This window comes from Moritella sp. 28 (genome assembly GCF_018219435.1).
In the GTDB taxonomy this organism is placed as follows: domain Bacteria; phylum Pseudomonadota; class Gammaproteobacteria; order Enterobacterales; family Moritellaceae; genus Moritella.
Genome location: NZ_CP056121.1, coordinates 4958748 through 5074090, shown reverse-complemented (window position 1 = coordinate 5074090; position 115343 = coordinate 4958748). Strand labels below are relative to the sequence as shown.

At 41.7% G+C, this 115343-nt stretch carries 77 protein-coding genes, 12 tRNA genes and 15 rRNA genes (1 of these 104 only partly in view); 68 read left to right on the top strand and 36 right to left on the bottom strand.

All coding sequences use genetic code 11. From position 1 onward, the window contains the following. The first annotated feature begins 28 nt into the window (after window positions 1-28). The 13 genes from HWV02_RS22605 to rrf (HWV02_RS22545) all read left to right on the top strand — a co-directional run bounded on the left by HWV02_RS22605 (window position 29) and on the right by rrf (HWV02_RS22545) (window position 22811). Window positions 29-1573 (top strand): 16S ribosomal RNA (locus HWV02_RS22605). Window positions 1574-1864: 291 nt separating this feature from the next. Then, window positions 1865-4755: ribosomal RNA gene (locus HWV02_RS22600) — 23S ribosomal RNA — on the top strand. A 140-nt stretch (window positions 4756-4895) separates the two neighbouring features. Continuing rightward, window positions 4896-5011 (top strand): 5S ribosomal RNA (rrf, locus tag HWV02_RS22595). A gap of 922 nt (window positions 5012-5933) precedes the next feature. Next, window positions 5934-7478: ribosomal RNA gene (locus HWV02_RS22590) — 16S ribosomal RNA — on the top strand. A gap of 119 nt (window positions 7479-7597) precedes the next feature. Beyond that, a tRNA-Glu gene (locus tag HWV02_RS22585) sits at window positions 7598-7673 on the top strand. A gap of 220 nt (window positions 7674-7893) precedes the next feature. Next, window positions 7894-10784, top strand: a 23S ribosomal RNA gene (locus HWV02_RS22580). Between the two features lie 126 nt (window positions 10785-10910). After that, window positions 10911-11026, top strand: a 5S ribosomal RNA gene (gene rrf / locus HWV02_RS22575). A 922-nt stretch (window positions 11027-11948) separates the two neighbouring features. After that, window positions 11949-13493 (top strand): 16S ribosomal RNA (locus HWV02_RS22570). A gap of 291 nt (window positions 13494-13784) precedes the next feature. After that, a 23S ribosomal RNA gene (locus HWV02_RS22565) occupies window positions 13785-16676 on the top strand. Window positions 16677-16802: 126 nt separating this feature from the next. After that, a 5S ribosomal RNA gene (gene rrf, locus HWV02_RS22560) occupies window positions 16803-16918 on the top strand. Window positions 16919-17842: 924 nt separating this feature from the next. Then, window positions 17843-19387 (top strand): 16S ribosomal RNA (locus tag HWV02_RS22555). A 291-nt stretch (window positions 19388-19678) separates the two neighbouring features. Continuing rightward, window positions 19679-22569: ribosomal RNA gene (locus HWV02_RS22550) — 23S ribosomal RNA — on the top strand. Between the two features lie 126 nt (window positions 22570-22695). Then, window positions 22696-22811, top strand: a 5S ribosomal RNA gene (gene rrf, locus HWV02_RS22545). The 16S, 23S and 5S rRNA genes sit together here with 1 tRNA gene alongside, the layout of an rRNA operon. A gap of 205 nt (window positions 22812-23016) precedes the next feature. Here rrf (HWV02_RS22545) and pgi read toward each other — a convergent pair. Then, entirely contained in the window at window positions 23017-24654 is a 1638-nt protein-coding gene (gene pgi, locus HWV02_RS22540; protein WP_211689363.1) for a glucose-6-phosphate isomerase, read from the bottom strand. A 287-nt stretch (window positions 24655-24941) separates the two neighbouring features. Between pgi and HWV02_RS22535 the strand changes: the two genes are divergently transcribed. From HWV02_RS22535 to leuA, 5 genes are all read left to right on the top strand, one after another. Further along, on the top strand, window positions 24942-27347 hold the full coding sequence (locus tag HWV02_RS22535; RefSeq protein WP_211677960.1) for a heavy metal translocating P-type ATPase: 2406 nt from the start codon (window positions 24942-24944) through the stop codon (window positions 27345-27347). Between the two features lie 67 nt (window positions 27348-27414). Further along, a complete protein-coding gene (gene cueR, locus HWV02_RS22530) occupies window positions 27415-27810 on the top strand; it encodes a Cu(I)-responsive transcriptional regulator (RefSeq protein ID WP_255546979.1) in 396 nt (131 codons plus the stop codon). A gap of 77 nt (window positions 27811-27887) precedes the next feature. Beyond that, entirely contained in the window at window positions 27888-28532 is a 645-nt protein-coding gene (locus tag HWV02_RS22525; RefSeq protein WP_211677959.1) for a UPF0149 family protein, read from the top strand. A 211-nt stretch (window positions 28533-28743) separates the two neighbouring features. Then, entirely contained in the window at window positions 28744-29784 is a 1041-nt protein-coding gene (locus HWV02_RS22520; RefSeq protein ID WP_211677958.1) for a GTP-binding protein, read from the top strand. A 340-nt stretch (window positions 29785-30124) separates the two neighbouring features. After that, window positions 30125-31795 (top strand): 2-isopropylmalate synthase, encoded by a 1671-nt coding sequence (leuA, locus tag HWV02_RS22515; RefSeq protein WP_211677957.1) that lies wholly within the window; start codon window positions 30125-30127, stop codon window positions 31793-31795. 43 nt (window positions 31796-31838) lie between these two features. Here the strand turns inward: leuA and HWV02_RS22510 are convergent, their stop codons facing one another. From HWV02_RS22510 to HWV02_RS22500, 3 genes are all read right to left on the bottom strand, one after another. Then, window positions 31839-32216 (bottom strand): hypothetical protein, encoded by a 378-nt coding sequence (locus tag HWV02_RS22510; RefSeq protein ID WP_211677956.1) that lies wholly within the window; start codon window positions 32214-32216, stop codon window positions 31839-31841. Window positions 32217-32397: 181 nt separating this feature from the next. Then, window positions 32398-32886 (bottom strand): hypothetical protein, encoded by a 489-nt coding sequence (locus HWV02_RS22505; protein WP_211677955.1) that lies wholly within the window; start codon window positions 32884-32886, stop codon window positions 32398-32400. A 60-nt stretch (window positions 32887-32946) separates the two neighbouring features. Further along, window positions 32947-33345 carry a hypothetical protein gene (locus tag HWV02_RS22500; protein WP_211677954.1) on the bottom strand — a complete coding sequence of 133 codons (399 nt, stop codon included), beginning with the start codon at window positions 33343-33345 and terminating at the stop codon, window positions 32947-32949. Between the two features lie 556 nt (window positions 33346-33901). Here HWV02_RS22500 and HWV02_RS22495 point away from each other — a divergent pair. From HWV02_RS22495 to hemB, 16 genes are all read left to right on the top strand, one after another. Further along, window positions 33902-35446: ribosomal RNA gene (locus tag HWV02_RS22495) — 16S ribosomal RNA — on the top strand. A 77-nt stretch (window positions 35447-35523) separates the two neighbouring features. Beyond that, window positions 35524-35600, top strand: a tRNA-Ile gene (locus HWV02_RS22490). A gap of 24 nt (window positions 35601-35624) precedes the next feature. Next, a tRNA-Ala gene (locus HWV02_RS22485) sits at window positions 35625-35700 on the top strand. A 220-nt stretch (window positions 35701-35920) separates the two neighbouring features. Beyond that, window positions 35921-38811, top strand: a 23S ribosomal RNA gene (locus HWV02_RS22480). A 126-nt stretch (window positions 38812-38937) separates the two neighbouring features. Next, a 5S ribosomal RNA gene (gene rrf / locus HWV02_RS22475) occupies window positions 38938-39053 on the top strand. 84 nt (window positions 39054-39137) lie between these two features. Further along, window positions 39138-39214 (top strand) — tRNA-Asp (locus tag HWV02_RS22470). Window positions 39215-40001: 787 nt separating this feature from the next. Beyond that, a complete protein-coding gene (gene ubiE, locus HWV02_RS22465; protein ID WP_211673507.1) occupies window positions 40002-40757 on the top strand; it encodes a bifunctional demethylmenaquinone methyltransferase/2-methoxy-6-polyprenyl-1,4-benzoquinol methylase UbiE in 756 nt (251 codons plus the stop codon). Window positions 40758-40766: 9 nt separating this feature from the next. Next, window positions 40767-41378 carry an SCP2 domain-containing protein gene (locus HWV02_RS22460; protein WP_211673506.1) on the top strand — a complete coding sequence of 204 codons (612 nt, stop codon included), beginning with the start codon at window positions 40767-40769 and terminating at the stop codon, window positions 41376-41378. Further along, a complete protein-coding gene (ubiB, locus tag HWV02_RS22455; RefSeq protein ID WP_211677953.1) occupies window positions 41379-43019 on the top strand; it encodes a ubiquinone biosynthesis regulatory protein kinase UbiB in 1641 nt (546 codons plus the stop codon). Between the two features lie 131 nt (window positions 43020-43150). Continuing rightward, window positions 43151-43387: a twin-arginine translocase TatA/TatE family subunit gene (tatA, locus tag HWV02_RS22450; RefSeq protein ID WP_211677952.1), complete on the top strand. Its 237-nt coding sequence runs from the start codon at window positions 43151-43153 to the stop codon at window positions 43385-43387. A gap of 3 nt (window positions 43388-43390) precedes the next feature. Beyond that, on the top strand, window positions 43391-43768 hold the full coding sequence (tatB, locus tag HWV02_RS22445; RefSeq protein ID WP_211677951.1) for a Sec-independent protein translocase protein TatB: 378 nt from the start codon (window positions 43391-43393) through the stop codon (window positions 43766-43768). Continuing rightward, window positions 43769-44524: a twin-arginine translocase subunit TatC gene (gene tatC / locus HWV02_RS22440; protein ID WP_211673503.1), complete on the top strand. Its 756-nt coding sequence runs from the start codon at window positions 43769-43771 to the stop codon at window positions 44522-44524. Continuing rightward, window positions 44502-45305: a TatD family hydrolase gene (locus tag HWV02_RS22435; RefSeq protein ID WP_211677950.1), complete on the top strand. Its 804-nt coding sequence runs from the start codon at window positions 44502-44504 to the stop codon at window positions 45303-45305. The genes tatC and HWV02_RS22435 overlap by 23 nt, the downstream gene beginning before the upstream one ends. Window positions 45306-45423: 118 nt before the next feature. Then, window positions 45424-46872: a coniferyl aldehyde dehydrogenase gene (locus HWV02_RS22430; RefSeq protein ID WP_211677949.1), complete on the top strand. Its 1449-nt coding sequence runs from the start codon at window positions 45424-45426 to the stop codon at window positions 46870-46872. 1 nt (window position 46873) lies between these two features. After that, window positions 46874-47464, top strand: coding sequence for a TetR/AcrR family transcriptional regulator (locus HWV02_RS22425; RefSeq protein ID WP_211677948.1), 591 nt, complete (start codon window positions 46874-46876; stop codon window positions 47462-47464). Between the two features lie 71 nt (window positions 47465-47535). Next, the gene (hemB, locus tag HWV02_RS22420; protein ID WP_211677947.1) at window positions 47536-48552 is read left to right on the top strand and encodes a porphobilinogen synthase; all 1017 of its coding nucleotides are present in this window, start codon (window positions 47536-47538) and stop codon (window positions 48550-48552) included. A gap of 62 nt (window positions 48553-48614) precedes the next feature. Here the strand turns inward: hemB and gppA are convergent, their stop codons facing one another. Then, window positions 48615-50117 carry a guanosine-5'-triphosphate,3'-diphosphate diphosphatase gene (gppA, locus tag HWV02_RS22415; RefSeq protein WP_211677946.1) on the bottom strand — a complete coding sequence of 501 codons (1503 nt, stop codon included), beginning with the start codon at window positions 50115-50117 and terminating at the stop codon, window positions 48615-48617. Window positions 50118-50150: 33 nt separating this feature from the next. Continuing rightward, on the bottom strand, window positions 50151-51446 hold the full coding sequence (gene rhlB, locus HWV02_RS22410; protein WP_211677945.1) for an ATP-dependent RNA helicase RhlB: 1296 nt from the start codon (window positions 51444-51446) through the stop codon (window positions 50151-50153). Window positions 51447-51555: 109 nt separating this feature from the next. Between rhlB and trxA the strand changes: the two genes are divergently transcribed. The 4 genes from trxA to fre all read left to right on the top strand — a co-directional run bounded on the left by trxA (window position 51556) and on the right by fre (window position 55746). Beyond that, window positions 51556-51882 (top strand): thioredoxin TrxA, encoded by a 327-nt coding sequence (gene trxA, locus HWV02_RS22405; RefSeq protein WP_045108539.1) that lies wholly within the window; start codon window positions 51556-51558, stop codon window positions 51880-51882. A 273-nt stretch (window positions 51883-52155) separates the two neighbouring features. After that, window positions 52156-53421, top strand: coding sequence for a transcription termination factor Rho (gene rho / locus HWV02_RS22400; RefSeq protein WP_211677944.1), 1266 nt, complete (start codon window positions 52156-52158; stop codon window positions 53419-53421). Between the two features lie 107 nt (window positions 53422-53528). Further along, entirely contained in the window at window positions 53529-54995 is a 1467-nt protein-coding gene (ubiD, locus tag HWV02_RS22395) for a 4-hydroxy-3-polyprenylbenzoate decarboxylase (RefSeq protein WP_211677943.1), read from the top strand. Window positions 54996-55056: 61 nt separating this feature from the next. Next, entirely contained in the window at window positions 55057-55746 is a 690-nt protein-coding gene (gene fre / locus HWV02_RS22390; protein ID WP_211677942.1) for an NAD(P)H-flavin reductase, read from the top strand. A 96-nt stretch (window positions 55747-55842) separates the two neighbouring features. Here the strand turns inward: fre and HWV02_RS22385 are convergent, their stop codons facing one another. From HWV02_RS22385 to HWV02_RS22315, 15 genes are all read right to left on the bottom strand, one after another. After that, complete coding sequence (locus HWV02_RS22385) at window positions 55843-57015, bottom strand: heme biosynthesis HemY N-terminal domain-containing protein (protein ID WP_211677941.1); 1173 nt, start codon at window positions 57013-57015, stop codon at window positions 55843-55845. 15 nt (window positions 57016-57030) lie between these two features. After that, entirely contained in the window at window positions 57031-58170 is a 1140-nt protein-coding gene (locus tag HWV02_RS22380; RefSeq protein WP_211677940.1) for a uroporphyrinogen-III C-methyltransferase, read from the bottom strand. Further along, on the bottom strand, window positions 58171-58938 hold the full coding sequence (locus HWV02_RS22375) for a uroporphyrinogen-III synthase (RefSeq protein ID WP_211673491.1): 768 nt from the start codon (window positions 58936-58938) through the stop codon (window positions 58171-58173). After that, window positions 58935-59873, bottom strand: a complete 939-nt coding sequence (gene hemC / locus HWV02_RS22370; protein ID WP_211677939.1) for a hydroxymethylbilane synthase — start codon at window positions 59871-59873, stop codon at window positions 58935-58937. Before hemC ends, HWV02_RS22375 begins: the two co-directional genes overlap by 4 nt. Before the next feature lie 284 nt (window positions 59874-60157). Beyond that, window positions 60158-63307, bottom strand: a complete 3150-nt coding sequence (locus tag HWV02_RS22365; protein WP_211689362.1) for an efflux RND transporter permease subunit — start codon at window positions 63305-63307, stop codon at window positions 60158-60160. Continuing rightward, window positions 63307-64764, bottom strand: coding sequence for an efflux RND transporter periplasmic adaptor subunit (locus tag HWV02_RS22360; protein WP_211677937.1), 1458 nt, complete (start codon window positions 64762-64764; stop codon window positions 63307-63309). The genes HWV02_RS22365 and HWV02_RS22360 overlap by 1 nt, the downstream gene beginning before the upstream one ends. 8 nt (window positions 64765-64772) lie before the next feature. Continuing rightward, a complete protein-coding gene (locus tag HWV02_RS22355) occupies window positions 64773-66029 on the bottom strand; it encodes a TolC family protein (RefSeq protein WP_211689360.1) in 1257 nt (418 codons plus the stop codon). A gap of 578 nt (window positions 66030-66607) precedes the next feature. Next, window positions 66608-66683: transfer RNA gene (locus HWV02_RS22350), tRNA-Lys, on the bottom strand. Between the two features lie 52 nt (window positions 66684-66735). Continuing rightward, window positions 66736-66811, bottom strand: a tRNA-Val gene (locus HWV02_RS22345). A 39-nt stretch (window positions 66812-66850) separates the two neighbouring features. Next, window positions 66851-66927 (bottom strand) — tRNA-Met (locus tag HWV02_RS22340). 48 nt (window positions 66928-66975) lie between these two features. Next, window positions 66976-67051, bottom strand: a tRNA-Lys gene (locus HWV02_RS22335). Between the two features lie 52 nt (window positions 67052-67103). Beyond that, window positions 67104-67179: transfer RNA gene (locus tag HWV02_RS22330), tRNA-Val, on the bottom strand. 39 nt (window positions 67180-67218) lie between these two features. Then, window positions 67219-67295, bottom strand: a tRNA-Met gene (locus tag HWV02_RS22325). Window positions 67296-67318: 23 nt separating this feature from the next. After that, window positions 67319-67394 (bottom strand) — tRNA-Lys (locus tag HWV02_RS22320). A 65-nt stretch (window positions 67395-67459) separates the two neighbouring features. Further along, window positions 67460-67535: transfer RNA gene (locus HWV02_RS22315), tRNA-Val, on the bottom strand. Between the two features lie 408 nt (window positions 67536-67943). Here HWV02_RS22315 and HWV02_RS22310 point away from each other — a divergent pair. Further along, on the top strand, window positions 67944-70430 hold the full coding sequence (locus HWV02_RS22310) for a class I adenylate cyclase (RefSeq protein ID WP_211677935.1): 2487 nt from the start codon (window positions 67944-67946) through the stop codon (window positions 70428-70430). 943 nt (window positions 70431-71373) lie between these two features. Continuing rightward, entirely contained in the window at window positions 71374-72030 is a 657-nt protein-coding gene (locus HWV02_RS22305) for a Qnr family pentapeptide repeat protein (RefSeq protein ID WP_211675941.1), read from the top strand. A gap of 661 nt (window positions 72031-72691) precedes the next feature. Here the strand turns inward: HWV02_RS22305 and cyaY are convergent. Next, entirely contained in the window at window positions 72692-73003 is a 312-nt protein-coding gene (cyaY, locus tag HWV02_RS22300) for an iron donor protein CyaY (RefSeq protein WP_211673485.1), read from the bottom strand. Window positions 73004-73081: 78 nt separating this feature from the next. Between cyaY and HWV02_RS22295 the strand changes: the two genes are divergently transcribed. The 8 genes from HWV02_RS22295 to HWV02_RS22260 all read left to right on the top strand — a co-directional run bounded on the left by HWV02_RS22295 (window position 73082) and on the right by HWV02_RS22260 (window position 80844). Continuing rightward, a complete protein-coding gene (locus HWV02_RS22295; RefSeq protein ID WP_211677934.1) occupies window positions 73082-73294 on the top strand; it encodes a lipoprotein in 213 nt (70 codons plus the stop codon). Window positions 73295-73362: 68 nt separating this feature from the next. Continuing rightward, on the top strand, window positions 73363-74619 hold the full coding sequence (lysA, locus tag HWV02_RS22290; RefSeq protein WP_211689357.1) for a diaminopimelate decarboxylase: 1257 nt from the start codon (window positions 73363-73365) through the stop codon (window positions 74617-74619). Between the two features lie 40 nt (window positions 74620-74659). Continuing rightward, a complete protein-coding gene (gene dapF / locus HWV02_RS22285; protein ID WP_211689356.1) occupies window positions 74660-75490 on the top strand; it encodes a diaminopimelate epimerase in 831 nt (276 codons plus the stop codon). After that, window positions 75487-76209: a DUF484 family protein gene (locus tag HWV02_RS22280; protein ID WP_211677931.1), complete on the top strand. Its 723-nt coding sequence runs from the start codon at window positions 75487-75489 to the stop codon at window positions 76207-76209. Before dapF ends, HWV02_RS22280 begins: the two co-directional genes overlap by 4 nt. Continuing rightward, window positions 76190-77173 (top strand): tyrosine recombinase XerC, encoded by a 984-nt coding sequence (gene xerC, locus HWV02_RS22275; RefSeq protein WP_342357619.1) that lies wholly within the window; start codon window positions 76190-76192, stop codon window positions 77171-77173. Before HWV02_RS22280 ends, xerC begins: the two co-directional genes overlap by 20 nt. Continuing rightward, window positions 77173-77889 (top strand): 5-amino-6-(5-phospho-D-ribitylamino)uracil phosphatase YigB, encoded by a 717-nt coding sequence (gene yigB, locus HWV02_RS22270; RefSeq protein WP_211677930.1) that lies wholly within the window; start codon window positions 77173-77175, stop codon window positions 77887-77889. Before xerC ends, yigB begins: the two co-directional genes overlap by 1 nt. A gap of 45 nt (window positions 77890-77934) precedes the next feature. Beyond that, window positions 77935-80103 carry a DNA helicase II gene (uvrD, locus tag HWV02_RS22265; protein ID WP_211677929.1) on the top strand — a complete coding sequence of 723 codons (2169 nt, stop codon included), beginning with the start codon at window positions 77935-77937 and terminating at the stop codon, window positions 80101-80103. 96 nt (window positions 80104-80199) lie between these two features. After that, on the top strand, window positions 80200-80844 hold the full coding sequence (locus HWV02_RS22260; RefSeq protein ID WP_255550574.1) for a chromophore lyase CpcT/CpeT: 645 nt from the start codon (window positions 80200-80202) through the stop codon (window positions 80842-80844). Window positions 80845-80890: 46 nt separating this feature from the next. Here HWV02_RS22260 and rarD read toward each other — a convergent pair whose 3' ends face one another. The 6 genes from rarD to HWV02_RS22230 form a co-directional block, all read right to left on the bottom strand. Continuing rightward, window positions 80891-81796 carry an EamA family transporter RarD gene (gene rarD / locus HWV02_RS22255; RefSeq protein WP_211677928.1) on the bottom strand — a complete coding sequence of 302 codons (906 nt, stop codon included), beginning with the start codon at window positions 81794-81796 and terminating at the stop codon, window positions 80891-80893. Between the two features lie 96 nt (window positions 81797-81892). After that, window positions 81893-82387 carry a thioesterase family protein gene (locus HWV02_RS22250; protein ID WP_045108564.1) on the bottom strand — a complete coding sequence of 165 codons (495 nt, stop codon included), beginning with the start codon at window positions 82385-82387 and terminating at the stop codon, window positions 81893-81895. Window positions 82388-82504: 117 nt separating this feature from the next. Then, window positions 82505-84685 carry a hypothetical protein gene (locus HWV02_RS22245; protein ID WP_211689354.1) on the bottom strand — a complete coding sequence of 727 codons (2181 nt, stop codon included), beginning with the start codon at window positions 84683-84685 and terminating at the stop codon, window positions 82505-82507. Next, window positions 84678-85358, bottom strand: a complete 681-nt coding sequence (locus HWV02_RS22240) for a polyphosphate polymerase domain-containing protein (protein ID WP_211673474.1) — start codon at window positions 85356-85358, stop codon at window positions 84678-84680. Before HWV02_RS22240 ends, HWV02_RS22245 begins: the two co-directional genes overlap by 8 nt. Further along, window positions 85355-87970, bottom strand: a complete 2616-nt coding sequence (locus tag HWV02_RS22235) for a CotH kinase family protein (RefSeq protein WP_211689353.1) — start codon at window positions 87968-87970, stop codon at window positions 85355-85357. Before HWV02_RS22235 ends, HWV02_RS22240 begins: the two co-directional genes overlap by 4 nt. 2 nt (window positions 87971-87972) lie before the next feature. After that, on the bottom strand, window positions 87973-88695 hold the full coding sequence (locus HWV02_RS22230) for a DUF4956 domain-containing protein (protein WP_211677925.1): 723 nt from the start codon (window positions 88693-88695) through the stop codon (window positions 87973-87975). 222 nt (window positions 88696-88917) lie between these two features. On the opposite strand from HWV02_RS22230, the gene recQ reads away from it, so the two are divergent. Together recQ and HWV02_RS22220 are read left to right on the top strand one after the other, a co-directional pair. Then, entirely contained in the window at window positions 88918-90738 is a 1821-nt protein-coding gene (gene recQ, locus HWV02_RS22225; RefSeq protein ID WP_211677924.1) for a DNA helicase RecQ, read from the top strand. A gap of 33 nt (window positions 90739-90771) precedes the next feature. Next, a complete protein-coding gene (locus HWV02_RS22220) occupies window positions 90772-91059 on the top strand; it encodes a DUF3630 family protein (protein WP_211689352.1) in 288 nt (95 codons plus the stop codon). 20 nt (window positions 91060-91079) lie between these two features. On the opposite strand, the gene HWV02_RS22215 is transcribed toward HWV02_RS22220, so the two are convergent. After that, the gene (locus HWV02_RS22215) at window positions 91080-91445 is read right to left on the bottom strand and encodes an STAS/SEC14 domain-containing protein (protein WP_211689351.1); all 366 of its coding nucleotides are present in this window, start codon (window positions 91443-91445) and stop codon (window positions 91080-91082) included. Between the two features lie 132 nt (window positions 91446-91577). Then, window positions 91578-91709 carry a DUF3149 domain-containing protein gene (locus HWV02_RS22210; RefSeq protein WP_211673468.1) on the bottom strand — a complete coding sequence of 44 codons (132 nt, stop codon included), beginning with the start codon at window positions 91707-91709 and terminating at the stop codon, window positions 91578-91580. A 292-nt stretch (window positions 91710-92001) separates the two neighbouring features. Here HWV02_RS22210 and HWV02_RS22205 point away from each other — a divergent pair, with 292 nt between their 5' ends. The 4 genes from HWV02_RS22205 to HWV02_RS22190 all read left to right on the top strand — a co-directional run bounded on the left by HWV02_RS22205 (window position 92002) and on the right by HWV02_RS22190 (window position 94587). After that, complete coding sequence (locus HWV02_RS22205) at window positions 92002-92169, top strand: hypothetical protein (RefSeq protein ID WP_211689350.1); 168 nt, start codon at window positions 92002-92004, stop codon at window positions 92167-92169. Window positions 92170-92419: 250 nt separating this feature from the next. Then, a complete protein-coding gene (locus tag HWV02_RS22200; protein WP_211689349.1) occupies window positions 92420-93073 on the top strand; it encodes a serine protease in 654 nt (217 codons plus the stop codon). Further along, window positions 93070-93525 carry a hypothetical protein gene (locus tag HWV02_RS22195; RefSeq protein ID WP_211689348.1) on the top strand — a complete coding sequence of 152 codons (456 nt, stop codon included), beginning with the start codon at window positions 93070-93072 and terminating at the stop codon, window positions 93523-93525. Before HWV02_RS22200 ends, HWV02_RS22195 begins: the two co-directional genes overlap by 4 nt. 312 nt (window positions 93526-93837) lie before the next feature. Beyond that, window positions 93838-94587 carry a hypothetical protein gene (locus HWV02_RS22190; RefSeq protein WP_211689347.1) on the top strand — a complete coding sequence of 250 codons (750 nt, stop codon included), beginning with the start codon at window positions 93838-93840 and terminating at the stop codon, window positions 94585-94587. A 96-nt stretch (window positions 94588-94683) separates the two neighbouring features. On the opposite strand, the gene HWV02_RS22185 is transcribed toward HWV02_RS22190, so the two are convergent. After that, on the bottom strand, window positions 94684-95160 hold the full coding sequence (locus tag HWV02_RS22185; RefSeq protein ID WP_255550573.1) for a tyrosine-type recombinase/integrase: 477 nt from the start codon (window positions 95158-95160) through the stop codon (window positions 94684-94686). Between the two features lie 38 nt (window positions 95161-95198). Here HWV02_RS22185 and HWV02_RS22180 point away from each other — a divergent pair, with 38 nt between their 5' ends. From HWV02_RS22180 to polA, 6 genes are all read left to right on the top strand, one after another. After that, entirely contained in the window at window positions 95199-95567 is a 369-nt protein-coding gene (locus HWV02_RS22180; protein ID WP_211689346.1) for a hypothetical protein, read from the top strand. 334 nt (window positions 95568-95901) lie between these two features. Then, complete coding sequence (locus HWV02_RS22175) at window positions 95902-96081, top strand: hypothetical protein (RefSeq protein ID WP_211689345.1); 180 nt, start codon at window positions 95902-95904, stop codon at window positions 96079-96081. Between the two features lie 159 nt (window positions 96082-96240). Then, window positions 96241-96561 (top strand): hypothetical protein, encoded by a 321-nt coding sequence (locus HWV02_RS22170; protein ID WP_211689344.1) that lies wholly within the window; start codon window positions 96241-96243, stop codon window positions 96559-96561. 367 nt (window positions 96562-96928) lie between these two features. Next, window positions 96929-97606 (top strand): 7-cyano-7-deazaguanine/7-aminomethyl-7-deazaguanine transporter, encoded by a 678-nt coding sequence (locus HWV02_RS22165; protein WP_211673466.1) that lies wholly within the window; start codon window positions 96929-96931, stop codon window positions 97604-97606. 163 nt (window positions 97607-97769) lie between these two features. Further along, window positions 97770-98918, top strand: a complete 1149-nt coding sequence (locus HWV02_RS22160; protein ID WP_211677896.1) for a 1-acyl-sn-glycerol-3-phosphate acyltransferase — start codon at window positions 97770-97772, stop codon at window positions 98916-98918. A gap of 1409 nt (window positions 98919-100327) precedes the next feature. Then, window positions 100328-103123 carry a DNA polymerase I gene (gene polA, locus HWV02_RS22155; RefSeq protein ID WP_211690641.1) on the top strand — a complete coding sequence of 932 codons (2796 nt, stop codon included), beginning with the start codon at window positions 100328-100330 and terminating at the stop codon, window positions 103121-103123. A gap of 292 nt (window positions 103124-103415) precedes the next feature. On the opposite strand, the gene yihA is transcribed toward polA, so the two are convergent. Beyond that, complete coding sequence (gene yihA, locus HWV02_RS22150; protein WP_211677895.1) at window positions 103416-104096, bottom strand: ribosome biogenesis GTP-binding protein YihA/YsxC; 681 nt, start codon at window positions 104094-104096, stop codon at window positions 103416-103418. A 139-nt stretch (window positions 104097-104235) separates the two neighbouring features. Here yihA and HWV02_RS22145 point away from each other — a divergent pair, with 139 nt between their 5' ends. The 7 genes from HWV02_RS22145 to HWV02_RS22115 all read left to right on the top strand — a co-directional run bounded on the left by HWV02_RS22145 (window position 104236) and on the right by HWV02_RS22115 (window position 111665). Further along, a complete protein-coding gene (locus HWV02_RS22145; RefSeq protein ID WP_211689343.1) occupies window positions 104236-104859 on the top strand; it encodes a cytochrome c in 624 nt (207 codons plus the stop codon). Window positions 104860-105129: 270 nt separating this feature from the next. Continuing rightward, window positions 105130-105786, top strand: a complete 657-nt coding sequence (yihI, locus tag HWV02_RS22140; RefSeq protein ID WP_211689342.1) for a Der GTPase-activating protein YihI — start codon at window positions 105130-105132, stop codon at window positions 105784-105786. Between the two features lie 2 nt (window positions 105787-105788). Beyond that, on the top strand, window positions 105789-106250 hold the full coding sequence (locus tag HWV02_RS22135; protein ID WP_211677893.1) for a DUF2489 domain-containing protein: 462 nt from the start codon (window positions 105789-105791) through the stop codon (window positions 106248-106250). A gap of 95 nt (window positions 106251-106345) precedes the next feature. Next, on the top strand, window positions 106346-107719 hold the full coding sequence (gene hemN / locus HWV02_RS22130; protein ID WP_211689341.1) for an oxygen-independent coproporphyrinogen III oxidase: 1374 nt from the start codon (window positions 106346-106348) through the stop codon (window positions 107717-107719). 251 nt (window positions 107720-107970) lie between these two features. After that, window positions 107971-108576, top strand: coding sequence for an HAD family acid phosphatase (locus tag HWV02_RS22125; protein ID WP_255546973.1), 606 nt, complete (start codon window positions 107971-107973; stop codon window positions 108574-108576). A 150-nt stretch (window positions 108577-108726) separates the two neighbouring features. After that, window positions 108727-109464, top strand: a complete 738-nt coding sequence (locus tag HWV02_RS22120; RefSeq protein WP_211677890.1) for a DNA-binding transcriptional regulator YciT — start codon at window positions 108727-108729, stop codon at window positions 109462-109464. Window positions 109465-109601: 137 nt separating this feature from the next. Continuing rightward, window positions 109602-111665 carry a permease gene (locus HWV02_RS22115; protein WP_211689340.1) on the top strand — a complete coding sequence of 688 codons (2064 nt, stop codon included), beginning with the start codon at window positions 109602-109604 and terminating at the stop codon, window positions 111663-111665. Between the two features lie 17 nt (window positions 111666-111682). On the opposite strand, the gene HWV02_RS22110 is transcribed toward HWV02_RS22115, so the two are convergent. Next, window positions 111683-111877 (bottom strand): hypothetical protein, encoded by a 195-nt coding sequence (locus tag HWV02_RS22110; RefSeq protein ID WP_211677888.1) that lies wholly within the window; start codon window positions 111875-111877, stop codon window positions 111683-111685. A gap of 210 nt (window positions 111878-112087) precedes the next feature. Between HWV02_RS22110 and HWV02_RS22105 the strand changes: the two genes are divergently transcribed. Next, entirely contained in the window at window positions 112088-112705 is a 618-nt protein-coding gene (locus HWV02_RS22105; RefSeq protein ID WP_211677887.1) for a PilZ domain-containing protein, read from the top strand. Between the two features lie 45 nt (window positions 112706-112750). Here HWV02_RS22105 and glnG read toward each other — a convergent pair whose 3' ends face one another. The 3 genes from glnG to HWV02_RS22090 all read right to left on the bottom strand — a co-directional run. Beyond that, window positions 112751-114169, bottom strand: a complete 1419-nt coding sequence (gene glnG / locus HWV02_RS22100; protein ID WP_211677886.1) for a nitrogen regulation protein NR(I) — start codon at window positions 114167-114169, stop codon at window positions 112751-112753. A gap of 11 nt (window positions 114170-114180) precedes the next feature. Further along, the gene (gene glnL / locus HWV02_RS22095) at window positions 114181-115233 is read right to left on the bottom strand and encodes a nitrogen regulation protein NR(II) (RefSeq protein WP_211677885.1); all 1053 of its coding nucleotides are present in this window, start codon (window positions 115231-115233) and stop codon (window positions 114181-114183) included. Window positions 115234-115335: 102 nt separating this feature from the next. Beyond that, a protein-coding gene (locus tag HWV02_RS22090) for a DUF4124 domain-containing protein (protein WP_211677884.1) crosses the window boundary here: on the bottom strand, window positions 115336-115343 show its end. The gene runs 514 nt beyond the window's last position; only the last 8 of its 522 coding nucleotides appear in the window; its start codon lies off the right edge, out of view; its stop codon occupies window positions 115336-115338.

Below are 115343 nucleotides of genomic sequence, written 5' to 3'. Positions count from 1 at the left end.
CAACAACGTTGATTAGTCAAAAAACTTTTAATTGAAGAGTTTGATCATGGCTCAGATTGAACGCTGGCGGTAGGCTTAACACATGCAAGTCGAGCGGAAACGAAGAATAGCTTGCTATTCTGGCGTCGAGCGGCGGACGGGTGAGTAATGCTTGGGAATCTGCCTAGTCGAGGGGGACAACAGTTGGAAACGACTGCTAATACCGCATACGACCTACGGGTGAAAGGGGGCCTCTTCTTGAAAGCTCTCGCGACTAGATGAGCCCAAGTGGGATTAGCTTGTTGGTGAGGTAAGAGCTCACCAAGGCGACGATCCCTAGCTGGTCTGAGAGGATGATCAGCCACACTGGAACTGAGACACGGTCCAGACTCCTACGGGAGGCAGCAGTGGGGAATATTGCACAATGGGGGAAACCCTGATGCAGCCATACCGCGTGTATGAAGAAGGCCTTAGGGTTGTAAAGTACTTTCAGCGAGGAGGAAAGGCAGTAGATTAATACTCTACTGCTGTGACGTTACTCGCAGAAGAAGCACCGGCTAACTCCGTGCCAGCAGCCGCGGTAATACGGAGGGTGCAAGCGTTAATCGGAATTACTGGGCGTAAAGCGCATGCAGGCGGTTTGTTAAGCGAGATGTGAAAGCCCCGGGCTCAACCTGGGAACTGCATTTCGAACTGGCAAACTAGAGTTCTTGAGAGGGTGGTAGAATTTCAGGTGTAGCGGTGAAATGCGTAGAGATCTGAAGGAATACCAGTGGCGAAGGCGGCCACCTGGCAAGTAACTGACGCTCAGATGCGAAAGCGTGGGTAGCAAACGGGATTAGATACCCCGGTAGTCCACGCCGTAAACGATGTCTACTCGGAGTTTGGTTCCTTGAGAACTGGGCTCTTAAGCTAACGCATTAAGTAGACCGCCTGGGGAGTACGGCCGCAAGGTTAAAACTCAAATGAATTGACGGGGGCCCGCACAAGCGGTGGAGCATGTGGTTTAATTCGATGCAACGCGAAGAACCTTACCTACTCTTGACATCCATAGAACTTTTCAGAGATGAATTGGTGCCTTCGGGAACTATGAGACAGGTGCTGCATGGCTGTCGTCAGCTCGTGTTGTGAAATGTTGGGTTAAGTCCCGCAACGAGCGCAACCCTTATCCTTATTTGCCAGCACGTAATGGTGGGAACTCTAAGGAGACTGCCGGTGATAAACCGGAGGAAGGTGGGGACGACGTCAAGTCATCATGGCCCTTACGAGTAGGGCTACACACGTGCTACAATGGCGCATACAAAGGGCTGCAAACCAGCAATGGTAAGCGAATCCCATAAAGTGCGTCGTAGTCCGGATTGGGGTCTGCAACTCGACCCCATGAAGTCGGAATCGCTAGTAATCGTGAATCAGAATGTCACGGTGAATACGTTCCCGGGCCTTGTACACACCGCCCGTCACACCATGGGAGTGGGCTGCACCAGAAGTCATTAGCTTAACCTTCGGGAGGGCGATGACCACGGTGTGGTTCATGACTGGGGTGAAGTCGTAACAAGGTAGCCCTAGGGGAACCTGGGGCTGGATCACCTCCTTACGTAAAGTTGTTAGTTTTTGTAAGTGCCCACACAAATTGCTTGAATAGAAAGTTGAATAGTATGTCTTACTAATAGTAAGACGCTAGTAAGCAAAGATAAGCAATCGCTTGTTTATCTTTGCTTTTTAGCAAATTGCTCTTTAAAAATTTGGAAAGCTGAATAAATAAAGAAGTTCTTAAAACACGTTATTACTTCGGTAATAACAATATAGTGTTCTTGAGTATTCTTGAGGCGAAAAAAACTAGATAATACCTAGTTATTTCAATTGTACGGTCGACTTTAGATTGTATGGTTAAGTGACTAAGCGTATACGGTGGATGCCTAGGCAGTCAGAGGCGATGAAGGACGTGTTAATCTGCGTTAAGCTGTGGGGAGTTGATAAAAAGCGTTAATCCACAGATTTCCGAATGGGGGAACCCACTCTACTTTGTAGAGTATCGTAACGTGAATACATAGCGTTACGAAGCGAACCGGGAGAACTGAAACATCTAAGTACCCCGAGGAAAAGAAATCAATAGAGATACCCTTAGTAGCGGCGAGCGAACGGGGTCTAGCCCTTAAGCAGTTTGGAAGTTAGTGGAAGATTCTGGAAAGTTTCACGATACAGGGTGATAGTCCCGTACATGAAAACGACCTTACTGTGAAATCGAGTAGGACGGCACACGTGATATGCTGTTTGAATATGGGAGGACCATCTTCCAAGGCTAAATACTACTGACTGACCGATAGTGAACCAGTACCGTGAGGGAAAGGCGAAAAGAACCCCTGTGAGGGGAGTGAAATAGAACCTGAAACCGTATACGTACAAGCAGTGGGAGCAGACTTGTTCTGTGACTGCGTACCTTTTGTATAATGGGTCAACGACTTAATTTCAGTAGCAAGGTTAAGCGAATAGCGGAGCCGTAGGGAAACCGAGTGTTAACTGCGCGAATAGTTGCTGGGATTAGACCCGAAACCCGGTGATCTAGCCATGGGCAGGTTGAAGGTTGAGTAACATCAACTGGAGGACCGAACCGACTAATGTTGAAAAATTAGCGGATGACTTGTGGCTGGGGGTGAAAGGCCAATCAAACCGGGAGATAGCTGGTTCTCCTCGAAAGCTATTTAGGTAGCGCCTCGCGTCTAACTATTGGGGGTAGAGCACTGTTAAGGCTAGGGGGTCATCCCGACTTACCAACCCTTTGCAAACTCCGAATACCAATAAGTTCAATCGCGGGAGACACACGGCGGGTGCTAACGTCCGTCGTGGAAAGGGAAACAACCCAGACCGTCAGCTAAGGTCCCAAAGTGTATGTTAAGTGGGAAACGATGTGGAAAGGCTCAGACAGCCAGGAAGTTGGCTTAGAAGCAGCCATCTTTTAAAGAAAGCGTAATAGCTCACTGGTCGAGTCGGTCTGCGCGGAAGATTTAACGGGGCTAAACATACCACCGAAGCTACGGATGCAAGACTTGTTCTTGCATGGTAGAGGAGCGTTCTGTAAGCCGTCGAAGGTGAGTTGAGAAGCTTGCTGGAGGTATCAGAAGTGCGAATGTTGACATGAGTAACGATAATGGGGGTGAAAAACCTCCACGCCGAAAGACCAAGGGTTCCTGTCCAACGTTAATCGGGGCAGGGTGAGTCGACCCCTAAGGCGAGGCCGAAAGGCGTAGTCGATGGGAAACAGGTTAATATTCCTGTACTCACTTATATTGCGATGGGGTGACGGAGAAGGTTAGGCTAGCATGGCGATGGTTGTCCATGTTTAAGGTTGTAGGCTGTGTGCTTAGGTAAATCCGGGCGCACATTAGGCTGAGAGCTGATGACGAGTCTCTACGGAGATGAAGTAGTTGATACCCGGCTTCCAGGAAAAACCTCTAAGCTTCAGATATAAGAGAATCGTACCCCAAACCGACACAGGTGGTTAGGTAGAGAATACTAAGGCGCTTGAGAGAACTCGGGTGAAGGAACTAGGCAAAATGGTACCGTAACTTCGGGAGAAGGTACGCCGATGATGGTGAAGGACTTGCTCCGTAAGCTATTGTCGGTCGCAGAGAAATGGTGGCTGCAACTGTTTATTAAAAACACAGCACTGTGCAAAATCGAAAGATGACGTATACGGTGTGACGCCTGCCCGGTGCCGGAAGGTTAATTGATTGGGTTAGACTTAGGTCGAAGCTCATGATCGAAGCCCCGGTAAACGGCGGCCGTAACTATAACGGTCCTAAGGTAGCGAAATTCCTTGTCGGGTAAGTTCCGACCTGCACGAATGGCGTAATGATGGCCACGCTGTCTCCACCCGAGACTCAGTGAAATTGAAATCGCTGTTAAGATGCAGTGTACCCGCGGCTAGACGGAAAGACCCCGTGAACCTTTACTATAGCTTGGCACTGAACATTGAACCTACATGTGTAGGATAGGTGGGAGACGTTGAAGCATTGTCGCTAGATGATGTGGAGTCAACCTTGAAATACCACCCTTGTACGTTTGATGTTCTAACGTAGGCCCCTTATCGGGGTTGCGGACAGTGTCTGGTGGGTAGTTTGACTGGGGCGGTCTCCTCCCAAAGAGTAACGGAGGAGCACGAAGGTTGGCTAAACATGGTTGGACATCATGTGGTTAGTGCAAAGGCATAAGCCAGCTTAACTGCGAGACAGACACGTCGAGCAGGTACGAAAGTAGGTCTTAGTGATCCGGTGGTTCTGAATGGAAGGGCCATCGCTCAACGGATAAAAGGTACTCCGGGGATAACAGGCTGATACCGCCCAAGAGTTCATATCGACGGCGGTGTTTGGCACCTCGATGTCGGCTCATCACATCCTGGGGCTGAAGTTGGTCCCAAGGGTATGGCTGTTCGCCATTTAAAGTGGTACGCGAGCTGGGTTTAGAACGTCGTGAGACAGTTCGGTCCCTATCTGCCGTGGGCGTTTGAGAATTGAGAGGAGCTGCTCCTAGTACGAGAGGACCGGAGTGGACGAACCACTGGTGTTCGGGTTGTTATGCCAATAGCATTGCCCGGTAGCTAAGTTCGGAACTGATAACCGCTGAAAGCATCTAAGCGGGAAGCAGGCCTCGAGATGAGTTCTCACTGGGACTTTAAGTCCCCTGAAGGGCCGTTGGAGACTACAACGTTGATAGGCAAGGTGTGTAAGTGCTGTGAGGCATTGAGCTAACTTGTACTAATTACCCGTGAGGCTTAACCATACAAATTAAAGTATGATTAATTGAAATACGACTTAAGAATTGATTGAACACTACTATTTATCGAAAGATAGGTTTTAAAGACTTCTTTATTTATAGCTTTTCAGATTTTAAAGATACAACTTGAAAGCAAACCAAATTTGCTTGGTGACCATAGTGTTGCGGTACCACCTGATCCCATTCCGAACTCAGTAGTGAAACGTAATAACGCCGATGGTAGTGTGGGGCTTCCCCATGTGAGAGTAGGGCATCGCCAAGCGCCAAATTAGAGAGAGCCGATATCAGCGATGATATCGGCTTTTTTGTGTCTGTAATTTACACCTGTGATGTGATTATTGCGCGTTTGAATTAAAAATACCGAGCTTAACCAGCAGCGTTGGTTGCTATAAACGTATTCCAACTAATAAAAAACCAGCCGATGGCTGGTTTTTGTGTATTTAAAGTTGGATTAATTAAAGTCAGCGATAATGTACAGGTGCTAGCTTGTAAAAATACGCAGTTCTCTTTCGCTGAACTGAATATCGGGTCTTATTATCGCGGAATATACACGTGTAATAATTTATTTATGCTAAAACCGTTTTATTTTGGCTGTAAAATGGCGTAATTGGACGCTAAGGACTAAACTTAATATCCTTGCTCGATAGTATTACCCTTAAAGTAAATCTGTAACGCAAGTTCAGGCCAATCATATTATGCTGTAATTATCACCGTTCGTATGAATCGTGATCGTTAATGCACGTGTTATTGCTGGTTTTTCCTGCATTAAATATTAAATCAATATAAGTGCATAAAATGGATTGCTAATGTGATCTAAATCCCTATAATGCATCCCACTGACACGGCAACAGCCGCTCAGTAAGGTGTTTAAAAAGAACTTAGGTTACTTTTTAAACGTCCTGAATAAAGCATAAATATGTGCTTGACTTCGAATCTGGTTTGCGTAGAATACGCAGCCTGACTAAGACGCAAAGCGTTGATGTCAATGCTCTTTAACAATTTATTCAAGCAATCTGTGTGAGCACTTGCAGAGATATAATGACCAAAAATTATATCAATGTAATTGTGAACATTAAATTAAATCGAAAGATTTGGTTTTATAAACAACAAACCTCGGTTTGTTGTTGAAGTACAGAATTCATTGAGCCGACTTAATCAACATCGTTGATTAGTCAAAAAACTTTTAATTGAAGAGTTTGATCATGGCTCAGATTGAACGCTGGCGGTAGGCTTAACACATGCAAGTCGAGCGGAAACGAAGAATAGCTTGCTATTCTGGCGTCGAGCGGCGGACGGGTGAGTAATGCTTGGGAATCTGCCTAGTCGAGGGGGACAACAGTTGGAAACGACTGCTAATACCGCATACGACCTACGGGTGAAAGGGGGCCTCTTCTTGAAAGCTCTCGCGACTAGATGAGCCCAAGTGGGATTAGCTTGTTGGTGAGGTAAGAGCTCACCAAGGCGACGATCCCTAGCTGGTCTGAGAGGATGATCAGCCACACTGGAACTGAGACACGGTCCAGACTCCTACGGGAGGCAGCAGTGGGGAATATTGCACAATGGGGGAAACCCTGATGCAGCCATACCGCGTGTATGAAGAAGGCCTTAGGGTTGTAAAGTACTTTCAGCGAGGAGGAAAGGCAGTAGATTAATACTCTACTGCTGTGACGTTACTCGCAGAAGAAGCACCGGCTAACTCCGTGCCAGCAGCCGCGGTAATACGGAGGGTGCAAGCGTTAATCGGAATTACTGGGCGTAAAGCGCATGCAGGCGGTTTGTTAAGCGAGATGTGAAAGCCCCGGGCTCAACCTGGGAACTGCATTTCGAACTGGCAAACTAGAGTTCTTGAGAGGGTGGTAGAATTTCAGGTGTAGCGGTGAAATGCGTAGAGATCTGAAGGAATACCAGTGGCGAAGGCGGCCACCTGGCAAGTAACTGACGCTCAGATGCGAAAGCGTGGGTAGCAAACGGGATTAGATACCCCGGTAGTCCACGCCGTAAACGATGTCTACTCGGAGTTTGGTTCCTTGAGAACTGGGCTCTTAAGCTAACGCATTAAGTAGACCGCCTGGGGAGTACGGCCGCAAGGTTAAAACTCAAATGAATTGACGGGGGCCCGCACAAGCGGTGGAGCATGTGGTTTAATTCGATGCAACGCGAAGAACCTTACCTACTCTTGACATCCATAGAACTTTTCAGAGATGAATTGGTGCCTTCGGGAACTATGAGACAGGTGCTGCATGGCTGTCGTCAGCTCGTGTTGTGAAATGTTGGGTTAAGTCCCGCAACGAGCGCAACCCTTATCCTTATTTGCCAGCACGTAATGGTGGGAACTCTAAGGAGACTGCCGGTGATAAACCGGAGGAAGGTGGGGACGACGTCAAGTCATCATGGCCCTTACGAGTAGGGCTACACACGTGCTACAATGGCGCATACAAAGGGCTGCAAACCAGCAATGGTAAGCGAATCCCATAAAGTGCGTCGTAGTCCGGATTGGGGTCTGCAACTCGACCCCATGAAGTCGGAATCGCTAGTAATCGTGAATCAGAATGTCACGGTGAATACGTTCCCGGGCCTTGTACACACCGCCCGTCACACCATGGGAGTGGGCTGCACCAGAAGTCATTAGCTTAACCTTCGGGAGGGCGATGACCACGGTGTGGTTCATGACTGGGGTGAAGTCGTAACAAGGTAGCCCTAGGGGAACCTGGGGCTGGATCACCTCCTTACGTAAAGTTGTTAATTTTTGTAAGTGCCCACACAAATTGCTTGAATAGAAACGTTAAAGACAGTCTTATGAAAATAAGACAACGTTTGGGATGAAATCCAAACGTAGAAAGTAAATAGTGTCCCGTTCGTCTAGAGGCCTAGGACACCGCCCTTTCACGGCGGTAACACGAGTTCAAATCTCGTACGGGATACCACTTTTCTTTCTGATTAAAAATCAAAGCTAAGCAGCGAATGCTTATCTTTGCTTTTTAGCAAATTGCTCTTTAAAAATTTGGAAAGCTGAATAAATAAAGAAGTTCTTAAAACACGTTATTGCTTCGGCAATAACAATATAGTGTTCTTGAGTATTCTTGAGGCGAAAAAAACTAGATAATACCTAGTTATTTCAATTGTACGGTCGACTTTAGATTGTATGGTTAAGTGACTAAGCGTATACGGTGGATGCCTAGGCAGTCAGAGGCGATGAAGGACGTGTTAATCTGCGTTAAGCTGTGGGGAGTTGATAAAAAGCGTTAATCCACAGATTTCCGAATGGGGGAACCCACTCTACTTTGTAGAGTATCGTAACGTGAATACATAGCGTTACGAAGCGAACCGGGAGAACTGAAACATCTAAGTACCCCGAGGAAAAGAAATCAATAGAGATACCCTTAGTAGCGGCGAGCGAACGGGGTCTAGCCCTTAAGCAGTTTGGAAGTTAGTGGAAGATTCTGGAAAGTTTCACGATACAGGGTGATAGTCCCGTACATGAAAACGACCTTACTGTGAAATCGAGTAGGACGGCACACGTGATATGCTGTTTGAATATGGGAGGACCATCTTCCAAGGCTAAATACTACTGACTGACCGATAGTGAACCAGTACCGTGAGGGAAAGGCGAAAAGAACCCCTGTGAGGGGAGTGAAATAGAACCTGAAACCGTATACGTACAAGCAGTGGGAGCAGACTTGTTCTGTGACTGCGTACCTTTTGTATAATGGGTCAACGACTTAATTTCAGTAGCAAGGTTAAGCGAATAGCGGAGCCGTAGGGAAACCGAGTGTTAACTGCGCGAATAGTTGCTGGGATTAGACCCGAAACCCGGTGATCTAGCCATGGGCAGGTTGAAGGTTGAGTAACATCAACTGGAGGACCGAACCGACTAATGTTGAAAAATTAGCGGATGACTTGTGGCTGGGGGTGAAAGGCCAATCAAACCGGGAGATAGCTGGTTCTCCTCGAAAGCTATTTAGGTAGCGCCTCGCGTCTAACTATTGGGGGTAGAGCACTGTTAAGGCTAGGGGGTCATCCCGACTTACCAACCCTTTGCAAACTCCGAATACCAATAAGTTCAATCGCGGGAGACACACGGCGGGTGCTAACGTCCGTCGTGGAAAGGGAAACAACCCAGACCGTCAGCTAAGGTCCCAAAGTGTATGTTAAGTGGGAAACGATGTGGAAAGGCTCAGACAGCCAGGAAGTTGGCTTAGAAGCAGCCATCTTTTAAAGAAAGCGTAATAGCTCACTGGTCGAGTCGGTCTGCGCGGAAGATTTAACGGGGCTAAACATACCACCGAAGCTACGGATGCAAGACTTGTTCTTGCATGGTAGAGGAGCGTTCTGTAAGCCGTCGAAGGTGAGTTGAGAAGCTTGCTGGAGGTATCAGAAGTGCGAATGTTGACATGAGTAACGATAATGGGGGTGAAAAACCTCCACGCCGAAAGACCAAGGGTTCCTGTCCAACGTTAATCGGGGCAGGGTGAGTCGACCCCTAAGGCGAGGCCGAAAGGCGTAGTCGATGGGAAACAGGTTAATATTCCTGTACTCACTTATATTGCGATGGGGTGACGGAGAAGGTTAGGCTAGCATGGCGATGGTTGTCCATGTTTAAGGTTGTAGGCTGTGTGCTTAGGTAAATCCGGGCGCACATTAGGCTGAGAGCTGATGACGAGTCTCTACGGAGATGAAGTAGTTGATACCCGGCTTCCAGGAAAAACCTCTAAGCTTCAGATATAAGAGAATCGTACCCCAAACCGACACAGGTGGTTAGGTAGAGAATACTAAGGCGCTTGAGAGAACTCGGGTGAAGGAACTAGGCAAAATGGTACCGTAACTTCGGGAGAAGGTACGCCGATGATGGTGAAGGACTTGCTCCGTAAGCTATTGTCGGTCGCAGAGAAATGGTGGCTGCAACTGTTTATTAAAAACACAGCACTGTGCAAAATCGAAAGATGACGTATACGGTGTGACGCCTGCCCGGTGCCGGAAGGTTAATTGATTGGGTTAGACTTAGGTCGAAGCTCATGATCGAAGCCCCGGTAAACGGCGGCCGTAACTATAACGGTCCTAAGGTAGCGAAATTCCTTGTCGGGTAAGTTCCGACCTGCACGAATGGCGTAATGATGGCCACGCTGTCTCCACCCGAGACTCAGTGAAATTGAAATCGCTGTTAAGATGCAGTGTACCCGCGGCTAGACGGAAAGACCCCGTGAACCTTTACTATAGCTTGGCACTGAACATTGAACCTACATGTGTAGGATAGGTGGGAGACGTTGAAGCATTGTCGCTAGATGATGTGGAGTCAACCTTGAAATACCACCCTTGTACGTTTGATGTTCTAACGTAGGCCCCTTATCGGGGTTGCGGACAGTGTCTGGTGGGTAGTTTGACTGGGGCGGTCTCCTCCCAAAGAGTAACGGAGGAGCACGAAGGTTGGCTAAACATGGTTGGACATCATGTGGTTAGTGCAAAGGCATAAGCCAGCTTAACTGCGAGACAGACACGTCGAGCAGGTACGAAAGTAGGTCTTAGTGATCCGGTGGTTCTGAATGGAAGGGCCATCGCTCAACGGATAAAAGGTACTCCGGGGATAACAGGCTGATACCGCCCAAGAGTTCATATCGACGGCGGTGTTTGGCACCTCGATGTCGGCTCATCACATCCTGGGGCTGAAGTTGGTCCCAAGGGTATGGCTGTTCGCCATTTAAAGTGGTACGCGAGCTGGGTTTAGAACGTCGTGAGACAGTTCGGTCCCTATCTGCCGTGGGCGTTTGAGAATTGAGAGGAGCTGCTCCTAGTACGAGAGGACCGGAGTGGACGAACCACTGGTGTTCGGGTTGTTATGCCAATAGCATTGCCCGGTAGCTAAGTTCGGAACTGATAACCGCTGAAAGCATCTAAGCGGGAAGCAGGCCTCGAGATGAGTTCTCACTGGGACTTTAAGTCCCCTGAAGGGCCGTTGGAGACTACAACGTTGATAGGCAAGGTGTGTAAGTGCTGTGAGGCATTGAGCTAACTTGTACTAATTACCCGTGAGGCTTAACCATACAAATTAAAGTATGATTAATTGAAATATCGACTTAAGAATAGACAGAACACTTTATGTTTTAAAGACTTCTTTATTTATAGCTTTTCAGATTTTAAAGATACAACATGAAAGCAAACCAGATTTGCTTGGTGACCATAGTGTTGCGGTACCACCTGATCCCATTCCGAACTCAGTAGTGAAACGTAATAACGCCGATGGTAGTGTGGGGCTTCCCCATGTGAGAGTAGGGCATCGCCAAGCGCCAAATTAGAGAGAGCCGATATCAGTAATGATATCGGCTTTTTTGTGTCTGTAATTTACACCTGTGATGTGATTATTGCGCGTTTGAATTAAAAATACCGAGCTTAACCAGCAGCGTTGGTTGCTATAAACGTATTCCAACTAATAAAAAACCAGCCGATGGCTGGTTTTTGTGTATTTAAAGTTGGATTAATTAAAGTCAGCGATAATGTACAGGTGCTAGCTTGTAAAAATACGCAGTTCTCTTTCGCTGAACTGAATATCGGGTCTTATTATCGCGGAATATACACGTGTAATAATTTATTTATGCTAAAACCGTTTTATTTTGGCTGTAAAATGGCGTAATTGGACGCTAAGGACTAAACTTAATATCCTTGCTCGATAGTATTACCCTTAAAGTAAATCTGTAACGCAAGTTCAGGCCAATCATATTATGCTGTAATTATCACCGTTCGTATGAATCGTGATCGTTAATGCACGTGTTATTGCTGGTTTTTCCTGCACTAAATATTAAATCAATATAAGTGCATAAAATGGATTGCTAATGTGATCTAAATCCCTATAATGCATCCCACTGACACGGCAAGAGCCGCTCAGTAAGGTGTTTAAAAAGAACTTAGGTTACTTTTTAAACGTCCTGAATAAAGCATAAATATGTGCTTGACTTCGAATCTGGTTTGCGTAGAATACGCAGCCTGACTAAGACGCAAAGCGTTGATGTCAATGCTCTTTAACAATTTATTCAAGCAATCTGTGTGAGCACTTGCAGAGATATAATGACCAAAAATTATATCAATGTAATTGTGAACATTAAATTAAATCGAAAGATTTGGTTTTATAAACAACAAACCTCGGTTTGTTGTTGAAGTACAGAATTCATTGAGCCGACTTAATCAACATCGTTGATTAGTCAAAAAACTTTTAATTGAAGAGTTTGATCATGGCTCAGATTGAACGCTGGCGGTAGGCTTAACACATGCAAGTCGAGCGGAAACGAAGAATAGCTTGCTATTCTGGCGTCGAGCGGCGGACGGGTGAGTAATGCTTGGGAATCTGCCTAGTCGAGGGGGACAACAGTTGGAAACGACTGCTAATACCGCATACGACCTACGGGTGAAAGGGGGCCTCTTCTTGAAAGCTCTCGCGACTAGATGAGCCCAAGTGGGATTAGCTTGTTGGTGAGGTAAGAGCTCACCAAGGCGACGATCCCTAGCTGGTCTGAGAGGATGATCAGCCACACTGGAACTGAGACACGGTCCAGACTCCTACGGGAGGCAGCAGTGGGGAATATTGCACAATGGGGGAAACCCTGATGCAGCCATACCGCGTGTATGAAGAAGGCCTTAGGGTTGTAAAGTACTTTCAGCGAGGAGGAAAGGCAGTAGATTAATACTCTACTGCTGTGACGTTACTCGCAGAAGAAGCACCGGCTAACTCCGTGCCAGCAGCCGCGGTAATACGGAGGGTGCAAGCGTTAATCGGAATTACTGGGCGTAAAGCGCATGCAGGCGGTTTGTTAAGCGAGATGTGAAAGCCCCGGGCTCAACCTGGGAACTGCATTTCGAACTGGCAAACTAGAGTTCTTGAGAGGGTGGTAGAATTTCAGGTGTAGCGGTGAAATGCGTAGAGATCTGAAGGAATACCAGTGGCGAAGGCGGCCACCTGGCAAGTAACTGACGCTCAGATGCGAAAGCGTGGGTAGCAAACGGGATTAGATACCCCGGTAGTCCACGCCGTAAACGATGTCTACTCGGAGTTTGGTTCCTTGAGAACTGGGCTCTTAAGCTAACGCATTAAGTAGACCGCCTGGGGAGTACGGCCGCAAGGTTAAAACTCAAATGAATTGACGGGGGCCCGCACAAGCGGTGGAGCATGTGGTTTAATTCGATGCAACGCGAAGAACCTTACCTACTCTTGACATCCATAGAACTTTTCAGAGATGAATTGGTGCCTTCGGGAACTATGAGACAGGTGCTGCATGGCTGTCGTCAGCTCGTGTTGTGAAATGTTGGGTTAAGTCCCGCAACGAGCGCAACCCTTATCCTTATTTGCCAGCACGTAATGGTGGGAACTCTAAGGAGACTGCCGGTGATAAACCGGAGGAAGGTGGGGACGACGTCAAGTCATCATGGCCCTTACGAGTAGGGCTACACACGTGCTACAATGGCGCATACAAAGGGCTGCAAACCAGCAATGGTAAGCGAATCCCATAAAGTGCGTCGTAGTCCGGATTGGGGTCTGCAACTCGACCCCATGAAGTCGGAATCGCTAGTAATCGTGAATCAGAATGTCACGGTGAATACGTTCCCGGGCCTTGTACACACCGCCCGTCACACCATGGGAGTGGGCTGCACCAGAAGTCATTAGCTTAACCTTCGGGAGGGCGATGACCACGGTGTGGTTCATGACTGGGGTGAAGTCGTAACAAGGTAGCCCTAGGGGAACCTGGGGCTGGATCACCTCCTTACGTAAAGTTGTTAATTTTTGTAAGTGCCCACACAAATTGCTTGAATAGAAAGTTGAATAGTATGTCTTACTAATAGTAAGACGCTAGTAAGCAAAGATAAGCAATCGCTTGTTTATCTTTGCTTTTTAGCAAATTGCTCTTTAAAAATTTGGAAAGCTGAATAAATAAAGAAGTTCTTAAAACACGTTATTACTTCGGTAATAACAATATAGTGTTCTTGAGTATTCTTGAGGCGAAAAAAACTAGATAATACCTAGTTATTTCAATTGTACGGTCGACTTTAGATTGTATGGTTAAGTGACTAAGCGTATACGGTGGATGCCTAGGCAGTCAGAGGCGATGAAGGACGTGTTAATCTGCGTTAAGCTGTGGGGAGTTGATAAAAAGCGTTAATCCACAGATTTCCGAATGGGGGAACCCACTCTACTTTGTAGAGTATCGTAACGTGAATACATAGCGTTACGAAGCGAACCGGGAGAACTGAAACATCTAAGTACCCCGAGGAAAAGAAATCAATAGAGATACCCTTAGTAGCGGCGAGCGAACGGGGTCTAGCCCTTAAGCAGTTTGGAAGTTAGTGGAAGATTCTGGAAAGTTTCACGATACAGGGTGATAGTCCCGTACATGAAAACGACCTTACTGTGAAATCGAGTAGGACGGCACACGTGATATGCTGTTTGAATATGGGAGGACCATCTTCCAAGGCTAAATACTACTGACTGACCGATAGTGAACCAGTACCGTGAGGGAAAGGCGAAAAGAACCCCTGTGAGGGGAGTGAAATAGAACCTGAAACCGTATACGTACAAGCAGTGGGAGCAGACTTGTTCTGTGACTGCGTACCTTTTGTATAATGGGTCAACGACTTAATTTCAGTAGCAAGGTTAAGCGAATAGCGGAGCCGTAGGGAAACCGAGTGTTAACTGCGCGAATAGTTGCTGGGATTAGACCCGAAACCCGGTGATCTAGCCATGGGCAGGTTGAAGGTTGAGTAACATCAACTGGAGGACCGAACCGACTAATGTTGAAAAATTAGCGGATGACTTGTGGCTGGGGGTGAAAGGCCAATCAAACCGGGAGATAGCTGGTTCTCCTCGAAAGCTATTTAGGTAGCGCCTCGCGTCTAACTATTGGGGGTAGAGCACTGTTAAGGCTAGGGGGTCATCCCGACTTACCAACCCTTTGCAAACTCCGAATACCAATAAGTTCAATCGCGGGAGACACACGGCGGGTGCTAACGTCCGTCGTGGAAAGGGAAACAACCCAGACCGTCAGCTAAGGTCCCAAAGTGTATGTTAAGTGGGAAACGATGTGGAAAGGCTCAGACAGCCAGGAAGTTGGCTTAGAAGCAGCCATCTTTTAAAGAAAGCGTAATAGCTCACTGGTCGAGTCGGTCTGCGCGGAAGATTTAACGGGGCTAAACATACCACCGAAGCTACGGATGCAAGACTTGTTCTTGCATGGTAGAGGAGCGTTCTGTAAGCCGTCGAAGGTGAGTTGAGAAGCTTGCTGGAGGTATCAGAAGTGCGAATGTTGACATGAGTAACGATAATGGGGGTGAAAAACCTCCACGCCGAAAGACCAAGGGTTCCTGTCCAACGTTAATCGGGGCAGGGTGAGTCGACCCCTAAGGCGAGGCCGAAAGGCGTAGTCGATGGGAAACAGGTTAATATTCCTGTACTCACTTATATTGCGATGGGGTGACGGAGAAGGTTAGGCTAGCATGGCGATGGTTGTCCATGTTTAAGGTTGTAGGCTGTGTGCTTAGGTAAATCCGGGCGCACATTAAGGCTGAGAGCTGATGACGAGTCTCTACGGAGATGAAGTAGTTGATACCCGGCTTCCAGGAAAAACCTCTAAGCTTCAGATATAAGAGAATCGTACCCCAAACCGACACAGGTGGTTAGGTAGAGAATACTAAGGCGCTTGAGAGAACTCGGGTGAAGGAACTAGGCAAAATGGTACCGTAACTTCGGGAGAAGGTACGCCGATGATGGTGAAGGACTTGCTCCGTAAGCTATTGTCGGTCGCAGAGAAATGGTGGCTGCAACTGTTTATTAAAAACACAGCACTGTGCAAAATCGAAAGATGACGTATACGGTGTGACGCCTGCCCGGTGCCGGAAGGTTAATTGATTGGGTTAGACTTAGGTCGAAGCTCATGATCGAAGCCCCGGTAAACGGCGGCCGTAACTATAACGGTCCTAAGGTAGCGAAATTCCTTGTCGGGTAAGTTCCGACCTGCACGAATGGCGTAATGATGGCCACGCTGTCTCCACCCGAGACTCAGTGAAATTGAAATCGCTGTTAAGATGCAGTGTACCCGCGGCTAGACGGAAAGACCCCGTGAACCTTTACTATAGCTTGGCACTGAACATTGAACCTACATGTGTAGGATAGGTGGGAGACGTTGAAGCATTGTCGCTAGATGATGTGGAGTCAACCTTGAAATACCACCCTTGTACGTTTGATGTTCTAACGTAGGCCCCTTATCGGGGTTGCGGACAGTGTCTGGTGGGTAGTTTGACTGGGGCGGTCTCCTCCCAAAGAGTAACGGAGGAGCACGAAGGTTGGCTAAACATGGTTGGACATCATGTGGTTAGTGCAAAGGCATAAGCCAGCTTAACTGCGAGACAGACACGTCGAGCAGGTACGAAAGTAGGTCTTAGTGATCCGGTGGTTCTGAATGGAAGGGCCATCGCTCAACGGATAAAAGGTACTCCGGGGATAACAGGCTGATACCGCCCAAGAGTTCATATCGACGGCGGTGTTTGGCACCTCGATGTCGGCTCATCACATCCTGGGGCTGAAGTTGGTCCCAAGGGTATGGCTGTTCGCCATTTAAAGTGGTACGCGAGCTGGGTTTAGAACGTCGTGAGACAGTTCGGTCCCTATCTGCCGTGGGCGTTTGAGAATTGAGAGGAGCTGCTCCTAGTACGAGAGGACCGGAGTGGACGAACCACTGGTGTTCGGGTTGTTATGCCAATAGCATTGCCCGGTAGCTAAGTTCGGAACTGATAACCGCTGAAAGCATCTAAGCGGGAAGCAGGCCTCGAGATGAGTTCTCACTGGGACTTTAAGTCCCCTGAAGGGCCGTTGGAGACTACAACGTTGATAGGCAAGGTGTGTAAGTGCTGTGAGGCATTGAGCTAACTTGTACTAATTACCCGTGAGGCTTAACCATACAAACTGAAGTATGATTAATTGAAATATCGACTTAAGAATAGACAGAACACTTTATGTTTTAAAGACTTCTTTATTTATAGCTTTTCAGATTTTAAAGATACAACTTGAAAGCAAACCAAATTTGCTTGGTGACCATAGTGTTGCGGTACCACCTGATCCCATTCCGAACTCAGTAGTGAAACGTAATAACGCCGATGGTAGTGTGGGGCTTCCCCATGTGAGAGTAGGGCATCGCCAAGCGCCAAATTAGAGAGCCGATATCAGCGATGATATCGGCTTTTTTGTGTCTGTAATTTACACCTGTGATGTGATTATTGCGCGTTTGAATTAAAAATACCGAGCTTAACCAGCAGCGTTGGTTGCTATAAACGTATTCCAACTAATAAAAAACCAGCCGATGGCTGGTTTTTGTGTAACTGGCGTTCGATTAGTCAAAAGGAACGGCTCTTCGTAGTCAATTCGCTTGTGAACACGCACCGTTATTTTTAGTTTGAGTGAATGTTGGGCCTTATATTCACTGAATATAATGAGCAAAAAAGTTATTTTATGCTCAACGCTGATTATTTTGGCTAATTATAGTCGCGCTCTGTTCCGGGACAGAACTAGATTAATAGATTTGGTTAGTATTTTTTATCCATGAGACGAATTGGTATTAGTAAGGCTGTAGGGAATTGAATGCTGTAATAGTAGTCGTTCGTATGAATCGTGATCGTTAATACGCGTGTTATTGCTGGTTTTTCCTGCACTAAATATTAAATCAATATAAGTGCATAAAATGGATTGCTAATGTGATCTAAATCCCTATAATGCATCCCACTGACACGGCAAGAGCCGCTCAGTAAGGTGTTTAAAAAGAACTTAGGTTACTTTTTAAACGTCCTGAATAAAGCATAAATATGTGCTTGACTTCGAATCTGGTTTGCGTAGAATACGCAGCCTGACTAAGACGCAAAGCGTTGATGTCAATGCTCTTTAACAATTTATTCAAGCAATCTGTGTGAGCACTTGCAGAGATATAATGACCAAAAATTATATCAATGTAATTGTGAACATTAAATTAAATCGAAAGATTTGGTTTTATAAACAACAAACCTCGGTTTGTTGTTGAAGTACAGAATTCATTGAGCCGACTTAATCAACATCGTTGATTAGTCAAAAAACTTTTAATTGAAGAGTTTGATCATGGCTCAGATTGAACGCTGGCGGTAGGCTTAACACATGCAAGTCGAGCGGAAACGAAGAATAGCTTGCTATTCTGGCGTCGAGCGGCGGACGGGTGAGTAATGCTTGGGAATCTGCCTAGTCGAGGGGGACAACAGTTGGAAACGACTGCTAATACCGCATACGACCTACGGGTGAAAGGGGGCCTCTTCTTGAAAGCTCTCGCGACTAGATGAGCCCAAGTGGGATTAGCTTGTTGGTGAGGTAAGAGCTCACCAAGGCGACGATCCCTAGCTGGTCTGAGAGGATGATCAGCCACACTGGAACTGAGACACGGTCCAGACTCCTACGGGAGGCAGCAGTGGGGAATATTGCACAATGGGGGAAACCCTGATGCAGCCATACCGCGTGTATGAAGAAGGCCTTAGGGTTGTAAAGTACTTTCAGCGAGGAGGAAAGGCAGTAGATTAATACTCTACTGCTGTGACGTTACTCGCAGAAGAAGCACCGGCTAACTCCGTGCCAGCAGCCGCGGTAATACGGAGGGTGCAAGCGTTAATCGGAATTACTGGGCGTAAAGCGCATGCAGGCGGTTTGTTAAGCGAGATGTGAAAGCCCCGGGCTCAACCTGGGAACTGCATTTCGAACTGGCAAACTAGAGTTCTTGAGAGGGTGGTAGAATTTCAGGTGTAGCGGTGAAATGCGTAGAGATCTGAAGGAATACCAGTGGCGAAGGCGGCCACCTGGCAAGTAACTGACGCTCAGATGCGAAAGCGTGGGTAGCAAACGGGATTAGATACCCCGGTAGTCCACGCCGTAAACGATGTCTACTCGGAGTTTGGTTCCTTGAGAACTGGGCTCTTAAGCTAACGCATTAAGTAGACCGCCTGGGGAGTACGGCCGCAAGGTTAAAACTCAAATGAATTGACGGGGGCCCGCACAAGCGGTGGAGCATGTGGTTTAATTCGATGCAACGCGAAGAACCTTACCTACTCTTGACATCCATAGAACTTTTCAGAGATGAATTGGTGCCTTCGGGAACTATGAGACAGGTGCTGCATGGCTGTCGTCAGCTCGTGTTGTGAAATGTTGGGTTAAGTCCCGCAACGAGCGCAACCCTTATCCTTATTTGCCAGCACGTAATGGTGGGAACTCTAAGGAGACTGCCGGTGATAAACCGGAGGAAGGTGGGGACGACGTCAAGTCATCATGGCCCTTACGAGTAGGGCTACACACGTGCTACAATGGCGCATACAAAGGGCTGCAAACCAGCAATGGTAAGCGAATCCCATAAAGTGCGTCGTAGTCCGGATTGGGGTCTGCAACTCGACCCCATGAAGTCGGAATCGCTAGTAATCGTGAATCAGAATGTCACGGTGAATACGTTCCCGGGCCTTGTACACACCGCCCGTCACACCATGGGAGTGGGCTGCACCAGAAGTCATTAGCTTAACCTTCGGGAGGGCGATGACCACGGTGTGGTTCATGACTGGGGTGAAGTCGTAACAAGGTAGCCCTAGGGGAACCTGGGGCTGGATCACCTCCTTACGTAAAGTTGTTAATTTTTGTAAGTGCCCACACAAATTGCTTGAATAGAAAGTTGAATAGTATGTCTTACTAATAGTAAGACGCTAGTAAGCAAAGATAAGCAATCGCTTGTTTATCTTTGCTTTTTAGCAAATTGCTCTTTAAAAATTTGGAAAGCTGAATAAATAAAGAAGTTCTTAAAACACGTTATTGCTTCGGCAATAACAATATAGTGTTCTTGAGTATTCTTGAGGCGAAAAAAACTAGATAATACCTAGTTATTTCAATTGTACGGTCGACTTTAGATTGTATGGTTAAGTGACTAAGCGTATACGGTGGATGCCTAGGCAGTCAGAGGCGATGAAGGACGTGTTAATCTGCGTTAAGCTGTGGGGAGTTGATAAAAAGCGTTAATCCACAGATTTCCGAATGGGGGAACCCACTCTACTTTGTAGAGTATCGTAACGTGAATACATAGCGTTACGAAGCGAACCGGGAGAACTGAAACATCTAAGTACCCCGAGGAAAAGAAATCAATAGAGATACCCTTAGTAGCGGCGAGCGAACGGGGTCTAGCCCTTAAGCAGTTTGGAAGTTAGTGGAAGATTCTGGAAAGTTTCACGATACAGGGTGATAGTCCCGTACATGAAAACGACCTTACTGTGAAATCGAGTAGGACGGCACACGTGATATGCTGTTTGAATATGGGAGGACCATCTTCCAAGGCTAAATACTACTGACTGACCGATAGTGAACCAGTACCGTGAGGGAAAGGCGAAAAGAACCCCTGTGAGGGGAGTGAAATAGAACCTGAAACCGTATACGTACAAGCAGTGGGAGCAGACTTGTTCTGTGACTGCGTACCTTTTGTATAATGGGTCAACGACTTAATTTCAGTAGCAAGGTTAAGCGAATAGCGGAGCCGTAGGGAAACCGAGTGTTAACTGCGCGAATAGTTGCTGGGATTAGACCCGAAACCCGGTGATCTAGCCATGGGCAGGTTGAAGGTTGAGTAACATCAACTGGAGGACCGAACCGACTAATGTTGAAAAATTAGCGGATGACTTGTGGCTGGGGGTGAAAGGCCAATCAAACCGGGAGATAGCTGGTTCTCCTCGAAAGCTATTTAGGTAGCGCCTCGCGTCTAACTATTGGGGGTAGAGCACTGTTAAGGCTAGGGGGTCATCCCGACTTACCAACCCTTTGCAAACTCCGAATACCAATAAGTTCAATCGCGGGAGACACACGGCGGGTGCTAACGTCCGTCGTGGAAAGGGAAACAACCCAGACCGTCAGCTAAGGTCCCAAAGTGTATGTTAAGTGGGAAACGATGTGGAAAGGCTCAGACAGCCAGGAAGTTGGCTTAGAAGCAGCCATCTTTTAAAGAAAGCGTAATAGCTCACTGGTCGAGTCGGTCTGCGCGGAAGATTTAACGGGGCTAAACATACCACCGAAGCTACGGATGCAAGACTTGTTCTTGCATGGTAGAGGAGCGTTCTGTAAGCCGTCGAAGGTGAGTTGAGAAGCTTGCTGGAGGTATCAGAAGTGCGAATGTTGACATGAGTAACGATAATGGGGGTGAAAAACCTCCACGCCGAAAGACCAAGGGTTCCTGTCCAACGTTAATCGGGGCAGGGTGAGTCGACCCCTAAGGCGAGGCCGAAAGGCGTAGTCGATGGGAAACAGGTTAATATTCCTGTACTCACTTATATTGCGATGGGGTGACGGAGAAGGTTAGGCTAGCATGGCGATGGTTGTCCATGTTTAAGGTTGTAGGCTGTGTGCTTAGGTAAATCCGGGCGCACATTAGGCTGAGAGCTGATGACGAGTCTCTACGGAGATGAAGTAGTTGATACCCGGCTTCCAGGAAAAACCTCTAAGCTTCAGATATAAGAGAATCGTACCCCAAACCGACACAGGTGGTTAGGTAGAGAATACTAAGGCGCTTGAGAGAACTCGGGTGAAGGAACTAGGCAAAATGGTACCGTAACTTCGGGAGAAGGTACGCCGATGATGGTGAAGGACTTGCTCCGTAAGCTATTGTCGGTCGCAGAGAAATGGTGGCTGCAACTGTTTATTAAAAACACAGCACTGTGCAAAATCGAAAGATGACGTATACGGTGTGACGCCTGCCCGGTGCCGGAAGGTTAATTGATTGGGTTAGACTTAGGTCGAAGCTCATGATCGAAGCCCCGGTAAACGGCGGCCGTAACTATAACGGTCCTAAGGTAGCGAAATTCCTTGTCGGGTAAGTTCCGACCTGCACGAATGGCGTAATGATGGCCACGCTGTCTCCACCCGAGACTCAGTGAAATTGAAATCGCTGTTAAGATGCAGTGTACCCGCGGCTAGACGGAAAGACCCCGTGAACCTTTACTATAGCTTGGCACTGAACATTGAACCTACATGTGTAGGATAGGTGGGAGACGTTGAAGCATTGTCGCTAGATGATGTGGAGTCAACCTTGAAATACCACCCTTGTACGTTTGATGTTCTAACGTAGGCCCCTTATCGGGGTTGCGGACAGTGTCTGGTGGGTAGTTTGACTGGGGCGGTCTCCTCCCAAAGAGTAACGGAGGAGCACGAAGGTTGGCTAAACATGGTTGGACATCATGTGGTTAGTGCAAAGGCATAAGCCAGCTTAACTGCGAGACAGACACGTCGAGCAGGTACGAAAGTAGGTCTTAGTGATCCGGTGGTTCTGAATGGAAGGGCCATCGCTCAACGGATAAAAGGTACTCCGGGGATAACAGGCTGATACCGCCCAAGAGTTCATATCGACGGCGGTGTTTGGCACCTCGATGTCGGCTCATCACATCCTGGGGCTGAAGTTGGTCCCAAGGGTATGGCTGTTCGCCATTTAAAGTGGTACGCGAGCTGGGTTTAGAACGTCGTGAGACAGTTCGGTCCCTATCTGCCGTGGGCGTTTGAGAATTGAGAGGAGCTGCTCCTAGTACGAGAGGACCGGAGTGGACGAACCACTGGTGTTCGGGTTGTTATGCCAATAGCATTGCCCGGTAGCTAAGTTCGGAACTGATAACCGCTGAAAGCATCTAAGCGGGAAGCAGGCCTCGAGATGAGTTCTCACTGGGACTTTAAGTCCCCTGAAGGGCCGTTGGAGACTACAACGTTGATAGGCAAGGTGTGTAAGTGCTGTGAGGCATTGAGCTAACTTGTACTAATTACCCGTGAGGCTTAACCATACAAACTGAAGTATGATTAATTGAAATATCGACTTAAGAATAGACAGAACACTTTATGTTTTAAAGACTTCTTTATTTATAGCTTTTCAGATTTTAAAGATACAACTTGAAAGCAAACCAAATTTGCTTGGTGACCATAGTGTTGCGGTACCACCTGATCCCATTCCGAACTCAGTAGTGAAACGTAATAACGCCGATGGTAGTGTGGGGCTTCCCCATGTGAGAGTAGGGCATCGCCAAGCGCCAAATTAGAGAGAGCCGATATCAGCGATGATATCGGCTTTTTTGTGTCTGTAATTTAAAGGTAGGGATATTGCTTATGTTAAATTACAAACTTTACTCTGGCTGAATCAAGCCAAGTGATTGACAATAAAAAACCAGCCTGCGGCTGGTTTTTGTGTATTTTTATTAGGCTAAGTAGAGCGTAATATCTTTATCGTTAATGGATTAACGCCATGCCTTGAAGGTATTGATTAAACCATTCGTAGAACTATCATGGCTATCAATTAATTGATCATCATTTAATTCTGGTAAAATTTGATTGGCTAATTGCTTACCTAATTCAACCCCCCATTGATCAAAACTAAAAATATTCCATATAATACCTTGTGTGAAGATCTTATGTTCATACATGGCTAACAACGAACCAAGTGTTTTAGGTGTCAGTTGTTTGAATAAAATAGAGTTGGTTGGGTTGTTGCCTTTAAACGTTTTAAACTCAGCTAATGTGGCAATGTCTGCTTCTGACATACCAGAATCTGTTAATTCATCAATCACTGTTTGTTTTGATTTACCGAACGCTAACGCTTCTGTTTGTGCAAAGAAGTTAGACATTAGTTTTACATGATGATCTGAGATCTTATTATGTGATTGTGCTGGTGCAATAAAATCACATGGGATAAGTTTTGTGCCTTGGTGGATTAATTGATAGAAAGCATGTTGACCGTTTGTCCCAGGTTCACCCCAGATAATAGGACCTGTTTGGTAATCAACGGCTTTGCCATCACGATCAACACTCTTACCATTTGATTCCATATTACCTTGCTGGAAATAAGCAGCAAAACGATGCATATACTGATCGTAAGGTAAAATAGCTTCGCTTTCAGCACCGAAAAAGTTGTTATACCAAACCCCAATTAATGCCAAAATAACTGGGATATTATCTTCCAACGGTGTTTCAATAAAATGCTTATCCATTTCATGTGCACCGCTGAGTAACTCTTCGAAATTATCGAAGCCAATACTAAGTGCAATCGATAAACCAATTGCTGACCAAAGTGAATAGCGACCGCCAACCCAATCCCAAAACTCGAACATATTTTTGGTATCGATACCAAACGCTTGAACAGCGACTGCATTTGTTGATAATGCTGCAAAGTGAGATGCAACATGCTCTTCACTTTCAGCATTCGCCAAGAACCATGATCGTGCACTGTGTGCATTTGTCATTGTTTCTTGTGTCGTAAATGTTTTTGATGCAATTAAAAATAATGTTGTTTCAGGATTTAAGCCTTTTAATGTTTCTGCTATATGGGTACCGTCAACATTTGAAACAAAGTGCATGTTTAGATGATTTTTATATGGTTTTAATGCTTCAGTAACCATGTATGGACCTAAGTCAGAACCACCAATACCGATATTGACGATATCTGTAATTGATTTACCTGTATATCCTTTCCAATTTCCACTAATGATGTCCTGACAAAATGCTTTCATTTGAATTAGGACCGCATTTATAGCTGGCATTATATCTTCGCCATCAACCATTACCGGTGTATTACTGCGATTTCTAAGTGCTGTATGTAATACTGCTCTTTTTTCAGTTTGGTTGATTTGTTCACCTGACACCATCGCACTAATAGCTGCGGGTAAATCCATCTCATGCGCAAGTGCAGTTAATTTTTTCAGTGTGCATTGGGTGATTATATTTTTAGAGAAGTCGCATAAAATATCATTATTGAATTGCTTTGAGAATTGTTCGAATCTATTAGTGTCATTCGAAAACAAAGTACTGATATTTGTTTTTTGCATGTCTAAATAGTGTGCTTGTAAGGCATGCCAAGCATTCGTTTCTGTTGGATTCATGATTTTATTTTTCACTTTTACTAAATGGAATTTGGTAATTAATCTACATATAAGACAGATGAAGATGTTTTAAGGCGCTTCATTCAGCTGTACTCTAATTATATAAGTAATTTTCTTACATGATGATTATTTTTCATAAAAATATTGTTGTTAATGTTAGGGATATCTCGTTTTTACGAGATGTTACAAAACCCTTGAATAATAAATCGCGAAATTAACGTCTTGACCTTACACTAAGGGTAAAGGTTATATTCTATTTATATTATCACTAATCGGGTTTTTTCGTTATGTCTAAAACAGTTTCAATTGCTATCGATGGTATGTCATGTGCGGGCTGTGCATCAAAATTGGAGGCTGCGCTAAATGCTGAAAACGGTATTCAAGCTAGCGTTAATTTTGCGCTTGCGACTGCTCAGATCAATATAACTGATATCGCAACAAGTCGTACTGTTAAAACTATTTTAGATGATAAAAAATATCACTATCATAGCGAATCATTATCACTCTCTGTCGGAGGTTGGTCTTGTGCTAATTGTGCGGCAAAAACAGTTTCTAAATTATTAGTAAACAAACACATATTAAGCGTAGATGCTAACTTTGCGAGCGAGAAAATAACCGTAACGTATTTTTCTGGTGCTATCCTTCCCGCGGATATTATTAACTTGATCATAAATCTAGGTTACAAAGCGACTGTTAATCGCGGGAGTATGTTGTCACAAACAGAAAACTTATTAGCCAGAGAAGTTGAATTCAAAAGAAAAAATAAACAACAGCTGCTATTTGTGATCATTTCTGCTTTACTAACGTTGCCTTTAGTTGCTGGTATGCTGACTATGTTTGTCAGTGATATTAACTTCCTTATTCCCGTATGGCTGCAATTATTATTAGCCACACCAATCCAATTTATTATTGGTCGTCGTTATTATTTAGGTGCGTATAATTCATTAAAAAACGGTGCTGCAAACATGGATGTGCTTGTTGCGACAGGTACCAGTGCTGCTTATTTCTATAGTTTATATTTATTTTTAACGATAGGTGAAAGTGCACAAGGTGCGCTGTATTTTGAAGCCAGTGCGGTTGTTATTACTTTAATAAGTCTTGGTAAATTCTTAGAAGAGAATGCGAAACAAAATACGTCTTCGGCTATTCATGCTCTGATGATGTTAAGGCCGGAAGTGGCTAACGTAAAACGTGGAGATGAATGGCTAAAACTCCCTATTGAAGAAGTCGTCATTGGGGATGAAGTTAGGGTTCTTGCGGGTGAAAAAATACCAGTAGACGGCGTTATTATCGATGGTCAAAGCGAACTAGATGAATCTATGATTACTGGGGAAAGCCTACCGGTAGTAAAACAGCCCGGACAAACACTTATTGGTGGCTCTATTAATGGCACTGGCGTTTTACTGTTAAAGGTCAATGCGGTTGGTAGCGATTCCAGCTTAAATAAAATTATCTCTCTTGTCGAAACTGCCCAAATGGGTAAAGCTCCTTTTCAGCAATTAGTTGATAAGATAAGTAATATTTTTGTTCCTGTTGTATTAACCATAGCTACGCTGACATTTTTAGTCTGGTATTTCGGCTTTGATGATTTTGAAAATGGTTTAATTTCTGCTGTGGCGGTATTAGTTATTGCTTGTCCTTGTGCTTTGGGTCTTGCAACGCCTGCTGCATTGGTTACTGGGACTGGGGCTGCTGCACGACAAGGTATTTTAATTAAAGATATAGATACCTTACAAAAAGCACATAAAATTACCGATGTAATATTAGATAAGACTGGTACGTTAACACAGGGTAAGCCTAAGGTTACCGCCGTACATTGCTTTGATTATGATGAAGATATTTTAATTAGAAGTGCTGCGGCAGTTCAACAGTTCAGTGAACATCCGTTAGCAAAATCGATCATCGGTTATGCGCAAGATAAACGACTTAAATTATTACCCGCCTCTCAAGTTGAAACTATCATCGGCTATGGTATTAAAGGGAATGTTGAAGAAGAGACCGTTTTGATTGGTAATCGCGAATTGATGCTCGCAGAGGGCGTAGGCACTAGACTTGGAGATTCGTTACTTGTTGAGTTAAGTGAACATGCCGGTTCAGAAATGTGGGTTGCAATAGAGGGTCATCTTGTAGGTTTAGTTATTATTGCTGATACCTTACGCGTTGAAAGTCGGGCTGCGATTGCATTATTACAACACGCTGGGATTAATACGATAATGCTCAGTGGTGATAATGCGATGGCAGTAGAAAAAATTGCTGAAGTACTAAAAATAGATCACTATTATGCGCAGGTAAAACCCGAAAATAAATCAAGTTATATCCAAGACCGACAGCGACTTGGAAAAACAGTTGCCATGGTTGGTGATGGGATTAATGATGCGCCTGCATTAGCTCAAGCCGATATTAGCATTGCGATGGGATCTGGTTCGGACGTTGCGCTGGAAACTGCAAATATTACCTTATTAAGAAATGATCCTCGTTTGGTTTCGGCAGCAATGGATATTTCGAAAATAACTTGGCGTAAGATCCAACAAAATTTATTTTGGGCATTTATTTTTAACCTTATTGGTATTCCGTTGGCTGCAGCTGGCTATTTAAGTCCTGAGATTGCAGGTGCGGCAATGGCATTTAGCAGTATTGCAGTATTGTCGAATTCACTACTGATTAAGCGTTGGCAGCCTAAGTTTGTTCACTAATAAATATATTGAAGCATTATCGATTACACAAGCTTGATTGCCTTGAAACAATAAAGTAGCAGGTTATATGATGAAAAATATTAGTTCAGTAGCAAAAGAAGTTGGTTTATCAACAAAAACGATCCGTTATTACGAAAGTATTGCTTTAACCTCTGAACCTATTCGGGGGGATAATGGTTACCGTTATTATGATAAACGCATTATTGATGAGTTAAATTTTGTGAAGCGGGCACGAGATGCAGGGTTCAATCTTGAAGAATGCAAAGAATTAGTACACCTCTATAAAAGTGAAGAGCGTACAGCGGCTCAGGTAAAGGCATTAACGTTAGAAAAAATTACCGATATCGAAGCACGTATTGTAATATTACAAGGCATGCACAGTACGCTATTATCATTAGCATCTTCTTGTAAGGGCGATAACTCTTCAGAGTGCGCTATTTTAGATCAGCTTTCTATTGAATAAATATCACTGTTGCCTACTTTCCAGTAAACTAAGCAGTAAATAACACGACAAAATATTTGTGAAATAAAAGGTTTTATATGACTGGTTCAGCATTATCACGCGAAGATGAAATATTATTATCAGATTGGCTATCTGGTGACGAAACACCAAAAGAAACATTATCATTAATTGCGATGAAAGGTTTTTTCTTTGGTTTAGTTGCTGCACCTGAACCAATAGAAACTGAAGATTGGATGGATATGATCTTTGGCGGTGCTGCACCAAAAAATATTACGGATGATAAATTATTCGCTATTATCTCTGTTTATAATGAGATCAGTGAACAGGTCTATGAAACGGGAGCTAAATTACCAACCGAGTGTATCGAGACTACTGATTTTGCGGACAACTTTAACTCCGGTGAAGCATTAAATGATTGGTCGATTGGTTTTGCGATTGGTGCTGCTTTTTATTATGAAAGTTTAGTAAGCTCATTGGCTGACGATAGTGAAATACATCAAGCATTACAAATGGCATATTTGTGCTTAAGTTATTTCTCCTGTGCTGGTACTGCGCAACAAATTGCACAATTACAACAAAGTGAATGGGAAACATTTACGCATACCGTATTAGAGATGATGCCTGATTTTATTGTCGCTTATGCTCAAGTGATTGAACAAGCGGCATTGGCAAGTGGTAATTATGATGATGACGATTGGAATGATGACGAACTGATTGATTAATCATTTGGTTATTATTTAATAACCGTGAGTAGTCAGCTGTTATTCACGGTTATATTTGTCTCGTAATACTAAGCTTATCGCTTTTGTCCCTTTACTGGCTGCTTTTCTTAATTACTATTTTCATATACCTGCCTATTTTATAAAAATGCCTTATCTATTATGATGTTTCAGTGTCACTTTTTGATCGCCGTAATCATGCATAGGAAGTCTAATGTCGAAACAAGTAAATAAAATACCGACCAATATTATTACTGGTTTTCTTGGTGTCGGTAAAACAACCGCTATTCAACAGTTACTTAAGCAAAAACCGGAAGGTGAAGTGTGGGGGGTATTGGTTAACGAGTTTGGTCAAATAGGCATTGATGGTACTTTATTATCTGCATTTACTGAAACGTTAGACAATCAAGAACAGCGTATTATTGTCAAAGAAATTCCAGGCGGTTGTCTTTGTTGCGTCGCCGGGCTACCCATGAAAATGGGATTGAATATGTTAATCAGTAAAGCAAAGCCTGATCGTATCTTGATTGAGCCAACAGGACTTGGGCATTTACAACAAGTGATTAAAGATCTATCGGGTGAATTTTACTGTGATGTTTTAGCGCTCAACGCAACTATCTGCTTGGTTGACCCTATCCATCTTAATGATCGTAAATACGTTGAAAATAATCACTTTCAAGATCAAATCAGCTTGGCTGATGTACTTGTGGCGAATAAAACGGAGCAACTCAATAGTGAAGATAAGCGCTGTTTCATGGACTTTACTGCACAACTATTACCAGCTAAAAAATCAGTCGTGTGGACGCATCACGGTGAATTTTCAATTGATACTCTCGCATTGCCACTTGATTATAAACGCCGGTCTCAACATTTATCCGCGCATCTAAAACATAGCCATACACATCATCATCATGAAAAAGAGTCGTTAGCGCTCGATACCGATCTGCGTTTTGAACGCAATCATGGTGAAGGACAGGGTTTATTTAGTTATGGCTGGATTTTCAATCAGCAACAGGTATTTAATTTAATGGCACTAGCGACATTATTAGAGCCTTTGGAAGTTGTGCGTTTGAAAGCTGTAATTAAGACCGAACAAGGCTGTTTTTCAATAAACAGTGTTAATGGCGAATGTGACTTTATGCCCATCAGTGAGTTGGAAACGAGTAAGATCGAAATCATTAGCATGATTGAGTTACCTTGGCAAAAGCTCGAAGAGGCATTATGCGATACTCTCACTCTCTCGAGCAGAAAATAATTGAAGCCAAATTTTTAAATTGCACTTTTAAAACAAAATGTGGTGATATATAGCTTATTTGGTTTATATTTTAGCTATATATTGCTGATGTTCAGGTGATTAGTACAAACAAAACAATCATTATCTGCGTGTTTTTACGTATACTTTAATTATAAACTTTCTGTCAATAAACGTTTGGTGCCGATGATGGTTGATAAAAAAATTAAATCTTTATTACGTATACGACTTGGATACAGTAACTAAGCCTTGAGTGTGGTGCTTAGTTGCTGTTTTTACCCAGCGTGATGATCGCTAATTCATCATTGATGATGTGACTGTAAATACGTAAAAGGACTTTAATATGACTACATTTAACCACAGTAAATACCAAGCTTTCCCAATCCTAAATATGCCTAATCGACAATGGCCGAATAAGAGTATTATTCAGGCTCCGCAATGGTGTAGTGTTGATTTACGCGATGGCAATCAAGCGCTTGTTGAGCCGATGACAGTTGCGCAAAAGCGCCGTTATTACCAACTTTTATTGACTATGGGTTTTAAACAAATCGAAGTTGGTTTTCCTGCTGCATCGAAAATGGATTTTGATTTTGTCCGCTGGTTAATTGAAGAAAATAAGATCCCAGATGATGTGACTATTCAAGTTTTAACCCAAGCGCGTGAAAGTCTTATCGAAAAAACATTCGCAGCACTAAAAGGTGTGAAACAGGCGATTATCCACGTTTATAATTCAACGTCAACAGTACAAAGAGAGCTTGTCTTTCAAAAAGATCGTCAAGGTATAATTGATATAGCGGTGCAAGGGGCTACATGGGTTAAACAGCATGCTGATGCGAATCCTGGGCCTTGCTGGCAGTTTGAATATTCACCGGAAAGTTTTTCGGGTACAGAATTGGATTTTGCCGTTGATATTTGTGATGCGGTCAATGCGGTTTGGCAGCCAACACCGGCAAATCCGGTCATTATTAATTTGCCTGCAACGGTCGAAATGTCGACGCCGAACGTGTTTGCTGATCAAGTCGAATGGTTCTGTGAACATGTGCAGGGTCGAGAAGCCATTACCGTCAGTGTACATACTCACAACGATCGTGGTTGTGCTGTTGCGGCAGCTGAACTCGCTGTGATGGCGGGAGCAGACCGTGTGGAAGGTACCTTATTAGGTAATGGTGAACGTACTGGCAATATGGATATTATTACGATGGCTATGAACCTTTATAGCCAAGGTATCGATCCTAAACTTAATCTCGGCGATATTGATAATGTTATTACCACTATAACGGAATGTACCAAGCTACCTGTTCATCCTCGTCATCCTTATGTTGGTGAATTAGTGTATACCGCTTTTTCTGGAAGTCATCAGGATGCGATTAAAAAATGTCTAGACCGCAGAAAACCTGAAGATATTTGGAATGTGGCTTATTTACCTATTGACCCAACTGATTTAAATCGAACGTTAAAGCATGTTATTCGTGTAAATAGCCAGTCGGGTAAAGGTGGCATTGCTTATTTACTTGAACAAGAATATGGCGTGCAGTTACCTCGTTGGCTACAGGTTGAATTCTCTAGTGTGGTACAACAAAAATCGGAAACAACCGCTAGTGAGTTGATGATCCCGCAAATATGGCAGCTATTTAAATCAACTTATGGAAGTAGTGATGACTTTTATAAGTTAATGGAATATAACGTTAGTCATGGCAATATAGATAAAATACAGGCTCAACTTGAAAATTCTGGAGAATTAAAAGCGATCACAGGTGAGGGGAATGGAGCCTTAACAGCCTTTATACAAGCGCTAAAACAACATTTTAATATTGAATTTGATGTAGTTAATTTTAGTGAGCATGCATTAAGTAAAGGTGCAGATGCCGATGCAATTGCTTATTTACAACTGAAAACTGCAACACAATCCGTTATTGGGGTTGCGGTTAACCGCGATATTTTAACGGCATCACTAACGGCATTATTAAATGCAGTGAATCAAATAGAAGTGATTAAAAACCTTGCTGCCGCATAATAGAGAATGGGTGTTTAGTGTTACTGAACACCCATTCTCTATATTAGTTTTGTTCACAGATATCTATAGCCCAAGGGCCTAAGGTTTTTCCGCCTTGGCCCTTATAAACAAATTTCACGCCTACATGATCTTTGTGCGCCAATCGATAAATGGTACTATTTTTATTTTCACATAACGTATTATGCGTTTGTTTTTCTATTTGATCTTGTTGCCAGATAAGATTGTTGGCTGGCAGTTGGTAAATGACTGTCAGAATTGAGTTGTAGCGATCAAATTTCAGATGCTGATAATTATCCGCCATTGTTTGATAACGTACGATAGCAATATTATCTAGTTTGCTGGGCTGGTATTTGTAGTTAGGTGCCGATTGACATCCATATAGACTAGTACTCAGCACAATATATGCAAGTAACTTCTTCATAAAACAGCACTTCCTTGTGTTATTTCGATTGTCGTTAATAAGTAATGATATTAACACTCGCTTAACATAATTGGCTATTGTTTTAAGTCATTAACTATCACACTTTAGTGCTACATAATGTAAATGGCTGATAAGATAAGTAAGTTGAAAGGTTTAGGCAAACTAGTTATGATTTTTTGTGCTATTTCTTTAGTCTGAGAATAAAATTAATTGCTTTACCAAGTTGCTGATAGCGTTGTAAGTCTGTTTTGTCATACTTGGTTGATAGATAGGTAATGTTGTTTCTATTCTTTAAATAGCGAGAAACTTGTAAACGATTGAAATTACCTATTTTGTATAGCATATCAAGTAATGTACTGGCATGTTCATCATCAAAGGCTAGTTTGAGCGGGTATTCAGCTTCTTTATAATCGACTTGCTCTAGTGATACTTTTTTGATTAACTGCTTTTCTTCTAAATATTCTAGCCATTGTTCTACCAACAAAGGTTTACAACCTGCTAGTAGGTTGAAAAAACCACCACTATCACTTTTACATTGGGTTAGTAGTAAGCAGGCAAAGTTATCATCAGTAGCGCTAAAGGTGACTTCGCCTGATTCTGTCCACAGTAACGATGTAACTTGAATCGTTGCTTGTTCTTGATTAAAACCTTCGCATTTAAAAATAAACATAATTGATTTAAATAATGGAAAAATTAATTATACGCAATTTACCCATAAAATAATATTAGCTTAAACATGCTCTGTTAATTTATGGACCTGATCTAAGCATACTTGAAATAAATGCTGAGCTGGAACACTGGTTTTATCTATTGTTGTGAGCTCGTCTATTAATAAAGGTAATAATGAAGGCGTTGTAGATTGATATAAGCGGGTTGGTAAACCAATTGTTACTCGAGCTGAAAACGATAATATATCAATCTGACTTGTTGCTAATGATTCAACTGAATATAAGCAGTCATGCGGTAACCATATAGATTGTGATTGATTGACTGTGATAAGTGTTTTACCTAAACGAATGTTGATATCACCGCTGCGTATTACAAGGAGTTGAGCTTTGTATTGTCGTTGGCGTTTGGTTTTCTCGGCGACTAATAGGTTTAAGCGGGTATATTCAATAGGTAAAGACATGATAGTTTCATTATAAGGTAAATGTAGGGATAAAATAATCGATATATGGAGTGATGGCTATTATAAGCATAGAGTGAATGTTATTTATCGAGCAGTTTGGTCGTGGACGTGATCTATTTGGCTGTTATATGAGCAGCTCTTTGTCTGGTTACATGTTTTGTTAATAAAGACTTGCCATGTAAAGTTAGATCTCTATAATGCGTCCTCACTGACACGGCAACAGCCGCTCAGTAAGGTGTTTAAAAAGAACTTAGGTTACTTTTTAAACGTCCTGAATAAAGCATAAATATGTGCTTGACTTCGAATCTGGTTTGCGTAGAATACGCAGCCTGACTACGACGCAAAGCGTTGATGTCAATGCTCTTTAACAATTTATTCAAGCAATCTGTGTGAGCACTTGCAGAGATATAATGACCAAAAATTATATCAATGTAATTGTGAACATTAAATTAAATCGAAAGATTTGGTTTTATAAACAACAAACCTCGGTTTGTTGTTGAAGTACAGAATTCATTGAGCCGACTTAATCAACATCGTTGATTAGTCAAAAAACTTTTAATTGAAGAGTTTGATCATGGCTCAGATTGAACGCTGGCGGTAGGCTTAACACATGCAAGTCGAGCGGAAACGAAGAATAGCTTGCTATTCTGGCGTCGAGCGGCGGACGGGTGAGTAATGCTTGGGAATCTGCCTAGTCGAGGGGGACAACAGTTGGAAACGACTGCTAATACCGCATACGACCTACGGGTGAAAGGGGGCCTCTTCTTGAAAGCTCTCGCGACTAGATGAGCCCAAGTGGGATTAGCTTGTTGGTGAGGTAAGAGCTCACCAAGGCGACGATCCCTAGCTGGTCTGAGAGGATGATCAGCCACACTGGAACTGAGACACGGTCCAGACTCCTACGGGAGGCAGCAGTGGGGAATATTGCACAATGGGGGAAACCCTGATGCAGCCATACCGCGTGTATGAAGAAGGCCTTAGGGTTGTAAAGTACTTTCAGCGAGGAGGAAAGGCAGTAGATTAATACTCTACTGCTGTGACGTTACTCGCAGAAGAAGCACCGGCTAACTCCGTGCCAGCAGCCGCGGTAATACGGAGGGTGCAAGCGTTAATCGGAATTACTGGGCGTAAAGCGCATGCAGGCGGTTTGTTAAGCGAGATGTGAAAGCCCCGGGCTCAACCTGGGAACTGCATTTCGAACTGGCAAACTAGAGTTCTTGAGAGGGTGGTAGAATTTCAGGTGTAGCGGTGAAATGCGTAGAGATCTGAAGGAATACCAGTGGCGAAGGCGGCCACCTGGCAAGTAACTGACGCTCAGATGCGAAAGCGTGGGTAGCAAACGGGATTAGATACCCCGGTAGTCCACGCCGTAAACGATGTCTACTCGGAGTTTGGTTCCTTGAGAACTGGGCTCTTAAGCTAACGCATTAAGTAGACCGCCTGGGGAGTACGGCCGCAAGGTTAAAACTCAAATGAATTGACGGGGGCCCGCACAAGCGGTGGAGCATGTGGTTTAATTCGATGCAACGCGAAGAACCTTACCTACTCTTGACATCCATAGAACTTTTCAGAGATGAATTGGTGCCTTCGGGAACTATGAGACAGGTGCTGCATGGCTGTCGTCAGCTCGTGTTGTGAAATGTTGGGTTAAGTCCCGCAACGAGCGCAACCCTTATCCTTATTTGCCAGCACGTAATGGTGGGAACTCTAAGGAGACTGCCGGTGATAAACCGGAGGAAGGTGGGGACGACGTCAAGTCATCATGGCCCTTACGAGTAGGGCTACACACGTGCTACAATGGCGCATACAAAGGGCTGCAAACCAGCAATGGTAAGCGAATCCCATAAAGTGCGTCGTAGTCCGGATTGGGGTCTGCAACTCGACCCCATGAAGTCGGAATCGCTAGTAATCGTGAATCAGAATGTCACGGTGAATACGTTCCCGGGCCTTGTACACACCGCCCGTCACACCATGGGAGTGGGCTGCACCAGAAGTCATTAGCTTAACCTTCGGGAGGGCGATGACCACGGTGTGGTTCATGACTGGGGTGAAGTCGTAACAAGGTAGCCCTAGGGGAACCTGGGGCTGGATCACCTCCTTACGTAAAGTTGTTAGTTTTTGTAAGTGCCCACACAAATTGCTTGAATAGAAAGTTGAAAAGCATGTAAGAAATGCGATAGGACTGTAGCTCAGTTGGTTAGAGCGCGCCCCTGATAAGGGTGAGGTCGGTAGTTCAAATCTACTCAGTCCTACCAATCTTCTTACGAACTCTATGATGTGGGGCTATAGCTCAGCTGGGAGAGCGCCTGCCTTGCACGCAGGAGGTCTGCGGTTCGATCCCGCATAGCTCCACCACATCATAGTTGTTAAAATACAAAGCTAAGCAAGCTTAATGCTTATCTTTGCTTTTTAGCAAATTGCTCTTTAAAAATTTGGAAAGCTGAATAAATAAAGAAGTTCTTAAAACACGTTATTGCTTCGGCAATAACAATATAGTGTTCTTGAGTATTCTTGAGGCGAAAAAAACTAGATAATACCTAGTTATTTCAATTGTACGGTCGACTTTAGATTGTATGGTTAAGTGACTAAGCGTATACGGTGGATGCCTAGGCAGTCAGAGGCGATGAAGGACGTGTTAATCTGCGTTAAGCTGTGGGGAGTTGATAAAAAGCGTTAATCCACAGATTTCCGAATGGGGGAACCCACTCTACTTTGTAGAGTATCGTAACGTGAATACATAGCGTTACGAAGCGAACCGGGAGAACTGAAACATCTAAGTACCCCGAGGAAAAGAAATCAATAGAGATACCCTTAGTAGCGGCGAGCGAACGGGGTCTAGCCCTTAAGCAGTTTGGAAGTTAGTGGAAGATTCTGGAAAGTTTCACGATACAGGGTGATAGTCCCGTACATGAAAACGACCTTACTGTGAAATCGAGTAGGACGGCACACGTGATATGCTGTTTGAATATGGGAGGACCATCTTCCAAGGCTAAATACTACTGACTGACCGATAGTGAACCAGTACCGTGAGGGAAAGGCGAAAAGAACCCCTGTGAGGGGAGTGAAATAGAACCTGAAACCGTATACGTACAAGCAGTGGGAGCAGACTTGTTCTGTGACTGCGTACCTTTTGTATAATGGGTCAACGACTTAATTTCAGTAGCAAGGTTAAGCGAATAGCGGAGCCGTAGGGAAACCGAGTGTTAACTGCGCGAATAGTTGCTGGGATTAGACCCGAAACCCGGTGATCTAGCCATGGGCAGGTTGAAGGTTGAGTAACATCAACTGGAGGACCGAACCGACTAATGTTGAAAAATTAGCGGATGACTTGTGGCTGGGGGTGAAAGGCCAATCAAACCGGGAGATAGCTGGTTCTCCTCGAAAGCTATTTAGGTAGCGCCTCGCGTCTAACTATTGGGGGTAGAGCACTGTTAAGGCTAGGGGGTCATCCCGACTTACCAACCCTTTGCAAACTCCGAATACCAATAAGTTCAATCGCGGGAGACACACGGCGGGTGCTAACGTCCGTCGTGGAAAGGGAAACAACCCAGACCGTCAGCTAAGGTCCCAAAGTGTATGTTAAGTGGGAAACGATGTGGAAAGGCTCAGACAGCCAGGAAGTTGGCTTAGAAGCAGCCATCTTTTAAAGAAAGCGTAATAGCTCACTGGTCGAGTCGGTCTGCGCGGAAGATTTAACGGGGCTAAACATACCACCGAAGCTACGGATGCAAGACTTGTTCTTGCATGGTAGAGGAGCGTTCTGTAAGCCGTCGAAGGTGAGTTGAGAAGCTTGCTGGAGGTATCAGAAGTGCGAATGTTGACATGAGTAACGATAATGGGGGTGAAAAACCTCCACGCCGAAAGACCAAGGGTTCCTGTCCAACGTTAATCGGGGCAGGGTGAGTCGACCCCTAAGGCGAGGCCGAAAGGCGTAGTCGATGGGAAACAGGTTAATATTCCTGTACTCACTTATATTGCGATGGGGTGACGGAGAAGGTTAGGCTAGCATGGCGATGGTTGTCCATGTTTAAGGTTGTAGGCTGTGTGCTTAGGTAAATCCGGGCGCACATTAGGCTGAGAGCTGATGACGAGTCTCTACGGAGATGAAGTAGTTGATACCCGGCTTCCAGGAAAAACCTCTAAGCTTCAGATATAAGAGAATCGTACCCCAAACCGACACAGGTGGTTAGGTAGAGAATACTAAGGCGCTTGAGAGAACTCGGGTGAAGGAACTAGGCAAAATGGTACCGTAACTTCGGGAGAAGGTACGCCGATGATGGTGAAGGACTTGCTCCGTAAGCTATTGTCGGTCGCAGAGAAATGGTGGCTGCAACTGTTTATTAAAAACACAGCACTGTGCAAAATCGAAAGATGACGTATACGGTGTGACGCCTGCCCGGTGCCGGAAGGTTAATTGATTGGGTTAGACTTAGGTCGAAGCTCATGATCGAAGCCCCGGTAAACGGCGGCCGTAACTATAACGGTCCTAAGGTAGCGAAATTCCTTGTCGGGTAAGTTCCGACCTGCACGAATGGCGTAATGATGGCCACGCTGTCTCCACCCGAGACTCAGTGAAATTGAAATCGCTGTTAAGATGCAGTGTACCCGCGGCTAGACGGAAAGACCCCGTGAACCTTTACTATAGCTTGGCACTGAACATTGAACCTACATGTGTAGGATAGGTGGGAGACGTTGAAGCATTGTCGCTAGATGATGTGGAGTCAACCTTGAAATACCACCCTTGTACGTTTGATGTTCTAACGTAGGCCCCTTATCGGGGTTGCGGACAGTGTCTGGTGGGTAGTTTGACTGGGGCGGTCTCCTCCCAAAGAGTAACGGAGGAGCACGAAGGTTGGCTAAACATGGTTGGACATCATGTGGTTAGTGCAAAGGCATAAGCCAGCTTAACTGCGAGACAGACACGTCGAGCAGGTACGAAAGTAGGTCTTAGTGATCCGGTGGTTCTGAATGGAAGGGCCATCGCTCAACGGATAAAAGGTACTCCGGGGATAACAGGCTGATACCGCCCAAGAGTTCATATCGACGGCGGTGTTTGGCACCTCGATGTCGGCTCATCACATCCTGGGGCTGAAGTTGGTCCCAAGGGTATGGCTGTTCGCCATTTAAAGTGGTACGCGAGCTGGGTTTAGAACGTCGTGAGACAGTTCGGTCCCTATCTGCCGTGGGCGTTTGAGAATTGAGAGGAGCTGCTCCTAGTACGAGAGGACCGGAGTGGACGAACCACTGGTGTTCGGGTTGTTATGCCAATAGCATTGCCCGGTAGCTAAGTTCGGAACTGATAACCGCTGAAAGCATCTAAGCGGGAAGCAGGCCTCGAGATGAGTTCTCACTGGGACTTTAAGTCCCCTGAAGGGCCGTTGGAGACTACAACGTTGATAGGCAAGGTGTGTAAGTGCTGTGAGGCATTGAGCTAACTTGTACTAATTACCCGTGAGGCTTAACCATACAAATTAAAGTATGATTAATTGAAATATCGACTTAAGAATAGACAGAACACTTTATGTTTTAAAGACTTCTTTATTTATAGCTTTTCAGATTTTAAAGATACAACTTGAAAGCAAACCAAATTTGCTTGGTGACCATAGTGTTGCGGTACCACCTGATCCCATTCCGAACTCAGTAGTGAAACGTAATAACGCCGATGGTAGTGTGGGGCTTCCCCATGTGAGAGTAGGGCATCGCCAAGCGCCAAATTGAGTCGAAAGACTACAATCAAGGTTTTATACCTTGTATAAAGAATAGACTGATGGAAACATTAGCACAGATTGTGCGGAGTGGTAGTTCAGTTGGTTAGAATACCGGCCTGTCACGCCGGGGGTCGCGGGTTCGAGTCCCGTCCACTCCGCCAACAACAACGAAAGCCTGAATCGAAAGATTCAGGCTTTTTTTGTGCCTGAAATTCAGGATACAAAAATACAGATTGTTCGGGGTGGGCGTTCAGTTGGTTAGACTCTTTATAAAACCATAAGCGGCCTGTCACGCAGGGGCTCGCGGGTTGTGTTTGTAGAAAGCCGTCCGCTTTCTCTTTGCCAACAACAACGAAAGCCTGAATCGAAAACTTTTTGTTAGAAATAGAGGCTTTTTTTGTGCCTGAAATTCAGGATACAAAAATTCAGATTGTTCGGAGTGGTCGTTCAGTTGGTTAGACTGTTTACCTAAAAAGGCGGCCTGTCACGCTGCCGAAGGCTTCGCGGGTTCGAGTCCCGGCACTCCGCCAACAAACAACGAAAGCCTGAATCGAAAACTTTTTGTTATAAATAGAGGCTTTTTTTGTGCCTGAAATTCAGATACAAAAATAAAGATTGTGGGGATCCTTTATTCTTATTAGTAGTACTCAGTTGGTTAGACTGTTCACCCAAACAAGTGGCCTGTTACGCTGCCGAAGACTTCGAGTCCCGTCCACACCGCTAACAAACAATGAAATCCTGAAATTCAGAGATAAAGTACCGAGCAGATTGCCGTTAGACTCTTGATAAAAAGATAAGCGATCTATCACACTGAGTACTGGATTTTCTTATGATAACTTATCCTATGTGGTATTTTTTTACCTTTTATAGATTAAATGCTTTGTTTCGTTTCAGTTGGCTCTGAGTTGCAGTAAACTATCCGCTTAAACTGATATTAAGGACAGCTCGATGACAGATAAATCAAATAACACCACTCATTTTGGCTATAAAACTGTAGAGTCAGACCAAAAGGTCGATATGGTTGCGAGTGTGTTTCATTCAGTCGCGGCTAAATATGATGTAATGAATGACCTCATGTCTATGGGGATTCATCGTCTGTGGAAACGTTTTACGATTGATTGCAGTGGTGTAAGACCTGGCCATAAAGTTTTAGATCTTGCCGGTGGTACAGGTGATTTAACTGCTAAGTTTTCGCGTATTGTTGGAGACACTGGCGCAGTGACGCTTGCTGATATTAATGATTCAATGCTAAAAGTTGGTCGTGCTAAATTACGTGACCGTGGTATTGTTGGTAACGTGACTTACGTGCAAGCAAATGCTGAAGAACTGCCTTTTCCTGATAATCATTTCGACCTGATCACGATAGCATTTGGTTTACGTAACGTGACTGATAAAGATAAAGCGCTAGCATCGATGTTTCGTGTATTAAAACCAGGTGGTCGTTTATTAGTTCTTGAATTCTCAAAACCAGATTCTGAAGCATTAAATAAAATTTATGATTTCTATTCATTTAATATTTTACCTAAGATGGGTGAATTAATTGCTGATGATGGCGATAGTTACCAATATCTAGCAGAATCAATTCGTATGCATCCAAATCAAGAAACATTAAAAGGTATGATGGAAACTGCTGGTTTTGAAAGCGTTGAATATCACAACTTGACTGGTGGTATTGTTGCTCTGCATCGCGGTTACAAATTCTAAGGAATACTCATGCCAATCGAAATGCTAGTTACTGCGGGAATTGAAACATTATTGAATCAATTATTAAAAGCAGATACAAATGCAGTAGATAAGATCGCGTCGCTAAAAGGTAAAGTGCTACAGGTAAATATTGCAGAACTACCAAAGCCACTTTATTTTATTTTTTCATCTCAGGTTGATGTGTTAGCCAAGTATGATGGAAATGCAGACTGCTGTATGGATATAAAGTTATCGAGTCTTTCTCGATTACAAGATAGTTCACAATTCACTGCTCTGATTAAAGAGGGTGAATTAGATATGAGCGGTGATCCTATGGTAGCAAGTAAGTTTAGCATTATCTTAAAAGAATTAGATATTGATTGGGAAGAGCATTTATCTCGTTACACAGGAGATGTTGCTGCACATAAGCTACTACAAGGTGCAAAATCGAGCCAAGCTTGGCTGCAAAACAACATGATGATCGCACGGAATAATGTAGCTGAATATTTAATTGAAGAAATACGTTTAGCTCCAGGCGCTTTAGAAATTGTTAATTTTTGTGATGAAGTAAATGAGTTAGAACAGCAATGTAAGCAGATTGAAATGCGTTTGGCATTATTGTCACGTAAGGAAGATGTATAAATGACATTGGTTGAGCTAAAGCGTTTTTATCATATCCAAAAAGTTGTTTTGGAATATGGCATTGATGAATTGTTACCTGCACAATTGCAGCCGTTATCAGCACGATTATTCAGAAAATCTATTTTTTGGATCAAAAATAAACATGCAGAAAAGTCACCTGCAGAACGTATCAAATTAGCATTACAGAAACTTGGCCCTGTTTTTATCAAATTTGGTCAGATGTTATCAACGCGTCGTGATTTATTACCACAAGAGTTTGCTGAGCAATTGGCTATGTTGCAAGATCAGGTGCCACCATTTGATAGTCAATTAGCAATGCAGCAGATCGAATCTGCGCTTGGTCAGCCAATTGATGACGTATTTGATGACTTTGATCCGATGCCTTTAGCATCTGCATCTATTGCACAAGTGCATACAGCGAAGTTAAAGAGCAACGGCGAAGAAGTTGTTATTAAAATAATTCGACCTGATATCGAACCGATTATTCGCGCCGATACTCAGTTGATGAAACGTCTGTCGAGAGTATTACTGAAGTTAGTCCCCGAGGCTAGGCGCTTAAGACCACTCGAAGTAGTTCTTGATTATGAAAAAACGATTCTTGATGAATTGAATTTAGAGCGTGAAGCGGCGAATGCAATCCAATTACGTCGTAATTTTCTTGACTCTAAAGAGTTGTATGTACCAGAGATATACCCAGATTACAGTCATAAAAATATGATTGTAATGGAGCGTATTTACGGTATTCCTGTATCCGATATTGCTGCGTTAGAGGCACAGGGCACCAATATGAAACTCTTGGCTGAGCGAGGTGTTGAAACCTTCTTTACCCAAGTTTTTCGTGATAGTTTTTTTCATGCCGATATGCATCCCGGTAATGTGTTTGTTTCTTATGAAACACCTGAAGATCCTCGTTGGATTGGTATTGATTGTGGGATTGTTGGTACCTTAAATCGTGACGACAAGCGTTACTTAGCGGAGAATCTGTTAGCCTTTTTCCATCGCGATTATCGTAAAGTCGCAGAGTTACACGTTGATTCTGGTTGGGTGCCATCCTATGTTGATGTTAATGATTTTGAATTTGCGATCCGTACTGTGTGTGATCCCATTTTTGAAAAGCCATTAGCCGAAATTTCTTTTGGTCATGTACTGGTTAATCTATTTGCTACTGCACGTAAGTTTGATATGACAGTACAACCGCAATTAGTATTATTGCAAAAGACATTATTGTACATTGAGGGATTAGGTCGTCAGCTCTATCCTCAACTAGACTTATGGGATACGGCTAAGCCATTTCTTGAAAATTGGGTCAAAGAACAGATGGGGCCACAAGCGGTCTTTTCTGCAGTAAAACAACGTGCGCCGTTTTGGGCTGAAAAGTTACCAGAATTGCCTGAATTGGTGTTTGATACACTCACGAAAGCGACTAAGCAGCAAGCTAAATTAGATACACTGTTTACCCAAGCAGAGCGTTTTACTCAGCAGCAAGCGTACGCAAACAAAGGTCGTTATTTATTGAGCTGTGGTGGTGTACTTATGATTTGTGCGGCGATCGTGTACAATCCTGATACCACTTCGCTAGCCATTACGTTAGCCAGTATCGGCTCAGGGCTATTAATAGTCGGCTGGTTTAAGCTTAAGTAGTTGGTACAACAAAGTGAGCTAAGCGAAAAAAATTTATCGTAGATCAGAGAGTAGTAAATATGTAGCTTATATACTGTATACTGATCGACGTTAATAATGACGTATTCAATTATATAAAATAAGGTTTTATCATGGGCGGAATTAGTGTTACTCAGTTAATTATCATTGCTGTAATTATTCTTTTATTGTTTGGAACGAAGAAGTTACGTAATGTTGGTGGTGATCTAGGTGCGGCAGTTAAAGGCTTCAAAAAAGCCATGAGTGACGAGCCTAAAGATACGAAAGAAGACAATAAAGTATTAGAAGAAACTACTGCAACAAAAACAGACGTAACCAAAGAAACAAAAAAAGATAAAGAACAGGCATAATTTATGTTTGATATCGGATTTTGGGAAATTGTGGTTATTTCAGTGCTGGGCCTATTAGTATTAGGGCCAGAGCGTTTACCTGTCGCTATCAGAACTGTGAGCTCTTGGGTGAAAACCATCAAGGGTGCCGCCAATTCTGTAAAAGAGGAATTGTCACATGAATTGAAAATTCAAGAAATGCATGACAATTTGAAAAAAGCGGAGCAGCAAGGGATGAATAATATCAGTCCTGATTTGCAAAGCTCTATCGACTCTTTACGTGATGCTGCAGCGTCGGTGACGCGTCCTTATGCGGATGATAAATCGACGTCAACATCTACGCCGAGTGTTGACCAAGCACCTAAAGTAGCAGAGCAGGTAATTGAACAGGATAAAAAATAAATGGCAGCAGATCCAAATACTCAGCCTTTGATTGCCCATTTAATCGAACTGAGAGATAGGTTATTGCGTGCGAGTGCCGCAATTATCTTAGTTTTTATTTCATTAGTGTATTTTGCTAATGATATTTATCAGTTGATATCAGCGCCACTGATTGCGCAATTACCCGCTGGTACAAGTATGATTGCAACAGATGTCGCAACACCATTTTTTACTCCAATAAAGTTAACACTGGTTGCTTCTTCATTTATTGCTATCCCTTGGGTTTTGTATCAAGTTTGGGCTTTTATCGCGCCAGGTTTATATAAGCACGAGAAGAAGTTGATCGCGCCATTGGTAATAAGTAGTGCTTTACTCTTTTATCTTGGTATTGCTTTTTCTTATTTCGTTGTGTTTCCTTTAGCATTCGAGTTCTTTGCGGCGGCTTCGCCGGAAGGGGTAACATTTGCGCCTGATATTAGTAGCTATCTTGATTTTGTGTTGAAGATATTTTTTGCGTTTGGTCTCGCATTTGAGATCCCCATTGCCACATTAGTATTATGTTGGACTGGCGCAACTACGCCTGAAAATTTACGTCAAAAACGACCTTATATTGTCGTTGCTGCATTTATCATGGGGATGTTATTAACACCGCCAGATATTATTTCACAAACATTATTAGCGATACCTATGTTGCTATTGTTTGAGTTAGGTTTATTATTTTCTCGTTTTTACGTTAAACAGGACGAGACAAAAGATGAAGAAGCAGGAACTGATTGATATAGGCGTTAATTTAACAAACGCTGCTTTTCACAAAGATTTACCTGATGTTATTGAACGCGCCTCTGCCCAAGGGGTGCGTCGTTTAATTGTTACTGGCACGGATATCGCCGAAAGCCAGCTAGCTTATCAACTTACTCAAGATTACCCACTGCAACTTTATTCAACAGCAGGCATTCACCCGCACGATGCTCGACATGCTACAGATGATAGCTGGCAGCAAATTAAAGCCCTTGCTCAATATGACAGTGTCGTCGCTATTGGTGAATGTGGTTTGGACTTCAACCGTGATTTTTCTCCTCGCCCGATGCAAGAAGCCGCGTTTGCAAAGCAGTTAGAGCTTGCTGCCGAATTAAATATGCCAGTTTTCATGCATGAACGCGATGCTAACGAACGTTTTATCGCAATCTTGAAAGACTATCGTTCAGCGTTACCCGCAGCTGTACTGCACTGTTTTACTGGTTCTGCGAGTGATTTGGCTGCGTGCCTAGAATTAGATTTACATATTGGTGTTACTGGCTGGATCTGTGATGAACGTCGTGGGTCGGAATTATACCAGTTGGTGCGAGATATCCCAGCTGATCGGTTAATGTTAGAAACGGATGCGCCGTATTTATTACCGCGAAATCTAAAACCAAAGCCTAAATCACGTCGTAATGAACCTTGCTATCTACCGCATGTTGCACAAACGATTGCTACCGCGCGTAATGAGGATGTTGAGCTATTATTGCGTCGCAGTTTACAGGTGACTGAACAGTTCTTTAGGTTACCTAAGCTGTGACCACTATCACTTTATATTGCTTAGTTAATACTTCCTGTATCGAAGACTAGACAAAACCGACTAACCAGTCTATTTTGATTGACTAACTAGTCGGTTTTTATATTGAGGCATGAAAATTATGAGTGTAGCGACAATCAGAACGAATGATAGCGATAGTATCGATGATATTGTAGAAATGGAACAGATCTTTGCAACGCAAAAAGAAGCTTATTTAACCCAACCTGAATGGGATATGGTTGAGCGTAAGAAACGCTTAATATTATTTAAAGCCGCTTTCTTGGCAAACAAAGAAGCATTAGTGACGGCTGTTTCAGAAGATTATGGTCACCGTTCTCGTCACGATACTTTGTATGCTGATATTTTACCTACAACGGCACAATTTAATTATACTTTGGCGCGTTTAGCTAAGTGGATGAAGCCGACGCGACGTAGCCCTGGTTTGTTGTTAGCTCCAGCAAGTGTGACAGTTCATTATCAACCTGTTGGGGTCGTTGGTATTGTCGTACCTTGGAACTTCCCGATTAATCTTGCCGTTATGCCTCTGATTACCAGTATTGCAGCTGGTAATCGTGCGATGCTTAAAATGTCGGAATTCACTCCGAAAACTAATCAAGTACTAAAGCAGATCATTACTTCAGTATTTGATAGTAAAGATGTTTGTATTGTTGAAGGTGAAATGGCCTTGTCTGCAGCGTTTACTAAGCTGCCTTTTGATCACTTATTATTTACAGGTTCGACTGTTGTAGGTAAGCATGTAATGCGTGCTGCTGCGGATAACCTAACGCCAGTGACGCTTGAACTTGGTGGTAAATCACCTGTGGTGGTTGCCCCTGATATTGATATTAAAATGGCGGTTAATCGTATTTTGTTAGGAAAAAGCCTGAATGCTGGCCAGATCTGCATTGCACCTGATTATATTCTTTGCCCGCGTGCAAAAGTTATGGAGTTTGTTAAAGAATATCGTAATGAGTTTAATCGTCGTTACCCTACTGCAATGCAAAATGATGATTATACTAATATTGTTGATGCTCGCCAGTATGCTCGTCTTAAATCATGGCTAGAAGATGCACAGCAAAAGGGGGCTAAGGTTGAAACAATGCAAGATGGTTGCAGTCTTGATGATCAAAGACACCGTATGTTACCGCATTTATTGTTAGATGTGAGTGACGATATGCAGCTAATGCAGGATGAAATATTTGGTCCATTGTTACCTATTTTACCTTATGATTCGATTGATGATGCGATCCGATATATTAAAGCGCGTCCACACCCATTAGCGTTATATATCATGAGTTTTGATAGTTATACTCAGAAAAAAATTATACGTGAGACGATTTCCGGTGGTGTCGCGATCAATGATACAATCATGCACTTTGCTGCTGACGATGCCCCATTTGGTGGTGTTGGCCCATCAGGTATGGGACAGTACCATGGTATCGAAGGGTTCCGTACTTTTTCAAAATCAAAAACAATATTGAAACAAGGTAAATTCCATTCTACGCGCTTTATTTATGCACCGTATGGGAGTTTGATACAAAAAATCATTTTGAAATTTTTCTTGAGATAATATGACTAAATCTAAAAAAACACTGATCTTGGATGCCGCGTTAGCGTTGTTCACGGTCAATGGTTTTCATGGTACGACGACGGCGGCGATTGCACGTGAAGCAAAAGTTGCAACGGGAACCTTGTTTCATCACTTTGCCACGAAAGAAGCATTAATCGAAGCCTTGTATCTTGAGGTTAAAAAAGAATTTGCTCAGGCTTTATTGCAGCCGAATGATCATAATGCAGAATCTCGATTAACTGATATCTGGGTTAACGGTGTTCACTGGCTAGTTAATCACCCACAAAAAATGGCGTTTATCCTACTTTGTAGCCATTCTTTGTATTTTGATAAAAAGATCCAACTGGCTATTTGGGAAGAGGTATTAGGCTTCTTTACGCAATTACTTAATACGGGTATTCATAACGGTATAATTAAAGACTTACCGATACCATACCTTTTAACGACATGTGAGAGTTTCTTACTATCAACTGCGACTTATGTGTATGCGCTACCTGAGATAGATCAAAAGGCTGCTATTAATTCGTCAATTAATGTAATTGTTGATGCTATTTCAGTACAAGGTGCTGATATTCATTTACTCACGCGGTAAGATGACTATCTAGCCAAGTACAAAGCGTACTTGGTTTCCCAATTCGCATTCCTACCTCGCAAGGAGATATCGTGAGTAAAACTATTCTAGGTGGCTTCCCAAACCGTCGCCCTCGTCGTAATCGTAAAAATGATTTTTCTCGTCGTTTAGTTGCTGAGCATCAATTAACAGTTAATGATCTTATCTACCCTATGTTTGTACTTGAAGGTACAGGTCGTCGTGAAGCGATCGCATCAATGCCGGGTGTTGAGCGCTTATCGATTGATTTGTTACTCGAAGAGGCGGCAGAATTGGTTGCGTTAGGCATTCCGATGATTGCTATCTTCCCGGTTACCCCATTAGAACAAAAAAGCTTACTTGCAGAAGAAGCGTATAACGCTGATGGCTTAGCACAGAAAGCAGTGCGTGCATTAAAATCATCATTTCCAGACCTCGGTGTGATGACTGATGTGGCATTGGACCCGTTCACCACACATGGCCAAGACGGTATCATTGATGACTCGGGTTATATTCTTAACGATATTACCACTGAGATCTTAGTTAAACAGGCGCTTTCTCATGCTGCTGCAGGTGCTGATATTGTTGCCCCTTCAGATATGATGGATGGTCGTATTGGCGCTATCCGCATCGCACTAGAAGAAGCGGGTCATGTGAATACGCAAATTATGGCTTACTCTGCAAAATATGCATCTAATTATTATGGACCTTTCCGTGATGCGGTGGGTTCGGCGAGTAATCTAAAAGGCGGCAGTAAGGTTACTTACCAAATGGATCCGGCAAACTCGGATGAAGCGTTACATGAAGTGGCGATGGACATCGAGGAAGGTGCTGATATGGTGATGGTGAAGCCTGGTATGCCTTATCTGGATATTGTACGTCGTGTTAAAGATGAATTTGGCGTACCAACATTTGCTTATCAAGTGAGTGGCGAGTATGCAATGCACATGGCTGCGATTCAAAATGGTTGGTTGAAAGAACAAGAATGTGTTCTAGAATCATTATTATGCTTTAAGCGTGCTGGTGCTGACGGTATTCTGACATATTTTGCAAAGCGTGTAGCGATATGGCTTAAAGAAAATAACGCGTAATTTATTTTACGGCAATAAAAAACCGAGTCTCATACTCGGTTTTTTTACTTTCTAATTATCTATTACTTTTCTTGAACTTCTAACACTAAATTATGCTTAGCTTGTAATTCTAACTCTGATGCTAATGCGGCTGCGCGTAATGGATGCTGCGCTAACCATTGTGTTGGCAAGGTAATTGTTAATGTATTTCCTTCAGCAAGAGTGAGTGAAAACTCTGGGATTGTACCATCAGTACGTCGTAAGGCTAGCGTGTATGATACTCTTAAAATACGACAAAGTAGTAACGCACTTGCGTAACTGATTGCTGATTGTTGTGCTAACAAAGATAAATTTAATTCATCACGTTGGTTAATCAATAACACCGAAAGTAATTGCTTCTGGGCTTTAGTAAAACCAAGCATATCTGTGTTATCGATTATATAGGCCGCGTGTTGTGGTGCTTTCTTATAATCAATCGATAAGCCGATCTCATGTAAAGAACTGACATAAGCAAGTAAAGGTCCTGCTTGGGTATCGTCTTCTGAAATCGTCACCTTTAGTTGGTCAAATGCTTTTAATGCTGTACTTTTAACCCGTTCAGCTTGCCCCAGATCCAGTTGATGCTTTACCATCAAGCTATTTACCGTTTGTTGACGTACATTGTGACTTGCACGCAGTCCGGTCATTTCGTAAATAACGGCTTCTCTTAACGCACCGCCAGCTAAAAACATATTATTGATTTCTAGACTTTCAAATAGCGCGGTAAGAATAGCCAAGCCGCTTGTGAATACTGGTTTTCTATCTGTTGTTAAGCCATTGATATTCAAGTTTTCAATATCACCACAGGCAATCGCTTGCTGCTGAATACAGTGTAATTTCGCTAGTGTTATCTGCTCGTTCTCACCTTGCGCGACCATAATTTCTTGTAACGCTTGGATTGTACCTGAAGCACCGATACACGTATTCCACCCAATGGTTAAATACTTTTCTAGCTGAGGGGTCAAGACCGCTTTTGCTGCATTAATTGCTTGCGTAAAGTTGTGCTGATTGAGTTTACCATCAGAAAAATAATTATTTAACCAAGTAACACAACCCATCTTAAAGCTATAAAGTAGCTTTGCTTGTGCTTGTTCACCAATAATGAGTTCAGTACTTGCGCCACCGATATCGACCACTAAACGATTGCCTTGGCCACTGCTGGTATAGGCAACGCCTTTGTAGATAAGTGCAGCTTCTTGTTCACCGGAAATAATGTTTACCGGATGTGCCAATATTTTTTCTGCCGTAGCAAGAAATACAGCTACATTTTTTGCTAAGCGCAATGTAGCTGTACCAACAATCCGAATGTTCTCGGCAGGAATGTCTTGTAGCTGCTCAGCAAACAAACTTAAACAATCCCAACCGCGCAGAAGTGCTGCTTGGTTGAGGTTATTTTCTGCATCAAGGCCAGCAGCAAGTCTTACTTTACGCTTCACTTTAGCAACAGTTTGTAGGCTATTGTTAACTTCACGAACGACCAGCATATGAAAGCTGTTTGAACCGAGGTCAATTACGGCATATAAATTTGACGAACTTTTTTTACTCACACTAATCACTTTATCTATAAACAAACTATTTAATTAATGGGTTTTGTTATGCGTATTATGCTGACGTTGGCCAGTACGACGCGTTTTGTTACGATCATTCATTGATCTTGAATTACCTGGACGAGCACGTTTAGTGTGGATCGGTCGTGGTAAGTCAGTTAATAATGCGGCTTTATCGTAATGACAAACAGGGATCGTATGTTCAATGTATTCTTCAATCGCGGGTAAATTATAAATATATTTTTCACAAGCGAAACTAATTGAATGACCTTTTGCACCAGCACGACCGGTACGGCCAATACGGTGTACGTAATCACCACAATTATCGGGTAAATCGTAGTTAAATACATGACTTACAGCTGGAATGTGTAGACCACGTGCTGCAACGTCCGTCGCGACAAGAATGTCTAATTTACCTTGAGTGAATTGTTCTAGAATACTATTACGTTTTTTCTGAGGAATATCACCCGTTAATAAACCTACGCGATGTTTATCTGCTGCCAAGTGGCCCCAGATATCCTCACATTTATGCTTAGTATTGGCAAATACAATGGCACGTTCTGGCCATTCTTCTTCAATTAACGTTTGTAATAAAGCCATTTTGTCATCATTTGACGGGTGGAATAGCTCTTGAGTAATACTGCTGCCTGTTACTTTTTCTGCTTCTACAGTAACTTCTTCTGGTTCGTTCATGTGCTGATAAGCTAATTCACGAATATCCCAAGTAAAGGTCGCAGAAAACAGTAAGTTTAGACGCTGTTTTGGTTCAGGCATTTTACGCATTAAATAGCGAATATCTTTAATGAAGCCTTGATCTAGCATACGATCTGCTTCATCTAATACTAATGCTTCAACACCCGATAAATCCATTGCTCTTTGTTTTTCAAAATCAATGATACGACCAACAGTACCAATGATGATATCTACACCTTTTTCAAGGTTTTCACGTTGAATATCGTAGCTCTCACCACCATAAACCAAGCCCATTTTAAGGCCTGTTTCTTTGGCTATTGGTAACGCATCTTTATGAATTTGAATTGCAAGTTCGCGTGTTGGCGCTAAAATAATAGCGCGAGGCTTATTTTTTGGACGATCTTCGACTGGTTTGGTTTTCAATAAATGATGAAAAATAGCGGCCAAAAATGCGATAGTTTTGCCTGTACCAGTCTGTGCTTGACCAGCTACATCTTTACCTTGGATGGCAAATGGCAAGCTAAGCGCTTGAATTGGTGTACAATATTCGAAGCCTGAAGCTTCTAACCCAGAAAGTACGTCGGCATTAAGGCCAAACTGGGAGAACTTATGTTCTGTAAGATGTTTTTTGCTCATTTATTTAGCATATCAGGTTAAGCTTGCATTAAGAACTTAAATCTATTGAAATAGGGCAATGAGTGCCACATATATGTAGTAACAAAATTATTTTTTATTGGAGTTATAAATGAGCGACAAAATTATTCAGCTAACTGATGCTGCTTTCGATATGGATGTGTTAAATTCAGAATTACCTGTACTCGTTGATTTCTGGGCTGAGTGGTGTGGACCTTGCAAAATGATCGCACCGATCTTAAGCGAAGTTGCTGAAGAGTACGCAGGTAAAGTAACTATCGGTAAATTAAATATCGATCAAAATTCAGGTACGCCACCTAAATTTGGTATCCGTGGTATCCCGACTTTATTGTTATTTAAAAACGGTGCTGTTGCGGCAACTAAAGTTGGCGCATTATCAAAAGCGCAACTTCAAAGTTTTCTAGACGAAAACTTGTAGTATGTAAAATACTGACGAGATTTTGTTTTTTAATCTCGCCAGTATGCTATTATTCAGTGGACGAATAAAATTATAAATGCTAATTTCATTGTTCGTTTATTGTTCTACGTGCCGAATCAGGTATCATAATCAATGATCCAATCATTGATTTAATAACTCAAATTATCGATTCATTACTTAGTTAATGGCTCACACACTCGATCATTGATTCAAATACTTATCCTTGGTTGACATTCCGTTACGCAAAGGTTGCATAAGCTCGAACTCATCATTATGAATTTAACCGAATTAAAAAACACACCAGTTTCTGAACTTGTAAAACTGGGCGAATCTATGGGTCTAGAAAATCTGGCTCGCTTAAGAAAACAAGACATCATTTTTTCTATCTTAAAAGCTCACGCAAAAAGCGGCGAAGACATTTTTGGTAATGGTGTTTTAGAGATTTTGCAGGATGGCTTTGGTTTCTTGCGTTCAGCAGACAGCTCTTATCTTGCCGGTCCTGATGATATTTATGTCTCGCCAAGTCAGATCCGTCGCTTTAACTTGCGAACGGGTGATACCGTTGGTGGTAAAATCCGCCCGCCAAAAGATGGCGAACGATATTTTGCCTTGTTAAAGATTGACCAAGTTAACTTTGACCGTCCTGAAAACTCTCGTAATAAAATCCTCTTTGAAAACCTTACTCCAATCCATCCAAATGAACGTCTTCGTTTAGAACGTGGTAATGGCAGTACCGAAGATATCACTGCGCGTATTCTTGATTTAAGTGCACCGATTGGTAAAGGTCAGCGTGGTTTAATTGTGGCACCACCGAAAGCTGGTAAAACAATGCTATTACAAAACATTGCCTCTTCGATTGCGTTAAATCATCCTGACGCGACATTGATGGTTCTGCTTATCGATGAACGTCCGGAAGAAGTAACAGAGATGCAGCGTTTGGTTCGTGGTGAAGTAATTGCTTCAACATTTGATGAACCTGCTAACCGACATGTACAAGTTGCGGAAATGATGATCGAAAAAGCGAAACGTCTTGTCGAGCACAAGAAAGACGTGATCATCCTACTTGATTCTGTAACGCGTCTAGCACGTGCTTACAATACGGTAACGCCATCATCAGGTAAGATCTTATCTGGTGGTGTTGATGCTAATGCCTTACATCGTCCAAAACGTTTCTTCGGCGCAGCTCGTAACGTTGAAGAAGGTGGTTCTTTAACTATCATCGCAACAGCATTGATTGATACTGGTTCGAAAATGGACGAAGTAATTTACGAAGAATTTAAAGGTACTGGTAACCAAGAGTTACACCTTAATCGTAAAATTGCAGAACGTCGTGTTTATCCTGCGATTGACTTTACTCGTTCAGGTACGCGTCGTGAAGAACTGTTAGCAGATAAAGCTGAGCTACAGAAAATGTGGATCCTACGTAAAATCGTGCACCCAATGGGTGAGATTGATGCGATGGAATTCCTGATTGATAAACTGGCTATGACGAAAACGAATGATCAATTCTTCGAAGCAATGAAGAAGCAAAAATCATAATCGCTTAAGTTAACTGTCTGTGATTAATATTTAAAATAAACGCCATACATTTTGTTTTATAACAAGTGTGTGGCGTTTTTTTTTCAAAAAATAGCGTGGAATTGTTTATGAAATATAAAGATCTGAGAGACTTTATTGCCTTACTTGAAAGCAAAGGCGAATTAAAACGTATTCATCAAGAAATTGACCCGTATTTGGAAATGACGGAAATTTGCGATCGCACATTAAAAGCAGGCGGTCCGGCATTATTATTTGAAAATCCGAAAGGCCATACTATGCCGGTATTGGGGAACCTGTTTGGTACACCCGATCGTGTTGCTATGGGCATGGGTCGTGAAAGCGTCAGTGAACTGCGTGAAGTGGGTGAATGGTTATCTTATTTAAAAGAACCTGAGCCACCAAAAGGTTTTAAAGAGTTAATGGAAAAAGTACCGATATTTAAACAGGTACTGAATATGCCCACCAAAAGGCTGCGTAAAGCACCCTGCCAAGAAATAGTGTTAACAGGTGATGATGTTGATTTAAGTCAGATCCCTATTCAGCATTGCTGGCCTGGAGACGTTGCGCCATTAATTACTTGGGGTTTAACGATCACCCAAGGTCCTTATAAAAAACGTCAGAATTTAGGTATTTATCGTCAGCAAGTACTGAGTAAAAACAAATTAATTATGCGTTGGTTATCTCATCGTGGTGGTGCACTGGATTTTAAAGAATTCCAAGAACTAAACCCTGGTGAAAACTACCCTGTATCTGTGGCGCTAGGTGCTGATCCTGCGACAATTTTAGGTGCCGTAACGCCGGTTCCAGATACGTTATCTGAATATGCTTTTGCAGGTTTATTACGTGGTAGTCGTACTGAAGTAGTTAAATCAATTTCCAATGACCTTGAAGTGCCAGCAGGTGCTGAAATTATCTTAGAAGGTTATATCGCGCCGGGCGAGATGGCAGAGGAAGGTCCTTATGGTGATCATACTGGTTACTATAACGAGACTGATTCTTTTCCTGTATTTACGGTTACGCACATTACGATGCGTAAAGATGCTATTTATCATTCTACCTATACAGGCCGTCCTGCAGATGAACCTGCGGTATTGGGAGTAGCGTTGAATGAAGTCTTTGTGCCTATTTTACAAAAACAATATCCTGAAATTGTTGATTTTTATTTACCGCCAGAAGGTTGCTCTTATCGAATGGCTGTAGTGACAATTAAGAAACAATATCCAGGTCATGCAAAGCGCGTGATGCTGGGGGTATGGTCATTCCTACGTCAGTTCATGTATACCAAATTCGTGATCGTCTGTGATGATGATATTAATGCGCGTGATTGGAATGATGTGATTTGGGCAATTACGACCCGTATGGACCCAGCTCGCGATACGACAATGATTGAACATACACCAATTGATTATTTAGATTTTGCATCTCCGGTATCTGGGCTCGGCTCTAAAATGGGCATGGATGCAACCAATAAGTGGCCTGGCGAGACAGATCGCGAATGGGGCGAACCAATTGTGATGGATGAGAAGGTTAAGCAGCGAGTCGATGATTTATGGGACGAATTAGGGATTTTGTGATATAAATGAGTTAGATCATAAAAATTCGTGCTTGTCAGAGATTGAGATTGAAAGGGAATGTATGTTAAGAATTAAGTGTGAAGTGACGTTGTTAGAGTCGTATACAGATACTGTATTTAACGTGAAACTAAAGCCAGAGCAGAAGGTTGAGTTTCAGGCTGGACAATATCTAATGGTAGTTATGGCAGAAGACGACAAGCGCCCATTTTCTATTGCTTCAAACCCAAGTAATGATGATGTTTTAGAATTACACATTGGTGCATCAGAGCAAAATTCATATGCGATGCAAGTTGTGGAAAGACTAAAAACAGGTTCTGTGGAAGTTGAACTGCCAGGCGGTAATGCTGGTTTAAGAGAAGACTCAGATCGTCCTTTAGTATTGATTGCTGGCGGTACTGGTTTTTCTTATACTAAATCAATTTTAGAGCGTGCGGTAGAAGTTAACCAACGTCCTATTTCATTATATTGGGGTGCGCGTGAAGCATCGCATTTATATGCATTTTCGCTAGCACAAGAATTAGCTGACGCGCATCCACAGGTAACTTTCATTCCTGTTGTTGAAACGGCACCAGAGCAATGGTCTGGTAAAGTTGGCCAGGTGCATAAAGTCGTGATGGAAGATGTTGCTGATTTAGCCGCATGTGATGTTTATATTGCTGGTCGTTTTGAAATGGCTGGTGCAGCGCGTACTGACTTTGCACCGCTAGGTGTTAAAGAACATTTATATGGGGATGCATTTGAATTCATTTAATTGATAATGAATGTATTCGGATTAAAAAAGCCGTAACAGATGTTACGGCTTTTTATTATTTTAAATATCATACAGGCTTAGTTATGCACAACTAGATTAAGATTGTTGATGATAACTTAAGCTTTTTTTGTACGTCATATTTGCATCATTAACGAGACCTAATTTTTCGTAAGCGTGTGCTAGTGCACTATACGCAGAAGTAGACGGCGATTGACTGATACCTTGGCTTAACTCTTCTACAGCTTCGCTCCAACGACCTTCTTTTACCATTAACTGACCAATACATACCGCTAATAAACCTGAGCCTTCACGCGTGTTCTGCAGACGCTTAAGACGTTCGATGAGCGCATGGTAATCACCAAGATTTAATTTGGGTGTTAGGCTGATCAGTTCTGGATACAGTTCATTGCTTAATGCGTCCATCAGCAGTAGATAAGCTGACTGGTGGTCGTTACGTCCTATTAACAGGTTAACTGTTTCTGCTAGATAACGGCCATCATGTTTAAGTGCTTTTGGTAGTGAGCTCCAGGTATCAAGTAATCCAGTGCTACCTTGTTGTTTGGCTACTTCACCTAAATGTTGGAAATGACTATGCTTACGTAGTTCATCAGCTTCGGCTGAGGTAAGTAATTTTTGTTTTTGTAATGCTGGAATAAGCGTGAGTAATTGTCCCCATTCTTTTCTTTCAATACAGACAGCTTTAAACATCGTTAGCACTACCTTATGCTTTGGATGTTTATCATGTAACGCGGATAGTAATGCAAATGCTTGTTCAAATTGCTGCTGCTCAATTTGCAACTTAGCTTTTGTTATCTCGACCGCAAGGATATTTTTATCTGCATTCTTATGTGCTAATAATAAATACTCATCACGTTTTTTCTCGTTGCCAAGACCTTGTGCAGATTGCGCTGCGGCAAGGTAATTTAACACGGGTACTTGTGCTTTTTTGGCCGCTTTTAAAGTTAACGTTTCTGCTTTTTTAAAGTCGCCACTGGCTAATGCTAAAATGCCTTTTTCTGTTTGTATTTTAGCGCGAGCTTGATGATAGCGATTAAACCAACCTAGGCTGTGAGTCAGTTTATTGATTAATGCTTCAAACCCTAATAAAGTAAAGTAGAAAGCAATCACCATCACGACGGCACTACTGACGGTTGCATCGATGACGTAGTCGCCAGCTGCAATCATCACATAACCTTTATTGCCCATTAAATATGGGGCACCGATTGCACCTGCAAGAAGCAGCGCGATTAATACTATAAATCTGACCATTTTATCTGCCTCCGTTTATTTTGTGCTTGTGCTATTGGCTAATGCGTTGATTTTACGATCTCTGATGGTTGTCTGGATCAGTACTGCACTGTTTAGTTTTGCAGGGTATTTCGTTGTAATCGTTGCTTTGCTCAATGTATCAAGACTCGCCAGCATACTTTTTGCTGTGGGTTGATTTACATCGTAGTAACGCTTAATCCAAGTTTGTGCTGTTTTCAGTGCATGCTTAAATTTAGCTTGATCTTGACGATATATTGCGAGTTCTGCTTGTAACAATTGTGTTTTTAAATTTTCAGTTAAATACCAAGCTGCTTGTGGTGATAACAGGGCGTCAACTGAATTATCTTGGCGACGGATAGTGATAAAGTTATCGCTGAAAGATTGCCATGACTTGGTGAGATTCGCTTTCCAGTCTGAACTATTACTTGATAATGTACTGTCTGTTTTCACGATTTCAGGACGAGTAAGGCCTGCTAATACGAGATTATCCACTTGTTCTGCTTGAATCGCGAGTTTCAGTGCTAACCCATCATGATCAATACGGGGTAATTTAGTCAGTGTGGCAATATCTTGTTCAATCACTTTGCGTAATGGTAATAAGCTCGGATCATTTAATTGTGTTAAACGACGACTGGCAGATGATAATAAGGCTAAGCTGGTATCAATATCTTGTTCTAGGGCTATTTTTCGACCTGCGATACGAATTAAGTATTCAGCTTCTGCGAGCATCCATTCATTAGGATTACGCATTTTAAGGTTCGCTACCGCGAGTTGTACGGTTTCGAGTTGTGCCGCGGTTAGCTTTTCACTGTCTTGGATCTGGCTAAGCTGTTGCGTCGTTTTCTTTAATTGGCTGGCTACAGTTTCTTTGTCTTCGCTTAGCTGCTGACGTAATGATTGTTGTATGTCTTTTTGATCTTGCAACTGTGTTTGTAGTTTTGTTAACACTTGTTGCTGCAGTTGGTTGTGCTGATGGCTATGATAATAGAGACCTGCGCTAAGGCCTAGCGTTAATAGGATCGCCACCGCACCAGTGACAATACCCGCTTTACTTGCAGGTTTACCTTCCGTTGTAATCGTGTCTGATGAATCAACAATGCCTTTGTTGGTTGTTTTGGTATTGGCATTTTGACTGTTTTTTTTCTTGTCGGTCATTTAGCTTATTCCTATCTGCATATCCAATTGCTTAACAGCATTAAATAATGAATTATTTGATGCACCACTAGCAATGGTGACGTGTTCTATTCCTAACGCATGAGCAAGTGCTGCTATTCGTTGGCTAGGAACAATAAAGTGTAAGTTTAGCACCCAAGGTAACGCTGTGTAGGGTATCGTTTTTATTAGGTTACCCAGAATTTCACCGCTAGTGATAATAACACTATTAATGGCGAATTGTTGCCACTTATTAATCAACAACTCAGGTTCGTAGTAGGGGGAAGTACGTTGATAAACTTCACAATATGTCACGTTAGCCGAGCGTTTTATTAGATCTTCTGCCATCGTCTCTCGACCCCCATTACCGCGTAGAATAACAATGTTTTTGTGTTCTACGGCCGTATTAGTAAGTAGTTTTAACACCCCTTCGCTATCATGTGTTTGGGGTATTTTGGCGTGATTTATACCGTGTTTTTTCCAGCGCAGTGCTGTTGTTGGACCTACGGCTATGTAATTGATATGTTGTGGCCAGGTCTTATTTTCTTGTATTAAACTGCTATTAGCATAATTTACAGCATTATCGCTTATGGCAATAATATAGTCATCAGGCTGTAATTTTTCCAGTAATGAACTGACTTTATTAAATTGCTGTCCTGCGGATATATCGATAAACGGACAACATAAGGCAGCCCCATTAGCTGCCTCAATTTGACGAGCGAGTTGCTCGCCTTTAACGCGTGGGCGAGTGATTAGCGCCCTGATTTTCATGCGTCTGCGTTATTATAAACAGCCGCTAAAATTTCTTTTGCACCTTGTGCCAGTAATTTATCTGCAAGTGTTAGTCCCAGCTGGCGTGCATCTTTACGGTCACCACGGATTTCAGCGCGAATTACTTCAGTGCCGTCAGGTTTACCAACCAGTCCACGTAGCCATAATTCATCACCGTCGATTAGCGCGTAACTACCGATTGGTACCTGGCAACCACCTTCAAGCGCCAAGTTCATTGCACGTTCGGCAAGCACACGATCACTGGTTAGGGCATCATTTAATGGCGCTAATAATGCTTTTACACGTTCATCAGTAGTGCGACATTCAATGCCAACAGCACCTTGTCCTACTGCTGGTAGGCTTTGCTCTGGTTCAATGTAGCTGGCAATACGGTATTCCATATCCAGACGTTTTAATCCAGCGGCCGCTAAAATTATTGCATCATAATTTTTATTATCGAGCTTGTTTAAACGTGTATTTACGTTGCCACGTAGGTCCATAATTTTTAGATCTGGACGCGCTTCACTCAACTGGCATTGACGGCGTAAACTACATGTACCAACGATTGCACCTGGTGGTAGTTCTTCAATTTGACGGTAAGTATTTGAAACAAATGCATCACGTGGATCTTCACGTTTACAAATAACTTCTAAGCCTAAACCTTCTGGAAATGCAACTGGCACATCTTTCATGGAATGCACGGCGATATCGGCGCGATCTTCAAGCATTGCTATTTCTAGCTCTTTTACAAAAAGACCTTTACCACCCACTTTTGCTAAAGGCGTATCTAAAATGATGTCACCCTTGGTTACCATTGGGATTAATTCAACGGTAAGGTTTTGATGAATCGCTTCTAAACGTGCTTTTACATATTCAGCTTGCCACATTGCTAATGGGCTTTTACGGGTTGCAATTCTTAGAGTTTCAGTAGCCATTTTATTTCCAAATTTAACTAGATTAGCTAAATATTAACAGATTTCATCCGTCAATGGTTGATCTAAGGTGGGGTTATTTGTAAAAAACACACCTTATTTAACCATGCGATAACGTACATATATTAGGTCTAAACAGTGCGCTATTCAGAGGGGGCGGTGTGAAAGCTAAATAAGGGGGGAGGTTCAGATAATAATTTATATCGTGGGTTATTAGGCTGCAGCGTGCACTACTGCAGCTTAATAAATTAATGACGATCAACTAGTCGCAATTAAGGCGGAATGCTTTATGATTTTTTTTGATGTGTTGCTTCCTTTATATCAATCATCTGGGACTTTAAGCTGATTGATTTCCACAGGTAGAAAGACGCAGGTAATACTAATAGTGTCAGAATGATCGCTGATGCCATGCCTCCAATCATAGGTGCGGCAATGCGTTGCATTACCTGTGAACCCGTGCCGTCACCATACATAACTGGGATTAAGCCGATGATCACGGTTGCCACTGTCATCATAATTGGACGGACACGTAAGCCTGCGCCATCCATCACAGCTTGCTGTAATTTGGCTTTAGTGAAGTTACCCGCAGCTTGTGCGCTTGCTAACGATTGGTTTAAATAAACGAGCATTATGACGCCGATTTCGACAGAGACACCTGCGAGGGCGATAAAACCAACCCCGACGGCGATCGAGAAATTGTAGTTGAGTAAATATAATAACCAGATACCACCAACCATGGCTAATGGCAGTGTTCCGAGGATCAGCAATACTTCGCCCACACGTCTAAAGGCGAGATACAGTAATAGCACGATAATTGCGAGCGTTGCTGGGATCACCACGGATAGGGTGTCTTTGGCACGTTGCATATATTCGTATTGTCCCGACCAGGTAATTGAATACCCTGCGGGTAATACTAACTGCTCGGCCACCGCTTGCTGGGCATCGACCACATAAGAGCCGAGATCTCGGCCTTCGATATCCACATAAATCCAACCATTAGGGCGTGAATTTTCGGTTTTTATCATAGGTGCACCGTCTTCGACATAGATATTTGCGACATCACTTAAGGCGATTCTTGCACCAAGTGGTGTTATCAGGGGTAATAATTTCATTTGCTCAATACTGTCTCGATAAGACTGAGGGTAACGAATGTTTACCGGGTAACGTTCCAATCCTTCAATGGTTTGAGTGACGTTAACGCCGCCTACCGCTGTAGATATGACTGCTTGTACATCAGCAATATTCAGTCCATAGCGCGCCGCGTTTTCACGCTTGATATCAATTTTCACATAACGTCCGCCAACCACACGTTCAGCATAAGCGGATGCGGTACCAGGTACCTTAAGTAAGATTTTTTCTATCTGTTTACCGATCTTTTCAATTTCGATGAGCTTTTCACCCGCGATCTTGATACCAATCGGCGTTTTTATACCAGTGGCTAACATGTCAATACGGGTTTTGATTGGCATTACCCAAGCGTTGGTTAAGCCTGGAAATTGGACTAACTTATCAAGTTCTTGACGCAAACTCTCAGAGGTAACCCCTTCTCGCCACTGTGCTTTTGGTTTTAAAGTGATGAAGGTTTCAATCATGGTTAATGGTGCTGCATCGGTTGCGGTTTCGGCGCGACCTGCTTTACCCCATACGCGCTCTACTTCGGGCACTGTTTTGATTAACTTATTGGTTTGCTGTAATAACTCTCTGGCTTTACCTATGCTGATGCCGGGGTAGGTGGTTGGCATATACATGAGGTCACCTTCATCAAGCGGTGGAATAAATTCACTACCGATCTTATTGACGGGATAAAAACCGACAGCAACAAGGCCAATAACGATACAAAGTAGCAGTACTGGTGCCTTGAGAGAGAATGCCAATACCGGACGGTATAATGCGATTAAACCGCGGTTGATTGGGTTTTTATGTTCAGGTAAAACCTTACCGCGTATAAAGTAGCCCATTAAAATAGGTACTAAGGTGACTGCGAGTCCAGCTGATGCCGCCATCGCATAAGTTTTAGTAAAGGCGAGCGGGGCAAACATTTTACCTTCTTGGCCTTCCAGTACGAATACGGGGACAAAGCTGAAAGTAATGATTAGTAACGAAAAGAATAATGCCGGCCCGACTTCTGCAGCCGCTTTACTGATGATCTGCCAACGGTTTTTATCAGTTAAAGGCGTTTTCTCAATATGTTTATGGACGTTTTCGACCATTACAATAGCTCCATCGACCATGGCGCCAATGGCTATCGCGATCCCACCCAGTGACATGATATTGGCATTGATTCCTTGCCATGACATCACGATGAAGGCAACGAGAATACCTATGGGTAAACTGACTAATACGACTAATGAGCTGCGAATATGGAATAGGAATAATGCACAAACCACAATAACGACAAGGAATTCTTCCAATAATTTCAGGTAAAGATTTTCGACTGCATTATCGATTAATGTTGATCGATCATAGGTAGGAACAATTTCAACACCTTCTGGTAGTGAAGCTTGTAATGTTTGTAGTTTGTCTTTGACTGCAGCAATAACGTCACGGGCATTTTCACTGTAACGCATGACGATAATGCCACCAACGACTTCACCTTCACCGTTTAGTTCGGAAACGCCACGACGCATTTGTGGGCCTAGGACTATATCAGCGACATCATCTAATAATAAGGGAGCGCCTGTATTACTGAGTTTTAAAGGGATACTTTTTAAGTCATCGATTGAGCTGATATAACCATTCGCACGCACCATGTATTCGGCTTCAGCCATTTCGATGACGCTTGCTCCCGCTTCCTGATTACCCCGTTTAATCGCGTTAGTGATTAATGATAATGGGATCTGGTAACTGCGTAGCTTATCTGGGTTTACACTGATCTGATATTGCTTAACCATACCGCCGACAGTAGCGACTTCCGATACACCGGGTACGGTCTGTAATTCATATTTTAAAAACCAATCTTGGATACTGCGAAGCTGGCTTAAATCGTGATTACCACTGGTATCAGTAAGTGCGTACGAATATACCCAGCCCACACCTGTTGCATCAGGGCCCAGTGCTGGTTTAGCAGTGCTGGGTAGATTGGGCGTTACTTGCGATAAATATTCTAAAACACGTGATCTGGCCCAGTACATGTCGGTACCATCATCAAAGATAACGTAAACATAAGAGTCACCAAAGAAAGAGTAACCGCGTACTGTTTTTGCACCCGGCACCGATAACATCGCTGTTGTCAGCGGATAGGTGACCTGGTCTTCAACGACTTGCGGTGCTTGCCCTGGATAGCTGGTTTTAATGATAACCTGTACATCGGAGAGATCTGGGATGGCATCAATCGGCGTATTTTTGACCACAAAACTACCGTAGATAAGTATGACTAAGGTGGCCAGCAATACCATGACACGATTGTGTATCGACCATTCAATTATTTTTTTGATCATTACAGCTCTCCTGCGTCATCAAAGTCTAACCAAGCTAAATCATCTTCAATTGCGGGTTTTGTCTTTTTTGACATCGCATTATCGTCCATGCTGTCCATATTCATCGAGCTATGGTCCATTGCCATACCGTTCTTACTGCTCGTTGTTGGCGGACCAATACGGCTGAAATCTGCGGTTAAGCTTGATTCTGAGTCCAACAAGAATTGCGCACTAGTAACCACGTTATCGCCATCTTTAAGCCCAGCTAAAACCTCAACATAACCTGCGGACTCTCTACCTAAGGTGATTTTGATTGATTGATATTGGCCGTTACCTTTTGCTAGTACGATACGGTCCAATGTACCTGAGCGGATGATGGCTTCACGTGGAACTTGGATTACGCTGGTCTGCTGTTGGCTGCTAAGTGTTAACGTTGCAAACATGTTTGGTTTTAATTGCTCATCAGGATTGGCTATTTTTATTCTGACTTTTAGGGTACGGGTTGCTGCATTTAATTCCGGGTAAATATAATCCACTTCACCCAACCAGATTTTTCCAGGGAAACTATCTACTTGCATTTTAGCCTTGTCACCAACTTGTACTTGATCTGCTTGAGATTCAAAAATTTCGGCTTGTAACCATATTTCTGTTAATAATCCGGCTTCTATTATCTGCGCTGAAGGGGTGATATAAGCGCCTTCACGGATCGCAAGTTCAGTTATATAACCGGATTCAGGGGCTGATATAGTGACATTTTGGATCACTTTTTTAGTACGCGTGAGCTGCTTAATCTGTGTTTGGTTAATTCCTAATGCGGATAAACGATGTTTTGCTGATGTGATGAGGGTTTTATTACCGATACTAAGTGTGTTGAGTAACTCTTCTTGCGCTTTAATTAGCTCTGGTGAATATAGGGTTAATAGTGGTTGTCCTTTTGTGACGAACTCACCGGTATTATTGATGTAGAGTTTATCAACCCAACCAGACACACGACTATTGATTTGCCATAACGAATTTTGATTAAATTCCAGCATACCAACGGTATTAATTTGGGTAACAAAAGGGCGACGTTGTGCCGTTTGTGTTCGTACGCCTAAATTATTTTCTACACGTGATGAAATGGTCACTAAGCCTGCATCGTTTTCTGTTGAAGCATCTTTGTATACTGGAATTAAATCCATGCCCATCGGTGATTGACCGGGTTTATCGCGGCGGTAATTGGCATCCATGGGGGCAACCCAGTACAGCGGCTCTTGGGCTGTGGTATTTTGCGTTTGCTCGGCATATACAGGGACTAAATCCATCCCCATCGGTGATTGACCTGGTTTATCGCGGCGGTAATTGGCATCCATTGGGGCTACCCAATACAGGACCTCTAGTTCTGCGCTAGTTGTATTCGTTGTTGCTTGTGTACTAAACCAAGTACCTGCAGCAAGACCCAATGCTAATGTGATTGAGCTGGTAAGTAATGTTTTCATATCGACCTCTATAGTGCTTGAAAATAACGAATGCGAGCTAAGGTTTTTAAATTTTGAAAGTGCAATTGCTGGTATTCAAGCGTAAGTGCTTGTTCATCCATTAATGCTTTGATGACTTGTTCAAAATCATTGGTATTGGCTTGATAACCTTGTATTGCAGCATCACTATTAGATTTGGCTTGTACTAGAAGGGTGTCTTGGTAGCGCTGTATCCTTGCCTTGGTATTACTGAAATTTGCGATTGCGCCATTTAATATCCCATTGAATTTAATCAGTAATAGAGCTTTTTCTGCTTGCTTAATCCCCCTACCTTGAGCGGCCGCTATAACCACCTGATCTTGGCGGTTACTCGTGAATAGAGGAATGTTCATTGTGATGGAACCACTGATTAAATCACTACGGCTGGATCCAGACGCCATATCTAGTGCTTCACGATGACCGTAACCAATATCAACTTTAAAGGCTGGTTTATAGGATTCATTGGCAGTGGCTATATTATTTTGAGCTACGTCGATGGCTTGTTGCGCGGCTAATACCTGTGGGTGATCAGCCAGTAACCGATAGTGTTTTAGATTTGCTTGCTGCGCATATTCAAGGCTTTGCGGCCACGTTGGTAGCTGAGAATCAAATTCATCAAACGCTTGAGGCCCAATCCAAGAGACGAGTTGCCCACGTAATGCTTGTTCTTGCTGCGCAAAGGCGGCAATTTTGTCATCAAACTTGGCGAGTTCTAATTCTGCTTTAATCAAATCTTGGTTTTGACGATAACCTAGCTCAAACTGACGGTAGAGGTTGGTAACATGCTGGCTAAATAATTGCTTATTTTTAGCGAGAATGGTTTGGGCTATTTTGGCAAAGCTAATATCAAACCATAATTCTCGGATCTGTAGTTTTAGTTCTAATTGGCGATTTTCTGCGAATTGTATGCTCTGTTGTGCTTGTAGTGAGAACCCTTTCGCTGTTAACTCCAGGGTATCACCCGCTGAAAACTGTTGTGATAAACCAAGACTAAATTGGGTCATTGGATCATCGGATAATGAGAAACTATCAACAGGCACATTGGATAAACCGAATTTAATCATAGGGTCTGCAAGCTGAGATTGGCTAATGCCTTGTGCTTTTAAACGTGCTTGTTGGGCACTGTATAAGATTGCTGAAGGATCGCGTTGTAGGGCAGTGTCTTCTGCAATCGCGAGCGTTAATTGTTGAGCATTAGCATTTATAGTCAGTAATGCGAATAGCCCCAAAGAAATTTTTGATGGCATTATACTTCCTTAATTGATTGATTTTTAAATGTTATTAAAATCAGCTAATCAAAGGAGGTCGATAGAGGCTATCTTGGTGTTGTTTTAGAGGTGGGGTTAATTCGTAACGTAGTGAGTTACTTTGTTTATGGGGGTTTAAGAGCGGCTTATTATTATAATTAATAAATGATGATACGCAGGTCGTATTACAGTCGCTGCAATTATCCATCTTGCTGCAATCATCGTCATTATATTGATTTTTTGAATGTTGAAGCTGCGGATTATCATGCTGCATTTTACTCATACTGTTTTGAGAGTTGCATGGCATGTCTGGCATATCACAAGAAATATTGGCTGGCATCGTGCGCATGCTCATAGCCTGAAGCGGTAATGAGAATGTGTTTATTAATATTAATAAAATCAACAACACTATACGCATGAAAAAGACACATCAAAAAGGTAAATAATGAATATGGCAGAGAGCATAATCTTTACCTTAAGGGGAAGGTCAAGTATTGAGATGATTATATTAGCAGGTAAATTTTAGGTATAAAAAAACCTCGATAAACGAGGTTCTTTTATTTGTTCTTGTAAGAAAGTGGTGGGCTGTGAAGGATTTGAACCTTCGACCAATTGATTAAAAGTCAACTGCTCTACCAACTGAGCTAACAGCCCCCGTATTCTTTCTTTTTATAGTTTCATGTCTTATGACATAACACCACAATAGTGGTGGGTCCTACTGGGCTTGAACCAGTGACCCTCGCCTTGTAAGGGCGATGCTCTCCCAACTGAGCTAAGGACCCACATTATTTTTTAGCGATAGTTGTGTCTATCGTTTAAACTGGTTGCGGGAGCAGGATTTGAACCTACGACCTTCGGGTTATGAGCCCGACGAGCTACCAAACTGCTCCATCCCGCGACAATGCTGTTGTTCACTGTTTATCTAATAGATAGAACAGTAAGAAAGTGGTGGGCTGTGAAGGATTTGAACCTTCGACCAATTGATTAAAAGTCAACTGCTCTACCAACTGAGCTAACAGCCCCCGTATTCTTTCTTTTTATAGTTTCATGTCTTATGACATAACACCACAATAGTGGTGGGTCCTACTGGGCTTGAACCAGTGACCCTCGCCTTGTAAGGGCGATGCTCTCCCAACTGAGCTAAGGACCCACATTATTTTTTAGCGATAGTTGTGTCTATCGTTTAAACTGGTTGCGGGAGCAGGATTTGAACCTACGACCTTCGGGTTATGAGCCCGACGAGCTACCAAACTGCTCCATCCCGCGACAATACTGTGTTATAAAGAAAGTGGTGGGCTGTGAAGGATTTGAACCTTCGACCAATTGATTAAAAGTCAACTGCTCTACCAACTGAGCTAACAGCCCCAAATTCTTTCTTTATAGTAAATCCCGTTACTTATCTTATAAAAGATATAACCAGATTTAATATATGGTGGGTCCTACTGGGCTTGAACCAGTGACCCTCGCCTTGTAAGGGCGATGCTCTCCCAACTGAGCTAAGGACCCCATACTTTCGATTAATGTTGGAAACGTTGTTTTGAAGCAGCGCCCCTAATCGAGGAGGCAGATATTATCCACTTCTAAATGTTTATGCAACCCTTAATTTAATTATTTTATTTAAACTGCTTCTGGGCGATCTTTTTTACTACGCTTTGTCTATAAAGTGCGCGCAAATGGTTTGTTTACAGCTGATTTTCTAATAGTAATAAACTAATTAACGAAAGGCGGCAGCAATGTGAATACGAGGTCACCTTAATTCCAGCATTAATAATGTGACTATTTTGGCGCTATAAGTTTACCATTATCTATAAAACTGTTAGCATCATCACACTTCTATGCCTGCTGTAATGGCTAAATTTAATTGTAAAAAATCAATAAAATTTAAGCATGGTTTCTCTCATTTAAGGTTTTATTTTGCAGAGTAAAATTGTTGAACTGAAACATAAAGCTAAGTTATTTAATCAACTTAGACTTGATCGCGCCTTATCCATTATGGATGATAATGGGCGTGAAGTGACAGCTATCTTACCTCTTTTACTGCATTTTAATCACCCCAATCTGCCTGTTTATCTTGATGAACCCGTACCTCAGGGAATCTGTTTATTTACCCCCGATGAACAACAACAAGATTATTTAACCTCATTAAATGTAGCACTAGATGATGATAAATGTGCCACTTGTTCTCCTATATATAGCTTATATGCAATGGGGAGCACGGGTTCTATTGGTCAAAACTGGCGTAGTGATTTAGATATTTGGGTATGTCATGATCCGGCTATGAGTGATGAGGATGCTCAGTTTCTAGAGCAAAAATGTACATTGATAACGGCGTGGGCAGAAACCTTTAATGTTGAAGTTAACTTTTTCTTAATTGCTGAAGATAAATTTAGAAAAGTGAATAATGCGGTAATGACTAAAGAGAGTTGTGGCAGTGCCCAACATTTCTTATTACTGGATGAATTTTATCGCAGTGCCTTACGGATCGCGGGTAAGCCAAGTTTATGGCATATTTTACCGGTTGAATTTGATAATAATTATGATGATTATGTTGATCAGTTGGTTGCCGACGGGGTCCTTGACCGTAACGAGTGGGTTGATTTAGGTGGTTTCCCTTGTATCCCTGCCGAAGAATACTTTGGTTCTGCGTTGTGGCAATTATATAAAGGTATCGACTCTCCTTATAAGGCGGTATTGAAAACATTATTAATGGAAGCTTATTCGGCTGAATATCCAAATAACCGTTTATTATCGCAGATAATGAAAGAAAATTTTCAGTTGGCGTCTTCACAACAGCTGGAACTGTCGCACGATACCTATTATCAGATCTTAATGAAAGTAACCGCTTATCTCGAAAAAATAGGTGATACTGCGCGTGTCGATTTACTACGTCGCTGTTTTTATTTAAAAATGTTTAGCGGTAATTGCGCTAATGAGAAAAATGCCCGTCCAGAATGGCACCGTACCTCTGTGGCTGAAGTCATTAGCGAGTGGAATTGGCATCCTGACCGTATTGCTCATCTCGATAATCGTGATAACTGGAAGATCGAACAAGTTCAGGAAGCGCATCCTGAATTGCTTGATGCGATGATGAAGGGTTATCGTAATCTGATTGGTTTCGCCCGTCGTAATAATATTAGTGAATCGATTAACCCTGCGGATATTGGTATTTTATCGCGTAAGTTATATGCTGCGTTCGAATCGCTACCCGGCAAAGTGACTTTTATTAATCCACAGATCTCGCCTGATTTGTCCGAGCAACAATTAAGTTTCGTGCAAGTACCCGACGGTCGTTTTAATAATTCGGGTTGGTATTTATATAACTCTTCGTTAGAACCTATGCAGATTGTTGGTCGTAAGCCTTTGGAACATAACGGCTATCTGAGTAAGTTGGTGGCGTGGAGCTATTTTAATGGATTAATGACCGATAACACTCAGGTCGAAATTTTCAATCAAGACTCAGATATGAACAGAGATGTATTGAATTCATTCTGTAAAGATCTTAAAAGCAAATTCCCAATTCAAGCAAAACCGGCCTCAAATCAGGCATTGAGTCGTCCTTGTGAGATCCGTGATTTATCTATTTTCCTAAACTTAGAGCACGATCCGACTAATCACTGGGGCGGTCGAATTATTGAGTTTGATACTAATACCAGCGATGTATTCTCATTTGGTGACTGTAAAGCCTGTTTAGTGGGTAGTATTGATCTGATTTATCGTAATTCTTGGAATGAAGTGCGTACTTTGCACTTTTCTGGTCAAGAACGTATTGTTGATGCATTAACCACGATAATGGGTAAGATGCATCAAGATGCGACAGAACCGGATTCCATTAAAATATTTTGCTATAGCTTACATTTCCGTGGTTTGATTCGTCATAGCTTCGAACGTTTGGTGCGAGATTGTATTAGTACCCGATTACAGCGCGATAAAGATCAGATTGTTAAAATGCTGACTATTAGTGACGACCGCTTTGGTATTTATTTTGAGCGTCGTGGTGTGTCTATTCGTAAGCTTGAAACATCACTCGATCTGTATAACCATATCTCTGAGCGTAAGCTAGAACAAATGCCATTACGAATTGATAAAACCACCACGGCAGAAGGCACGCCTTTAGCTGTGGAATCTCATTCGTCAGAAGGTTTAGTACAGTTCTTTTTTGAAAACTATAAAAATGGTTTTAACGTTTATATTGTCGATGAAGCCAATCGCGTGGAAACTTACCAGCATCTTAGTGGTAATAAAGATGAATTAATCAAAGGTGTTCATCGTTTTTATACTAATTCACAAGAAGAATCACGTAACGAAGGGACATTTGCCAATTTCAATTTACCGCAATTTTACGATATCGTTCGTTCAGAAAATAAAGAATTAGAAGTAATTCCTTACGTATCCTCTAAATAATCCTATTTTTTTATAAATAATCCTCATTTTTTCAGTCCGTTTATCGAAAACGGTAAATTGTATTTTTTTATTTGTTTTTTGCATGTAAGACATTGACTATTGGTCGTGTAAGAATATACATGTCAATTATCGTAGGCATAATCGTTTCTATCTATGTGATACACGTTGCGCATGTTTTTAAGGTGTTGATTTTATACTGCTTATTTTTCAATGTGACTTGGATCTCCTATTTATTTTCAAAAAAAGGCAATTTCTGTATTGCGGCGGTATTGGATTACTTTATAGTAGGTATTCGAAAGGACGCAATAAGAAGTTGGTAAGGATTACTGACTTGATAACGGATTATCGAAATAGGATTTACCACAGGATGTGGTCGCAAGGAAAAGTCTTCAGGATGAAGATGCGATGGACACTCAAAGGATTTGAGTTAAAGGACACCTCTAGGATGGAGATGAAATAAATCGGAATGATTTATTGTACCAGGGTGGTAATAAAAAAAAACCCGATGGATTGGGAGTTAAACCTAAAGGAAATTAGGTCAGTCAATTTGCAGGGAGCAAAATTAGTTCAAGGACAGAGCTACATGACTACTTTAAGGACGGCATTTATGCCGTCCTTTTCTTTATTTACAGTTTTATTTTTACGTCCTTTCCTTCATTACGCAACACGCTTGCTTTGCTTGTTTATCATACAACAACTCCCCGTTGTTGCTTATTTAATACCACCGTTAAATAAAGCCCCTAATTAGCGCTCTATTAACAGTAGCTAAGTATTTTATCGCGCATGAATTATATTTATATTTGTATCTCTATGGCTCAATTACCCAGCTTAAAATAGCAATTTAAACGACCTGTTTTTATTTGGGATTGACCCTGTAATAGTGCTAGATCTGATTGGTATATTGATAGTAACCTGATGTTAATTCGAACAAGAGAACAAGATGATGAAGACTATCGATAACACATTTATTGAAGAAGATTTTGCTGATCAAGACTTAGAGTCGATGATCTTTACTCGCTGTTATTTTTATCGCTGTGATTTCAATCATGCGCAATTAAGTGATGCCGAGTTTATTGATTGTCAGTTTATCGAACGCGGTGATATTACAGGTTGCCGATTTGATTATGCTGACTTAAAAGGTGCGAGTTTTAAAAACTGCGATTTAAGTATGACTAAGTTTACTGGCGCAGAATGTTTTGGTATTGAGTTTCGTAGTTGTAATTTGAAAGGGGCAGATTTTAGTCGTGCTAGCTTTGCCAATTATATTACGGCTAAAACCTTCTTTTGTTCTGCTTATATAACCCAGTGTAACTTGAGCTACGCCAATCTTGTCGATCAACGTATCGAAAAATGCGACTTATATGAAAATCGCTGGACAGGCTGCAACTTACTGGGCGCTTCTTTACAAGGGTCTGATTTGAGTCGAGGTGAATTTTCGGCAGACATGTGGTCGCAGTTTAATTTACAGCACTGTAATTTAAGCCACGTTGATTTAACGGGTTTAGATCCGAGACGGGTTAATTTACATGGTACACGTATTTGTAGTTGGCAGCAGGAACAGCTATTAGCACCATTTGGATTAATAATTATTGGTGATTAATCAATGAATACGATCAAGATCACAGATTTACTGCTGCTAAGTTAGCGGTAGTAGGTACTATTATTGCGTTATATTGATGGGCTGTTTTTATCCTGTAAGAGATCGACTATTCGTGTTGATAGATAAAGTACTTTTATTAAGGTGTGATCCTAGGTATCCATTGTATATATTTCTTTTTACTTGATTGTTAAATCCTACTCTCACGGCTTTGATAGCTATTTACGCTAAATAATTAGTGTTTAAGCACTAATTAAATTTGTTTTTTATCGCTATTTATTGTTTTTAGGTTTGCTATATTTGTTTCCAGAGACGCAGGAGGTTCATCAGGATGATGACTTGGCACTCTACATGAAACTGCAAGGATGTGGTGGATTACAAGGATAGCACTCATGGATTTAGAGTGAATAAAGGACACCTCCAGGATGGAGATGAGAAGCAGGTTAGGATGACTTGTTAGGCTAGGATTGCCAAAGGAACAACTCAAAGGATTGGGGAAAAGTAAATCACCTAATGGATTAGGTAAATGTCTAAGTGCAGGGAGCACAATCAGTTCAAGGATAGAGCTATTACGACAACGTAAAAGGGCTGCACTAGTTACTAGTGCAGCCCTTTTCTTTGTCTAAAATTTAGGTTTTATATAAATAAGACCTATCACTTCACGTTAGAAATTAACATTTTCACCGCCTTGATTCTTAACAGCTTCGGTTAATACCAGTGATAATTCTTGTTGGGTGCGGTTATCAATCCATGCATCATTGATAAATGCAAAATGATGGCCATTCGCTTTTGTTGCGACCCATAACTGGTGTAATGGCGCTTGTTTATTCAAGATGATTTGCGAACCATCACGACAATATAGAGTCAAAATACTGTTGCTGTTTTCATAATCGAGTTCAACATCACTGTCATCAATGATTTCTTCAAAGCTTATTAATAGTTCATCAACCTGTTGGTGAAATTCTGAATCAGTCATTTTTTATTAATCCTATTGCTTTTAATTTTGTCGGTGCGATTATAAGGTATATAGAATTAATTTATCATTGAGTCGGTTATGAGCCAAGTAAGAAAAACAACATTTATTACATTAGTCTTTATGTTTAGCGCTGGTTTACTCAGTGGTTGTGGTATTTCAGGTCCTTTATATGCACCTGGCACGGGACCCGATGCTAAAAAAGCACAACAAATCCAGGTAGCAACACCGGTTACAGAAAATGTGAATAGTGATGACGCAACTGGCAAGACGTCAAGTAGCGAAGCAGAATAAACATAATATTGTCACATGATGTGCAATGAATGAATTAGTTTACGAATTAAAAGAAAAGGAATAGAGCATTGGATTACTTTAATTATCAGGATGATGGTCAGTTATTTGCGGAACAATGTGCCGTTGCAGACGTAGCTGACAAATTTGGTACGCCGACGTATGTATACAGCAGAGCTACAATTGAACGTCATTGGCATGCATTTAATGATGCTGCTGGTGCGCATCCGCATTTGGTTTGTTATGCCGTAAAAGCTAATTCAAATATTGCAGTGTTAAATGTGCTGGCACGTTTGGGCTCAGGTTTTGATATCGTATCTGGTGGCGAGCTATTACGCGTAATTGCGGCCGGTGGTGATGCAAGTAAAGTTGTGTTCTCTGGTGTTGGTAAAACTATAGCTGAAATTAATTTAGCACTCGATCATCATATTCATTGTTTTAATGTCGAATCGACGGCTGAATTGGAACGTATTAATGACGTTGCCGTGGGCCGTGGAATACAGGCACCTATATCGATTCGAGTGAATCCTAATATTGATGCGGGTACTCATCCTTATATTTCTACCGGTTTAAAAGAAAATAAATTTGGTATCGATATTGATTTAGCTGAAGGCGTTTATCAAGCTGCGAGTAAAATGCCGGGTATTAAATTAAAAGGCGTTGATTGCCATATTGGTTCACAATTAACAGAGTTATCACCCTTTTTAGATGCTGTTGATAAGCTTCTGCTGTTGATTGATAAATTATCTTCGCAAGGTATTGTGCTGGAACATCTTGATGTTGGTGGAGGCTTAGGCGTCTCTTATGATGGCGAAACACCCCCACAACCTGCTGAATATGCGCAGGCATTAAAAGATAAATTAGCAGGCCGTAAACTGTCACTTATTTTTGAACCTGGTCGTGCCATCATGGCTAATGCCGGTGTTTTAGTAAGTAAAGTTGAATACATTAAACTTACGGAACATAAAAACTTTGCTATCGTTGATGCAGCCATGAACGATCTTATTCGTCCTGCGTTATACAGTGCGTGGCAAGCAATTGCGCCAGTGAATAAATCATTAGAGCGTGAATGTTTAAACTATGATGTTGTTGGTCCTATTTGTGAGACTGGTGATTTCTTAGGTAAGAGCCGTGATTTAACTATCGCAATGGATGATTATATTGTTGTTCGTTCTGCCGGCGCTTATGGATCAACCATGAGTTCTAATTATAATTCTCGTAGTCGACCTGCAGAAGTTATGGTTGACGGTGATGTTGCACATTTAATTCGTCGCCGAGAAGAACTTGCAGACATCTGGAAAGACGAAGCGATTTTACCAGCTGAATAGTACTTTACCGACAGAATGAAATAGAGGGTTACAGGTTCATATGTTTATACAGTTTTCAAAGATGCACGGTCTGGGTAATGATTTCATGGTCGTTGACTGTGTTACTCAAAATGTATTTTTTAATAATGATAATATCCGTCGTTTGGCGGATAGAAATACCGGTATTGGCTTTGATCAACTTTTAGTGGTTGAAGCGCCTTATGATCCTGATCTTGATTTTCATTATCGTATTTTTAATTCTGACGGTAGTGAAGTGGAACAGTGTGGTAATGGCGCTCGCTGTTTTGCCAGTTTTGTACGCCATAAAGGGTTAACGAACAAGAGCAAGATCGCGGTTAGTACGAGTGCAGGTAAAATTTCTTTACAGGTCGAATACGATGGTCAGATCACAGTAAATATGGGGGTGCCTGAATTAGCCCCGGATAAAATTCCGTTCCGTGCTACCAAGCAAGAAAAAACTTATATTTTACGTGCGTTAGACAGCACTGTGTTTTGTGGCGCCGTGTCGATGGGTAACCCGCACTGCGTGACATTAGTGGATGATATTGAAACTGCACCATTGGCCGATCTCGGTCATGCGATCGCACATCATGAACGTTTTCCTAACCGTGTAAATGCGGGGTTCATGCAGGTATTATCACCTGACCACGCCAAATTACGGGTTTATGAACGTGGTGTTGGTGAAACACGAGCTTGTGGTACAGGTGCCTGCGCTGCGGCTGTTATTGGCCAATTACAAGGTAAGCTCGGCCAAGACGTGTGTATTGAGCTGCCTGGTGGTAAATTGCAAATTTCATGGCGAGGTCCAGGTACACCTGTATTTATGACGGGTCCAGCAACCCATGTTTATGACGGACAAATTAATATATGATCGACGTTGAACCTTCGATGTTGAGCGCGGAAACGCCTGCTATCTCAGAGCAAGATGTGATTGCTTTTTTACAGGCTGATCCGGATTTTTTTGTGCGTAATAATGACTTAGTCGATTCCTTGCCAATTTCTCATGGCGCTCAAGGTAGTGTGTCTTTAGTGACATTACGGTTAGAACGACAGCGACAACGTATTGCCGATTTAGAACAGCAGTTACAGCAGTTAGTGGCTATTGCCGCTGACAACGATAAATTATTTCGTATCTATGCAGATATTTATACGGCCTTGTTTAATTGCACTTCAGTGATGCAAATGCAACGTATTTTAGTCACTCAGGTTCAATCTCAATTACCATTAGCGGCTGTAAATTTACATTTAAATGAAGCCTATTTTTACCTTAAATCACAATATCTACCGTTAGCCATTTCCGCTGGACAGTTAGTACGTATTCGCCAGAAACAATTTGCTGGCGGTGATCATTACTTTGGTCCTGTCGCTGGCGTGGATAAAGCATTATTGTTTGGTCAAGATGCCTTGGTTAACTCTGTGGCATTAATGGCATTAGGTGAACGGGGTGAATACGGTTTACTCGCTATTGGCAGTGCGAATGCCGATCATTATCAGGCGGGCATGGATAACTTGCTGTTAGGTCAGCTTTGTCGCATTATCTCTACCCTGTTACCGCAACTGATGCCTTCACGTGACAACTCCATCAAATAATAATACAGCTGTAGGTAGTGAGCTACCTGCACAATGTGATCTACCTGTACAATTACTTAAACCTATCGAACGTTTTTTACGTTATATCACCAGTGAACGGCAATTAAGCCTACATACAGCCCGTAATTATCGCCGTCACCTGACCTTATTCGGCGAACAAATGCTGACGTTACCGATCACGGAATGGCGTGCACTTGATGCTGCCCAGGTCCGTAAGTTAGCGACTTTAAATCATAAACTGGGTTTATCGCCTCGCAGTTTGGCAACCAAATTATCTGCATTACGCAGTTTCTGTGATTACTTGGTATTGCAAGGTGATCTCACCGCGAACCCTGCGAAAGGGGTATCGGCACCACGTCAGCATAAACCTTTACCTAAGAACCTCGATGTTGATGAAATTAATCAGTTATTAACCGTGTCTAATACTGAAGACGCTGATGACCCGTTTTTAGTGTTACGCGATAAAGCCATGATGGAGTTAATGTACTCTGCGGGTTTGCGGTTAGACGAATTGGTCAATTTAGATTTAAAAGATGTTAAGTTGCGTGAAAAAACCATGAGGGTGATTGGTAAAGGTAATAAACAGCGCCAGTTACCGATTGGTAGTATTGCGATCACCGCGTTACAAGCGTGGTTAGCTGTACGTGGTGAATATGCTGACAACGCGCAACCTGCATTATTTGTCAGTCAGTTACGGCGCCGAATTTCTCACCGTAGTGTACAGAGCCGGATGGCCAAATGGGGGCAACAGCAAACGTTGACCAGTCATGTTCATCCGCATAAGTTACGCCATTCTTTTGCTACTCATATGCTTGAATCGAGTGGTGATTTACGCGCCGTTCAGGAACTGTTAGGACATGCTAATATCAGTACCACACAGATCTACACTAGCTTAGACTTTCAACATCTGGCCAAAGTATATGATGCGGCTCACCCTCGTGCGAAAAAGAAAAGAGAAGATTGATGATATTCTATCGACGATTACACCAGATTAGAGCGATGAGCTTCGATCTTGACGATACCTTATATGATAACTATCCAGTCGTGCGTCGTGCTGAGGCTTGGATGCACATGCATTTACGTAGTCAGTATCCACACATTACGCATTTAGATGATAGTGCTTGGTCACAGCTAAAGCGTTATGTTCTTCATCAACAACCCCACTTGATACATGATATTAGTGGGATCCGGATAGCCTGTCTAATGACGTTATTCTTACGTCATGGCTATAGCGAACAAGAGGCTAAATCTGTCGCTAATACTATTTTTTCGCAAGTACAGGCGGTGCGTAGTGATTTTCAAGTGCCGGAACAAACCTTTGCGGTATTAGCAACACTTGCCAGTAAGATCCCATTAATTGCGATCACTAATGGTAATGTCGATACCGATAAAATTGGCTTAACGCCATTTTTTACGGCCGTGATAAAACCCGGAAATGGCTTGAGAATGAAACCGTACCCTGATTTATTTTCATTGGCAGCAGAGAGGTTAGCCTTACCGCCACAACATATTTTGCATGTTGGCGATCATCTTAAGTCAGATGTGGCTGGTGCGATCACTAATGGCTTCATGTCTGCGTGGTTTAATGACCAACAACAATCGCTCATGACGAGTAACAAAGCCAGTCATTTACCGGATATTGAAATAACGCACTTGGATGAATTAACAAGCCTGTTATAATCCCCCATTCTACTGATTAAATATACAGTCTAAGGTGACTAAATTATGGATGTATCTCTCTTACTGGACGGCCTCAATGACAAGCAGCGTGATGCTGTTGCTGCACCACAATCGAGTATGCTGATTTTAGCGGGTGCTGGTAGTGGTAAAACCAGAGTATTGGTACATCGCTTAGCTTGGTTAATGCAGGTGGAGCAGTGCTCGCCTTATTCTTTATTAGCGGTGACATTTACCAATAAAGCCGCAGCAGAAATGCGTGGTCGTGTTGATAAATTATTAGAAGGTCGTCAACAAGGCATGTGGATCGGTACTTTCCATGGTATCGCGCATCGTCTATTACGCGCCCACCATTTAGATGCTGGCTTACCCGCTGAATTCCAAATTATTGACAGTGATGATCAACTGCGGTTATTGAAACGTTTGATCAAAGCCATGAACCTTGATGAGAAGCAGTGGCCGGCAAAACAAGCTATGTGGTATATCGGCGGTAAAAAAGATGAGGGCCTGCGCCCTGAACACCTACAAGCGTATGATCCGATTGAACGTACCTGGATCAAGATTTATCAAGCTTATCAAGAATCTTGTGATCGTGCAGGCTTAGTCGATTTCGGTGAGTTGCTATTGCGTTCGCACGAACTTTGGCTGCACAAACCACATATTTTAGCGCACTACCAAGATCGTTTTTCTAACATTCTAGTGGACGAATTCCAAGATACCAATAATATCCAATATGCGTGGTTACGTATGTTGACTGGCGATCGTGGTAATTTGATGATCGTAGGTGATGATGATCAGTCCATTTATGGCTGGCGTGGTGCACAGGTCGCGAATATTCAACGCTTCTTAACTGATTTCACGGGTTCTAAAACGATTAAACTTGAACAAAACTACCGTTCGAGCAGCAATATTTTGAATGCGGCTAATGCGCTTATCGTCAATAACAGTGAGCGTATGGGTAAAGAGTTATGGACTGAAGATAACGAAGGTGAACCGATCTCATTGTATGCCGCATTTAATGAAGTCGATGAGGCGCGTTTTGTTGTTAGCCGAATTAAAGAGTGGCAAGACCAAGGTGGTTCACTCAGTGATTGTGCGATCTTATATCGTAGTAATGCTCAATCTCGTGTGCTTGAGGATGCGTTATTACAGGAACGATTAGCTTACCGTATTTATGGTGGATTACGTTTCTTTGATCGTCTTGAAATTAAAGATGCGATGGCCTACATGCGCTTGAAGAATAATCGTGATGATGATGCGGCATTTGAGCGTATTGTTAATAAACCGACGCGTGGTATTGGTGATCGTGCTTTATCGTTATTGCGCGATGCCAGTCGTGAACAGGGCTCGACATTATGGCAAGCGGCGATCTATTTACTCGATAACAATTTGATTGCTGGTCGGGCGGCGAGTTCGATCCGTAAGTTTGTTGAGTTGATCACGCAATTGGATAACGATGTGGCCGAGCTTGCCCTGCATGAACAAATTGATCATGTGGTTTTATACTCAGGGCTGAAATCTATGTATCAGCTTGAGAAAGGTGAAAAAGCCCAATCTCGTATTGAAAACTTAGAGGAGCTGGTTTCTGCTGCCCGTGGTTTTAAGATCCCTGATGACAGTGAAGAAATGACTGAGTTATCTGCATTTTTAGCCTTTGCGGTATTAGAGTCTGCAGAAGGACAGGCTGATGAGTTTGAAGATGCGGTGCAATTGATGACTTTACACTCGGCGAAAGGCTTAGAGTTCCCTGTGGTATTCATGGTCGGTGTCGAAGAAGGCATGTTCCCAAGTCAGCAATCGACAGAAGAAGCAGGGCGTATGGAAGAAGAGCGCCGTCTTTGTTATGTGGGTATTACCCGTGCGATGAAGAAGCTATATATCAGTTATGCGGAGTCGCGTCGTTTATACGGTAAAGAGATGAATCACCGTCCGTCTCGTTTCATTCGAGAAGTACCCGAAAAGTATATTGAAGAGATTCGTTTAAAAACTCAAATTCGCCAACCAACTCAGTTTGGGCGTTTTAGCGCGGGTTCTGAAAAAATGTCATTTGAGTCGACAGGTTATCAGTTAGGTCAACGTGTACTGCATGCTAAATTTGGTGAGGGTATTGTGATGAACTATGAAGGCAGTGGTCCACAATGTCGTATTCAAATTGAGTTTGATCAACTGGGCAGTAAATGGTTGGTAGTTTCTTACGCTAGGTTGCAGGCTCTATAGTCATATAGTATAGTTGCGCGATTTTTAGGGTAGTATCACTGCATGCTAAACGCTGACGGGATGTTAGCGCTACCCATGCGGTTACAGGGAGTTCTTTTGATATTACGATTTATCGTCGCATTAATGTGCTTATTTAGCTCGTTTGCTTATTCTGCTGTTTTTAAATCAGAACATACGGCGTTATTAAAGCAATGGTTATCTGGCATATATAGATCGACCAATGATGTGATTCAAGGACGTGAAATTAACATCGATCTAAATATCTCTCCTATTTGGCAAGACCGTATTGACGGTGAATGGCTATATATGGAGAGTCGTATTACTCACTCTTCAAACAAACCATTTCGTCAGCGTATTGTGCAATTAGTTGCTACCCCGAATGGTTTGATCCGTTTATACAGTTATTCTATTCCACGCGCATCTGACTTTGCTGGCGCTTATTATACGCCACAACTATTGACGAGTTTGACTCAATCTCAACTCAGTATTAGTAATAACTGTGAATTACTGATTGAGTTGAAGGTAACATATACCTTTGTTGGTGAAACTGATCCTGACTCTTGTATTACTCATCGAACGAACACACCATTAATGACGACATTTTTTGCTGTCTCAAAAGTGAATATTTCATTTTTAGATGGCGGTTATGATAAGTTTGGAAAATTAGTACCGGGTCGACTTGATGTGCCCATTACTTTTTTGAAAATTGAAGATTATGACGTGAGTAAAAACGCAAAATAAAATAAGCACCTAAGGGTGCTTATTTTATTTGTATCGCGGTAATGAACTAAGATTTTAATCGCGCACGTTGATGACGGTTATTTTTAAAACCATCGATGCTAAACACGACTAATCCAGCCCAAATAAACACAAACGTCAGCAGTGTTTCGGTATTCATAACCTCATCATAAAGCGTGACACCAAGAATAAAGATTAATGTTGGGCCTATGTATTGGAAGAAACCTAGCGTTGATAAAGGTAAGCGTATAGCCGCATGATTAAAGCAGAGTAGCGGTATTGTGGTGACAAAGGCAGCACTGAGTAACAGTAAGTTAAGGTGCATACTGTTGGCACTCAGATCCGATGTTGCTGAGTCGGCGAAGATAAATAAATAAGTGGCTGCGATAGGTAGCATGATAATAGTTTCAATTAACAGGCCAACTAGCGCATTGAGACGTAATTTTTTACGCAGTAATCCATAGAAACCAAAAGTACAACTTAGGACCAAGGCTATCCAAGGCAGATATCCTAGTGTAATAACTTGAATTATGATCCCGCTCACCGCAAGTAAAACAGCAACCCACTGTAATTTACGCAATTTTTCCGATAAAAATACCATGCCAAGCAAGACGTTAATAATTGGGTTAATAAAGTAGCCTAAGCTGGCATCGAGTAAATGGTCGTTATTTACCGCCCAAATATAGGTTAACCAGTTAGCACTGATTAATAATGATGTGCAGATCAGTAATAACACATTTTTAGGCTTTGATAATACCGATTTTACCATTGGCCATAATTTAAATAGGCTCAGTAATACCGCAATTAAAATACAAGACCATAGCGCGCGATGGGCTAATATTTCATAAGCAGGTACTTGGTTTAATTGTTTAAAATAGAGGGGGGCCATGCCCCACATTACGTAAGCAAGGAGTGCGAATATCACCCCTTGCTTAGTCTCATTGTTGGTTGTCATTACTTATACCAGTGATTTTTATAGGTGTAGATAGATTGGTTAGCATAACAATGATGAATAAGCAGGGGTAGTGATATTAATAATCTTTATTGTTGGTTATCCGACTAAATAAGTGCCAGTACCAAAGGCAATGTGGATCCCTTCTTGATTGTGCAGCTCCATACGGGTAACCGCAACTTTATTACCCGAACGAATCACGTGTGCTGTGGCGGTAAATTCATCTCCCCAACCTGGACGTAAATAGTCGACTCGCAAGTCTATCGTACCGAGTGACTTTAGATTTTTATGAAAGTTAGCGGTACTTTTTGTTTCCATGTAGGGGATGGCTGCTGCTGCCACTAACATGCCGCCTGCGACATCAAGCAGACTCGCTGTTACACCGCCATGCAGTATTTTTCGGATAGGGTTACCAATCAATTTATCATCCATGTTGATGCGTAATTCTATACTGTCAGTGGTGTAGTTGGTGATGCGCATGCCGAGTAGGTCGTTAAATGGCATTTGGTTCATAAACATATCACTGATGAAATCCAGCATTTGCTGTTCAGTGAGTTCTTGATCAATTACATCTTGCTCTGTCATTGTTTGCATGCGTCCTGCCTAAACTGTATGTACTATTAAAATCGAGTGTTTAATAAGTGAGTTACGTTAAGGTAGCTCACTTCTGTCGAAAATACACCTTAAATTAGTTATTCAGCAGATATTATTTTATGAAGGGCTGGGTTCTGGTATCAATATTATGCCTTGGTAACCAGTTAATGTGATCTTATTTATTCGTTCGCTTAAGCTGCCATCGGCATTAAGACGTCGGTAATATCCGGGTAAGTCTAGGGTTACCCTTGCTTGCTCACTGAATTGTTTATTACCGCCATTACGGTCGGTATAATAAAGTATTAAACCATGTTGATAGCGCCGAGCGATGACTGCTACTGTTGGCGGCTGCGGTTGCTGCCAAGGTAATAAACGATTGGCTTGACGATAAAAATAAAACCAATGGCTTGGGGTTATTGATCGCGTTTGATTATTCACAGTGAGTTGCGTATCGAGGCTGGTCGCCATTATATTATTGTCTTTATCAACATAGTCGACAGGCGGGTAGTTATCGGGAGCTGAAATCGGTTGACCAATGTTATAGCGTAACATTGCAGTGGGCTGGTAAGCGACATTGTTTGGAATGCCGGGTTGGTAGTAGTTATCTGCTCGGGTATTTTTGCTCGAGTAATAAAAACTATTATTCCATTGCTGATAAAAATCCAGTCGGGGGTTATTCAGTAAGTAGAAAATAGCCAGATTGGTGCTTTGGTCATGCTGCCAGTTTGCTTGACTATGGCCTTGCCAACGTACTTTTCCGCCTTTACGCATATGCGCCATCAGCACGCTACGCTTACCTTGTGCGTTTAATAAGAAATGTTCCCAGCGTTGCAGTAATCCGCGTTGTTGTGACAAGCCTAGGCTTGGATTAATGTAATCTTCACGTACAAAAAAATTAAACCCGGCAACCAAAGATTGTAAGTCGGGTTGGCTAAAGAGGTTTAAATCAGAGATATTGGCACCAATCCAAGCTTGTGGGTTTGTTTGTTGTAAATGCTGGTTAAAGGCACTTAGACTCTGCCAATAAGATTTTCCTGCTTGTCGAACAGGGATCTGTAATTCGAGAATATTTCCTTCAGTGGTGGTGGGAAATTGGGTACTGTTCGGAACCCGGTAAAGTGAGTCATTATAAGCACCTCGGTAGCCTTGTTGTTGCCAATGTTGATAAAGATAGTCTGTTAGTAAAGTGCGATTGAGTGCAGAGAATAAATTAACGTAGCACAGCGCTGATTTTTCATTCCACATTCTACCTAATGGTATCAAGCGCGCTTGATACGGCAAGCGAGCACTGGCATTATTATTTAAACGTTGCAGGTATTCACTATCATCAATATATCCATCTTTATTACGATCGTTAATGGGATCCCAGCCGGGGATTGTTACATAGTGTTTTTTTGATTTTTCAGTAAATTGATACCAACTTGGTAAACGGAGTTTAGTTAACGTTAACCCTGTAATTGGATTATTAATCTCAATTTTCAGTGCATAAAAACGGGCGTGTTCAACGTTTAATTGGGCGCTTAATTGCGAGCCGAGTTGTGATGAAATGCTTACTCTTGGCCAACGTAGCGGGGAGGGCCAGCGGCTGTTTAATGTCGATGCTAAAGGTTGTGTTAACAATGGTTGCCAAGCATATTCAAGTGTGTTTGTTGCTATGTCTCGTGTTGCATAGGAAATGGTTATATTGCTGCTTTCGAGTTGCTGCCCATCAAACTCTATATCTAAACCTATTAATTTTTCTGAAGAAAATAAATATAAGGTTTGGTTTTTCTTTAGCACTAGCGGTTGCTGTATTGGCATGCTGAGGGGCTTAATGCGACCTTGCCGCGTTAGGGTTGAAGCTTCTTGAATGGCAACAAACTCGGGAGTGCCGTAGAGTGGAGTATGCACACCGTGATTGTTGTTTGGTATTTCAAATTGGGTGTCGTTTTGAAAGTGTAGAAATAACGATTCATAATCTTGCTGATTCAGGGTCATCCAGTGGCGTAATTGTTGTTCCTTTTGGCCCATCTGCCAATCTAGTTTTTGGTTATACATATAACCAAGTTGGGTAATTTTTTTGGCATTATATTGACTATAATGCCCACCAATACTGATATCGGCATGGTTATCTTCCCATTGTGATACTGCAGAGGCTGAATGAAATCGTTGCTGAAAATGAGGCGCTGTCGCGGCTTGCTGTTGGCCTGTGAGCACCCAAGCGGTACCCGCAGAAGGATATACTTGACTGACTGCGACCGAAATTACGAAAATAAATATCAGTAAACCAGCGCAGAAGCCAATCAGATACCTATACATAGATCATGTGTCTCACACCATTCACGTATTTTGAATGTCGTGAAGGGTTAAGCGGGCAGCGACTGACTAAATCACTGAGCAGACGTTCATGTTGATCTTGGCATTTTAATTCCAATAGCACATAGTCGCCCATTTTTCGTGAGCGAGTGGTATTAGGTTTACTCCAATAGCGCTGATCGTATACTTCCATACGACTATCAAGTGTCGCGCGTATTCGTCCACAAAAACTGACTAGGTATTGACGCTTATAACGTCCTAGCAATATTGGGTACGTTTGGCTGTCCCATTCTGACAGTGCTTGTAGAGGTAGCTGAGATTGGCAGTGCTTAATGTGATCTGACCAACTAATATTGGGATCATCAAAGTTGAGCTGTAAAGGATAAATGACTTTACAACCTTTACCGCTACGGCGTTGTTTAAACTCAAGCTGCGCTTTACCTGCGTTAGTAATATCGTGATACCAACGAATACGCATTTTGTTACGGTTGCTAATACCGGTGAGGTTCTCGGCAAAGCAAGCCATTTGGTAACTGTCAAAATAAACACTATTTACATATTGGTCTGGGTGATGCTGGCTAAATCCCATTGATGATAGCCTCAACCAAGACAGCATGTACTCTAAGCGATTAAGCGGGATTGGTATTTTAATTTCAAAGCGATAGTCTTGGGTCATTTTGGTTTGTCCGAGCGCATTGAGCCAGTATAAAGTTTCTTCACGTTTAATTTTCTAGCGGTTTGTTGTTGACCATCCAATGACAGGTAGTTATTTTTTTGAAGCATGCTGATATTGCTGCAGTTATCACAGTTAAAACTAGATGCTTGTAAACTCGCCCCACCAAAGAATGGTTTTTTCATATAAGACATGAAGAGGTAATGTTTTATATCGACAGCATTAATATCGGCAGCGGTAACCTGCGAACCATCTTTGGCAACAATACCAAATGCCGCATTATTCACTTGGATATTACTCGCATCAACGCTGCTGTGTTCGCCAGCTGAAATGGCTTTATCACGGATTTGACTAAATTTGCTATTACGCACGATAATGTTTGAACCACTAATATCAATGGCATCACCACCAGACCTCACGCCGACAGTGTTGAATTGACTGTCACTGATCGTGCCTTTACAAAAATCACAATCAAAGCCATCTGAATAAGCATTTTCGATGAGTAATTTAGTCAAATTAAATTTACTATTTACCATATTAAAAGCATCTTCGGAACGGTTATTACGCAAGGTAATATCATTGGCATTAAGGTCTACATCGTACATGTACAGTGCCCCTCTGGGTTGCCAATTGCCTTGTTTTGGACTTGCACTGGCTGCCATATCCAAATGTTGGATTGTTGATTTACTGCCTGAGCCAAATACCGCAATACCTTGCCAGGTTTTTTTATTACTGGCAGTGAGGGTGACTGGATATTGAGTACTGCCATCAATATCAAGTTGCCCGAAAATTAGCATGCCTGCATTTTTGCTGAAACGTAAATGGGTATTTTCCGGTATATACACTCGGGTATCTTCAGGGGTGATGAGATAATCATTAATTTGCCAATTACCGGGTTTGAAATACCAACCATCTTGTTGCACTTGAATAAAGTCATATTTAGCAAGTACACCAGACTTTTGCAGCATAGTCAGAGGTCGAGGTAAAAAACTCGTTGCAGATTCACCTAATTCAAAGCGATATGTTTGGAGTTTTTTATTATTTTGGCGACTGAGTAATTTAATATTATACGCTTGAGCGTTATCGATGATTAAGCTGCCGTCAGCTTGGTTACTGATTAAGGTAAAAGGTAATTCGGGCGCATTGACTAAACTAATTTCACTGCCCCATTTGTCACTGACAATTATATCAACAATAGATACAGGTGATTGATTATTATTACGTAACTTCAGTTGTTTTTCATTGTTGCTATAGCGAAACTGACTGGCAAGATCCCAAGGTAATTCCGCGCTGAATGTATCGACATGACGATGCCAGTCTGTGGGCATGGTGGGGAGTGATTGACAACCGTTTGCTAAACATTGTGCGTGGACCGTTAAACTATCAAAATTATAGCCTTGCAGTAATGGCGAACCATGCTGCATTTTTTTAATAATGTGCTGCTGTAAAATATCTAATTGTTTAGGTAATTTTTTATTCTTAACAAGGGTAATAAGGTGATTGAGCGCTCTATCGTATTGGTCTTGTATTTTGTCATCGTCCAGCATGGCTTGGATCAGCGGGAATTGAGCACTGACGGGCTGTAATAAAATTTTATCCGGTACTGGAGATAATGCTTCATCACTTTGGATCGGTTCAAGTTTGGCGGTATGTGGGTTGTAATAAAAGCGTAAGTTGTTCCAGCTAAAAGCATGCCATGCAGACCACAGATCGACGGTTGCTATGTATTGGCCAAGTTTACGACTGTCAAATACATCGGATGCTTTGCGGCGTTGATTGAGAAAATCACTGAGTAAGGTTAAAGCTATCTTACGTTGTTTATTTAAACTCGGGTCACTGATCGCGTCACGCTGTTGAAATACTTTGGGACGAAATATTTTGTGTAATTGGCTATTATCTTCTTTTTGTGTGGCTTGCTCTAATTTTAGAATGAGTCCTTCGGTACGGTTATTATTGGCGAGTAACTCTTTGGCGAATACTTCTTCTAATAGCATCAAGCCCCAAGGTGTGCCGTTAACGGTCAGATTAACAGGGATATGCTGAGGTGAAATAATATCAAATCCGGCCACATCTAAAGTTTTCGTAAATAATAGCGGGGCGTGATTACCGCGTACATTTGGGCTGAGTAAGGCAAACCTTTTTACTCTTAATAGACTGCTTTTACCTTTTAATTCGACACGTAACGACCATCGCTGTGGCGCCGCAACATGATCTAATAAATCACCTTGTAGACGTACCTTGGCGCTATATTTGTTTTGTAAGTAACTGACACTGGCTTTGACCTCAGAGCGTTGGGCGGGGATTTGACCTTCTTTTAATGCTTGTTTTCGATCGGCAACCAAGCGCATCCAATCTTGATATTTAATATCTAACTGTAAGTTCGGGATATTAGTATCGGCGTTGAGGTATTTTAGTGGCGCATCAATCAGGGCGTTTAATAGTTGTTTGTTTTTTGTGTTGCCGTCAGTACTGTGTGCAACAAAACCATGCTGGATAAGCCAGTTTTTAACGGTTTTCGGCGATGGGGTCATGAGCAATAATATCAATAACAACCCACCAATCGTGTACCAGCGATCGCGTTTTTTAAACCGCGATCTGTTTTCGGATAGGAGCATGGTTACACCCCTGCGATGTTATGTTGTTCGAGTAAAGATAACGCAACTCCTGGATATCGATGTTCTAATGCTTCAAATAAATTATCTAAATGTTCACTGTTGGCAAAAGAGATAAAAAAGGTGGCTTCGACGAGTTGCCGTTCGTGATCATAGCGGCGTAAATCACTGCGGGTGGTATAGGCGGTGAAGATCGCTTGCAGTTCACTGATACTTACTTGATTTTCACCTTCATGTTGATGGCGTAATGATAAGAAAATACCTTTTTCGCCATGGTGCTCTGTTTTAGAATGTCTAATAAAGCTCACCAGTATTAAGGTGGTAATACACGCTGTGATTGCTGCAGTTGTTTGCCCTGCACCTAGAGCGACAGCAATACCAATATTTAAAAATAAATAAAGCAGTTCTTCAGGTTCTTTTATTGGGGTACGAAAGCGTACAATTGATAACGCTCCCACTAGGCCTAGCGCCAGAGCGAGAGATGCTTTAACAATTGAGATAATTAAGATAACCGTCAGCATAAGTAAAGGAAATAAACGGGAGAAATCTTGGCGGTTACAAAATGAAGAGGCGAAATAGCGGAAGTGGGCACCAATAACCCAAGATAAAGCAAAGCCTATCACCAAATTCATTAATAATGGTGCGAGCATGACACTCGCAAAAGGGAAGAACATGTCCTGAACTTCGTTTGGTAAAAACGCGGCTATAGCAGGGTTAATTTGTTCCACAATAGACTCTCCTTGTATGTGGGTACGCGTAAATATATAACTATTTTTTATACTGTTACGATCCAGTTTAGGCAATATTCTGTATATTGATGACTACAGTTGAATAATTCGCGCTAATTTTGTTTTAGTAGCATTTGTTTAGTGCATGCATATCCTGCTAAAATCGCCGATTACGTTATTTACAGAACACCCCAAATTGAATTAAACCGAGAACGAACTATCATGACAGCATCTGTTTCAACTCTTCCATCAGCTCAACACGTACTTGAGAGCGTTTTTGGCTATCAACAATTCCGCATGGGTCAGGAAGACGTGATCGCACATGCTGTCGCAGGACTTGATAGTTTAGTTATTATGCCTACGGGTGGCGGTAAATCATTATGTTATCAAGTACCCGCATTAGTGCGTGGTGGATTAACGATAGTGTTAAGCCCGTTAATTTCGTTAATGAAAGATCAGGTTGATGCATTGCGAGCGAGTGGTGTTTCTGCTGCTTATATGAATTCAACGTTGGCGCGACAAGAGTCTGCGCAAATCTTTAATGATTTAAATAATAACCGTCTACAAGTATTGTATTTATCGCCTGAACGTTTGATGGTGGGCGATTTTTTACAGTATTTACAACAGTTGCCGATCAGTTTATTTGCCATTGATGAAGCCCATTGTATTTCGTCTTGGGGTCATGATTTTAGACCTGAATACAATGAGTTAGGTAAGTTGAAACAGCTGTTTCCAAATGTGCCTTTGATGGCATTAACGGCCACGGCAGACGATGCAACACGCTTAGATATACTGAATCAATTGCAAATGAACGACCCGAAAGTGAGTATGTCGAGTTTTGACCGACCTAATATTCGCTATTCACTGGTGGAAAAATTTAAAGCGTTAGATCAGTTAAAGCGTTATGTAAAACAACAAGACGGTGTCAGTGGCATTGTTTATTGCACAAGTCGTAAACGCGTTGAAGAAGTGGCGGAAGGGTTAACGCGGGCAGGGTTTGATGCTAAGCCTTATCATGCTGGTTTGTCCCAACAAGAGCGTCAAGATACACAAGAAACCTTTATTCGTGATGAATTGGATATTGTGGTGGCGACAGTGGCATTTGGGATGGGGATCAATAAGCCTAACGTGCGGTTTGTTGTGCACTACGACTTACCAAAAAATATTGAATCATATTACCAAGAGACAGGCCGAGCAGGGCGTGATGGTTTACCCGCAGAAGCATTATTAATGTTTGACCCCGCGGATATTATGCGGGTACGTTATATGGTTGAACAAACTGAAAACGAACAGCAGCAACGTGTTGAAATGCATAAACTTAATACCATGGTGGCATTTGCCGAAACACAAACGTGCCGTCGTCAGGTATTACTGAATTATTTTGGTGAGTTTAATGATAGAGCCTGTGGTAACTGCGATATTTGTTTAGACCCGCCGAAACGTTATGATGGCGCTAAAGATGCACAAATGGCATTGTCGTGCGTGTATCGTGTTGGCCAGGCATTTGGTATGGGATATGTGGTTGATGTATTAAGAGGTTCGCAAAATCAACGGGTGAAAGAGCGTGGGCACGATAAGTTATCGACGTTTGGTATTGGTAAAGATAAATCACAAGAGCATTGGTTAAGTGTGTTACGCCAATTAGTGCATAGCGGATTATTATTACAAAATATTACCCGCAGCTCGGTATTACAATTAACAGAAGCCGCACGTCCGGTATTACGTGGTGAGCAAGAGCTAGAGTTAGCTGAGCCTCGATTACAGCCGATTACGAATGTCGATAAAGCGCCAAAACGCAGTAGTCGTATTGCTAACTTTAATTATGACCGAAAGCTGTTTGCTGCACTGCGTAAGTTACGTAAAGATATTGCCGACAGTGAAAATATTCCACCTTATGTTGTGTTTAATGATGCTTCATTAGCTGAAATGGCAGAAATAAAACCACAAAATGAAGCTGAAATGTTGGATATTAACGGTGTTGGTCACGTTAAATTAGAACGTTTCGGACGTCAATTTTTAACTAAAATAGCGTCTTACGATTAACATTACAGATTGATCGTATTTAAGGATAAAACAATGAATTGGACACTGGCAACACAGCAAGCAACAGATAACATTTTGATGTTAGAGCATGAAACGTTGAGCTTTGAGAACTTTACGGCGCTTGCACCCAAATTTGTCACGTTATTGAATGCGCGAGTATGTGATAAAAATTGGGGGGCGGATCGCCATGCTTGGGTGTTGGAATATAAAGATATTAATTTGTTGTTTGAATTTGAAGATTACACATGTAGCGCATGGCTTGCTGTTACACGTGAAGAAGATAAGGGTATTCTTGCTAAAATAGCAATAAAGTTAGCGTAGGTGCTTAATTATTATGTCAATTAAAAATATTCTTCTTCGTTAAACCATAATTCTGCTTGTAATATTGTTGAGAAACTTTCGACAGTAATGGGATTGATCGCCTCGATGGTTGTTGCAATTGAATGCAGCCATTTGGGTTCGGAAACCAAGGCTATTTTATGCCAATATTGCCAGTATTTTATACCCATCATGGCATCATCGATTAAGGCATGAAATTCAAAACCTGAAAAATCATCTGCAAATATCACGCAGACGTTTATCTGAGTGTGCTGTTTAAGAATATCGGTTATGACGGGTTCTAATACATTTTCGTAATCACTGTGAGTGATTGTTTTAGACAGATTTATAAACAGATTGGCTTCAGAAAGGTTGATGATAGTGATCATGGACATCTCCGGGTAATTGAATGTCCTTAATCAATGCAAGGCATAACTTGGTGTGCATAGCGGCTAACATTCATGACTATGCACTAATTATAGTCGCTATTTGCTAATAGTAATTAACCCGTAGTTGTTACCTTATCGACTCTTCACAATAAACATACTGATAAGTACACTGACAATAATAAAGGTGAGGGCGATGACACTAATGGAGGCAATGCCGACCGTGTCAGAAAAAAGATCGCTTAAAAGTTTAGTCCAAATTTCCATCGTGTTCGTCCTCTTATTATTGGCTATATCAGTGAATAGTAATGCTTGTATTGGTAAGTAATAGTTACTTATTTATGAGTAATACTACCGTGTCCTATGTTTGATAAACTGATCCAGATCAGTGAATGTTTTTGTTACCGTTATGTTATTTGGAAAGTGTGATGACGGCATATAATGACTCGTTTTTCGCATTCTTATCAGGCTTGGAGATGGTTTACATTGATACGTTTTGTTTTAGGCGGATGTTACGCACAGCCATGGAGCAATGGGTAAATAAACGGGCGGTGATGTAATGGATTTTCCTACGGTGTCACTGCTAAGCAGTCTTGGTATTAATCCGCTTGTCGTTTTTACATGTTGGGTAGGTTGGCAACTGGTGAAAGTAAATAAGGGAATAAAGGACAGTATTGTTGATCTCAATACCCGCGTAACGGTTTTGGAGAAAACAGATAAAACCTGAAAGCAGAATCCCCATTGAATAATGCACTCGGCTTGAGTGCATTTTATATTTCAAATAGAATCATTAATGTCCTCACTTTTTTTAACCATAAAATGCGTTATACGTATAACTCATACGTGTTAGTCGCTTAATTTTGAAAAATTAGCGATATCATTATAGTTTTAGATATGATTTTTTTATTTTATCGGTATGGTTAACGTGTAAAAACCCTTTATTGTTAGTGGTTTATATATATTTATGGGCTCTGGATTTGTATACATTTAATAAATTAGTTGTGACAATAGGTGTTAAGACACCTAGTGGGACATTAACGATGCTGGGTAGTGGCTTTTTTGTGGAAGCCACAAAAATTGTAACTGCAAGTCATGTTATTGGTAATAATCATAATGAGTTACGCATGTTAGTGCCTAATATGGATAGTTGTGAAAGCATTCAAGATACTACCATGACTGAAGTTAAGGCCGTACGAGTTGAAGTCATAGAATTTGATCCAATAAGAGACATTGCTATTTTAAAGATTAAGGATGGTGAGGTTAGTGGTACGCTCCCTACACTTGGCAGTATTGACTCTGTTCCTGTAGGAGGCAGAGTGCAAATATTTGGGTTTCCTCATTGCACTGATCAACGTCGAGTTTTCACTTATCAAAGTGCAGAAGTTGGGGCTAAAGTATGGCTTGAGTCTTACCAGGTAAAAAGTAAGTATTTTATTCTCAATATTCAAGCAAGGCCGGGGCAGTCTGGTTCTTTAATCTACTATCCTGATACCCATGAAATTGTAGGAATGTTAAATGGGGCTTATATTCCAGAAAGGAAAGCCATGGCTGTAATCGCAGATATAAATTTGCATGAGCTTAATCAAACAACTCAATGTGTATCCGCAGAATATATAAAGGAAATGTTGTGATGAACCAAATCGGAAATGTATTGGAAAATTTACCAGAAAAACCCTTAGATTATTGGTTAGCAGATTTTAAACCTTACCAAAAAAATCATTTTAATACTTTGAATGATCAGTATGGTACAGAAAAAGCTATTGAATTATGGTTATCATCATCAGGGTCAGGCTCAACTGCTGGGTTCGGTGGTGAAGGTCGTTCTTCTGATATGTATGATCATTTTATGAGTGAGTTTCGTAAGTTGATTTGTGGTGATGAGGAATACGCAGAAATACGAGAACAAATAAAATGTGAATCGCCTTTAGTCCAAAGCTCTCTAATTAGTTTTATTTCTAGTAAGTTAGGAGAAGCTTTAGGTGTGGCTTCTGTATCAATAACAATAGCCGTTGCAGCTTTACTTTATATTATCGGCAAGGTTGGAATTAGATGTTGGTGTGAGATTGATAAAAATCAGCTATAAATAAAATATCGCCTTTAGCTATGATAGTAAAAATTGAAAGCACTCAATTTGAGTGCTTTTTTATGTCTGAAATATAATTTCATTGAATAATGCTCGTCCGCATAAGTGCGGCACAATTTACATGGGTTCCCTTAAACCACACTCTATTGAGTGTCTTTGCGTATGGTTTTGAATGCATAATACTTTTTTAGCTATGCATGCCGCACTCTTCCCCTTGTGGGAAATATTATTGTTCTTTAAACTCAGCAGGATATGTGTTGCTGAGTTAACACGCCTATTAATGTTAAATATTTAACTGATGTTTAGAGTGCTATGAAAAAAATATGGATTAGTCCAACTTGTTTTAACGAATGCCATGAGGAATGCGGACACCTGACTTCTAAAAGAGAAGTTAAGCGAGCTGTTAATATCTGGGAGCATGCACGAAATTGTCTTGAACGTGATAACCTTACTGAATTTGATCGGTCGGATTCTATCGGCTGGTTAAAAAGAGCTTTAAATCAAAGGTTAAAATTAATTGAATATATATATTCACTTAAAAATTTTGCTTTACCTGACTCCCCTAAAGGCTATTTAGAATATCTCGCAACACTAAATGTGGTGCGACCATTCATGTTAAAAACATTAATGGCTGTACGTAATGACATTGAGCATAACGATGCTGCTCCTCCAGATATGGAGCGGTGCTTGGAATTATTAGACTTAGTTTGGTATTTCATTCGTTCTACAGATGAATTAGTGAAAACTAGGCAGTCCTCGGTGGGGTTTCTTGACTCATTCGATGAAAATGGTGAATCTCCTTATTGGATAAGTCTTGATATAAAGTTTGATGAGCCGTATTTGATTAGTGTAAATGGTTGGGTCGAAGCAACAAAATACAGTAGTGAGTATAAAGATGGTTGGTTTGAAGTATCCTGTGTTGAAGTGGGAACTAAAGGCCAGCGATGGCCTGATTGTCAAAATCATTCCGATAAAAGGGATGAGGACCTATGGATTCAAGGGGAATTAAAAGCCTTACCGGAGCAAGCATTTAAAATTGTAGTGGCTGTGATAAATGTATAACAGCATTTAAAGCCGATGCAAAATAGATGACTAGGTTAGCTTCTTTATCATTTATAGCTAGCTATTTTGTGCCGCCTAATACGGGGCTTATTCATTTCAACTTGCCAATGGATTCAACCTAACCGCATCTTCTAAATGGTCGGGTGCAAAGTGCGAATATTTCATTGTATCCACAATTGAAGCGTGGCCAAGTATGCGCTGCAGCACCAAAATATTACCTCCGTTCATCATAAAGTGACTGGCAAATGTATGGCGTAAAACGTGCGTCATTTGTCCGCGCGGTAATTTAATTTTTGCGTTCTTAATTGCAGTTCTGAATGTTGAATCGTTACAACTTTTAGGAAATAGCTTACCTTTTCGTTTAGGCATTATGTTTGATAGTACCGGTGATATTGGTACCGAACGCGGCTTGTTACCTTTGGTACTGACAAAGGTTACAATATTTTTTGCTATATGCTCACTGCGAAGGTTGGCGGCTTCACCCCATCGACAACCTGTACTTAAACAAATCTTAGTAATAACCAGCGCATCTTTGTTGTGTGAGGTTTCTAACTTTTCAAGTAGGTAGGTCATTTGCCTTTGCTCCAATTTAGGTTTCAAATCTAAGCGCTTTGGATTCTGCTGTACGTAAAAATAAAGCGGATGAAATTAAACAAGACGGCGTATTAAAAGCCGCAGTTTCAGAAGCCAAAGCAAAACGAGCGGCTGCGGGTGACACGAACGCGGCCAAGCTAGACGAAATTAGTATGAACGGTCGCGGCTGGAAAGATGAATATTTATTATTAATCACCACAGCCCCGTTAATACTTTGTTTTCTGCCAGACTATTCGAACTATGTTGGTCTTGGCTTTGAATCATTAGAAACAGTACCAGAATATTATTGGTACGGTTTGGGGATGGTTTACATTCATACGTTTGGTTTTAGGCGGATGTTACGCACGGCCATGGAACAATGGGTAAATAAACGGGCGGTGTTGTAATGGATTTTCCTGCAATTGGATTATTAACCCAGCTTGGCATACCGCCTTTGGTGATGTTCGCATCATGGCTAAGTTGGCAATCTTTCAAGTCTGATAGGGATATAAAAATAACTCTATCTGAACATGATAAGAGAATATTTGAACTGGAGCTAAGGCGAAAAATAGAGGCTGAGAATACCAAGTGATAATTAAAGTGCAATACGACAGGGTGTCATAATGGCTTGCTAAACCCTTGTCTTGTATTATGTTTGTTTAGTTATATCAATGTGTTACGTAAAAATCATCTCAAAAAATGTGGTATGCTTAAATCTGATTCTTAATGTGGAGATAGGATATGCAGATTACATACAATGTAAATGAGATTAAAACTTGTGAAATAGGTGAACAAATTAATTTCGGTAGTGAATCATTTAAAGTGACAAACATTATTAAAGCTGGAGAAATTATAACAGTTGAAGCTGAAAAAGATGAATATGATTCATCTCTGGATCTTATATTTGGAAGTCGGAGATAGAGCTTAGAGGGCTTTGGTTCGCTATATGTCACATAGCGAACCATTAGCAGGCCTTATACATAGGGGTTAATTTTTTGTGGAACATAAGTAATGCTTCAACACTTGAAATAATTGCTTATACCCTAATATATATAGCTTTATATAATAAGGTTTATTGAAATGGCTCATATCTTAGAGAAAAAGGTTTCAGCACCATCTAGTGAATCAGCACAAGATTTTATTGTTAAAATGAATGACGGTGAAGCAGATAGGAAGTTCTCAGGCAAGCTAATCACAGAGGTTAATCCTGAAGGCACGGGAACCCACTATCAAATATTTTCTGGAGAAAATAAAGACTTCGTAGTAATAAAGCACGGTCATCGTGAATGTACGATTGCCAGAGTTAAGTCAGAAGAAGAAGTTATAATTTTCTTTGGATATGACAGCTCTGCCAAACAATTGTACATTCAGGCTGGAATTGATGCTGCGATGGTAATTTAATTTTATTTGTTACGGAATAGTTGAAATAACCTCCCCACAGGAGGCTATTTCTTTCTAGAGATAAAATCGTTAATACATGACCTAGTGAACATAAAAGTGATTTTGTGCATAACCATTTTAGTGCTCGATTAAGAAGCCCCCATCTAACGCTTATCTTCCTCTTTAAACCTGTAATTCTGAATGGAACACTTCGCACTGTTTTATAGTGTATGTCCTTTTTGTATCGAGCCTGATTGAAGAGTCTTCTATGTCTTAAATATAATTCCATTGAATTGCGGGTCAGCTTTTGTATAATGCTCGTCCGCCTAAGTGCGGCACAATTTGCATGGGTTCCCTTACCCCATGAATTTAACTAAAAAGGTTTATTATGCGTGAATTAACTGCAATGCAGACGCGTCAAGCGTTGATCTGTCTCTCTTGTTTTCATATTTTGGTGATCTCGGCGAGCAACTATCTAGTCCAACTTCCTATCAATATTTTTGGCTTCCATACTACATGGGGGGCTTTTACGTTTCCGTTTATTTTTCTGGCGACGGATCTAACCATTCGTGTATTTGGTGCTGGTATGGCTAAGCGCATCATTGCGCAAGTTATGTTACCCGCGTTATTGATTTCATATGTTCTGTCTGTCGTATTTTTTGATGGTAGTTATCAAGGCGTTGCAGGACTAAGTGAGTTTAATAGTTTTGTGGGGCGTATTGCTCTCGCAAGTTTTTCGGCTTACTTATTCGGTCAGGCTCTTGATATTGTTGTTTTTAATCGTTTAAGACAATTGAAAACATGGTGGGTTGCGCCTGTAGTATCAACGGTATTTGGTAATTTAATCGATACGGTTATTTTCTTCTTTATCGCGTTTTATCAAAGTGTTGATCCATTTATGGCGGCTAATTGGGTTGAAATTGCCACGGTAGATTATGGATTTAAATTACTCATTAGTTTAGTCATATTCTTACCTCTTTATGGTATTTTATTAACTAAGTTAGCGGGTGTTATTACATTTGAAACGAATGCGAACAATAACCTCTCCTCTGTAAAATTAAATTAATGTAACTTAATTTTGTAAGGGGGCGAAAGGCGCTAAACTTATTCACTTATATGTGAAAGTTTAGCGCCTTTTTTGTTTTATTACAGTAAATGTATCGGTAGTTAAGGTATAATCGCCCGTTCTAGATTTTATGCTTTTAATTTACACGCAATTGAGGTGCCGAATGGCAACAGACGTGGGTTTATACGATGATATTCGTCCTTTTAATGATAACGAAATAGCAAGTGTTGTTGAACGCTTAGTTAACGATAACGAATTTATTACTGCGATCGCGCACTTTCAGTTTCCGCGCTTGATTAAACATTTTAGTTGGGTGGTATTCCCAATGATCCGTATGGCGTTACGCCGTAAATGTCGAAAAATCACGAGTGTGAGTGAAATTCAGCACGAAGTGATCGCTTATATGGAAAAAATGATAGCGACCACAACGACTCAAATTACCTTTGACGGTATAGAGAAGTTGGATAAAAATAAAAATTATTTATTTATTTCGAATCACCGCGATATCGCGATGGACCCAGCATTTGTGAACTGGGGATTACATCAATATGGTCATGATACAGTGCGTATTGCTATTGGTGATAATTTATTGAAAAAGCCATTTGTATCCGATTTGATGCGTTTGAATAAAAGTTTTATTGTGAAACGTTCAGCGAAAGGTGTACGTGAGATGATCGCGGCATTTAAATCATTATCTGGTTATATTGCCCATTCAATCCAAACTGAACAACAGTCGATTTGGATTGCGCAAAAAGAAGGCCGTGCTAAAGATGGTAATGATCAGACTGACCCTGCAATTTTAAAAATGATGTATATGCATGGCAAAAGTCAGAACATTAGCTTTCCTGAATACATGAAATCATTAAATATCGTGCCGGTGACTATCTCTTATGAATATGATCCAAACGATGCAGCTAAGGCGAATGAACTTTCAGAATTAGCGACAGCGGGTGAGTACAATAAAACTGAATTTGAAGATATTGATAGTATTGTTCAAGGTATTGTTGGCTTTAAAGGTCATGTGAATGTGACTTTTGGTGATGTCATTGCTGATGATCTTACCGATGCGATTGAATTGGCCGAGCGTATTGATCAGACCATCGATAATAATTATTACTTGCATGGGACTAATTTATTAGCGGCAGAGCAACTACATACCAGTACTGAGTATAAGCAGGCTGCAAGTAAAGTCACTGCTGAGCAACGCGCTAAATTTACAGCTCATTTACAAGCGATACCGAGTAAGCTACATACTGTAGTGTTATCTGGGTATGCAAAATCAGTAGAGAAGCAGTTAGCGATCGCAGATTAATATTGAAAGTTAAATTGTATTTTAAGCCCAGCCTCGCTGGGCTTTTTATTTGAATTTTTATTATTTATATAAAACCCTTGCAAACGCAAATGAGAATCGTTACTATTAACTTGTTCTTCAGGAAATTAGTATTTGTTTCGGTAGGACAAGACATTGCTCACATTGCTTCCGGGTTAATTTTAATCCATTACTCCTTGCAGGGTAAACCGAATTTTTTCGGGCCGGTAGATCAGACTTCTTATCCCTCGATTATCGAGAAGTCTGATTGATACCGGCTTTTTTATTTCTGCAGATTTTATCATTCCAATTATTCTATATTACCGAACCATGTCCATATTGTTCTCGATTCTCTGCACCGTTTACGCTGTCAGGTATTCTGTCTTTGTTACATTATTATTTTTGTTATTAATGACATTATTTTGGTTTTATATAAATAAACCCTTGCAAACGCAAATGAGAATCGTTACTATTAACTTGTTCTTCAGGAAATCAGTATTTGTTTCGGTAGGACAAGACATTGCTCACATTGCTTCCGGGTTAATTTTAATCCATTACTCCTTGCAGGGTAAACCGAATTTTTTCGGGCCGGTAGATCAGACTTCTTATCCCTCGATTATCGAGAAGTCTGATTGATACCGGCTTTTTATTTTCTGCAGATTTTATCATTTCAACTATTCTATATTATCGAACCACGTCCAAATTGTTCTCGATTGCATGCTGGGTTTACGGTGTCAGGTATTCTGTATTCGTTTATTTTTTTGCTATTAATGACACTATGTTGGTTTTATATAAATAAATCCTTGCAAACGCAAATGAGAATCGTTACTATTGAGTTGTTCTTCAGGAAGTCATTATTTGTTTCAGTAGGACAAGACATTGCTCACATTGCTTCCGGGTTAATTTTAATCCATTACTCCTTGCAGGGTAAACCGAATTTTTTTTCGGGCCGGTAGATCAAACTTCTTATCCCTCGATTATCGAGAAGTTTGATTGATACCGGCTTTTTATTTTCTGCAACAAAATCGTTTTTTTATTAACACAAATCAAACATTTTATTTATTCAATGATGTATTATTTTTAATCATCATGCCTTCTTTTTGCACATAATATTCTTCAGTTTAAGATTCTTTTCCACATAACCTAAAAGCGTTAGATAACTTTAGATCTTACAGTTTAAATATTTAAGTTATTGTTATTTAATTGTTTTAGTTGTTGCCGTTAACGATCCATATTTTTTACTGAGTTTTTTGATCGTCATTGTCAACAGAGTTATCCACAGTTAGATCAAGATCTATGATCGAGTGGTTAAGATCTGATCGCAAGATATATTTTTATCATCAACATAGCGAGAATTCACGGCTTGTGGCATGCTTAGCTTATTCATCATTTATTTCACTGAGTTTTATTTTATGTCTACGATCCCCAGCAATCCCCTCGTGCTTGTCGATGGCTCTTCGTATTTGTTCCGTGCTTACCATTCACCTCCGCATTTGACTAATGCTGAAGGTATGGCGACGGGTGCTGTGTATGGTGTCGTTAACATGTTAAAGAGCTTATTAACACAATTTAGTCCCAGTCATATCGCGGTTGTTTTCGATGCCAAAGGTCCTACATTCCGAAATGAGATGTACCCGGATTATAAAGCGCATCGTCCACCAATGCCGGATGATCTACGTTGTCAGATCGAACCTGTGCATAACGCTGTTAAAGCACTTGGTTTACCCTTGATCTGTATTTCGGGTGTTGAAGCCGATGACGTGATCGGTACGATCGCCAAGCAAGCTAGTGCTGAAGGTCGTGCTGTATTGATCAGTACTGGTGATAAAGATATGGCACAGTTGGTTGATAATAATGTCACGCTGATCAACACCATGACGGATACGGTATTGGATCCACAGGGTGTTAAAGATAAATTTGGTGTACCACCAGAGTTGATCATCGATCTGCTCGGGCTTATGGGTGATACTGCCGATAATATTCCGGGTGTGCCTGGTGTTGGGGAGAAAACAGCGTTAGGTCTACTGCAGGGATTGGGCAGCATTAAAGATATCTACAATAACTTAGACGCTATTGCTCCTTTAGGTTTCCGTGGCTCGAAAACTCTCGCTAAAAAGATGATCGAGCATAAAGATAATGCTGAAATTTCTTATGCATTAGCGACGATAAAATTGGATGTTGAAACTGGTGTAAGCCTTGATGATCTGGCTATCGCAGAAACAGATACCGATGCATTGGCTGAGTTATACCAGCAGATGGGCTTTAAACGTTGGTTAGCGGCGTTAGTAGGTGGTGCTGATGCAACTAAACATGTGTATGCGGGTAAAGCAACAAAATCGAGTTCAGCGGCAAGTGAGTCTGACAGTGGTGACCTTGTAGCCCCTTGTACAATTGATCGCAGCAATTATGAAACTATTTTAACGCAAGCAGATTTTGATCGCTGGTTAGAGAAGTTACAAAAAGCCGATCTGTTTGCGTTCGATACTGAAACCACGAGTCTTAATTATATGCAAGCTGAGTTAGTGGGACTGTCATTTGCAGTTGCAGAAGGCGAAGCCGCTTATTTGCCTGTTGCCCATGACTATTTAGATGCGCCGGAGCAGTTAGATCGTGATCATGTATTAGCGTCATTAAAAGTACTACTCGAAGACAGTAATGCAAAAAAAGTTGGTCAAAATTTAAAATACGACAAATCAGTGTTAGCAAACTACGGCATTAACCTCGCAGGTATTGCTTATGACACCATGATTGAATCGTACGTTTATAACAGTATCGCGACGCGTCATGATATGGACAGCTTAGCGAATAAATACTTAGACCATAAAACCATTAGCTTTGAAGAGATCGCCGGTAAAGGTAAAAAACAATTAACCTTTAACCAGATTGAATTAGAGCAAGCATCACCATATGCAGCTGAAGATGCTGATGTTACGCTACGTTTACATAATGTACTGTGGGCGAAACTTGAAGCGGAGCCATCGCTAGTTACTTTATTTAACGAGGTTGAATTACCACTCGTTAGCATTTTGTCTGGTGTTGAGCGCCAAGGTGTATTGATTGAGAAATCAAAACTCGATGCGCAAAGTGTTGAACTTGGCACTCGCATGTTGGAGCTAGAAGCTAAAGCCCACGAAATTGCTGAGCAACCTTTTAACCTGAGTTCGCCAAAACAGTTGCAAGAAATTCTATTTGTAAAAATGGAACTACCAGTCATTAAGAAAACGCCAAAAGGCGCACCGTCGACAGCTGAAGAAGTGTTACAAGAACTGGCACTTAATTATCCATTACCAAAATTGATTTTAGAATACCGTAGTTTAAGTAAGTTAAAATCAACGTATACGGATAAGTTACCAACCTTGATTGAAGAAAAAACCGGGCGTGTGCATACGTCTTATCATCAAGCTGTTACCGCCACAGGTCGTTTGTCTTCGAGCGATCCAAATCTACAGAATATTCCAGTACGTGCGGGTGAAGGTCGACGTATCCGTCAGGCATTTATTCCAGAAGCGGGTTATAAATATGTGGCAGTGGATTATAGCCAAATTGAATTACGTATTATGGCGCATTTATCACAAGATAAAGGGCTGCTAACAGCGTTCTCGGAAGGTAAAGATATTCACCGCGCGACAGCCTCAGAAGTATTTTCTGTTGAACTTGACGACGTTACGAGTGATCAACGTCGTAGTGCTAAAGCGATTAACTTCGGGCTTATTTATGGGATGAGTGCATTCGGTTTAGGCCGTCAGTTAAATATTCCACAAAAAGAAGCCAAGCAATACATGGCGCGCTATTTTGAACGTTACCCTGGTGTATTAACGTATATGGATGAAACGCGTAAAGTGGCTAAAGATAAAGGCTATGTTGAAACCTTATCGGGGCGTCGTTTATACCTACCTGAAATTAATGCGCGTAATAAAATGCGTCAAATGGCGGCTGAACGTGCGGCGATTAACGCGCCAATGCAAGGGACAGCATCAGACATTATCAAGAAGGCTATGATTAATGTTGCAGGTTGGATTGAGACTGTAGAAGCTGACTCTATTCGTATGCTTATGCAAGTTCACGATGAATTGGTATTCGAGATAAAAGAAGAACATGTGGACGACTACGTTGTTAATATCAAAGCGTTGATGGCGGCGGCAATGTCATTGGATGTACCACTACTTGCGGAAGCTGGTGTGGGTGATAACTGGGATGAAGCGCACTAATCTTGTATTAAGCATTAATTTCATTATATTGTAATTAAAAATAAAACCAGTCTCAGGACTGGTTTTGTTGTTTTTATACATAAAATAACGATGAAAGTGCGCTTTGTCACAAAAAATGTAACTAAATAACGTATTTTACTTTCGGTTGAAACTCGTTTGGCGTATATTAGCGGGGTAGGGTATGGAGGTTCGAAATTATATTTCAAACCTTTTGTTTCAAATTGAATTTATTATTCATCGCCACGTCACTTTTCGACGAGGCGTTTTTTTTGCCTAAAATTTAGCGTTTGAATTAGTCTTCGTTAATGTACTCAGAATCGCTATCGTCAAATGCTTCGTCGTCTTCACTTGGCACACCCGTCGCAGGCTCAAGATCATACCACTCGCATAGTTTGTTTTTAAGTACATCAATGCCAGTATGCTTCAATGATGAGAATGGTGCTACTGTTACGTCACCACCAAATTCTTTTACCGCTTCTTTTACTTCTTTAACAGTTTTACTACGAACGCCTTGTTTTAACTTATCAGCTTTCGTTAATAGCGCCATCACTGGAATATCAGAATCAATCGCCCAAAGAATTAATTGTTTATCTAAATCTTTTAATGGGTGACGAATATCCATTAATACCACGATACCTTTTAATGAATCGCGTTTTTGTAGGTATTCACCTAAAGCTTTCTGCCATTTTTTCTTTACTTCAAAAGGTACTTTAGCAAAACCATAACCTGGTAAATCGATGAGACGTTTGCCTTCTTCGATTTCAAATACGTTAATAAGTTGTGTACGGCCAGGGGTTTTACTGGTTCTCGCTAAGCTTTTTTGGCGTGTCAATGTGTTCAATGCACTTGATTTACCAGCATTAGATCGCCCAGCGAAAGCAATTTCAATGCCCGAATCATCTGTTAGGTGACTAATGTCTGGCGCACTAATCCTAAATGCAGCGTTTTCGAAGTGTATCTTTTTGTTATCCAATCTAATATCTCTCATTGAAATTGTGTTAAATGATTACTTTTTTTTGAAAATGTGTAAAATAGTCAAATAGAATAATAATAAGTGTAACATGTCACGCCGTGACATGGGATCGGAAGCTGAAAATAACAAGTGGAATGCTATGAAAAGTCTTGTCTTATCTTTTGCAATGTTAATCGGATTAATGGGTACCGCTCAAGCTGCAGGGGATGCAGCAGCGGGTGAAGCTCTTTCCGGTACATGTGCTGCGTGTCATGGTGCTGATGGTAATAGTCCAGCAAGTATCTATCCTAAGTTAGCGGGGCAAAATGCGTCGTACATTGTTAAGCAGTTGAAAGATTTTCAACTGGCGATGAAAACCGGTGGTGAAAAGGGTCGTAATGATCCAACCATGATGGGTATGTCTGCAATGTTAACTGAACAAAACATCCAGGATCTTGCTGCGTTTTTTGCGTCTAAAACCATGAAGCCTGAAGAAACACCTGAAGATGTTATCGCTGCTGGTCAGCAATTATATCGTGGTGGTGATATCGAACGTGGTATTACCGGCTGTGCAGCATGTCATGGCCCACGTGGTAATGGTAGCGAAACAGCTAAATTCCCGAAAATATCAGGTCAACACGCTGATTACATTAAAGCGCAATTAGAGAAATTCAGTAGCCAAGAACGTGCAAATGACCAAAATGGTATGATGCATGATATTGCGTATAAAATGAAACCAGCGGATATGGAAATTATTTCTAAATATCTAGGTGGTCTTCACTAATCATTTTTGTTTAGTGAGTTCATTTTTATATCGTAAAAAACTCAGCTTCGGCTGAGTTTTTTATTTTCATCAGATCGGAATTATCTTTTTTCTTCCTCGCTTTTTTGATAGTCTGCGCTCACTTAAAGAATTGCCTCATTATGCCCTTAATAAAGACGGGTCAATTGACTATCTTTAAATAAGGCGCAATACGATACCCGCTAATAAACAATATGGTCAACAAGATAATTGTGGACCTTGTTATTAGACAGATTAAAGACAGAGAATACTATGACTCGTAAAAGAAAAGAACGCTCAGGCGGCCCGCTAGCTATTGCTAAATCAGATCGCAAAAAGCGTGAAACAAATACCCAAGCGTTAGAAGCGCGTAAGCACAAACGTTTAAAAAAGCGTAAAGGGTTAACATCAGGTAATAAAACCACGGAAGCAGTAAAAGGTAAAAAAGGCACTAGTGGTTCACGTAAGTCGGGCGATCCAAGAGTAGGCAGTAAAGCACCTATTCAATTGCTAACGACACCGACACCAGTTGCACAACCTGCGATTATTAAAGTGAAACAACCTAAAGCTGAAGTTAAGCTTGTTGCACCTGTATTAACGTTTGAGCAAGAGCTAGACAAACTAGAAAATGATGCTCGCTTAAGTGGTCTATTACTACGTTTAGATAACAATGAAGTGCTAAACAGTGATGACCAAGCATACGTCGATGAAGGTGTTGATCGTCATGCATTCTTACTTGAAGAACTTGGTTACGCTGATGACGAAGAATTTGAAGAAGATTATGACGAAGATGAGTGGGATGAAGAGATGATGGCTGAACTTGATGCTAAATCACTACAAACTAATCATGAGAAATTATCGGAAGATGAGTTGTATGAACGCTTCTTAGCAACAGAAAAAAAATTAAAGAATAACGATAACGAGGACTAATAATGCAAGCAAGTTGGATGATTTTAATCGGCATCGGATGCCTGATCATTCTGGCATTATCAGTGTATGCGGGACGTTTACTGTATCGTGTAAAAGCGCAACAAGTGCAGCAGTCAAATCAACAAAACGACGCTATTGCTGCACGTAAAGTCCGTATTACTGAAAGTGTACAGATCATTGCTAAAGCAATGGGCAGTGAAGAATGTGACCTTTCTGAAGGCGCGATTCGTATTAGTAAATTATTGGCTGCTATACCAGCTGCAGAACCTGTGGATTGGGCTCAAGAATATCCTGATTTACATGCGTTTTATGACAAAATAAAACATATGCCAATCATGGATGCTCGCAGTGAATTACCAAAAAAAGCCCGTATGCAATTTGATTTAGATCGTTTTCGTTTTGAAGGTGAATATGCAGAACGTGTGCAAAAAGACGTAGCCCGCTTAACTACGTTTGAATGTTAATAAATAACGGTGTTAATCGTTAATATTATGATGTAAGACAAACGGCATGATGTTTATTTCCGGCATACTGCCGTGATATGTCTTAGGGGATGAATATGCTAAATCAAAAATTGGTCTGGGATCAGGCTATGATCGAAAAATATAATTACAGTGGTCCAAGATATACATCTTATCCAACTGCGTTGGAATTTGATGAGTCTTTCGGTTATCAAGACTTCCGCTTTGCTTGTGATGAGACACCTGATAAGCCGTTGTCATTGTATGTGCATATTCCTTTCTGTCATAAGCTTTGTTATTACTGTGGTTGTAACAAGGTCATTACCCGCCATCAGCATAAAGCCGATCCGTACCTTGATGTGCTTGAAGCTGAGATCAAGCAACAAGCTGCATTTTTCAAAAACCGTAACGTATCGCAATTACATTGGGGCGGTGGCACTCCAACATTTTTAACTCAACCACAAATTCAACGTTTGATGGATGCGTTAAAAAACAGCTTTAATTTTGACGACGATGCTGAAATTTCAATTGAAGTTGACCCGCGTGAAATTGAACTAAGTACCATTGATTTATTAGCGAAAATAGGCTTTAATCGTTTGAGTCTGGGCGTGCAAGATTTCGATAAAAAAGTACAAGCGGCAATCAACCGTGATCAAGATGAAGACTTCATTTTTGCGCTTATCAAACGTGCCCATGAGTTAGGGTTCAAATCGACCAATATTGATTTAATTTATGGTTTACCACATCAAACCAAAGCAACTTTCCATAAAACCTTGGAGCGTGTGCTAGATTTAGATCCGGCTCGTTTAACGGTATTCAATTACGCGCATTTACCAAGTTTGTTTGCTGGTCAGCGTAAAATGAAAGAAGAAGATATGCCGTCGCCTGCTGATCGCTTAGCTATTTTAGAAGATGCGATCGCATTTTTGACCGATAACGGTTATCAATTTATTGGTATGGATCATTTTGCAAAGCCTGACGATGAATTAGCGATTGCCCAGCGCGAAGGTATACTACATCGTAACTTCCAAGGTTATACCACTCAAGGTGAAACGGATTTATTGGGGTTAGGAGTATCATCAATTAGCCAAATTGGTAATGCTTATTCACAGAATCAAAAAGAGCTGAAAACTTATTATCAACAGGTTGGTGAACTTGGTCATGCACAATGGCGTGGTGTGGGTCTGAATGATGATGATTCAATTCGTCGCGCGGTGATCAAACAGCTAATGTGTAATTTTGAACTGGATATGGATAAGATTGCGGATACTTTCCAACTAGACTTTGCCACTTATTTTGCTGAAGATATGGCATTATTACAAACCTTTATTAACGATGAACTGGTCATTATTAAAGGCAATATGTTGCAGGTTGCACCGAAAGGAAAATTATTGATCCGTAATATTTGCATGTGTTTTGATGTGTATTTACGTCAACGTGCACGTCAGCAACAGTTTTCTCGCGTGATTTAATTTCCGCAGAGGCTTAAATAATAGTGAGGCACCTTAGGGTGCCTTTTTAATGCCTGTCTGAATGTGATCATTATTGTTTTAAGGAAAATAGTGCTCTAGATTCTCTGACTATTACGTTAGTATTGTTGACCGATTTCATAGAAGTTAAATATACATAACTTGGTATCTATGTAATATTGTTCTTCGATAACATTATCTTATTTTACAAAGTTATGAATGATAGACATAATCACAAAAATGGAAATACGCCTATGAAAGCGATAGTCATTGATATTGATGATACGGTATTAGATTTTGGTTCTCGGTTACGTGAGTTTGTTAATCACCAATATGATAAACAAGTGACTGGTAAACCCTTAGCATGGGATTTATGTGAGTGGTTAGGCGTCAAAGAAGGTCAGGATGTTAAAATATTAAAAGAGTTTGCATCTAGTTGGCAGTTTGGTGCATTAGATGCGCTGCCAGGTGCTTCGCGAATTCTAACTAAACTAATTCAAGAAGGTTATGATATTTTTTGTATTACCGCGTGTAGTCGTGACCCTAAGGTGGAAGCGCTGCGTCGAGCAAACATGTATCATTGCTTCGGTAATATTTTTCAAGATATATTTTTTGTTGAGTTTGGGGAGTCAAAAGCGACTTATTTAAACAAGATTCAACAGACGCATGAGATTCATGCTTTTGTAGATGATAAATATGATAATTTGCTGGATGCGAAAAATGCTGGGGTTAATAATTGCATTATGATAAAGCAACCGCATAATAAAGCGTTCAGAGAAAGAGTAACGAGTGCACACGACTGGTATGAAATTTCATATATTATACAAACGTGGCATGAAAAAACATGGTCGGTACAATAAGCTAAACTTAGCATTAGCGATGAAGATCTCAGTTATACAATGTATCTGAGTTTTTTCAATTTGTAGCTCTAATTAGTACTTATGACTTTCAGATGAAAGTGGTACTATCTACTTTATAGGAAACTTAAATTGTGTGGGATATGAGAAATCATGCAGCAACGACATACTGATATTATTAACCTTGTAAATGAAAAGGGACGTGCTTCTGTTGGCGAAATGTCGAATAAGCTGGGGGTTTCAGAGGTCACGATCCGTCATGACCTGAACAAGTTAGAAAAAGAAGGATTCATCCGTCGTGTTCATGGTGGAGCTACTCCGCATAATACTGATAATGTTTCTCACCGTATTACGGTCAATTATGAGCACAAGCGTAAAATGGCGATGTGTGCAGCAAGCCTTGTTGAACATGGCGAAACTGTCATGATCGAAGGGGGCAGTGCTAATGCTTTACTGGCAAAAGAACTGGGAAAACGTAGTGATGTAACCATTATTACGCCGAGCAGCTATATTGCACATTTAATGAAAGAAACCGATGTAAAGATTATTGTGTTAGGTGGTCTTTACCAGCATGAAAGTGAAAGTATGGTGGGTACCTTGACGCGTCTTTGCATCAAACATACTCACTTTACTAAGGCGTTCTTAGGTATTGATGGTTTGCATCCAAATACGGGTTTTACGAGCCGTAATATGATGCGTGCAGATGTCGGTGTGGCTATCTTAGAGAAAGGTGCACAAAATATTGTCATCACGGATTCTTCTAAATTCGGTCAAGTTCATAATACGCCATTATATCAATTTGATCAGGTTGATATGGTGATTACTGACGAAGATGCGTCGTTAGAATATGTAAATTTATTAGAAAAACATAATATTAAAGTCGTAAAATAATTCTCCACTACGACTAATTTAACCTATGTTTTATTAATGCCAGTCAGAATTGTTATAATATAACAATTCTGACTGGCATCAGTAACGGCCGTTATGTTATAATATAACACCTGTTTTACTGACCTCGTGTTTATACCATGTCTTTACTTTTATTTTTGAGCATCGCGACCCTCTTCCTTGGCCCTTATTTATGTAAATTTGTCGGTTCTAAATCTGATCGTTTTGCTCTCTTTGATAGTTTTATCTTTGTTTCTATTGGCGGTTTGGTGTTATTCCATATCTTGCCTGAATTATTGGAAAGTGGGGGTATTGCCGTTCTTGGACTGATGCTCGTTGGCTTATTTGGCCCCGGCATGGTGGAAAAAATATTTCATAAAGTCGCAAAGCAAACCCATTCTGTTACCTTGATATTAGGCGTGTTGGGGCTAGTATTACACGCTCTCACCGATGGTGGTGCGCTTGCGATTGAAGATGATCAGACCGCTTATTTGTTGGCAATCGGTGTGGTACTCCATCGTTTTCCTGTTGGTTTGACTGTATGGTGGTTGCTACGTCCGCATTATGGCAGAGCGTTACCGTTAGCGGTATTAACGGCAATGTCAGTGGCAACTGTTGCAGGCACTTGGCTGGGTGGTGAACTGATCGCACATGATAGTGGCAATTGGTTGATCTGGTTCCAAGCATTAGTGATGGGTTCTATTTTACATGTCGTATTTCACCAGCCCTATAAACAGGAACACGGTAAAGAAACTCAACGTGATAAATTTGCTGCTGGTACGGGTAGCTTAGTTGGTGCTGTCTGTTTACTTGCGGTATTACTGCCGCATTGGTTAGGTTATGCGTCGCATGATCACGGTTCGGAAGAAACCGTGTTGGTATCAAAAATCGCGACATCTCCTGATCTACAGGCCGATATCAAATTACATGAGTATGCGGAACATGAAGATCACGTGGGACATGATGACCATGCGGGACATGATGACCATGCGGGACATGAAGACCATGCGGGACATGATGACCATGCGGGACATGATGACCATGCGGGACATGATGAGCATGCGGGACATGATGACCATGCGGGACATGATGACCATGCGGGACATGATGACCATGCGGGACGTGATGCTCATGCGGGACATGCGCACGGTAATGGAACAGCTGAAACCTTATTACGATTTGTGAGCTTGTCGTTACATGCGGCCCCGGCATTATTGTTCGCTTATATCCTGACATGGCTGATTAATTTTGTGAAACCTGCATTCAATCTGGTTGGCCAATTACGCAGTACTGGTTCAGTCGCAGGTGCATTAAAAGGCACGCTGATTGGTTTACCTCTGCCGATCTGTATTCCAGATGCATCAAGCATGTATAAGCAATTGATTAAAGCGGGCTGCGGTTCTGCATTAGCTGTGTCATTTTTGGTAGCATCACCTGTGATAGGGTTTGATGCATTACTTATTTCACTACCGTTATTAGGTGCTGAGTGGGTTGGTATTCGTTTAGTGATGGCGATAATTTTAGCGGTAACTTTGGGTTTATTGATTGGGTTATTGTTTAAGAAACATGATTTAAATACTGAAACGTGTGCGACACCTGAACAGCTAAAACAATCTACATCGCGTTTGAAGCATGCTTTTGAACATGGTTTTGCGCATTTAATTGATCATACAGCACCTTGGGTATTGTTTGGCTTAATTGCCGCAGCAACATTTACCCCGACGATTGGTTGGCAGTTTTTACAGCAAGAACCTTGGTTGCAAGTGGTTCTGGCGATCTTGATTGCGTTACCCTTTCATTTTTGTGCGACGGGTATTACCCCTGTATTAGCGATTATGCTTATTGCTGGCGTATCGCCTGGTGCGGTTGTTGCCTTTAGTTTAGTGGGACCAACGCTTAACTTAGATTTATACCGCTTTATTAAAGATAACCAAGGTAAGCACATTGCAATCGCTGTGGTTATGGCGATTGTCACTGTAGCCTTGTTATTAGGTCTGGGGATTATGTATTGGGTACCTGAATTACCTAAGCCATGGTTAACGCTAGCACCACATTGGGAAGATGATTGGTGGCGTTATTTAAGTTTAGTCATTGTGACGGTTCTATTTTCTATAAGTATTTTACGTCGCGGTGCGCGTAGCTTTATGCTGGAATTATTACCGCATAGTTTTAGAAATGCGAAACCGCATCATCACCATCATTAGATATTAGATATTAGATATTAGATTGTAATATCAATCTTGTTGCTAAGGGCACCGCGTCGATCATGAACACGGCGCTCATAACGAGAGCAATGATTTAATGAACGTTGCCGCCGCTCATGGCGGTGACGTTTTTCCATAATAAACTCGCCTTTTACTTCTATCGTTTCTATTAGACAGACTTCATTATTTATATTATCTAGATTTACTTCCATGTTCGGCTCCATTGTTGCTACATCGGAATCGTTATTTGTTAATACTTACTTTTATGACAGTGCATCAAGCTCACAGTTTTTATATTTGCAAGGTTAAAGCTGTTCTGGTTTACTAAGATTAGTATAACTAGATGAAAATGTAATTTAAATTACTCCCACTCTTTGTATAGCAAACAGGATGTTTCTCGACAAAGTAATAAAGGTTTTTTCATGCCAAAGAAAGTGACGGATATTTTAACTCAAGATGAACTTAATTTATTACAGGAAGTAATTGAAAGTCATGCTGATGATGTTAGCCGTGAAGTATGTATTTCGCACATTTCAAAAAAAATGCTGGATGTATTAGCGCAATCTGATGACATTGTATTGGTAACGCAAAGCGAACAAAAGGAATTTCGTTTTCCGCTTTATCTTATTAGTGATGGCTATAGCGATGAGCTAAAGGAGCTTGGTCCTCCCGATATCATTGATCATAAAGGTGGAGAAGGGCGTTATTGGCGCCTGTCGGATCCTAAAGGTTTAAAGGTATTTGATCCGAAAGGTGAAGTCTTATTGGGGGCTGTTCTGAATATATCGACGTCGGGATTATTTATGTTATGCAGTGCGCAGCAATTTTCGTCTATTGATTTTAACCTTCAAAAAGGGGACCGTGTGAACTTTTATTTAAAGATTCCACAACGTGGTTTTCATTTAGTTAAGGCTAACGTTGTACGGATTGAAAATGAAAATAATAATGGCAAAGGGCTGGCGTTGAATTTTGATATTGATAATGACTTAGCTTTGATACTCCATAATTATATTATTGAGAAACATGACTCACTGAATTAGTAAGCGGCAGTTAACTTAAAGAATAGGTTAACTGCCTAAGCATAATTAATTAATATCGAGTTCCTTCAACTTACGGGTGAGAGTATTACGACCCCAACCCAGTAGTTTTGCTGCATCTTGTTTATGACCTTGTGTGTACTCGAGTGCGGTTTGTAACATGATACGTTCAAAATCGGGCATTGCTTCAGCAAGGATATCACTCTGTCCTGATGCGAGTTGCTGTGCCGTCCAGGTTTTTAATTGTGTGCGCCAGTCGCCACTTTGAGCCGCGCTACCATGACTTATTAAAGGCGATTGCTCTTCGGTGATCTCAGAAGGTAAATCAGCAATGAATATTTCTTGGCCGCTGGCCATCACGGTTAACCAACGACAAATATTTTCAAGTTGGCGAACGTTACCGGACCAATGATGATTGGCTAAATAGGTTTGTGCTTCTTTACTGAGAATTTTGGTTTCGACACTCAGCTCTTTACCCGCTCTGATTAAAAAATGATTGGCGAGTTTAGGAATATCTTCTCGACGTTCATTTAACGATGGAATATGAATACGAATGACGTTCAAACGATGGAATAAGTCTTCACGAAAACTACCATCAGCTACTTTCTTTTCTAAGTTTTGATGCGTTGCTGCGATGATTCGTACATCCACGCTCACCGGAGAATGGCCCCCTACACGGTAAAACTGCCCATCAGAAAGTACCCGCAATAATCGCGTTTGAATATCAATCGGCATATCCCCGATCTCATCTAAAAATAGGGTACCGCCATTAGCTTGTTCAAAGCGACCATTACGCACACCTGCTGCGCCAGTGAAAGCACCTTTTTCATGACCAAAAAGTTCTGATTCAATCAAATCTTTGGGTATTGCAGCCATGTTTAAGGCAATGAATTCGTTATTTACGCGTGGGCTGTGTTTGTGTAGCGCTTGTGCAACTAATTCTTTACCTGTGCCAGATTCACCATTAATTAATACGCTGATCGAAGAACGTGATAAGCGACCGATAGCGCGAAATACTTCCTGCATGGCCGGTGCTTCACCAATAATTTCAGTCACTGGCGCGACTTTATTATTTTTACGGCGGTTTTTGCTTTGCTCTTTGGCATGAGTCACTGCACGAGTCGCTAAGGATACGGCTTCATCAATATCAAACGGTTTTGGTAAGTATTCAAATGCACCAGCCTGATACGCATTGACTGCACTGTCGAGATCGGAATGGGCAGTCATTATGATGATCGGGAGGTCAGGGTGAATGGCATGTACTTTATTCATTAATTCTAACCCGCTCATTTCTGGCATGCGGATATCAGAAATAATGATATCTGGCTGTTCGAATTCGAGTTTATTTAATAAGGCATGCGCACCACTAAATGCAGAGGTTTCAAATTTCTGTGATTTTAATGCTTTGTCGAGAACCCAGCGGATAGAACTATCGTCATCGACAATCCAAACTGTTGCTGTTGTCATAGTTTAATCCTTTATTTTCTTAGTGGCAGATAAATGGCAAATTCGGTATGACCTGGCCAGCTATGGCACTCAATTTTCCCCTTGTGTTGCTTAATCAGGTTTTGAGCAATAGAAAGTCCAAGTCCGGTGCCGCCTTCACGTGCAGTAACCATTGGGTAGAACAAGGTATCTTTAATGTGCTCTGGAATACCGGGTCCGTTATCAATGATTTTTATTTCAGCACATAAGCGATATTTCTGTCCTTGGATATTCACTTGATGTGCTGTACGCGTAATAATTTTAATGATGCCATGTTCTTTTAGTATTTGAACGGCATTACTAATTATATTAAGTAGTGCTTGTTGTAATAGGTCTGGTTCCATCTCAAAATCAGGTATTGATGGATCATAATCTCGTTCGATAATAATACCTGACGGTAAATCAAACTCGACTAACTGTTTTACTTTTTCAATGACGGAATGAATATTTAAAATGGTTTGCTGACCAGGCTTTTGTGGCCCCAATAAACGGTCAACTAGCGTCCGTAATCGATCGGCTTGTTCGATGATAATACCTGTAAATTCTTTTAATTCCGGCGTTGGTAGTTCTTTCTCTAATAATTGTGCGGCGCCACGTAATCCCCCGAGTGGGTTTTTAATTTCATGGGCCAAGCCACGTACTAATTCTTGTGCAGCTTGCTGTTGTACGTGTTGATAAAGTTCTTGGCTAATTTTCTTTTGTAAGTCTATTTGTCTCGCTTCAATTAGAACACAGACTTCCGAGTTAAAGTTCGTTAATGTTGCTGAAATTTCGACTAATAGTTGGCGATCATCAATGACTAATGATACTTCATTATCAGTAAATCCTTGCCCTGTTTTAATTATGCTTGCTAATAATGAAAGGTCGAGTGTTGTATGTTCGATGATATCCGTGATCTTCACATCAAGCACACGACTGGCACTGGATCCTAATAGTTGTTCACCCGCTGGATTGAGATATTTTATATACAGATCATGATTGAGAACGAAAACCGAAGAAACTAAGCTATTCATTAATGACTGTTGAGGTTCTGGGAGCATTACCATGGCACTTCCTTATTAGGATAAACATCCCGTGACTGAACGCACCAATTCGGTGCTCACTTTAAAATATTACTGTACAGCGTGGTGAAATTAAAGCGGAAATGCTTAGTTGG

Coding starts and splice junctions, on each gene's coding strand:
- pgi (WP_211689363.1), bottom strand. CDS start 24,654: ATGAATCCAACAGAAACGAATGCTTGGCATGCCTTACAAGCACACTAT.
- HWV02_RS22535 (WP_211677960.1), top strand. CDS start 24,942: ATGTCTAAAACAGTTTCAATTGCTATCGATGGTATGTCATGTGCGGGC.
- cueR (WP_255546979.1), top strand. CDS start 27,415: ATGATGAAAAATATTAGTTCAGTAGCAAAAGAAGTTGGTTTATCAACA.
- HWV02_RS22525 (WP_211677959.1), top strand. CDS start 27,888: ATGACTGGTTCAGCATTATCACGCGAAGATGAAATATTATTATCAGAT.
- HWV02_RS22520 (WP_211677958.1), top strand. CDS start 28,744: ATGTCGAAACAAGTAAATAAAATACCGACCAATATTATTACTGGTTTT.
- leuA (WP_211677957.1), top strand. CDS start 30,125: ATGACTACATTTAACCACAGTAAATACCAAGCTTTCCCAATCCTAAAT.
- HWV02_RS22510 (WP_211677956.1), bottom strand. CDS start 32,216: ATGAAGAAGTTACTTGCATATATTGTGCTGAGTACTAGTCTATATGGA.
- HWV02_RS22505 (WP_211677955.1), bottom strand. CDS start 32,886: ATGTTTATTTTTAAATGCGAAGGTTTTAATCAAGAACAAGCAACGATT.
- HWV02_RS22500 (WP_211677954.1), bottom strand. CDS start 33,345: ATGTCTTTACCTATTGAATATACCCGCTTAAACCTATTAGTCGCCGAG.
- ubiE (WP_211673507.1), top strand. CDS start 40,002: ATGACAGATAAATCAAATAACACCACTCATTTTGGCTATAAAACTGTA.
- HWV02_RS22460 (WP_211673506.1), top strand. CDS start 40,767: ATGCCAATCGAAATGCTAGTTACTGCGGGAATTGAAACATTATTGAAT.
- ubiB (WP_211677953.1), top strand. CDS start 41,379: ATGACATTGGTTGAGCTAAAGCGTTTTTATCATATCCAAAAAGTTGTT.
- tatA (WP_211677952.1), top strand. CDS start 43,151: ATGGGCGGAATTAGTGTTACTCAGTTAATTATCATTGCTGTAATTATT.
- tatB (WP_211677951.1), top strand. CDS start 43,391: ATGTTTGATATCGGATTTTGGGAAATTGTGGTTATTTCAGTGCTGGGC.
- tatC (WP_211673503.1), top strand. CDS start 43,769: ATGGCAGCAGATCCAAATACTCAGCCTTTGATTGCCCATTTAATCGAA.
- HWV02_RS22435 (WP_211677950.1), top strand. CDS start 44,502: ATGAAGAAGCAGGAACTGATTGATATAGGCGTTAATTTAACAAACGCT.
- HWV02_RS22430 (WP_211677949.1), top strand. CDS start 45,424: ATGAGTGTAGCGACAATCAGAACGAATGATAGCGATAGTATCGATGAT.
- HWV02_RS22425 (WP_211677948.1), top strand. CDS start 46,874: ATGACTAAATCTAAAAAAACACTGATCTTGGATGCCGCGTTAGCGTTG.
- rhlB (WP_211677945.1), bottom strand. CDS start 51,446: ATGAGCAAAAAACATCTTACAGAACATAAGTTCTCCCAGTTTGGCCTT.
- trxA (WP_045108539.1), top strand. CDS start 51,556: ATGAGCGACAAAATTATTCAGCTAACTGATGCTGCTTTCGATATGGAT.
- rho (WP_211677944.1), top strand. CDS start 52,156: ATGAATTTAACCGAATTAAAAAACACACCAGTTTCTGAACTTGTAAAA.
- ubiD (WP_211677943.1), top strand. CDS start 53,529: ATGAAATATAAAGATCTGAGAGACTTTATTGCCTTACTTGAAAGCAAA.
- fre (WP_211677942.1), top strand. CDS start 55,057: ATGTTAAGAATTAAGTGTGAAGTGACGTTGTTAGAGTCGTATACAGAT.
- HWV02_RS22385 (WP_211677941.1), bottom strand. CDS start 57,015: ATGGTCAGATTTATAGTATTAATCGCGCTGCTTCTTGCAGGTGCAATC.
- HWV02_RS22380 (WP_211677940.1), bottom strand. CDS start 58,170: ATGACCGACAAGAAAAAAAACAGTCAAAATGCCAATACCAAAACAACC.
- HWV02_RS22375 (WP_211673491.1), bottom strand. CDS start 58,938: ATGAAAATCAGGGCGCTAATCACTCGCCCACGCGTTAAAGGCGAGCAA.
- hemC (WP_211677939.1), bottom strand. CDS start 59,873: ATGGCTACTGAAACTCTAAGAATTGCAACCCGTAAAAGCCCATTAGCA.
- HWV02_RS22365 (WP_211689362.1), bottom strand. CDS start 63,307: ATGATCAAAAAAATAATTGAATGGTCGATACACAATCGTGTCATGGTA.
- HWV02_RS22360 (WP_211677937.1), bottom strand. CDS start 64,764: ATGAAAACATTACTTACCAGCTCAATCACATTAGCATTGGGTCTTGCT.
- HWV02_RS22355 (WP_211689360.1), bottom strand. CDS start 66,029: ATGCCATCAAAAATTTCTTTGGGGCTATTCGCATTACTGACTATAAAT.
- HWV02_RS22305 (WP_211675941.1), top strand. CDS start 71,374: ATGAAGACTATCGATAACACATTTATTGAAGAAGATTTTGCTGATCAA.
- cyaY (WP_211673485.1), bottom strand. CDS start 73,003: ATGACTGATTCAGAATTTCACCAACAGGTTGATGAACTATTAATAAGC.
- HWV02_RS22295 (WP_211677934.1), top strand. CDS start 73,082: ATGAGCCAAGTAAGAAAAACAACATTTATTACATTAGTCTTTATGTTT.
- dapF (WP_211689356.1), top strand. CDS start 74,660: ATGTTTATACAGTTTTCAAAGATGCACGGTCTGGGTAATGATTTCATG.
- HWV02_RS22280 (WP_211677931.1), top strand. CDS start 75,487: ATGATCGACGTTGAACCTTCGATGTTGAGCGCGGAAACGCCTGCTATC.
- yigB (WP_211677930.1), top strand. CDS start 77,173: ATGATATTCTATCGACGATTACACCAGATTAGAGCGATGAGCTTCGAT.
- uvrD (WP_211677929.1), top strand. CDS start 77,935: ATGGATGTATCTCTCTTACTGGACGGCCTCAATGACAAGCAGCGTGAT.
- rarD (WP_211677928.1), bottom strand. CDS start 81,796: ATGACAACCAACAATGAGACTAAGCAAGGGGTGATATTCGCACTCCTT.
- HWV02_RS22250 (WP_045108564.1), bottom strand. CDS start 82,387: ATGCAAACAATGACAGAGCAAGATGTAATTGATCAAGAACTCACTGAA.
- HWV02_RS22245 (WP_211689354.1), bottom strand. CDS start 84,685: ATGTATAGGTATCTGATTGGCTTCTGCGCTGGTTTACTGATATTTATT.
- HWV02_RS22240 (WP_211673474.1), bottom strand. CDS start 85,358: ATGACCCAAGACTATCGCTTTGAAATTAAAATACCAATCCCGCTTAAT.
- HWV02_RS22235 (WP_211689353.1), bottom strand. CDS start 87,970: ATGCTCCTATCCGAAAACAGATCGCGGTTTAAAAAACGCGATCGCTGG.
- recQ (WP_211677924.1), top strand. CDS start 88,918: ATGACAGCATCTGTTTCAACTCTTCCATCAGCTCAACACGTACTTGAG.
- HWV02_RS22220 (WP_211689352.1), top strand. CDS start 90,772: ATGAATTGGACACTGGCAACACAGCAAGCAACAGATAACATTTTGATG.
- HWV02_RS22215 (WP_211689351.1), bottom strand. CDS start 91,445: ATGATCACTATCATCAACCTTTCTGAAGCCAATCTGTTTATAAATCTG.
- HWV02_RS22210 (WP_211673468.1), bottom strand. CDS start 91,709: ATGGAAATTTGGACTAAACTTTTAAGCGATCTTTTTTCTGACACGGTC.
- HWV02_RS22205 (WP_211689350.1), top strand. CDS start 92,002: ATGGATTTTCCTACGGTGTCACTGCTAAGCAGTCTTGGTATTAATCCG.
- HWV02_RS22190 (WP_211689347.1), top strand. CDS start 93,838: ATGAAAAAAATATGGATTAGTCCAACTTGTTTTAACGAATGCCATGAG.
- HWV02_RS22185 (WP_255550573.1), bottom strand. CDS start 95,160: ATGACCTACCTACTTGAAAAGTTAGAAACCTCACACAACAAAGATGCG.
- HWV02_RS22175 (WP_211689345.1), top strand. CDS start 95,902: ATGCAGATTACATACAATGTAAATGAGATTAAAACTTGTGAAATAGGT.
- HWV02_RS22170 (WP_211689344.1), top strand. CDS start 96,241: ATGGCTCATATCTTAGAGAAAAAGGTTTCAGCACCATCTAGTGAATCA.
- HWV02_RS22165 (WP_211673466.1), top strand. CDS start 96,929: ATGCGTGAATTAACTGCAATGCAGACGCGTCAAGCGTTGATCTGTCTC.
- HWV02_RS22160 (WP_211677896.1), top strand. CDS start 97,770: ATGGCAACAGACGTGGGTTTATACGATGATATTCGTCCTTTTAATGAT.
- polA (WP_211690641.1), top strand. CDS start 100,328: ATGTCTACGATCCCCAGCAATCCCCTCGTGCTTGTCGATGGCTCTTCG.
- HWV02_RS22145 (WP_211689343.1), top strand. CDS start 104,236: ATGAAAAGTCTTGTCTTATCTTTTGCAATGTTAATCGGATTAATGGGT.
- yihI (WP_211689342.1), top strand. CDS start 105,130: ATGACTCGTAAAAGAAAAGAACGCTCAGGCGGCCCGCTAGCTATTGCT.
- HWV02_RS22135 (WP_211677893.1), top strand. CDS start 105,789: ATGCAAGCAAGTTGGATGATTTTAATCGGCATCGGATGCCTGATCATT.
- hemN (WP_211689341.1), top strand. CDS start 106,346: ATGCTAAATCAAAAATTGGTCTGGGATCAGGCTATGATCGAAAAATAT.
- HWV02_RS22125 (WP_255546973.1), top strand. CDS start 107,971: ATGAAAGCGATAGTCATTGATATTGATGATACGGTATTAGATTTTGGT.
- HWV02_RS22120 (WP_211677890.1), top strand. CDS start 108,727: ATGCAGCAACGACATACTGATATTATTAACCTTGTAAATGAAAAGGGA.
- HWV02_RS22115 (WP_211689340.1), top strand. CDS start 109,602: ATGTCTTTACTTTTATTTTTGAGCATCGCGACCCTCTTCCTTGGCCCT.
- HWV02_RS22110 (WP_211677888.1), bottom strand. CDS start 111,877: ATGGAAGTAAATCTAGATAATATAAATAATGAAGTCTGTCTAATAGAA.
- HWV02_RS22105 (WP_211677887.1), top strand. CDS start 112,088: ATGCCAAAGAAAGTGACGGATATTTTAACTCAAGATGAACTTAATTTA.
- glnG (WP_211677886.1), bottom strand. CDS start 114,169: ATGACAACAGCAACAGTTTGGATTGTCGATGACGATAGTTCTATCCGC.
- glnL (WP_211677885.1), bottom strand. CDS start 115,233: ATGGTAATGCTCCCAGAACCTCAACAGTCATTAATGAATAGCTTAGTT.